This window comes from uncultured Nonlabens sp. (assembly GCF_947495285.1).
Classification (GTDB): domain Bacteria; phylum Bacteroidota; class Bacteroidia; order Flavobacteriales; family Flavobacteriaceae; genus Nonlabens.
The window spans coordinates 1-115,343 of the sequence record NZ_CANLXZ010000006.1 but is presented as its reverse complement, the minus strand read 5'-3'; the positions used below and the strand labels follow the sequence as shown (position 1 = coordinate 115,343).

110 protein-coding genes and 1 tRNA gene (1 of these 111 running past the window's edge) are annotated in these 115,343 nt (G+C 35.1%); 51 read left to right on the top strand and 60 right to left on the bottom strand.

Annotation, left to right across the window (positions count from 1 at the left end):
• Together Q0838_RS03950 and Q0838_RS03945 are read right to left on the bottom strand one after the other, a co-directional pair.
• A protein-coding gene (locus tag Q0838_RS03950) for a TIGR03643 family protein (RefSeq protein ID WP_298951602.1) crosses the window boundary here: on the bottom strand, nucleotides 1-234 show its 5' portion. Its footprint begins 66 nt before the window's first position; the window shows 234 of its 300 coding nt (coding positions 1-234); the start codon lies at nucleotides 232-234; the stop codon falls past the left edge of the window.
• Between the two features lie 126 nt (nucleotides 235-360).
• The gene (locus tag Q0838_RS03945) at nucleotides 361-963 is read right to left on the bottom strand and encodes an alpha-ketoglutarate-dependent dioxygenase AlkB (protein WP_298951599.1); all 603 of its coding nucleotides are present in this window, start codon (nucleotides 961-963) and stop codon (nucleotides 361-363) included.
• 75 nt (nucleotides 964-1,038) lie between these two features.
• On the opposite strand from Q0838_RS03945, the gene Q0838_RS03940 reads away from it, so the two are divergent.
• The 4 genes from Q0838_RS03940 (at nucleotide 1,039) to Q0838_RS03925 (ending at nucleotide 3,649) form a co-directional block, all read left to right on the top strand.
• Entirely contained in the window at nucleotides 1,039-2,046 is a 1,008-nt protein-coding gene (locus Q0838_RS03940; protein ID WP_298951596.1) for a 3-oxoacyl-ACP synthase III family protein, read from the top strand.
• Between the two features lie 66 nt (nucleotides 2,047-2,112).
• A complete protein-coding gene (gene tnpA / locus Q0838_RS03935) occupies nucleotides 2,113-2,517 on the top strand; it encodes an IS200/IS605 family transposase (RefSeq protein ID WP_298951592.1) in 405 nt (134 codons plus the stop codon).
• Nucleotides 2,518-2,586: 69 nt separating this feature from the next.
• A complete protein-coding gene (gene tnpA / locus Q0838_RS03930; protein ID WP_298951589.1) occupies nucleotides 2,587-2,991 on the top strand; it encodes an IS200/IS605 family transposase in 405 nt (134 codons plus the stop codon).
• Nucleotides 2,992-3,286: 295 nt separating this feature from the next.
• Nucleotides 3,287-3,649 (top strand): CoA-binding protein, encoded by a 363-nt coding sequence (locus tag Q0838_RS03925; protein ID WP_298951586.1) that lies wholly within the window; start codon nucleotides 3,287-3,289, stop codon nucleotides 3,647-3,649.
• On the opposite strand, the gene Q0838_RS03920 is transcribed toward Q0838_RS03925, so the two are convergent.
• The 4 genes from Q0838_RS03920 to folE all read right to left on the bottom strand — a co-directional run bounded on the left by Q0838_RS03920 (nucleotide 3,624) and on the right by folE (nucleotide 7,902).
• Nucleotides 3,624-5,102 carry a sodium:solute symporter gene (locus Q0838_RS03920; RefSeq protein ID WP_298951583.1) on the bottom strand — a complete coding sequence of 493 codons (1,479 nt, stop codon included), beginning with the start codon at nucleotides 5,100-5,102 and terminating at the stop codon, nucleotides 3,624-3,626. The genes Q0838_RS03925 and Q0838_RS03920 overlap by 26 nt on opposite strands.
• A gap of 177 nt (nucleotides 5,103-5,279) precedes the next feature.
• Nucleotides 5,280-5,501: a membrane protein insertion efficiency factor YidD gene (gene yidD / locus Q0838_RS03915; protein WP_298951580.1), complete on the bottom strand. Its 222-nt coding sequence runs from the start codon at nucleotides 5,499-5,501 to the stop codon at nucleotides 5,280-5,282.
• Nucleotides 5,502-5,593: 92 nt separating this feature from the next.
• Nucleotides 5,594-7,081: a cysteine--tRNA ligase gene (gene cysS / locus Q0838_RS03910; RefSeq protein ID WP_298951577.1), complete on the bottom strand. Its 1,488-nt coding sequence runs from the start codon at nucleotides 7,079-7,081 to the stop codon at nucleotides 5,594-5,596.
• Nucleotides 7,082-7,230: 149 nt separating this feature from the next.
• A complete protein-coding gene (gene folE / locus Q0838_RS03905; RefSeq protein WP_298951574.1) occupies nucleotides 7,231-7,902 on the bottom strand; it encodes a GTP cyclohydrolase I FolE in 672 nt (223 codons plus the stop codon).
• A gap of 181 nt (nucleotides 7,903-8,083) precedes the next feature.
• Here folE and Q0838_RS03900 point away from each other — a divergent pair, with 181 nt between their 5' ends.
• Nucleotides 8,084-12,682, top strand: coding sequence for a T9SS type B sorting domain-containing protein (locus Q0838_RS03900; RefSeq protein ID WP_298951572.1), 4,599 nt, complete (start codon nucleotides 8,084-8,086; stop codon nucleotides 12,680-12,682).
• Between the two features lie 401 nt (nucleotides 12,683-13,083).
• Here the strand turns inward: Q0838_RS03900 and Q0838_RS03895 are convergent, their stop codons facing one another.
• Nucleotides 13,084-14,613, bottom strand: a complete 1,530-nt coding sequence (locus Q0838_RS03895) for an outer membrane protein transport protein (protein ID WP_298951569.1) — start codon at nucleotides 14,611-14,613, stop codon at nucleotides 13,084-13,086.
• A gap of 20 nt (nucleotides 14,614-14,633) precedes the next feature.
• A complete protein-coding gene (locus tag Q0838_RS03890; protein ID WP_298951566.1) occupies nucleotides 14,634-15,710 on the bottom strand; it encodes a hypothetical protein in 1,077 nt (358 codons plus the stop codon).
• Nucleotides 15,711-15,818: 108 nt separating this feature from the next.
• Here Q0838_RS03890 and proS point away from each other — a divergent pair, with 108 nt between their 5' ends.
• The 3 genes from proS (at nucleotide 15,819) to rpsT (ending at nucleotide 17,760) form a co-directional block, all read left to right on the top strand.
• A complete protein-coding gene (gene proS, locus Q0838_RS03885) occupies nucleotides 15,819-17,297 on the top strand; it encodes a proline--tRNA ligase (RefSeq protein ID WP_298951563.1) in 1,479 nt (492 codons plus the stop codon).
• A gap of 95 nt (nucleotides 17,298-17,392) precedes the next feature.
• Nucleotides 17,393-17,464: transfer RNA gene (locus Q0838_RS03880), tRNA-Glu, on the top strand.
• 41 nt (nucleotides 17,465-17,505) lie between these two features.
• Nucleotides 17,506-17,760 carry a 30S ribosomal protein S20 gene (gene rpsT / locus Q0838_RS03875; RefSeq protein WP_104516026.1) on the top strand — a complete coding sequence of 85 codons (255 nt, stop codon included), beginning with the start codon at nucleotides 17,506-17,508 and terminating at the stop codon, nucleotides 17,758-17,760.
• A gap of 572 nt (nucleotides 17,761-18,332) precedes the next feature.
• Here rpsT and Q0838_RS03870 read toward each other — a convergent pair.
• The 5 genes from Q0838_RS03870 to Q0838_RS03850 form a co-directional block, all read right to left on the bottom strand.
• Nucleotides 18,333-19,430 (bottom strand): hypothetical protein, encoded by a 1,098-nt coding sequence (locus Q0838_RS03870; RefSeq protein ID WP_298951560.1) that lies wholly within the window; start codon nucleotides 19,428-19,430, stop codon nucleotides 18,333-18,335.
• Nucleotides 19,431-19,507: 77 nt separating this feature from the next.
• A complete protein-coding gene (locus Q0838_RS03865) occupies nucleotides 19,508-20,272 on the bottom strand; it encodes a hypothetical protein (RefSeq protein WP_298951558.1) in 765 nt (254 codons plus the stop codon).
• Entirely contained in the window at nucleotides 20,262-20,822 is a 561-nt protein-coding gene (locus tag Q0838_RS03860; RefSeq protein ID WP_366942009.1) for an RNA polymerase sigma factor, read from the bottom strand. Before Q0838_RS03860 ends, Q0838_RS03865 begins: the two co-directional genes overlap by 11 nt.
• A gap of 183 nt (nucleotides 20,823-21,005) precedes the next feature.
• Nucleotides 21,006-21,896 (bottom strand): GTPase Era, encoded by an 891-nt coding sequence (gene era / locus Q0838_RS03855; protein WP_298951553.1) that lies wholly within the window; start codon nucleotides 21,894-21,896, stop codon nucleotides 21,006-21,008.
• A gap of 52 nt (nucleotides 21,897-21,948) precedes the next feature.
• Nucleotides 21,949-22,584 carry a hypothetical protein gene (locus Q0838_RS03850; protein WP_298951550.1) on the bottom strand — a complete coding sequence of 212 codons (636 nt, stop codon included), beginning with the start codon at nucleotides 22,582-22,584 and terminating at the stop codon, nucleotides 21,949-21,951.
• A 194-nt stretch (nucleotides 22,585-22,778) separates the two neighbouring features.
• On the opposite strand from Q0838_RS03850, the gene Q0838_RS03845 reads away from it, so the two are divergent.
• Together Q0838_RS03845 and Q0838_RS03840 are read left to right on the top strand one after the other, a co-directional pair.
• Nucleotides 22,779-23,690, top strand: coding sequence for a mechanosensitive ion channel family protein (locus tag Q0838_RS03845; RefSeq protein WP_298951547.1), 912 nt, complete (start codon nucleotides 22,779-22,781; stop codon nucleotides 23,688-23,690).
• Between the two features lie 676 nt (nucleotides 23,691-24,366).
• Nucleotides 24,367-25,191 (top strand): hypothetical protein, encoded by an 825-nt coding sequence (locus Q0838_RS03840; protein WP_298951544.1) that lies wholly within the window; start codon nucleotides 24,367-24,369, stop codon nucleotides 25,189-25,191.
• Between the two features lie 442 nt (nucleotides 25,192-25,633).
• On the opposite strand, the gene Q0838_RS03835 is transcribed toward Q0838_RS03840, so the two are convergent.
• The 4 genes from Q0838_RS03835 to rho all read right to left on the bottom strand — a co-directional run bounded on the left by Q0838_RS03835 (nucleotide 25,634) and on the right by rho (nucleotide 31,781).
• Nucleotides 25,634-28,456, bottom strand: coding sequence for a pitrilysin family protein (locus Q0838_RS03835; protein WP_298951540.1), 2,823 nt, complete (start codon nucleotides 28,454-28,456; stop codon nucleotides 25,634-25,636).
• 130 nt (nucleotides 28,457-28,586) lie between these two features.
• Nucleotides 28,587-29,048 (bottom strand): PA2169 family four-helix-bundle protein, encoded by a 462-nt coding sequence (locus tag Q0838_RS03830; protein WP_298951538.1) that lies wholly within the window; start codon nucleotides 29,046-29,048, stop codon nucleotides 28,587-28,589.
• A gap of 177 nt (nucleotides 29,049-29,225) precedes the next feature.
• Nucleotides 29,226-29,816: a hypothetical protein gene (locus tag Q0838_RS03825; protein ID WP_298951535.1), complete on the bottom strand. Its 591-nt coding sequence runs from the start codon at nucleotides 29,814-29,816 to the stop codon at nucleotides 29,226-29,228.
• Nucleotides 29,817-30,047: 231 nt separating this feature from the next.
• Nucleotides 30,048-31,781 carry a transcription termination factor Rho gene (gene rho, locus Q0838_RS03820; protein WP_298951532.1) on the bottom strand — a complete coding sequence of 578 codons (1,734 nt, stop codon included), beginning with the start codon at nucleotides 31,779-31,781 and terminating at the stop codon, nucleotides 30,048-30,050.
• Nucleotides 31,782-31,981: 200 nt separating this feature from the next.
• Here rho and Q0838_RS03815 point away from each other — a divergent pair, with 200 nt between their 5' ends.
• Complete coding sequence (locus tag Q0838_RS03815; protein ID WP_298951530.1) at nucleotides 31,982-32,392, top strand: DUF4293 domain-containing protein; 411 nt, start codon at nucleotides 31,982-31,984, stop codon at nucleotides 32,390-32,392.
• Nucleotides 32,393-32,587: 195 nt separating this feature from the next.
• On the opposite strand, the gene Q0838_RS03810 is transcribed toward Q0838_RS03815, so the two are convergent.
• Entirely contained in the window at nucleotides 32,588-33,076 is a 489-nt protein-coding gene (locus tag Q0838_RS03810; RefSeq protein WP_298951527.1) for a metallophosphoesterase family protein, read from the bottom strand.
• A gap of 94 nt (nucleotides 33,077-33,170) precedes the next feature.
• Here Q0838_RS03810 and truA point away from each other — a divergent pair, with 94 nt between their 5' ends.
• From truA to Q0838_RS03795, 3 genes are read left to right on the top strand one after another with little or no spacing between them, the layout of a single operon-like run.
• Nucleotides 33,171-33,926: a tRNA pseudouridine(38-40) synthase TruA gene (gene truA / locus Q0838_RS03805; protein WP_298951524.1), complete on the top strand. Its 756-nt coding sequence runs from the start codon at nucleotides 33,171-33,173 to the stop codon at nucleotides 33,924-33,926.
• The gene (locus Q0838_RS03800) at nucleotides 33,926-34,387 is read left to right on the top strand and encodes a hypothetical protein (RefSeq protein ID WP_298951521.1); all 462 of its coding nucleotides are present in this window, start codon (nucleotides 33,926-33,928) and stop codon (nucleotides 34,385-34,387) included. Before truA ends, Q0838_RS03800 begins: the two co-directional genes overlap by 1 nt.
• Before the next feature lie 2 nt (nucleotides 34,388-34,389).
• Nucleotides 34,390-36,168: an ABC transporter ATP-binding protein gene (locus Q0838_RS03795; RefSeq protein ID WP_298951518.1), complete on the top strand. Its 1,779-nt coding sequence runs from the start codon at nucleotides 34,390-34,392 to the stop codon at nucleotides 36,166-36,168.
• A gap of 192 nt (nucleotides 36,169-36,360) precedes the next feature.
• On the opposite strand, the gene Q0838_RS03790 is transcribed toward Q0838_RS03795, so the two are convergent.
• From Q0838_RS03790 to folP, 4 genes are read right to left on the bottom strand one after another with little or no spacing between them, the layout of a single operon-like run.
• Nucleotides 36,361-36,765: a DUF3667 domain-containing protein gene (locus Q0838_RS03790; protein ID WP_298951515.1), complete on the bottom strand. Its 405-nt coding sequence runs from the start codon at nucleotides 36,763-36,765 to the stop codon at nucleotides 36,361-36,363.
• Between the two features lie 6 nt (nucleotides 36,766-36,771).
• A complete protein-coding gene (locus Q0838_RS03785) occupies nucleotides 36,772-37,578 on the bottom strand; it encodes a DUF3667 domain-containing protein (protein WP_298951512.1) in 807 nt (268 codons plus the stop codon).
• Nucleotides 37,578-38,354, bottom strand: a complete 777-nt coding sequence (gene cdaA / locus Q0838_RS03780) for a diadenylate cyclase CdaA (protein WP_298951509.1) — start codon at nucleotides 38,352-38,354, stop codon at nucleotides 37,578-37,580. The genes Q0838_RS03785 and cdaA overlap by 1 nt, the downstream gene beginning before the upstream one ends.
• Before the next feature lie 15 nt (nucleotides 38,355-38,369).
• Nucleotides 38,370-39,200 carry a dihydropteroate synthase gene (gene folP / locus Q0838_RS03775; protein WP_298951506.1) on the bottom strand — a complete coding sequence of 277 codons (831 nt, stop codon included), beginning with the start codon at nucleotides 39,198-39,200 and terminating at the stop codon, nucleotides 38,370-38,372.
• Between the two features lie 55 nt (nucleotides 39,201-39,255).
• Here folP and Q0838_RS03770 point away from each other — a divergent pair, with 55 nt between their 5' ends.
• From Q0838_RS03770 to Q0838_RS03750, 5 genes are all read left to right on the top strand, one after another.
• Nucleotides 39,256-39,789, top strand: coding sequence for a DUF1599 domain-containing protein (locus tag Q0838_RS03770; protein WP_298951503.1), 534 nt, complete (start codon nucleotides 39,256-39,258; stop codon nucleotides 39,787-39,789).
• Nucleotides 39,786-40,403, top strand: coding sequence for a recombination mediator RecR (gene recR / locus Q0838_RS03765; RefSeq protein ID WP_104516052.1), 618 nt, complete (start codon nucleotides 39,786-39,788; stop codon nucleotides 40,401-40,403). The genes Q0838_RS03770 and recR overlap by 4 nt, the downstream gene beginning before the upstream one ends.
• 3 nt (nucleotides 40,404-40,406) lie before the next feature.
• Nucleotides 40,407-41,498: a glycosyltransferase family 2 protein gene (locus Q0838_RS03760; RefSeq protein WP_298951491.1), complete on the top strand. Its 1,092-nt coding sequence runs from the start codon at nucleotides 40,407-40,409 to the stop codon at nucleotides 41,496-41,498.
• Nucleotides 41,499-41,632: 134 nt separating this feature from the next.
• Nucleotides 41,633-42,952: a dihydrolipoamide acetyltransferase family protein gene (locus tag Q0838_RS03755; RefSeq protein WP_298951488.1), complete on the top strand. Its 1,320-nt coding sequence runs from the start codon at nucleotides 41,633-41,635 to the stop codon at nucleotides 42,950-42,952.
• An 81-nt stretch (nucleotides 42,953-43,033) separates the two neighbouring features.
• On the top strand, nucleotides 43,034-43,318 hold the full coding sequence (locus Q0838_RS03750; protein WP_298951485.1) for a hypothetical protein: 285 nt from the start codon (nucleotides 43,034-43,036) through the stop codon (nucleotides 43,316-43,318).
• A gap of 106 nt (nucleotides 43,319-43,424) precedes the next feature.
• Here the strand turns inward: Q0838_RS03750 and Q0838_RS03745 are convergent, their stop codons facing one another.
• Together Q0838_RS03745 and Q0838_RS03740 are read right to left on the bottom strand one after the other, a co-directional pair.
• Nucleotides 43,425-44,390 carry a Fic family protein gene (locus tag Q0838_RS03745; protein ID WP_298951482.1) on the bottom strand — a complete coding sequence of 322 codons (966 nt, stop codon included), beginning with the start codon at nucleotides 44,388-44,390 and terminating at the stop codon, nucleotides 43,425-43,427.
• A 50-nt stretch (nucleotides 44,391-44,440) separates the two neighbouring features.
• Nucleotides 44,441-45,586, bottom strand: a complete 1,146-nt coding sequence (locus Q0838_RS03740; protein ID WP_298951479.1) for a glycosyltransferase — start codon at nucleotides 45,584-45,586, stop codon at nucleotides 44,441-44,443.
• 31 nt (nucleotides 45,587-45,617) lie between these two features.
• Here Q0838_RS03740 and Q0838_RS03735 point away from each other — a divergent pair, with 31 nt between their 5' ends.
• Together Q0838_RS03735 and Q0838_RS03730 are read left to right on the top strand one after the other, a co-directional pair.
• A complete protein-coding gene (locus Q0838_RS03735; protein WP_298951476.1) occupies nucleotides 45,618-46,463 on the top strand; it encodes a glycosyltransferase in 846 nt (281 codons plus the stop codon).
• A gap of 12 nt (nucleotides 46,464-46,475) precedes the next feature.
• Nucleotides 46,476-46,877 (top strand): FdtA/QdtA family cupin domain-containing protein, encoded by a 402-nt coding sequence (locus Q0838_RS03730; RefSeq protein WP_298951473.1) that lies wholly within the window; start codon nucleotides 46,476-46,478, stop codon nucleotides 46,875-46,877.
• Here the strand turns inward: Q0838_RS03730 and Q0838_RS03725 are convergent.
• The 3 genes from Q0838_RS03725 to Q0838_RS03715 are packed head-to-tail and all read right to left on the bottom strand — an operon-like array spanning nucleotide 46,854 to nucleotide 49,233.
• Entirely contained in the window at nucleotides 46,854-47,792 is a 939-nt protein-coding gene (locus Q0838_RS03725) for a glycosyltransferase family 2 protein (protein ID WP_298951470.1), read from the bottom strand. The genes Q0838_RS03730 and Q0838_RS03725 overlap by 24 nt on opposite strands.
• Complete coding sequence (locus Q0838_RS03720) at nucleotides 47,789-48,535, bottom strand: glycosyltransferase family 2 protein (protein WP_298951468.1); 747 nt, start codon at nucleotides 48,533-48,535, stop codon at nucleotides 47,789-47,791. Before Q0838_RS03720 ends, Q0838_RS03725 begins: the two co-directional genes overlap by 4 nt.
• Before the next feature lie 14 nt (nucleotides 48,536-48,549).
• A complete protein-coding gene (locus tag Q0838_RS03715) occupies nucleotides 48,550-49,233 on the bottom strand; it encodes an ATP-binding cassette domain-containing protein (protein ID WP_298951465.1) in 684 nt (227 codons plus the stop codon).
• 124 nt (nucleotides 49,234-49,357) lie between these two features.
• On the opposite strand from Q0838_RS03715, the gene Q0838_RS03710 reads away from it, so the two are divergent.
• The 4 genes from Q0838_RS03710 to Q0838_RS03695 all read left to right on the top strand — a co-directional run bounded on the left by Q0838_RS03710 (nucleotide 49,358) and on the right by Q0838_RS03695 (nucleotide 57,199).
• Nucleotides 49,358-52,381: a tetratricopeptide repeat protein gene (locus Q0838_RS03710; protein WP_298951462.1), complete on the top strand. Its 3,024-nt coding sequence runs from the start codon at nucleotides 49,358-49,360 to the stop codon at nucleotides 52,379-52,381.
• A gap of 6 nt (nucleotides 52,382-52,387) precedes the next feature.
• A complete protein-coding gene (locus Q0838_RS03705; RefSeq protein WP_298951460.1) occupies nucleotides 52,388-54,115 on the top strand; it encodes a TonB-dependent receptor in 1,728 nt (575 codons plus the stop codon).
• A 182-nt stretch (nucleotides 54,116-54,297) separates the two neighbouring features.
• Entirely contained in the window at nucleotides 54,298-55,938 is a 1,641-nt protein-coding gene (locus Q0838_RS03700; protein ID WP_298951457.1) for an amidohydrolase, read from the top strand.
• Nucleotides 55,939-55,969: 31 nt separating this feature from the next.
• Nucleotides 55,970-57,199, top strand: a complete 1,230-nt coding sequence (locus tag Q0838_RS03695) for a WG repeat-containing protein (protein WP_298951455.1) — start codon at nucleotides 55,970-55,972, stop codon at nucleotides 57,197-57,199.
• A gap of 22 nt (nucleotides 57,200-57,221) precedes the next feature.
• On the opposite strand, the gene Q0838_RS03690 is transcribed toward Q0838_RS03695, so the two are convergent.
• From Q0838_RS03690 to Q0838_RS03660, 7 genes are all read right to left on the bottom strand, one after another.
• A complete protein-coding gene (locus Q0838_RS03690; protein WP_298951452.1) occupies nucleotides 57,222-57,638 on the bottom strand; it encodes a YkvA family protein in 417 nt (138 codons plus the stop codon).
• Complete coding sequence (locus tag Q0838_RS03685) at nucleotides 57,635-58,051, bottom strand: VOC family protein (protein ID WP_298951449.1); 417 nt, start codon at nucleotides 58,049-58,051, stop codon at nucleotides 57,635-57,637. Before Q0838_RS03685 ends, Q0838_RS03690 begins: the two co-directional genes overlap by 4 nt.
• 270 nt (nucleotides 58,052-58,321) lie before the next feature.
• A complete protein-coding gene (locus Q0838_RS03680; protein ID WP_298951446.1) occupies nucleotides 58,322-58,864 on the bottom strand; it encodes a ClpP family protease in 543 nt (180 codons plus the stop codon).
• Nucleotides 58,865-58,926: 62 nt separating this feature from the next.
• Complete coding sequence (locus Q0838_RS03675; protein ID WP_298951444.1) at nucleotides 58,927-59,949, bottom strand: AI-2E family transporter; 1,023 nt, start codon at nucleotides 59,947-59,949, stop codon at nucleotides 58,927-58,929.
• A gap of 125 nt (nucleotides 59,950-60,074) precedes the next feature.
• Nucleotides 60,075-60,917, bottom strand: a complete 843-nt coding sequence (locus tag Q0838_RS03670; protein ID WP_298951441.1) for an alpha/beta hydrolase — start codon at nucleotides 60,915-60,917, stop codon at nucleotides 60,075-60,077.
• 11 nt (nucleotides 60,918-60,928) lie between these two features.
• Entirely contained in the window at nucleotides 60,929-61,477 is a 549-nt protein-coding gene (locus Q0838_RS03665; protein ID WP_298951439.1) for a hypothetical protein, read from the bottom strand.
• Nucleotides 61,478-61,574: 97 nt separating this feature from the next.
• Nucleotides 61,575-63,092 (bottom strand): helicase HerA-like domain-containing protein, encoded by a 1,518-nt coding sequence (locus tag Q0838_RS03660; RefSeq protein ID WP_298951436.1) that lies wholly within the window; start codon nucleotides 63,090-63,092, stop codon nucleotides 61,575-61,577.
• A gap of 832 nt (nucleotides 63,093-63,924) precedes the next feature.
• On the opposite strand from Q0838_RS03660, the gene Q0838_RS03655 reads away from it, so the two are divergent.
• Entirely contained in the window at nucleotides 63,925-64,557 is a 633-nt protein-coding gene (locus tag Q0838_RS03655) for a 7-carboxy-7-deazaguanine synthase QueE (RefSeq protein WP_298951433.1), read from the top strand.
• Here the strand turns inward: Q0838_RS03655 and Q0838_RS03650 are convergent.
• Nucleotides 64,554-65,102, bottom strand: coding sequence for a DUF2911 domain-containing protein (locus Q0838_RS03650; protein WP_298951430.1), 549 nt, complete (start codon nucleotides 65,100-65,102; stop codon nucleotides 64,554-64,556). The two genes, Q0838_RS03655 and Q0838_RS03650, sit on opposite strands and share 4 nt — an antisense overlap.
• Before the next feature lie 170 nt (nucleotides 65,103-65,272).
• On the opposite strand from Q0838_RS03650, the gene gyrB reads away from it, so the two are divergent.
• The 6 genes from gyrB (at nucleotide 65,273) to Q0838_RS03620 (ending at nucleotide 76,213) form a co-directional block, all read left to right on the top strand.
• The gene (gyrB, locus tag Q0838_RS03645; protein WP_298951426.1) at nucleotides 65,273-67,210 is read left to right on the top strand and encodes a DNA topoisomerase (ATP-hydrolyzing) subunit B; all 1,938 of its coding nucleotides are present in this window, start codon (nucleotides 65,273-65,275) and stop codon (nucleotides 67,208-67,210) included.
• Nucleotides 67,211-67,354: 144 nt separating this feature from the next.
• Nucleotides 67,355-68,452, top strand: a complete 1,098-nt coding sequence (locus Q0838_RS03640) for a DUF6588 family protein (protein ID WP_298951423.1) — start codon at nucleotides 67,355-67,357, stop codon at nucleotides 68,450-68,452.
• A gap of 143 nt (nucleotides 68,453-68,595) precedes the next feature.
• Nucleotides 68,596-69,516 (top strand): malate dehydrogenase, encoded by a 921-nt coding sequence (gene mdh / locus Q0838_RS03635; RefSeq protein ID WP_298951420.1) that lies wholly within the window; start codon nucleotides 68,596-68,598, stop codon nucleotides 69,514-69,516.
• A gap of 250 nt (nucleotides 69,517-69,766) precedes the next feature.
• Entirely contained in the window at nucleotides 69,767-70,372 is a 606-nt protein-coding gene (locus Q0838_RS03630) for a hypothetical protein (RefSeq protein ID WP_298951419.1), read from the top strand.
• A 180-nt stretch (nucleotides 70,373-70,552) separates the two neighbouring features.
• Complete coding sequence (gene secDF / locus Q0838_RS03625; protein ID WP_298951417.1) at nucleotides 70,553-73,618, top strand: protein translocase subunit SecDF; 3,066 nt, start codon at nucleotides 70,553-70,555, stop codon at nucleotides 73,616-73,618.
• Nucleotides 73,619-73,825: 207 nt separating this feature from the next.
• Nucleotides 73,826-76,213, top strand: coding sequence for a gliding motility-associated C-terminal domain-containing protein (locus Q0838_RS03620; protein WP_298951414.1), 2,388 nt, complete (start codon nucleotides 73,826-73,828; stop codon nucleotides 76,211-76,213).
• A 475-nt stretch (nucleotides 76,214-76,688) separates the two neighbouring features.
• On the opposite strand, the gene Q0838_RS03615 is transcribed toward Q0838_RS03620, so the two are convergent.
• From Q0838_RS03615 to Q0838_RS03605, 3 genes are all read right to left on the bottom strand, one after another.
• Nucleotides 76,689-77,162, bottom strand: coding sequence for a DUF192 domain-containing protein (locus Q0838_RS03615; RefSeq protein WP_298951409.1), 474 nt, complete (start codon nucleotides 77,160-77,162; stop codon nucleotides 76,689-76,691).
• Nucleotides 77,155-78,105: a prolipoprotein diacylglyceryl transferase gene (gene lgt, locus Q0838_RS03610; RefSeq protein ID WP_298951406.1), complete on the bottom strand. Its 951-nt coding sequence runs from the start codon at nucleotides 78,103-78,105 to the stop codon at nucleotides 77,155-77,157. Before lgt ends, Q0838_RS03615 begins: the two co-directional genes overlap by 8 nt.
• A 69-nt stretch (nucleotides 78,106-78,174) precedes the next feature.
• The gene (locus Q0838_RS03605; protein ID WP_298951405.1) at nucleotides 78,175-78,729 is read right to left on the bottom strand and encodes a thioredoxin family protein; all 555 of its coding nucleotides are present in this window, start codon (nucleotides 78,727-78,729) and stop codon (nucleotides 78,175-78,177) included.
• Nucleotides 78,730-79,170: 441 nt separating this feature from the next.
• Here Q0838_RS03605 and Q0838_RS03600 point away from each other — a divergent pair, with 441 nt between their 5' ends.
• Nucleotides 79,171-79,503, top strand: a complete 333-nt coding sequence (locus Q0838_RS03600; RefSeq protein ID WP_298951403.1) for a tRNA-binding protein — start codon at nucleotides 79,171-79,173, stop codon at nucleotides 79,501-79,503.
• Nucleotides 79,504-79,604: 101 nt separating this feature from the next.
• Here Q0838_RS03600 and Q0838_RS03595 read toward each other — a convergent pair whose 3' ends face one another.
• From Q0838_RS03595 to Q0838_RS03585, 3 genes are all read right to left on the bottom strand, one after another.
• Nucleotides 79,605-82,154 carry a M14 family metallopeptidase gene (locus Q0838_RS03595; protein WP_298951400.1) on the bottom strand — a complete coding sequence of 850 codons (2,550 nt, stop codon included), beginning with the start codon at nucleotides 82,152-82,154 and terminating at the stop codon, nucleotides 79,605-79,607.
• A gap of 114 nt (nucleotides 82,155-82,268) precedes the next feature.
• Nucleotides 82,269-82,652 carry a PUR family DNA/RNA-binding protein gene (locus Q0838_RS03590; protein ID WP_298951398.1) on the bottom strand — a complete coding sequence of 128 codons (384 nt, stop codon included), beginning with the start codon at nucleotides 82,650-82,652 and terminating at the stop codon, nucleotides 82,269-82,271.
• A gap of 120 nt (nucleotides 82,653-82,772) precedes the next feature.
• Nucleotides 82,773-84,527, bottom strand: coding sequence for an ABC transporter ATP-binding protein (locus Q0838_RS03585; protein WP_298951395.1), 1,755 nt, complete (start codon nucleotides 84,525-84,527; stop codon nucleotides 82,773-82,775).
• Nucleotides 84,528-84,666: 139 nt separating this feature from the next.
• Between Q0838_RS03585 and Q0838_RS03580 the strand changes: the two genes are divergently transcribed.
• The 4 genes from Q0838_RS03580 to yajC all read left to right on the top strand — a co-directional run bounded on the left by Q0838_RS03580 (nucleotide 84,667) and on the right by yajC (nucleotide 87,707).
• Entirely contained in the window at nucleotides 84,667-85,773 is a 1,107-nt protein-coding gene (locus Q0838_RS03580; RefSeq protein WP_298951392.1) for a Glu/Leu/Phe/Val dehydrogenase, read from the top strand.
• Nucleotides 85,774-85,899: 126 nt separating this feature from the next.
• Nucleotides 85,900-86,838 (top strand): transcription antitermination factor NusB, encoded by a 939-nt coding sequence (gene nusB, locus Q0838_RS03575; RefSeq protein WP_298951389.1) that lies wholly within the window; start codon nucleotides 85,900-85,902, stop codon nucleotides 86,836-86,838.
• Nucleotides 86,839-86,920: 82 nt separating this feature from the next.
• Complete coding sequence (locus Q0838_RS03570) at nucleotides 86,921-87,394, top strand: DUF1573 domain-containing protein (protein WP_298951386.1); 474 nt, start codon at nucleotides 86,921-86,923, stop codon at nucleotides 87,392-87,394.
• Between the two features lie 16 nt (nucleotides 87,395-87,410).
• The gene (gene yajC / locus Q0838_RS03565; RefSeq protein ID WP_366942008.1) at nucleotides 87,411-87,707 is read left to right on the top strand and encodes a preprotein translocase subunit YajC; all 297 of its coding nucleotides are present in this window, start codon (nucleotides 87,411-87,413) and stop codon (nucleotides 87,705-87,707) included.
• Between the two features lie 79 nt (nucleotides 87,708-87,786).
• On the opposite strand, the gene Q0838_RS03560 is transcribed toward yajC, so the two are convergent.
• The 7 genes from Q0838_RS03560 to Q0838_RS03530 all read right to left on the bottom strand — a co-directional run bounded on the left by Q0838_RS03560 (nucleotide 87,787) and on the right by Q0838_RS03530 (nucleotide 94,526).
• A complete protein-coding gene (locus Q0838_RS03560) occupies nucleotides 87,787-88,278 on the bottom strand; it encodes an SRPBCC family protein (RefSeq protein WP_298951380.1) in 492 nt (163 codons plus the stop codon).
• An 83-nt stretch (nucleotides 88,279-88,361) separates the two neighbouring features.
• On the bottom strand, nucleotides 88,362-88,970 hold the full coding sequence (locus tag Q0838_RS03555) for a hypothetical protein (RefSeq protein WP_298951377.1): 609 nt from the start codon (nucleotides 88,968-88,970) through the stop codon (nucleotides 88,362-88,364).
• Nucleotides 88,971-89,733: 763 nt separating this feature from the next.
• On the bottom strand, nucleotides 89,734-89,874 hold the full coding sequence (locus Q0838_RS03550) for a hypothetical protein (protein ID WP_298951375.1): 141 nt from the start codon (nucleotides 89,872-89,874) through the stop codon (nucleotides 89,734-89,736).
• Nucleotides 89,875-90,094: 220 nt separating this feature from the next.
• Nucleotides 90,095-91,327: a peptidase T gene (gene pepT / locus Q0838_RS03545; RefSeq protein WP_298951628.1), complete on the bottom strand. Its 1,233-nt coding sequence runs from the start codon at nucleotides 91,325-91,327 to the stop codon at nucleotides 90,095-90,097.
• Nucleotides 91,328-91,453: 126 nt separating this feature from the next.
• Nucleotides 91,454-91,897, bottom strand: coding sequence for a hypothetical protein (locus Q0838_RS03540; RefSeq protein ID WP_298951373.1), 444 nt, complete (start codon nucleotides 91,895-91,897; stop codon nucleotides 91,454-91,456).
• A gap of 548 nt (nucleotides 91,898-92,445) precedes the next feature.
• Nucleotides 92,446-93,876 carry an HD domain-containing protein gene (locus Q0838_RS03535; RefSeq protein ID WP_298951371.1) on the bottom strand — a complete coding sequence of 477 codons (1,431 nt, stop codon included), beginning with the start codon at nucleotides 93,874-93,876 and terminating at the stop codon, nucleotides 92,446-92,448.
• 2 nt (nucleotides 93,877-93,878) lie between these two features.
• Nucleotides 93,879-94,526: an L-threonylcarbamoyladenylate synthase gene (locus Q0838_RS03530; protein ID WP_298951369.1), complete on the bottom strand. Its 648-nt coding sequence runs from the start codon at nucleotides 94,524-94,526 to the stop codon at nucleotides 93,879-93,881.
• A gap of 201 nt (nucleotides 94,527-94,727) precedes the next feature.
• Here Q0838_RS03530 and Q0838_RS03525 point away from each other — a divergent pair, with 201 nt between their 5' ends.
• The gene (locus tag Q0838_RS03525) at nucleotides 94,728-95,837 is read left to right on the top strand and encodes a glycosyltransferase family 4 protein (RefSeq protein WP_298951367.1); all 1,110 of its coding nucleotides are present in this window, start codon (nucleotides 94,728-94,730) and stop codon (nucleotides 95,835-95,837) included.
• Here the strand turns inward: Q0838_RS03525 and Q0838_RS03520 are convergent.
• Nucleotides 95,834-96,625 (bottom strand): glycosyltransferase family 2 protein, encoded by a 792-nt coding sequence (locus tag Q0838_RS03520; protein ID WP_298951365.1) that lies wholly within the window; start codon nucleotides 96,623-96,625, stop codon nucleotides 95,834-95,836. The genes Q0838_RS03525 and Q0838_RS03520 overlap by 4 nt on opposite strands.
• A gap of 96 nt (nucleotides 96,626-96,721) precedes the next feature.
• On the opposite strand from Q0838_RS03520, the gene Q0838_RS03515 reads away from it, so the two are divergent.
• Nucleotides 96,722-97,480, top strand: coding sequence for a lipopolysaccharide kinase InaA family protein (locus tag Q0838_RS03515; protein WP_298951363.1), 759 nt, complete (start codon nucleotides 96,722-96,724; stop codon nucleotides 97,478-97,480).
• Nucleotides 97,477-98,316 (top strand): glycosyltransferase family A protein, encoded by an 840-nt coding sequence (locus Q0838_RS03510; protein WP_298951360.1) that lies wholly within the window; start codon nucleotides 97,477-97,479, stop codon nucleotides 98,314-98,316. The genes Q0838_RS03515 and Q0838_RS03510 overlap by 4 nt, the downstream gene beginning before the upstream one ends.
• On the opposite strand, the gene Q0838_RS03505 is transcribed toward Q0838_RS03510, so the two are convergent.
• On the bottom strand, nucleotides 98,313-99,077 hold the full coding sequence (locus Q0838_RS03505; RefSeq protein WP_298951357.1) for a glycosyltransferase family 2 protein: 765 nt from the start codon (nucleotides 99,075-99,077) through the stop codon (nucleotides 98,313-98,315). The two genes, Q0838_RS03510 and Q0838_RS03505, sit on opposite strands and share 4 nt — an antisense overlap.
• A 115-nt stretch (nucleotides 99,078-99,192) precedes the next feature.
• Between Q0838_RS03505 and Q0838_RS03500 the strand changes: the two genes are divergently transcribed.
• Entirely contained in the window at nucleotides 99,193-100,023 is an 831-nt protein-coding gene (locus Q0838_RS03500) for a glycosyltransferase (RefSeq protein ID WP_298951625.1), read from the top strand.
• A 19-nt stretch (nucleotides 100,024-100,042) separates the two neighbouring features.
• Here the strand turns inward: Q0838_RS03500 and Q0838_RS03495 are convergent, their stop codons facing one another.
• A complete protein-coding gene (locus Q0838_RS03495; RefSeq protein ID WP_298951354.1) occupies nucleotides 100,043-101,107 on the bottom strand; it encodes a glycosyltransferase family 9 protein in 1,065 nt (354 codons plus the stop codon).
• Nucleotides 101,107-101,922, bottom strand: a complete 816-nt coding sequence (locus Q0838_RS03490) for a 2,3,4,5-tetrahydropyridine-2,6-dicarboxylate N-succinyltransferase (protein ID WP_298951351.1) — start codon at nucleotides 101,920-101,922, stop codon at nucleotides 101,107-101,109. The genes Q0838_RS03495 and Q0838_RS03490 overlap by 1 nt, the downstream gene beginning before the upstream one ends.
• 103 nt (nucleotides 101,923-102,025) lie before the next feature.
• Here Q0838_RS03490 and ruvX point away from each other — a divergent pair, with 103 nt between their 5' ends.
• The 4 genes from ruvX to Q0838_RS03470 all read left to right on the top strand — a co-directional run bounded on the left by ruvX (nucleotide 102,026) and on the right by Q0838_RS03470 (nucleotide 103,951).
• Nucleotides 102,026-102,439, top strand: coding sequence for a Holliday junction resolvase RuvX (gene ruvX / locus Q0838_RS03485; RefSeq protein WP_298951348.1), 414 nt, complete (start codon nucleotides 102,026-102,028; stop codon nucleotides 102,437-102,439).
• A 31-nt stretch (nucleotides 102,440-102,470) separates the two neighbouring features.
• Nucleotides 102,471-102,845, top strand: coding sequence for a four helix bundle protein (locus Q0838_RS03480; protein WP_298951346.1), 375 nt, complete (start codon nucleotides 102,471-102,473; stop codon nucleotides 102,843-102,845).
• Between the two features lie 23 nt (nucleotides 102,846-102,868).
• On the top strand, nucleotides 102,869-103,459 hold the full coding sequence (gene def / locus Q0838_RS03475; protein WP_298951343.1) for a peptide deformylase: 591 nt from the start codon (nucleotides 102,869-102,871) through the stop codon (nucleotides 103,457-103,459).
• A 96-nt stretch (nucleotides 103,460-103,555) separates the two neighbouring features.
• Nucleotides 103,556-103,951, top strand: a complete 396-nt coding sequence (locus tag Q0838_RS03470; RefSeq protein WP_298951340.1) for a DUF5606 domain-containing protein — start codon at nucleotides 103,556-103,558, stop codon at nucleotides 103,949-103,951.
• A gap of 75 nt (nucleotides 103,952-104,026) precedes the next feature.
• Here Q0838_RS03470 and Q0838_RS03465 read toward each other — a convergent pair whose 3' ends face one another.
• The 4 genes from Q0838_RS03465 to rlmD are packed head-to-tail and all read right to left on the bottom strand — an operon-like array spanning nucleotide 104,027 to nucleotide 107,188.
• Complete coding sequence (locus tag Q0838_RS03465) at nucleotides 104,027-104,722, bottom strand: DUF6048 family protein (RefSeq protein WP_298951337.1); 696 nt, start codon at nucleotides 104,720-104,722, stop codon at nucleotides 104,027-104,029.
• Nucleotides 104,703-105,218: a DUF6452 family protein gene (locus Q0838_RS03460; RefSeq protein WP_298951334.1), complete on the bottom strand. Its 516-nt coding sequence runs from the start codon at nucleotides 105,216-105,218 to the stop codon at nucleotides 104,703-104,705. Before Q0838_RS03460 ends, Q0838_RS03465 begins: the two co-directional genes overlap by 20 nt.
• 4 nt (nucleotides 105,219-105,222) lie before the next feature.
• Nucleotides 105,223-105,759 (bottom strand): TlpA disulfide reductase family protein, encoded by a 537-nt coding sequence (locus Q0838_RS03455; RefSeq protein ID WP_298951331.1) that lies wholly within the window; start codon nucleotides 105,757-105,759, stop codon nucleotides 105,223-105,225.
• 10 nt (nucleotides 105,760-105,769) lie between these two features.
• On the bottom strand, nucleotides 105,770-107,188 hold the full coding sequence (gene rlmD, locus Q0838_RS03450; RefSeq protein ID WP_298951328.1) for a 23S rRNA (uracil(1939)-C(5))-methyltransferase RlmD: 1,419 nt from the start codon (nucleotides 107,186-107,188) through the stop codon (nucleotides 105,770-105,772).
• A 157-nt stretch (nucleotides 107,189-107,345) separates the two neighbouring features.
• Here rlmD and rocD point away from each other — a divergent pair, with 157 nt between their 5' ends.
• From rocD to Q0838_RS03435, 3 genes are read left to right on the top strand one after another with little or no spacing between them, the layout of a single operon-like run.
• Complete coding sequence (rocD, locus tag Q0838_RS03445; protein ID WP_298951325.1) at nucleotides 107,346-108,623, top strand: ornithine--oxo-acid transaminase; 1,278 nt, start codon at nucleotides 107,346-107,348, stop codon at nucleotides 108,621-108,623.
• Complete coding sequence (locus Q0838_RS03440; protein WP_298951322.1) at nucleotides 108,624-108,944, top strand: CD225/dispanin family protein; 321 nt, start codon at nucleotides 108,624-108,626, stop codon at nucleotides 108,942-108,944.
• The gene (locus Q0838_RS03435) at nucleotides 108,944-109,324 is read left to right on the top strand and encodes a DUF2752 domain-containing protein (protein ID WP_298951319.1); all 381 of its coding nucleotides are present in this window, start codon (nucleotides 108,944-108,946) and stop codon (nucleotides 109,322-109,324) included. Before Q0838_RS03440 ends, Q0838_RS03435 begins: the two co-directional genes overlap by 1 nt.
• Nucleotides 109,325-109,413: 89 nt before the next feature.
• Here Q0838_RS03435 and Q0838_RS03430 read toward each other — a convergent pair whose 3' ends face one another.
• The 3 genes from Q0838_RS03430 to Q0838_RS03420 all read right to left on the bottom strand — a co-directional run bounded on the left by Q0838_RS03430 (nucleotide 109,414) and on the right by Q0838_RS03420 (nucleotide 112,098).
• A complete protein-coding gene (locus Q0838_RS03430) occupies nucleotides 109,414-109,746 on the bottom strand; it encodes a CCC motif membrane protein (RefSeq protein WP_298951316.1) in 333 nt (110 codons plus the stop codon).
• Nucleotides 109,747-109,808: 62 nt separating this feature from the next.
• Nucleotides 109,809-110,105 (bottom strand): DUF2752 domain-containing protein, encoded by a 297-nt coding sequence (locus Q0838_RS03425; protein ID WP_298951312.1) that lies wholly within the window; start codon nucleotides 110,103-110,105, stop codon nucleotides 109,809-109,811.
• A 1-nt stretch (nucleotide 110,106) separates the two neighbouring features.
• On the bottom strand, nucleotides 110,107-112,098 hold the full coding sequence (locus Q0838_RS03420) for a T9SS type A sorting domain-containing protein (RefSeq protein WP_298951309.1): 1,992 nt from the start codon (nucleotides 112,096-112,098) through the stop codon (nucleotides 110,107-110,109).
• Between the two features lie 106 nt (nucleotides 112,099-112,204).
• On the opposite strand from Q0838_RS03420, the gene Q0838_RS03415 reads away from it, so the two are divergent.
• On the top strand, nucleotides 112,205-112,411 hold the full coding sequence (locus Q0838_RS03415; protein ID WP_298951307.1) for a hypothetical protein: 207 nt from the start codon (nucleotides 112,205-112,207) through the stop codon (nucleotides 112,409-112,411).
• A 3-nt stretch (nucleotides 112,412-112,414) separates the two neighbouring features.
• Nucleotides 112,415-112,945, top strand: a complete 531-nt coding sequence (locus tag Q0838_RS03410; RefSeq protein WP_298951304.1) for a Smr/MutS family protein — start codon at nucleotides 112,415-112,417, stop codon at nucleotides 112,943-112,945.
• Here Q0838_RS03410 and Q0838_RS03405 read toward each other — a convergent pair.
• Nucleotides 112,914-113,897, bottom strand: a complete 984-nt coding sequence (locus Q0838_RS03405) for a hypothetical protein (protein WP_298951301.1) — start codon at nucleotides 113,895-113,897, stop codon at nucleotides 112,914-112,916. The genes Q0838_RS03410 and Q0838_RS03405 overlap by 32 nt on opposite strands.
• Before the next feature lie 73 nt (nucleotides 113,898-113,970).
• Between Q0838_RS03405 and Q0838_RS03400 the strand changes: the two genes are divergently transcribed.
• Entirely contained in the window at nucleotides 113,971-115,128 is a 1,158-nt protein-coding gene (locus Q0838_RS03400; RefSeq protein ID WP_298951299.1) for a cysteine desulfurase family protein, read from the top strand.
• Nucleotides 115,129-115,343 lie beyond the last annotated feature (215 nt).

The window sequence follows — 115,343 nt, the reverse complement described above, 5'->3', positions numbered from 1 at the left end:
ATCACGCTGTGCACGGTGCTTAGTAGCACGACCCTGCACGCGCTGGCGCCACATTCTGAAACTGCTTTCTTTCATCTCACTGCGCATGATCATGATTACTTCTTTTTCTGTCACACCGAATTGTGCCTCAATAGCATCAAATGGTGTGCGATCTTCCCAGCCCATTTCTATAATGCGGTCTATCTGACGATCGTTTAAATTTTCTAAAATGTCTTTTGCTCTAGTTCTTGCCATAAAATTAAAGTCGTTAAGTTTTTTGATAATTACAGATTGTACTTCATTATGTGCTGTTTTTTAATTCAATTAACAATTTACAGAATATGCCGTGGTCCTAGCAATGATTAAGGGCCGCACTTTAAATTATTTTATCACTTTTCTAAAAGTAAGATTGATACGCAGGCCTACCTCTTTTTTAGTTTTGGCGATCTGGTGTTTATAAGTATGCTGCGTTTGCTTTTCCATAAGGAGTAGGCTGCCGTTTTCTAGAGGAAATTTAAAACGCAAGTCTTTATTTTCATTATGTTTGAGATGGAAAAATCGTTCTTGTCCTAGACTTATAGAGGCTATCGTGGGGTTAGTGCCTAGTTCTTTTTCATTATCTGCATGCCAGCCGTTAGAATCCTGACCGTTACGGTATTGATTTATGAGACATACATTAAAGGTAGTGCCGGCTGCTTGCTCTACATCTGCTTTAATCTGTTTTAAGGTCTCTGTCCATGGTAACGCGTTAAAATTGATACCACTGTATCCATATGCGATATCTGCATCTCCATATAATTGAGTTAATCTTGGCTCGTCATGTATTTTACCGAATAGCTTTATTTTATTTTGTCGCCACGGTGTTTCAGTTAATAAAGTGTTTTTTAAAAGTTCCGCTTTCGCGAAAGCGTAAAAAGAACCCACATAACGCACAGATGCATCTGGGATATGAGGAAAAGTATCTGGAAATAACTTGTTATGCATGCATACAAAAAACAGGTTCAAACTAGCAAGATAATAAGACTGTCACGTATCTTGCAAAAGATTTAAAACAAATTTATGTATACTTCTCGCATAGCCGGAATGGGGAAATTTGTCCCTGAAAATGTGGTGACTAACGATGATCTTTCTAAAGTAATGGATACTAACGATGCCTGGATACAGGAGCGTACAGGAATCCAAGAACGTCGTCACATTAAGAAAGGCGATGGAAATTCTACAGCTACCATGGGTGTTAAAGCTGCAGAAATAGCTCTAGAAAGAGCAAAAATATCTAAGGACGACATCGACATGATCGTGTTTGCAACACTATCTCCAGATTATTACTTTCCTGGTTGTGGTGTGCAGGTACAAGAAATGATGGGTATTCATACCTGTCCAGCTCTAGATGTAAGAAACCAGTGTAGTGGTTTTATTTACGGTCTGTCTGTGGCAGACCAGTTTATTAAAACTGGAATGTATAAAAATATACTTGTCATAGGATCTGAGAATCACAGTGGTGGTTTAGATTTTTCTACGCGAGGTCGTGGTGTGACGGTAATATTCGGAGATGGAGCAGGAGCAGCGGTTCTTACTAGATCTGAAAATGAAGGTCATGGTATCCTTTCTACGCACCTGCATAGTGAGGGAGAACACGCTCTAGAATTATCCTTAAAAGGACCATCTACTATGCACTGGGTGCCTCAATTAATAGAGGAGAATCCGCAAGAAGATATTCCTTATTATCCTTATATGAATGGTCAGTTTGTATTTAAAAATGCCGTGAGACGTTTTAGTGAGGTTATTATGGAAGGTCTTCAAAAAAATAATCTACAGGTAGGTGATATAGATATGCTTGTGCCACACCAGGCTAATTTGCGCATATCTCAATTCATACAGAAGAAATTTCAATTAACAGACGACAGGGTCTATAATAATATCCAGCGTTACGGTAATACTACAGCTGCTTCTATTCCTATTGCTCTTTGTGAGGCCTGGGAAGAAGGTAAAATCAAAGAAGGAGACACGGTTGTGTTAGCAGCTTTCGGTAGTGGGTTTACTTGGGGTAGTGCTATTATGAAATGGTAACAACATATACAGGTGCGGACTTAAGTCCGCACCTGTATATGTTAAGCAAATTGATTATTTTTAAAGATGTCCAAAAATAATCTTCAAGTTTATATTCACATTGTATTTTGTACAAAGAATCGATATGTGTTAATTTCTGATACAATAGAGAAAAAATTATACCCATTTATCTGGTCTGTTATTGGGGATAATGATTGTACTCCTTTAATGATTAATGGTATGCCAGACCATGTCCATATATTATTAAAAATGGACTCAAAAGTTTCATTATCTGATTTGATGAGATTCATTAAAGGTAAAAGCTCTAGATTCCTTAATGAGAATTACTCATTTTCAAACGGCTTTGAATGGCAGCGCGGCTATGGTGCGTTTTCCGTTAGCTCAGGTCAGGTATCTCAGGTCGCAGATTATGTCAAAAATCAAAAGCATCATCATGGGCAAGGTTCTATTATTGAAAATCTCGAGTTTTAAACCATGTTTCTATCCACAGGTGCTTAAGTCCGCACCTGTGGATGTTGAGCAAATTGATTATTTTTAAAGATGTCTAAAAATAATCTTCAAGTTTATATTCACATTGTATTTTGTACAAAGAATCGATGTGTGTTAATTTCTGATACAATAGAGAAAAAGTTATACCCATTTATCTGGTCTGTTATAGAGGATAATGACTGTACTCCTTTAATGATTAATGGTATGCCAGACCATATCCATATATTATTAAAAATGGACTCAAAAGTTTCATTATCTGATTTGATGAGATTCATTAAAGGTAAAAGCTCTAGATTCCTTAATGAGAATTATTCATTTTTAAACGGCTTTGAATGGCAGCGCGGCTATGGTGCGTTTTCCGTTAGCTCAGGTCAGGTATCTCAGGTCGCAGATTATGTCAAAAATCAAAAGCATCATCACGGGCAAGGTTCTATTATTGAAAATCTCGAGTTTTAAACCATGTTTCATCCATAGGTGCGGACTTAAGTCCGCACCTGTGGATAGAAAATCATATAAATACAAAATCCCGAGCCTGCAAGCTCGGGATTTCTAAATCGTATAATAACACTAACCATTAATTATGAATTATACGATTATGTGTGTCTTTTCAATTTAAAGCTAAAAGACATTAACTTTTGAATTCTTCTTTCTCAATAAAATTCAATTAACCAAATAAATCAGAAGGGTTTATCACGTCCTTCATAATAAAAGACGATCTATTTTGTATATTGTTACATATTAAATTATAAAAATGTCTAAAAAAACTCTAGTACTAGGTGCATCACTTAAAGAAGAACGCTATTCTAACATAGCTATTTACCGATTGCGAAAGTTTAATATAGAAACTGTTGCTATAGGGTTGCGTGAAGGGCTAGTAGATGACGTAAAAATACATAAGGATCTTGTACCTTTTCAAGGAATAAATACGGTAACTTTATATTTAAATGCGCAAAGGCAACCACAATACTATGATTATATCATAAGCCTTAAACCAGAGCGTGTCATTTTTAATCCAGGAACAGAAAATCCTGAATTCTATCAACAGCTATCAGATCACAATATTGAACATGAAGTGGCGTGCACCCTAGTTATGCTGGGGACACATCAATACTAACCTTTTGATTACGGAATGCTGATGCGATTAATAAGCCTAAAAAGGTGATAAGCCCATTGAGCAATAGTATAAAGAAACCAAATTCAAAATCTAACCAATGACTAGCTGCACTGCTAGTACCGAATGCTATAAATGGAGATAGCACGGCTATAACAGGCGTGATTTTATGATTTATTCTAAGTCGTGTTAGAATACCGAAACTAAATAAGCCCAATAACGGTCCATAGGTATATCCTGCAAAGACAAATAGTTTATTGATTACACTAGCGTCTTTTATTAAATACTCAAAACTTACGATTACTAAAATTAATAATACAGAAAACCCTACGTGTACTATTTTACGTATCCAGTTTTGTTTTTTCTCATTATTTTTTTTTTCTAATCGTAATATATCTACAGAGAAGGATGTGGTTAGTGAGGTAAGTGCACTGTCTGCACTAGAGTATGCTGCGGCTACTAGTCCTAATATAAAGACCAGTCCTATACCTATTCCTAGATTATTGTCTAGTGCTATAGCTGCAAATAATTTATCTTTAGTAGCCGTTAGTTGTTCTGCTTTTGCAAAAGCGGTTAGTAAAACGCCTAAGCCTAAGAATACTAAATTTACAAAGGTCAGTACTAGTGTGAACCAGAACATGTTTTTTTGAGCATCTTTAAGACTGCGACAGGTTAAGTTTTTTTGCATCATGTCCTGGTCTAGACCTGTCATTACTATCGCTATAAAAGCGCCAGCAAAGAATTGTTTAAAGAAATAAGAGCCACTTTTCCAGTCTTCAAAGAAGAAAATTTGAGATAATTCACTTTTAGAAATAAAACTCGTTACTTCTCCTATACCGTTTAAGTTTAAACTATCAGAGATGTAATAAATAGCAACACCTACAGCTAGTAACATAAAAAGAGTTTGAAGCGTGTCTGTCCATACTATGGTTTTTATGCCAGATTTAAAAGTATATAACCATATAAGAATTACAGTAAAAGTTACCGTTTGCCAAAACTCCACACCCATGTCGTTAAATACAAATTCTTGTAAAACTCCTGCAACCAGGTATAATCTAAAACTAGCACCTACAACACGAGAAAGTATAAAAAAACTAGAACCGGTAAATTGGGCAGCACTTCCATATCTATCGTTAAGATAACTATATATAGAAGTAAGGTTCATTTTATAATATAGTGGTAATAAAACTGTTCCAATGACTAAATAACCGACTACATAACCCAGTACTACTTGAAAATAATTCATGGCACCTTCTTCTACCGCACCAGGAACTGAGATAAAAGTCACGCCACTAAGCGACGCACCTATCATCCCAAAAGCTACAATAAACCATGGTGATGATCGATTGCCTCTAAAGAAAGTGGCGTTATCACTTTTGCGACCTACTATAAATGAGATAGCAACTAGTACTGCAAAGTAACAAGCGATGGTAATAAGTATTTGAGTAGATGACACGTGGTTTTATTTTTGATGCTAAGGTAAGAAGGTTCAAGCTCAAGTTTAAACTTATATCTAAATCTAAATTGAAAATTAAAACTGATGTCAGTTCGAGCGCAGTCGAGAACGCTTACTTACGAAAATAAACTGTACGATCTAAAAAAAAAGGTTTCGACTGCCGCTCAATAAAATTTTCTAAGGCACAGGATCATAACCTTTTCTACCCCAAGGGTGACAGCTAGATATTCTTTTAATAGCCAGCCAGCCACCTTTAAAAGCACCGTGTTTGATCAGTGCTTCTTTAGAATATTGAGAACAAGTAGGAGAGTAGCGACAACTAGCAGGGGTAAATGGCGATATCACAGATTGATAAAACCTGATGATTAACAAAAACGGATAGGCTAGTATTTTTTTCATAAACCCAGATAGATGTCTTAATTTCTGAAATTACTTTTTAGTTTTGGAGATTTTTGATTTGTTTTAAATCAAAAATCTCTAATCGTTAACCTTTAATCAACACTATAACTAGTCCCGTCAGCGCCATCTTTTAAAGAAATTCCAGCCGCAGCTAGTTCGTCTCTTATTTTATCACTGGTGCTCCAGTCTTTATTTGCTCTTGCAGTAGCTCGCAGATCGATGATCAATTTCATAGCACCATCCATTCCTTTATTAAGCGAGGCGCTTCCTTCTTCTTTGGCATCCTGTAAACCTAAGACATCACAGAAAAATGCGTTCATCGTTTCTTGAAGGTCTGCTAGATCACTTGCTGTAATAGTTGTATTTCCATCATTGATAGAATGAATCATCTTTACTGCATCAAAAAGCTCTGCAATTAGAATGGGTGTGTTAAAATCGTCATTCATGGCAGCATAGCATTTTGCTTTCCATGCAGGTAAGTCTATAGAAGAGGTTTCAGAAACAGATAATTGATCCATAACTTTCATTGCTTCTGTAAGTCTATTAAAACCTTTTTCGGCAGCGAGAATCGCGTCGTTACTAAAATCAAGAATCGATCTATAATGAGCCTGCATCATGAAAAAGCGTACGACACTAGGAGCAAATGCTTTTTGCATAAAGTCGTTTTCTCCAGTAAAAAGTTCTACTGGTAGGATGCTATTCCCAGTAGATTTAGACATTTTCTGACCGTTTAAAGTCAGCATGTTTGCGTGCATCCAGTAGTTTACAGGGCTGTGACCATGTGCGGCCTCACCTTGTGCTATTTCACACTCGTGATGTGGAAATTTAAGATCCATTCCACCACCGTGTATATCAAAAGTTTCTCCTAGATACTTAGAACTCATGACCGTACATTCTAGATGCCAGCCAGGAAAACCGTCACCCCATGGACTAGGCCATCTCATAATATGCTCTGGGCTCGCTTTTTTCCATAAGGCAAAGTCTGCTGGGTTTTCTTTATCACTTTGCGCTGCAAGTTCACGAGAGTTAGCCATCATGTCTTCTAGATTGCGACCGCTTAATTTACCATACTTATGGTCTTCATTAAATTTAACTACATTAAAATAGATAGAGCCATTTTTTTCATAGGCATATCCATTTTTCATGATTGTTTTAATAATCTCTATTTGCTCTACTATGTGACCAGTTGCAGTAGGTTCTATACTAGGTGGGTAGGCATTAAACTGTTTCATTACCGTATGAAAGTCTAGCGTGTATTGCTGCACTACTTCCATAGGTTCTATTTTTTCTAACCTTGCTTTTTTAGATATTTTATCTTCACCTTCATCTGCGTCATCTGTTAAGTGGCCTGCATCTGTAATATTACGTACATAACGTGTTTTATAACCTAGATGTTTAAGGTATCTAAACACCATATCAAAACTGATAAACGTACGGCAATTACCTAAATGCACATTGCTGTAAACTGTAGGTCCACAGACATACATTCCTATGCGACCTTCGGTAATCGATTTGAAAACCTCTTTTTCGCCTTTAATCGAATTGTAAATTCTTAATTCATTATCTTGATAAAGCGCCATGACTTGTTTTTATGTGATGTTGATGGTGTTTATCCCGCTTTCGCGAAAGCGGAATCTCAATACTAATTTTTCTCAAAAATAATCGTATGGATCTTATCTGACTTAAATGCCAGTTTAGATTTTAAATATTTTCTAAGTATAGGAGTCGTTTAAAACTTAGTCTCCATTTTAATGTAATCTAGGAATTCTCTTTTTACTTCTGGATCCTTAAATTTACCACCGAATTCTCCCGTAACGGTACTGCTCTCGATATCTCTTATACCGCGGCTGTTAACACAAAGGTGTTTTGCGTCTATAATACATGCTACATCTTCTGTATTCATTACTTTTTGCAATTCACGCACGATCTGTATGTTTAAACGTTCTTGTACTTGTGGACGTTTTGCATAATAATCTACGATGCGATTCATTTTAGAAAGCCCTACCACGCTACCGTTAGATATATAGGCAACATGCGCACGACCCACTATAGGTAATAAATGGTGCTCACATGTAGAGTAAACGACTATGTCTTTTTCTACCAGCATCTCATTATACTTGTACTTATTATCAAAAGTACTAGCGTTAGGTTTTTTATCTGGACGTAAACCTCCAAAAATTTCATTCACAAACATTTTTGCAACACGGTTAGGTGTTCCTTTAATACTGTCGTCTGTCATGTCCATACCTAGTGTTTCTAGTATATTATGGACATCTTTTTTGATGGATTCTATTTTATCAGCATCGCTTAATTTAAATGCGTCTGGACGTAAAGGGGTTTGCTCGTTTGAAGAAAGGTGGTCGTGATCTTCAATGTTATCTAATAGGTCGTCAATTTTCATATGTGTAATGCAATTAATAGCGGCATTTTTTTAAAGTGCAAATTTACACATAGAAATGTATAAGTGCATTGTTTTGTTAGATTTAGACTAAGATTAAATAAAATACGTTAAGTTAAAGTTAACTATATTTCTCATATTTGCTCCCTAGAAAATGGTCCCTTAATATTCAAATTTTTAAATGATGAAAAGATTCTTCTTTTTTTTAATCCTAATTAGCTCTTATTTTTCTGTAGCACAGACTAATATAAATATGCCTCAAGGTACTAACGACGGTAATGGCTTTCGTTTTGTAGGTTGTAGTTTAAGTGTGTTCAATGATAGTCAGGGTAATCAAAATTATGAGAATAATGAAGATAATATTTCTGTTTTCTGTCCTTCTATCGATACAGATAGAATGCAGTTGGACTTTTTACAGGTCGGTTTATTAGCAGGCGATGTAGTGACTATCTATGATGGAGATTCTACGACGGCTACCGTATTAGCTACTATCACAGACACTACTGCAGCAGCAGGATTGTTCCAGGCTAGTGCAGCTAACCCTACGGGATGTCTTACAGTAAGATTTGTCTCTAATGGTTCTGGAGTGAGTTCTGGATGGAGAGCAAGAAGAACCTGTTTTGACCCATGTCAGACTATTACCACAGCTATAAGTACTACTCCAGCAATTGATACAGATGGTATACTGAGAATATGTCAAGGTGATACGGTTACCTTTGATGGATCTGCTACTTTTAGTACAGATGGGACTGGTGCAACATATGAATGGGACCTAGCAAATGGCAATGGCTTAAATATGGGGCAAGTTCAATCAGAAACATATACAGAACCTGGTATTTATCAAACAAGATTTGTTGTTACAGATAGTAGTGGTTGTACAGATAGAGATGAGGTAGATTTAATAGTTCAGGTTTCTACTACTCCTGATTTTACAGGTACTGAGGCAGATGATACCGTCCTGTGTTTTGGAGAATCCACCACTCTTAGAGGTGTAGTTACTGCCGAGGAGTTTTCTATCCCAGTTTCTCCACCGGTAACAGGTTTAACATTTTTGCCTGATGGTAGCGGTGTGAGTTATGTAACATGTGTTGATGTAGATTTATTTGCTCCTGGAGCATTAATTTCTAGTGCTAGCGATCTTGCGGATGTTTTTGTGAATTTAGAACATAGTTGGGTTAACGATTTAGAAATTATTTTAACGGCACCTAACGGTACGTCTGTTACATTATTACCTAATCCTAATGGAGGAGGTGACATTTATTTTGGTCAGGCTGTGGATGATACTTCTGGAACTCCTGGGGTGGGATTTGATTATATCTTTACGGAAAGGGTAACCGCGACGCAAACCTTACAGCAAGTAATTCCTTCAGTTGGAAGTGCGCAACCTATACCTGCTGGAGAATATCTGCCGGAAACAGCTTTTTCAGGATTAATTGGTTCTCCGCTAAATGGACAATGGTGTCTAACTATAACGGATAATTTAGGTGCTGATGATGGGTATATATTCTTTTGGGGTCTTAATTTTGACCCAGCGATTATTCCTTCAGATCTTTCTTTTACACCTCTTGAGGCTACCGCAGCATGGCAAGCAAATCCAGATATAGCTATGAATACTGGTGACATTGTTTCAGTGACACCTTCAATGGAGGGTTTAAACTGTTATGATTATGTGTTTACAGATAATCACGGTTGCTCTTATACAGAGCAAGTATGTATAGATGTTGTTGCTCCTATACCGTCAGGTGCGCCTAACGATATTGTTATTTGTGATCCTACTGGTTCTACCGCGGTAGTAGATTTAACGGTTAATGATGCTCCTATTTTAAATGGTCTTAGTGGTACGAACTATGTAGTTAGTTATTTTGAAACTCCTACTGATGCAGAAAATAATAGCAATTCTATTACAAACCCTACTGCTTATACCAATACATCAAACCCTCAAACTATCTATACTAGAATTACAGAAGGAGCGAGTGGCTGTAATAATCTAGATTCTTTTGAGATAAGAATAGGGAATGTTGTTTTTACACCTGTGGATGATCTGGTTCTTTGTGATGACTCTACAAACGATGGTTTTGAAGTTTTTGATCTTACTTCTCAGTCTGCTGGGATTTTAAACGGACAAGATCCTGCAGATAATATTGTTACTTTTTACACAACACAAGCAGATGCTGATAATAACGTAAATGCTATCGTTAATCCTGATGCTTATACAAATGTAATTTCTCCTGTAGAAACAATATATGTGAGAATAGAAAACAGTACAGACGCGGCTTGTATGACTACAGGAACATTTGATGTAATTGTTGCTCCAGCACCACAAACAGTTGTTTCACAATCTCTAGAACTATGTGATAGTGCTAATGATGGTGTGGAGTTTTTTAACTTAACGGTTAACGAGGCGGCTATTATTGCAGGTCAGGATCAAGGGACGCCAGCTGCTCCTTTAAACTACTTAATAACTTATCACACCTCTCCAGCAGATGCTCTAACAGGAATAAATCCTATTATGAATCCTGATGCTTATGGTAATACATCTTCTCCTCAAACTATTTTTGTGAGAATAGAAAGTGATCTTACATCAAATTGTTTTAATGCAGACATGAGTTTTGAAATAGCTCTTGTTGCTCAGCCAGTTTACAATGTAGTGGATGACATGGTAGTTTGTGATGATGTTACCAACGATGGTGTAGATATATTTGACCTTAATAGTCAAGAGGTAGGTATCCTAAATGGACAAGATCCTGCTTTGTTTAATGTTGAGTTTTATGAAACTCTAGCAGACGCTCAATCGGGAACTAATGCCATAATTGATGAAGCAAATTATCAAAATACGTCTAGCCCTCAAACGATATACGTTAGAATAGTTAATACTGTTAATTCACTTTGTGATGACAGTACAGGGTCATTTCAGTTAGTAGTAAATGCGTTACCTGTAGCAAATCCTCTACCACCAGAAGAGGTGTGTGATGACCCAAGTAACGATGGTTTAGGTGGTTTTCAATTTGATGCTTATACAGCACAAGTATTGCAAGCACAAGATCCATTAATGTTCATCGTTTCTTATCATGAATCACAAGCAGAAGCTGATAGTGGAGCAAATCCATTATCTACTACATCTTATACAAATATCTCAAATCCACAAACGATATATGTGCGTGTAGAGAATCTTGCAAATGTATTATGTATTGCTTCTACTTCATTTGATTTAATTATCAATGAATCACCTACTATAACCAGTGCTCCGAACCTTACCATATGTGATGATCCCAGCGGTGATGGAGTAGAATCTTTTGATTTAACACAAAATGACGCAACTATTTTAAATGGGTTAAATCCTGCAGACTATACCATTACTTATAGTAATGTATCTGGTGCAATTACTTCGCCTTATGTGAATGTTTCTAGTCCAGAAACGATAACGGTAACAGTAGAGAATAATGTAACAGGCTGTTCAGGCACGACTACGTTTGATTTAATAGTAGGCGATGTGCCAGTCACTATTCCTACTTTTTTAATAGAAGAGTGTGATGAAGATGGCGATGGCGCTGCAACATTTATCCTGAGTGAGGCAACTACTCAAACAACAAATGGACAAGTAGGTACACTTGTTACCTTTCACGATGCTCAAGCCGACGCGTTGTCTGGTGTGAATGCATTGAATGATGCTAGCTATGATAATACCAGTAGCCCACAAACTATTTATTATAGAATAGAATTTACGGCGACAGGCTGTTTTGCTATGGGAGATTTTACTATAGAGGCGGTAGATGCGCCTATAGCTATTGTGCCTACCGCATTAGAATCCTGTGATAACGGTAATGGAACGGCTACGGTAGATGTTAATCAAGCAGATGCTGAGGTAACAACAGGACAGGCCGGCTCTACGGTAGTGTATTACTTAAATCAGACTGATGCTGATAATCAAGTAAACGGAATCACTGGAAACTTTGATTACTCTTCAGAAACTACTTTGATAGCTAGAGTAGATGACGATAACACAGACTGTTTTAGTTTCACAACTCTAGATCTTATATTTAATGAACTTCCTGCTCCTTCTTTATTAGATCAGTATGTGCTTTGTTTAGATGAAGATGGCAACCTAGTTAATGGTCCAGTAGTCTTAGACACTGGTTTAAATAATATAGACTACTCATTTGAGTGGTCACTAGATGGTACTGTAATAGCTGCAAGTACGGCGTCTATAGATGCGTCTGATGGTGGTAACTATGAGGTGATAGCGACAGATGTTGTTACAGGTTGTTCTAGTAATGAAACCGCTATAGTGCGTATTTCTAGTGTGCCAGATGTGTATGATATAGACATTACAACAGACCCATTTGATAAAGAGCACCAAGTAGTAGTAACTGCTGATGGTCCAGATCAATACTGGTTTAGATTAGATGATGGTTCTTATGTGAACAATGGTACATTTAATAATGTAGAGCCAGGATCGCATACGGTAACTATAGCAGAGAGAAGTGGCTGTGGGGAGATAGTAGTAGATATATTCGTATTCGGCTATCCAGATTACTTCACACCTAACGCAGACGGTATTCATGACACATGGAACATAGTAGGTGGAGATCGTTTGCCAGGGACGATTCTTTATATCTTTGATAGATATGGAAAGCTTATAAAACAACTTGATGTAGCCGGTCCAGGATGGGATGGAAGTTATAATGGACAGCCACTGCCTAGTACAGATTATTGGTTTAAAATCGAGTATGCATTTGATGGGCAGCAACGAGAGGCCTCTGGGCACTTTGCTATGAAAAGATAAAAGAACTCACTTTACATATAATAAAAAGCACATCTTAATCGGTGTGCTTTTATTGTAGATGGCATTTAGAAAGGTATTAAAGTAGTTATGGTACCTTAGTTAGATTGTTGTTCCGCTTTCGCGAAAGCGGAATTACTACCATCTTCACAATAATTAATTTACTCTATTGATGGGTTTTAATAGTTCTTTTTATCGTGTCTTTTATATCTTTTTGTAGTCTATTAGGTTATTACCTATACGGTGTGTTGTAAAAAGATGCTTTGATACATTGTTCTATGTCAGGTCGATTTTACGCGTTAGTATCTTTGTTTAGAGATTTTAGGTCCATAAAAAAAGCATCTACTTCATAGTAGATGCTCTGTGCGTTTTTGTGTGTCGCTATAGGAGAAGCGAGAAGCTATTTATAAATTAAAACCTAAAGTTACCACAATATTATCAAGCTCATTAAGAACGCCAGCTGGTGTGTCTAGACCACTGTCAAATAATTGCTGACTGTAATCTCTTTCAGAATGGTCATAAGAAATATCTAGAATAGTTTTACCCCATGAGTAACCTAAGCCTAGACTGTAACCTGTAAGATCGTCCATAATAGCTTTATTATCATAAGGAGATTCTTCCATACGATATCCACCTCTTAACGTCCAGTTGTTAATGCGATATTCACCACCTATCCTTACACTAGATGCTCTAGAAAGATTGTTCTCAATAAATGTGTTGTTGTTTACAAATAGATCGCTATCGTCTGGGCTATATTTAAGCTGGCTATAATCTCTAGTGTTGTAGTCCAGACTTAATAGTCCTTTTTTACCAAATATATAAGCAATGCTACCAGTGACACTTCCTGGAGATCTTAATTTATATGGAGCAAATACGTTTAAAATATTAGGTGATACCGTTGTTAATGTGCCATCATTGCTTAAAGTTATAATTTCTTGATTTTGTGTCTGTTCTATGGTGTACCAGGTAGGTGATTCATAAGTAGCACCTACTCTTATGTTATCTGTAACTTTACCTATGAGTCCTAGTTGAAAAGAGAATCCGTTACCCTCATTAGATACGCGGTTATCAAATCTTACATCGGTTATCGTAGCGTCTGCATTTGAATTTCCTTCTTCTATACTTGTAAACCTCTCTAAGCTTATAATGTGAGAGTTGAGGTTGATACCTAGATTCCATTTTTTGTTCAATTCAAGAGCGCCGTTAAAACTAAATTTACTGTTGTAACCAGCTGTTTCTACGAGGTAATCTTGATTAAAGCTGCCTGTACCGGTAGCGCTGGTGTAAACGGTATTAGTTAAATCAGTGTTGCCATCAGGGCTGTCTGTGGTAGAATTGATTAAAAAAGATTCGTAACCTAAGAAACCTTGCTGTGCGTTAAACCCTATATCTTGTCCTAAGAAGAGATATAGATCGCTTATGGATTCATTTTCGGTAGTTCTAACTGTAAAATTGTCTACCGCTATACCTGAGGCATTATTTAAAAAATATTGAGATATAGAAATAGGACTCGTCCCTATTACTCTTAAGGAGTTGTCAAAGTTTCTAGTAACATCGTAATTAAGACTCATTGCAAATTTAGTTACCTTTCTGCTCTCAGGTGTTTGAAAAACTAATACACCACCAGCTTGGTTTATTTCTATGTCGCCTTCATCAGAGAATACTGTTGTACCAAAATAATTTGATGTGTTATCGCTGCTAGTAAAATTTAAAGAAACACCGGCATAATTATTTGCAAATACTACAGAGCTTGCAGGATTAGACCCTATAGCGCTAAGGTCGCCTCCTAATGCGCCAAAAGCGCCACTTAAACCCCTATAACGAGCTGTTCCTTTTAAATCCTGACCTGTATAAAGTAATCCATCGCTTACGGTTTGTGCATCACTAAAAAACGCGCTAGCAAGTAGCGCGCTTAAAATTAAAATATTTTTCATTCTTAAAAATGTTTTGAATATTAACCTCTTCTACCAGAAGATCTACCACTTGATCTAGAGGACCTTGTTCCACTAGATGAGCGGCTAGATGATCTAGAAGGTCGCATCGTTCCAGATGATCTGCTAGATCTTGTTGATCTCATTGTTCCTGTATTACTTCTCGTAGGGCTAGAGCTTCTTCTTACTGTAGAAGATGATCTACGCGTTGTGGTACTTCTTCTTGTAGTAGTTGATCTTGTATTACTAGCTCTAGTCCCACGATTTCTTCCATTAGTAGCATTTCTAGAATTATTTCTACTACTTGTGGTTGCTGTAGAGCGACCGCTTGTAGTATTGTTTCTGCTATAAGTGGCGCTTCTTCCATTGTAAGTAGAACGACCTCTAGAGTTTTGTAATTGTCCTCTAGATCCTCGATTAAAGTTTTGATAAGCATATCTACTTACATTATTACGTCTGTTGTTTCTGTAATATCTATTAAATCCATTACCAAAGTGTCCTCTATAGTAACCGCCATAATAATTACCGTAAAAACCATGGTATCCGAAGTTGTTCCATCCATAACCAAATCTGTTTCCGTAAAAACCACCGTAACCAAAGTTATTCCAACCAAAACCGTTAAAACCGTAGAAGCCACCATTCCAGCCCCAGTTATTGTAACCAAAACCGTTTCCATAAAAACCATTTCCCCACACTAGTCCGTTATTCCATCCATTATTGTAGTAATTAACAGTTACTTCTGATGGGTTAGTACCCCATCCAGGCTCGCCACCGCCATAATTAGCAGTGTAATCAGGGTTAGATTCATTATAACTAGTTGAAGAGTAGTTGTCTACATCTGTAAAAACTACATCGTCAGAAAAATTGTTTCCATGACTATCTGCACCTTCTTGAAATAAAGATTGATAATAAGAAGAGGAATTATCTTCATATACTGCTGGTTCAGGTTTTTCTGTAGTAGTATTGTAATCGTTATCACCATAAATTCCATCATTGTATGAAACGCTTTGGTAAGAACCGCAAGATGTGACTGTCACAGCCAGTAAAATCAGTGCTGCTATATGGTAAAAAGCAGTATTTCTTAAGTTAGGTTTTTTCATGATATATTTATTTGATAGCGTTTGATAAAAATAAGTAGTTTTGTCAAGTATAAAAAGCAATTAACAAACTTCTAATAATAGCACAAGTTTTGTGCCAAAACAAATATTATGGGCAAAAACCTTACGACTCGTAGTAAAGACTACTCTAAATGGTATAATGAACTTGTGGTTCAGGCAGATCTAGCAGAAAACAGCGCCGTAAGAGGTTGTATGGTTATAAAGCCGTATGGTTATGCGATATGGGAAAAAATGCAAGCAGAATTAGATCGCATGTTCAAAGAAACGGGCCATCAAAATGCTTATTTCCCATTACTAGTTCCAAAAAGCCTTTTTGAAGCAGAAGAAAAAAATGCTGAAGGATTTGCAAAAGAATGTGCTGTTGTAACTCATTATCGACTAGAAAATGATCCAGATAATCCAGGCAAGTTAAGAGTAGATCCTAACGCAAAGCTAGAAGAAGAGCTGGTGGTAAGACCTACGAGTGAGGCAATTATTTGGAATACCTATAAAGGGTGGATTCAATCTTATAGAGATTTACCATTATTAATTAATCAGTGGGCAAACGTTATGAGATGGGAGATGAGAACTAGATTATTTCTACGTACAGCAGAGTTTTTGTGGCAAGAAGGACATACAGCCCATGCTACTAAAAAAGAAGCTATCGCCGAGGCAGAACAAATGAATAATATCTATGCTGACTTTGCAGAAAACTTTATGGCTATCCCAGTTATTAAAGGTTTAAAGACAGAAAGTGAGCGTTTTGCTGGAGCAGATGAAACTTATTGTATTGAAGCTTTAATGCAAGATGGTAAAGCTCTACAAGCTGGTACAAGTCATTTCTTAGGTCAAAATTTTGCAAAGGCCTTTGACGTAAAGTTCACTTCTAAAGAAGGAAAGCAAGAACACGTTTGGGCAACTTCATGGGGTGTATCCACTAGGTTAATGGGTGCTCTTATTATGACGCATAGTGATGATCAAGGATTAGTATTACCTCCTAACTTAGCACCTAATCAAGTAGTGATCGTTCCTATTTTTAAAAACGAAGAACAATTAGAGGCTATTTCAGAAGTAGTGAACGGTATTGTTAAAGAGTTAAGAACTTTAGGCGTGACCGTTAAATTTGATTCTAGAGACACTTTAAGACCAGGAGCAAAATTTGCACAGCATGAATTGCAAGGTGTCCCATTAAGAATAGCTATAGGTTCTAGAGATCTGGAAAACGGTACGGTAGAGCTAGCACGTAGAGATACACTCTCTAAAGAAACTACTTCTATAGATGGGATCGCTACTAAGGTTAAGGACTTATTAGCCGAAATACAGCAGGCACTTCATGACAAAGCAATGAATTACAGAGATACTCATATTACAGAAGTAAATAGTTTTGATGAGTTTAAAGAGGTTCTAGAAACTAAAGGCGGATTTATTTCTGCACACTGGGATGGAACTATGGAGACAGAGGATAAAATAAAAGATCTTACTAAGGCAACAATTAGATGTATACCTCTAGATGCTGTAGAAGAGTCCGGAGAGTGCGTGTTTACTGGGAAGAAGTCTAATAAAAGAGTCCTTTTTGCAAAGGCATATTAATTAAAATGAAAAAAAAATTGATTTTTTTTCATTTTTCTATTGCGCAATCCAAAAAAGGTCCTATCTTTGCAACCGCTTAAACGAGCAAACGCAATGGCCCGTTCGTCTATCGGCTAGGACGCATGGTTTTCATCCATGTAAGAGGGGTTCGATTCCCCTACGGGCTACAAATTAAATCGATCTATAAAAAGATCAAGTTTTACAAGATATGGCAAATCACAAAAGTGCTTTAAAAAGAATTCGTAGAAATGAAGTAGCGAGACTTAGAAATAAGTATCAGCACAAAACTACGCGTAATGCGATCAAAGCTTTAAAAGAAACAGAAGATAAGACAGCTGCTCAAAAGCTTCTTACAGAAGTAACTTCTATGCTTGATAAGCTAGCTAAGAATAATGTTATACACGCTAACAAAGCTGGTAACCTTAAATCTAAGCTTACAAAGCAAGTAAATGCTATGGCTTAATTGTAAAGCGATATACTTATTAAAAGCCTTTCAGTTTTCTGAAAGGCTTTTTTTTTGTTTTATTTTTTGGTTCAACTTTATGAAAATTCCGCTTTCGCGAAAGCAGAACTCATATCCATCTATATAAATATTTCAATACAGTGATAGATGTTTTTAAAATAACGCTCTTTTATTTTTAAATAATACGATTCAGCTATTCATCATATCGCGGATCAAGACCAAAAGTTGTAGGATTTTAGAATTATGCAAAAATATTAGATAGTCTAAAAAGAAAGAATTCTATATTTCTAACACCTCTAAACTGCGCTCTAAAGGCTTTTATTTTGGCATTGAAAGATTCTTCTTCTTTATAACAATGTTGATTCTAGTACTAAAATATGAATAGGTTGTTATTTTCATAGATCTCCTTCTATAAACTCTACAAAGAATGAGTCAGCAGTTGAAAGCAAGCGTTATGCATAGTGACGCTTAATAGTAGGTAGAGATATATTTAATATCTAATATGTTTTAAACTAAAAAAAAAAGCCCTTACGATTTAACGCAAGGACTTTACTGGCTAGATTAAAATAAATCTATTGGAATCGTATACCGAAACTCACATACTGCGCATCTACAGATCCAGATTTAAACACATCATTTAAATTCATACGACCGAAAAGGGTTGTGTCTCCACGGCCTATGTATGCATCTAATCCATAAACTATTGTATTAGTGTCAAAAGCATCTACAGTTATTTGTTTAATATTTCTTCCATTTTCTTTGTATTTTAATTTTAAACGAGTGTCATAATTAAAACCAACAAATCCACCGAAGCCTATTTTCCATTTTCTCCATTGATCATAGCGTATTCTCCCATCTTCAAATTCTCTTTTAGAATTACCTCCAAATTCAAACTGTAAAGGAAATACAATTTGACTCTGATTAAACTGAGCTTTTGTAACGTCAAAACCTATCGCTGCAATTTGCGTTTCAGGTGTATTTGGAGCCAAAATTCTATTTCCATTTAACTCTGTGGAATGTGATTGAAGTGTTAATCCATAATTAATCCTCCATTTTTGATTTTTGCTAATTGCTGTTTGAAATTGATATCCAAAACTTACGTATGAATTCCTAGGATAACTGAAGTCATTTATGCCTAAGGTTTCGCCATTCATATAGTTGTAACCAAGAGCTAATGTAAATCCAGATCTAGTTTTTATTTCTTTCTTTAAATCCCTTCTTTTATTACGTATTTGAATTACAAACCCATCGTCATCTATAAATAAAGGAGAGCTTTCATCTGTTAAAACACCACTAATCTTTACAAATTCAATTTTAGAATCTATGAGTTGATTATGTTTAGTGATCTTTTCAGCATAACTTTCTGCTATGATCACTTTGTCGTTTTTAGCCATTTCTTCTGTGTAATTTTCTAACTTTCCAATGCGATCATTTATTTTTCTAATTTCTTCAGCTAGAAGAGTACGTTGATTTGATTCATAAAGTTTTTTTTCCTTTTTAAGCTTTTGAATTTCTTTCTCAATTTTTTCATCAAACTTCTTGTAATTTTTGTCTTTCATTGTAATTCGCATTTTCCCGTCTACGTATGTAGTGTCTCTAGTCCATTGTGCGAAACAGATGGAACACATAAGCGATAAGGCTATAGTAAGAAATAGTTTATTCTTTTTCATAATTAGTGGTTTTTAGATATGAGTTATGCTGTCCGTTTGTGTAAACAGCTTGTTTTTAATTGATTATGTTTTGTTGTTTATTTGTTTCCGCTTATGATAACTACAGCTTCGGCTTTTAGTCTGCCCAGTTGGTCAAAAATTAGATTGTTGACTCTGTTCCTGCGGTCTGCTTCAATATCCCATTCGCTTTCTCGCACCAGTTGGTCTATATTATATTCTTTAGTTGCAATTACTGTCTTGGGAGTATTTTGCATTGCTTCATTTAAAAGCAATTCCATTTCTTCTTCGGCAGTAAGTTTCTTAGGTGTTGTTTGTGCTATGGGATTAGATAATAAAGGATTGATGCTACTGTCTTCAATGATGGAGTTTGGTTTTATCTCTTTTACTGTAGATTCTTCATTTACTATTTGCTTATTTACTATTGTTTTAGACACGCTAGCAATGTGAGAAGATCTTTTTTGTTTTCTTTTTTCTGATACGGCAGTAAGAGTTGTGTTTTTGATTAATTGTTTCTCTACAGAGCTTTCTGTTTTTTCTTCAAAATCTAATTTCTTTTCTAAGGCTATATCGCTCTTTTTACCTGTTGATTCTTTAGTAGGAGTTGTGTCTTCTAAAACGATGGTGTTTTCATTACTTTCTAGTGTTATAGAACTACCATTTAAAAACGGATATAAAACTACACCTAAAATAAAAATTGCTGCAATAGCACCCAACCAATATATAAATGGTTTTTTCTTGTTCTTTTCTTCTTGATCTAATCGTGCTGCTAGTTGATCCCATGCGCCAGTGCTAGGATTAATCTCACGATTATTAAAAGAGTTTTTTATGTTTTTAAGCTTCATAACGTTGCTTTCTTATTTGTTGTACTTCTACCTGCAGCATTAATCTTGCTTTGCGGTATTGTGTTTTACTGGTGTTCTCACTTATGTTTAATGCTTGTGCAATTTCTTTGTGTTTAAAACCATCTACTGCGTACATCATAAAGACGCTCTTATATCCATTTGGTAAATTATCTACACATTCTTGTATAAGATCTAGGGGTAAGTCAGACTCTTCTTCTTCAGTATCATCACAACCTACTTTTTCTTCACTGATCTCGTCTTTAAATTTAAAAGGATCTTTCTTTCTCAAGTGATCGATACATTCTCTTACCATAATCCTGCGCACCCAGCCTTCAAAACTACCTTCGTGAGAAAAGCTGTCTAATTTTGTAAAGGTTTTAAAGAATCCATTTAACATGATTTCTTCAGCAGTTTCTACTGGCGAGATATACTGACGGCATACACTCAACATCTTAGGTGCGTGCTTATCAAAAAGATGCTTCTGCGATTTTCTATCGCCTTGGGCAGCTTTCTGGATCAGCTTTTTCTCGTTAGTATATAGTTGTATCACTTTCACAATTTACATGCTTTCTACTTATAAAGACGAGAGTGTTTTAAAAAGGTTGTCTGGTAGTTGGAACTTTTTTAGATGTTTATTGAAATTCCGCTTTCGCGAAAGCGGAACAGAGCAAAAAAAATCCCTTACAACTATAATTGCAAGGGATTTATTAATGAGATTGTAAAGTGTGATTTTTTATTTATTATCTCCTTTATAACCGAAACGTCTCAACTGTTTCTCGTTGCTACGCCAGTTTTTATTCACTTTTACATACAACTCGATATGAACTTGTTTACCAAAGAATTTTTGTAAATCTTTTCTAGCCTCAGTCCCTACACGTTTAATAGCAGTTCCTTTATGACCGATGATGATTCCTTTTTGGGTCTCGCGTTCTACCATGATGACAGAACGTATTCTGATGATTTTTTCATCTTCAAAAAATTCTTCTGTATCGATTTCTACAGAATATGGGATTTCCTTTTTATAGTGAATTAAGATTTTCTCTCTAATGCTCTCGTTAACAAAGAATCGTTCTGGCTTATCAGTTAAAGCATCTTTAGGATAAAATGCGGGAGAAGCAGGTAGGGTTTCTACAATGCGAGCAAGTAATTCTGGAACACCAAAGTTTTTTAAAGCACTAATGGCAAAAATCTCTGCATTAGGTAGTCTTTCTTTCCAGTGTTCTAAAGCAGCTGCGAGTGATTCTGGATCTCCTTGATCTATTTTATTAATGATAACGAACACAGGAACCTCAGCAAAGGTGAGTCTCTTTTCAAAAGCCTCATTTTTTAACTCTTTTTCTCCCAGTTCTACCATGTAAAGAATACAGTCTGCATCTTCAAAAGCATTTTTTACAAACTCCATCATACTTTCTTGAAGCTTATATGCTGGTTTTATAATACCTGGTGTGTCACTAATTACGGCCTGAAAATCTTCTCCGTTTACAATACCTAGAATACGGTGACGTGTAGTCTGTGCTTTTGATGTGATAATAGATAGACGTTCACCTACCAGTGAGTTCATTAACGTACTTTTACCTACGTTAGGGTTACCTACTATGTTTACAAATCCTGCTTTATGTTCCATTTTGCAAAGATAGTCTTTAGGGAATTATTCAAGATTTTAATGCTGGAGTTTTTTAGTGTTCTGGATTTTCTATTAATTCTCTTAAGAATTGATTTTCTGTCTGCAAGGCATTGTTTTGTAAGGTTGTTATTTTTGCAATAGTTGCAATAGCAGGATATCCTTTAAAGTGATAGTCCAGGTAAGTGATTTCTTTTCCCTTAAGATTTTTAATAGTTGCTATAGTAAAATGTTCTTTCATGATTTTTTCTGCTACTGGATAAAAGAAAAGTTGGTCTTGTGTAGTCGTGTTGAAATCTGTTAAAGCCTCGATTATTTTTTCACCAGTCGCAGCAGGTGTACCGTCTTGATTAAATAATAAATTATCTAAGTTATCTTCCATTTTAGAATAATCAGTTGTTTCACCTATATGATCATGAATGGCGGTAATAACCTCTGTTAATTGATTTTTTAAGGTAGTAACTTTATCATGAAATTCTAGGGACTGGCTGTAAATTTGAGCGTATTTATCTGGTTGTGTCATCGCCTTGTTTTCTATTTGTGACATTAAGAACAGATTAGAGGCTGTTAAGGTATCGTTATCTAGTAGCTGATTTTCTCTTACTATAGAGAATGATTCTAGAGCTTCTTTATGGTCTTTACAAGAGATGAGAGAAATCAATATGATGAGACTAGTTATTATGTTTTTCATGAGATAAAGATACAAGTTATAGATTACTCAGCGTGTTACATGAAAATTTATAGTTCTATGGTTTATAGTTTTTTTTAGTTTACAAGTTAAATAGTCCAGAAATAGTTGCGAAAATGGTCTTAAAAATATAGCAAAGTAGTTAAACCATGTTAATAGATATGGGTTAGGTTTTTTATAGTACTAGATTTGGATCTATGATTTTATTACAACAGACTGAAGAAGCAGCAAAGAATTTACCTGAAATAAAAGATAGTGGTGCCTTAATATGGGGACAGCTTACTGGCTGGTATAATTCTTTTGTGCGTTTGCTACCTAATTTAGGAATAGCAATCGTAGTACTTATGATTTCTTATTTTATATCTAAATATGTAGATAAAGGAGTGCGTAAACTATTGGGCAATAAGGTACAAGAAAGTGTTAAAAGGCTAGCAGGTAAAGCGGTAGCTATTATAGTCGTATTGGGTGGTATATTTATAGCAATGAGTATTTTACAATTAAACGATGCGGTGCAAGGTATCATAGCAGGTGCTGGTATATCTGGACTGGTGATAGGTCTGGCACTGCAAGGGTCGCTTTCTAATATTATAAGTGGTATCGTGCTTTCCTTCCGTAAAAAGGTTAAGGTAGGTGACTGGATAGAAACTATAGACTTTTCTGGTGAGGTGATGGAAATACAGTTAGACAAATTTATTATCAAACAAGCTGATAATAATCTCGTTCTTATACCTAATAAAACAATCATTGATAATCCTATGAAAAACTGGACACTTACACCACGTATGAGAATAACTCTCGAGTGTGGAGTAGGGTATGAAAGTGATCTAGAGGCAGTTAAAAAACTGGCGACAGATACTATAAAGGATATGTTTAAACAGCAGGATAATGAAGAGGTAGAGTTTTACTATACGGAATTCGGTGATAGTAGTATCAACTTTATGTTGCGTTTTTGGGTGGACGCAAAAAAAGCTCAACAAAAACACATGGCATTAAGTGATGCGGTAATAGGTGTCAAGAAAGCATTTGATAAAGATGGTATTAATATACCATTCCCTATAAGAACGCTAGAGTTTAATAATAATCTAGGATTGAAAAATATTAAAGATTAAATCCATAATTATTTGTAAGTCTTTAAAAGCCCAAAAGATGACTCTCTTGAGGCTTTTACTCTTTGTAGGCTTATAATTTGTTTAAGGTGCTTTTTTATTTTATGAATGTTTGTGGAGAACTTAAGTCGTATCCTCTAGTAACTATACATAGTTTACAGCTGTCACACTTTCTAACCAGTGCAAGTTTCTCTATAGAATCTATGCCTATGAATATACGGTTGTAAGAATCAATACTTGTTTTTATTTAGAGCTTATTTTACTCATGTGCGCTTTATGTTATGGATGTTTTTTTAAGCTTCCTTATATAAGAGCAATGCCGTTTTAAACTTTATTTTAACAGGACAAAATTATTTAAACGATATTTTATTTATCCTATGATCAGAGTAGTGGGAGCTCTTTTAATATAATACCATCCATAAAAACGTAGTCTACCTCTTTTGTTGAACACCTTAAATTTTAAAGCCTAAGTTTATAGCTATATTCGGTCCTTATTGTTATTTTAAAAAAAAATAAACTAGTTATTCACATAAATGAGCGGGAAGTTCAACTTATTTTCTCTATACTTGTTCGTATTCGGTCATAGGTTTCTTATAATAATTTCTTCTGTAGTGTAGAAATATATTACATTGATTAAACGCCTAGAATTAGATTTTTTTAAATATTAAAAATATACTTAGTGAATAGCCTAATCCGTATTTTATTTTTATTATTCGTGATTGTTAACGTTAATGCTCAAGATTCTTTAAACACTAATAATTCACGAGTTGATAAAGAGGGTTTTTATGTGTATTGGGGTTGGAATCTTTCAGGTTACAGTGATAGTGATATCACGTTTAAAGGGAATGGATATGATTTTACTCTCGATAATGTAAAAGCATATGACAGGCAGAGTGATTTTGAGCCTGGTAAATATTTAAATCCAGGATCTATTACCATACCTCAATATAATTTTAGGATAGGATATTATCTGAGAGAAAACTACAGTATTTCTTTAGGTATAGATCATATGAAATATGTGGTTGCAGAGAACCAGACGGTTAATATTAACGGTTTTATAAACGATACCAACTCTTTATATAATGGTGTCTATAATAATGAGGCTATAATTTTAGAGCCTACTTTCTTAACCTTTGAGCACACAGACGGTTTAAATTATGTGAATGTAGGATTAAGACGCCATGATGATCTTTTTCTACATAAATTTTTTGAATTGAATACGTTATTCGGTCTAGAAACAGGAGTGTTAGTTCCTAAAACTAATACTCGGCTACTGGATAAACAGCGATACGATCAATTTCATATTTCTGGATATGGTGTTAATGCGGTAGGAGGTTTACAGCTGGTCTTTTTAAAATATTTCTTTGTACAGAGTGAATTAAAAGGTGGTTATATCAATTTGCCAGATATTAGAACCACTATGGACGCTGCAGATTCTGCTAGTCAGAGTTTCTGGTTCTATCAGGTTAATCTAGTTTTTGGGGCTAGATTTAAGATCTTTTAAATTTATTTCTATTTCTATTTCGCTTTCGCGAAAGCGGATACCTCAAAATACATTTTTTTTTAAAAGAGCATGTCTGTAAAAATGAGATATAAAACTCATATCATTATCTTACTTATCTCATTATTTTTTTTGCTATGCTGGGTAATTTAGGAGCTTTATTAAGTGAGAATTGAAAAAAAAATGATGATTTCTCAATAAATTAAAATCCAATGTCCTATTCTTATTAGTGCTTTAATTTAGTTATACATGTTTACAACGGTAATTTGCTTAAAATTAAATTTATCATAGGATAAGACAGGAACTGTTGTTAGAATAGTGATTACTTTTTCTTAAAAGACCATTATTAAGAAAATATGGTTTATTCTAAGTACGCTATTAGATTTAAAATTCTTAAAAAGAGGCTCTCTATTTAATTTAGAGAGCCTCTTTCTAATTTTGTATTCTAATTAATTAAAATAGGTTTTCCATAACCTAGTTTTTCTAGTTTATCAAATTGGGTAGCCTTATCACCGACTATTAAATAAATCATATGATCTGGTGTGATGTATGTATTTGCAAGTTCTTTAATATTTTCTATAGTTAAACTTTCTACTATTTCCTGACGTGCAAGAGCGTAATCCACAGGCAGTCCATCTTCTTGAATATTTGATAGCATGTTAAGTTTTGCCCCTTGAGATTCAAATGATCTAGCGCTAGACTTAATCATATAACTTTTAGTAACCTGCAGGTCTTCTTTATTGAAATTCTTACCATAGTTATTTAAAATTTCTTTTACGAGTGCTGTAGATTCATAAGTTACATTAGATCTCACACCACTATTTATAGCAAATGTACCTGATAAAGGTGAGCCACTAAAATTTGATCTTATACCATAAGTATATCCTTTACTCTCGCGTAATTGCTGTGTAAGTTGTGATGCAAAACCACCGCCGCCTAGACGATAATTTAAAACTTGTACTTTATAAAAATCTTTATGAGTAGATGGGATTGCAGGATGCCCAAAACTAAGAATGGATTGTTTTGCATTAGGTACATCATAGAAATAAACTCTAGATTTTTCTGGTGGTTTTACTGTCGCTAATTTTGGAAAGCTTACTTCTTTCTTAGTCCACTTGCTATTTAAAGTACTCAAAGAAGTCTTTACTTGATTCTTACTAATATCTCCTACTATTTTAAAGCTGGCTAGTTGTGGAGAGAAATAACTGTTGTAATACTCTTTTAAGTCATCAAGACTTATACTTTCTACACTCTCTCTAGATCCTAGATTGTTTTGTGCTAGAATATGATCTTCTCCGTAAATTAATTTGTTAAATTCATTTGTAGCGATAGCTCTAGGACTTGCTTTTTGTTGCTGTATCTGGCTGATAGTTTGTAACTTAATTAAATCAAATTCTTTTTGATCCCATCGCGGCTCTAATAACATCTCATTTACAAGTCTCATCACTTCATTATAATTGCGAGATAGAGAGCTAGCGTTTACGGCTATACTTTGATTGCCAGAATAGATAGTAACAGTTGCACCCAGTTGTTCTATAGCTTCTTCTAATTGAACAGGTGTTTTTAAAGCGGTGCCTTTATTCATTAAGTCTGCTAGCATATGTGAGACACCTATCTTTTTAATATCTTCTAATAGCATACCTCCTTTTACTTCTAACTGTAATTGTACTAGAGGCACTTCATTATCTTCTATGCCTAATACTTCAATACCAGAAGATAGAGTTTCTGTATACACGTTAGGTATGGATAGTTGAGGTGCAGGACCGTATGCAGGCTCTATTCTTTCAAAGCTAGATGGAGTTCGTTCATATGTAGCTGTTATACTAGCGTCAAAGGTTTCTTCGGCACCATCTATTATTTTTTCTTCAGCTACCTGGGCGAGAGTAGATTCATTAACTGCAAGATTGATGCTTCCTTTAGGAATAAAGCTAGTCATTACATAGTTTTTATTCTTAATGTATTTTTTATATACACGTTTTACATCTTCTACGGTAACTGCTTGCATGTTCTTAACATCTTGAGCTAAGAAACCGGCATCACCTGCGAGAATTTCATACTGTGTTAATTGAAACCCTTTTCCTAAAACACTGGATAAACCTTTGTAAAAGTTTGTTTCCTGACTTGTTTTAATACGGTCTAAGTCACTTTGAGAGACACCATTTTTTTCAAATAACGTCATTGCTTTGTGTACACTAGCAAGAACGCTATCTAGATCTTTCCCATCATATGCTCTTGCTGCTAGACCGAATTGTCCAGCAAGTTCTGTGGTGTAGCTGTAAGCATATGCCTGGTCTGCTACTTGATCTTTTTCTACTACAACCTTGTTTAATGGAGCTTTTTTACCATTAGAAAGATAAGTGCCTAGAATTTCTAATGCATAAGAATCTACATGATAATTAGGTACTGTAGGCCATGTTATAGTCAGTTTAGGAGTCTGGGCAAAATTATCTTCAAAATATAATTTCTTAGATTCATTTAACACAACTGGTTCTACAATAGTCTTATCTACTGTTTTACCTCTCTTTATCTCACCGAAGTATTTTTCAACCCATTCTAGAGCTTGTTTTTTATCAAAATCTCCAGCAATCGTTAATACCGCATTATTAGGAGTGTACCATTCATTATAAAAGTCCTTTACATCTTGAAGCGATGCATTTTGAAGATCTTCTAAAGATCCTATTACTTGCCAGTTGTATGGATGTCCCTCGGGATATAGATTTTTACCTATCACATAAGACTCGTGTCCATAAGCATTGTTGTCAACACTCTGGCGTTTTTCATTTTTTACTACTTGTTTCTCTTTGGCAAGAACAGGTTCTGTAACTGTGTTTATGAAATAACCTAGTTTGTCAGCCTCAGCCCAGATCATTTTCTCTAGAGCATCTTTAGGCACGGTCTGGAAATAATTTGTTACATCACGACTCGTTGAGCCATTTGCTCCCGAACCTCCTATTCTAGCACTCATTTCATCTAGTCCGCCTTTACCTAGATTTTCTGATTCTAAGAATAATAGATGCTCAAATAAATGTGCAAACCCTGTTTTACCTGTTTTTTCTCTTGCACTACCTACATGTGCAGTAAGAGCAACAGCCACTACTGGGTCAGATGTATCCTCATGAAAAATAATGGTAAGTCCATTTTCTAAAGTGTGTTTTTCAAAAGGTATGGAAATCTCTTTTTGTTCTTTTTTGTTTTCTAGCGTGTCATTTTTACATGATAGGAGAGCGACTAGAAGTAGCGCAGGCACTAGAAATTTAGTTAACTTCATGAATATAGATTTTATTTAAGTGACCAAGGTACCCATAGTAATAAATCAGCAACTGTTAAAAAAAGTTAAATTAGATTTTAAGATCAAAAAAAAACCGCTCAATGAGCGGTTTAATCACAGTTTGTGCAATCTATAAGTTATGCTCGTGAGCAAAATGTTCTAAACTTCTTACTTTATTAACCGTTGCTTGGATTTCGTCTTTTTGAGCTTCTAAAACTGAAACAATAGTAGGAGGCAACTCACTTTTATGTTCTAGTACCTTATTGTATTCTTTTACAGCATTTTTTTCACCACTTAGACATTCCTCTAGAACAGACTCGTCTTTATTAAGGCTCAATGCTGTTTTAATATTCATCCATCCTCGGTGCATGTCCCCTGCAACTGTACCGTCATTTATAGGGTTTTGATTCATCCCTTTCATCTTTCCTGCTAGTACAGCTGCAAATTCTGTACGTCTGGCTCCTTGCTGTGCCAGCCATCTCTTTAATTGTACGTGCTTTGTGACCTCAGCAGCATTTGCAAATCCACGTTGTGCATCGTATGTTGTTTCTAATAAAGTGTTGAGTTGCTTTTCTGTCTTTACATTTTCCATAATCTTTTTTTTCTTAAAAATACAAATAGAACAAAGTTGTTTTTGTTAAAAAATTGTGAGTTTAGAAAGGATTAACTTATTCAAAAATAGGATGTAATAACAGTTTTAATAAATTAAAAATATAAATCCCCATTAAATCTAGGTTTAATGGGGATTAAAAAAATAGGATCCTAAAAATTATTTATCTCCTTTTAATTTGGCAAATTTATTACGTTCATCTTGCAACTGTCTACCTAGTTTTTGTTCTTTTTCTATAGACTTGCGTCTTAGATCTTCTAGTTCTTCCTCTGTTGTGGCAAGTTGTTTATTTGCTGCCTTTGTAGTAGTGTTACTATTTTTAAAGCGCAGCGTCATGAAGATAAACAAAAACGCAAGTAGACCTACTATAGACCATACTACTGTGTTGTAAAAACCTTTGTTAGTCTCTATGCCTAAAAAGTTCATAGAATCTTTTTCTGCATTCACATTATTTAATTCTGTATTTATTCCGTCCAGTTCATTTTCTAAAGATGCAATTCTACTATCTTTAGTAATTATTGATTTTTCTAAAGAAGAGATTTTTTGATTAAGTTTTTTAAAACTTTCATTAGAATTTTTACGCAACTTATTGATTTCGGTCTTTTTTATAACCTTATATTCTTTAAAGTTGTTAGACTCTTCTAGCAGTTGTTCAAACTGTACGTCTATAGAGGTCTCTGTCTGGTCAGAATCTTGTGCTTGTATAGTAAAGCTTATGGCAAGTACTAGAGGTAGTAATATATATTTCATTTGATAGATAGGATATTAAAGAAGAAACGAGATGAATCGTTGCTCATTGTGTAGGGACTAATTTTATAATGTTAAATCTTTGTGAGAGTAATTATAACCCCTTTTTATAAAGGATTATAAGCGTCGCAAAGTTAGATTTTTCTATAAGGTTTGTAGTGATTCCGCTTTCGCGAAAGCGAGAATAAAAAATGCCCCACCGTAAAGTAGGGCATCCTGTATCATATTCTAGAATTACTCATTCATAGTAGCAAGAAACTCTTCATTATTACGAGTTTGTTTCATTTTTTGAGAGATAAACTCCATTGCTTCCACAGGATTCATATCGGCAAGATACTTGCGTAGAATCCACATGTGTTTCATACTCTGCTCATCTAACAATAAGTCATCACGACGTGTAGAAGAAGAGGTAAGATCTATAGCAGGGAATACACGACGGTTAGAAATGTTTCTATCCAGTTGCAGTTCCATGTTACCTGTTCCTTTAAATTCTTCAAAGATTACCTCATCCATTTTAGAGCCTGTCTCAGTAAGAGCAGTTGCTATAATAGAAAGAGAACCACCGCCTTCTATGTTACGTGCCGCGCCGAAGAAACGTTTAGGCTTGTGTAACGCATTTGCATCAACACCACCAGAAAGTACTTTACCACTAGCCGGCTGCACCGTGTTATAAGCACGTGCTAGACGTGTAATAGAATCTAGTAAGATCACCACATCGTGACCACATTCTACCATACGTTTTGCTTTTTCCAGAACTATGTTTGCCACTTTTACGTGGTCGTGTGCTTCTTTATCAAATGTAGAGGCGATTACCTCTCCATCTACATTACGTTGCATGTCAGTTACTTCTTCTGGACGCTCATCTATTAATAAGATCAATTGATAAACCTCGGGATTATTTGCTGCGATTGCGTTTGCAATATCCTTGAGCAACATGGTTTTACCTGTCTTAGGTTGTGCCACGATCATACCACGCTGTCCTTTACCTATAGGGGCAAAAAGGTCCATTACACGAGTAGAAATACTAGCGCGTCTGTCTGCTAGGTTAAATTTTTCTTCAGGAAATAATGGTGTTAAATGCTCAAAAGAAACACGATCACGCACTACTTTAGGGTCTAGACCATTAATTTGAGATATTTTAATAAGAGGGAAATATTTTTCTCCTTCTTTAGGTGGTCGCACCATTCCTAAAACTGTATCACCAGTCTTAAGACCGAAAAGTCTAATTTGCGACTGAGACACATAAATATCATCTGGACTGGCTAGATAATTATAGTCACTACTACGTAGGAAACCATAACCGTCTGGCATCATGTCTAGGACACCTTCACTCTCTATAATACCATCAAATTCAAAGTCAGGATCGCGGTAACGGTTGCGAGTGTCTTTGTTTCCTTTAGGGACATTGTTTTGCGTGTTATTATTACGTGGACTTTTTTGACGACTGTTGTTACGGTTGTCATTTTTTGCATCGGTAGTATCCTTTTTAGAATCTGCGGTTTCGGGAGTCTTTTTAGAAGAGGTCTCTGCAGTGTCGTTATTTTCTTTAACGGCTTTTTTAGCATTTTTTCTGGGCCTAGGTCTAGGATTAGGTTTGCTAGGGTCTTTGCGTCCTTTAAGAGTTTCTTCAGTTATTTCAAAATCTTCTTTTTCTTCAGATTTTGTTTCTTTTTTAGGTTCCTTTTTAGATTCTCTAGGTTTGCGTTCTTTTTTTACAGCAGGCTTTTTGGCAGCTGGTTTTTCCTTTACAACTTTTTCAACCTTTTCTTTAGCTTCTTCTTTTACAGCAGCTGGTGTTGTTTCAATATCTAGGCTTTTTACAACGTCTGGATTTGCTGCTTGTAGATCTAGAATTTTATAAACCAGATCCAGTTTACGTAGTTGTTTGAATTTAGGAACGTTTAATCCTTTTGCGATTTCCTGTAACTCAGGAAGTTTTTTAGATTTTAAATCAGCTATTTGAAACATGTATCGTTATGATATATATAATTTGTTATCAGGGGGAAAATGAAAGTCTAAAACTTATCAGAAAAATTTTAAACTGCTAGATAACCTATAAAGAGTAAGTTACCTTAATAGCATTGCAATGATACATTAAAAAATTAATATCTGTTGTTCTTTTTGCTTGTTATGTTCTATTTTTGTCTTGCTTTTGAAAAGTAGCAGTAATGATACAACGCATACAGACCATTTATTTACTTCTAGCCACAATAGTCTCTGGTGGACTTATTTGGGTAGTAGAGCATTTTAATGATGGAGAAGGAAATGAGTTTGTAGGTATGGATGAAAGTTTGTACTTTGGTATCTTTACAGTGAGCGCGTTAATGTCGGTAGTTGCCATGTTTTTATTTAAAAACAGACAGTTGCAAACCGTGGTTAACCGTTTGAATTTGTTATTAAACCTTTTTATACTAGGTGTTTATGTATATCGAGTGCTAATGATGTCTGGAGAAACGGCGGTTTCTGAGAAAGGCATTGGGATGTTCATTCCTATCCTATCTATCGTTTTACTTGTCTTGGCTAACAAGGCAATAAGAAAGGATGAACAGCTTGTAAAATCTGCTGATCGATTAAGATAAACGCAATAAACTTAGTAATATTAGTGAAAAAACCTGCAGGGCGCCACCTTGCAGGTTTTTGTTTTTTAGGATTTTATCTGTTCCGCTTTCGCGAAAGCGAATCTTAAATAAACATTTTTTAAAGAATTGTGATTCTAGATTAAAATAAACAACCAGCAATAAGTAATGTTTAATCACTCTTTTTGCTTCATACTATTATCGATCTTTCTCTATAACTTCTAGATTTGAAATTTTGCCATCATTTATTTCAAATCGTAACATGGTGCGTTTTTTATGAAAACCATGCATTCCTATCGCACCAGGATTCATGTGTAAGCATTGAATCTTTTTATCCATCATCACTTTTAAAATATGGCTATGCCCACAAATAAAAACCTGCGGCGGATTTGCATACAACTCTTCTCGTATTTTGGGATTGTACCTTCCAGGGTAACCACCTATATGAGTGATCCATATATCCATCCCTTCACAAATAAATCTATTGTTTAAAGGGAACTGCATTCTTGCTTTATCGTCGTCTATATTTCCATAAACGGCACGAAGTGGTTTTAATGCGGCAATTTGATCTGTGACATCTAGATCTCCTATATCACCAGCATGCCATACCTCGTCAGCTTGTTTTATGTATTTGATTATAAAATCATCTATATGACTGTGCGTGTCAGAAAGGAGTAATATTTTCATATTGCAAATTTAATAAGCAAATAGCTATGGTTAATTTCAATTCTCGTGTGATTTCAGAATCAATTTCATATTCATTCCACTTATCTTTGTGGCGATGCAAGATAAACCACGTTATTTTATAGAATTAGCCTATGATGGTACAGCCTATCACGGCTGGCAACGACAGCCCCAAAGCATTTCTGTACAAGAAGTGCTAGAAGATGGTTTGCAAAAAATGCTGCGTGAGAAAATTGCTATTCAAGGAGCAGGAAGAACAGATGCTGGTGTGCATGCTGCATATATGGTTGCTCACTTTGTATTTGATGGAGAAATAGACATGGAGCATTTAGTATATCGACTTAATAGATGGTTGCCTAAGGATATAGCCGTTTATGACATAAAACCAGTTACCGATAAAGCACACGCGCGATTCCATGCTTATAAACGTTCTTATGAATACCATTTTCTATTGAGGCCTAATCCATTTGATGTAAATCAGGCTTATGTGTTATTTAGAAAGCCCGATTTTGAATTAATGCAAAAAGCGGCAGATGTTCTTCTAGAATATAAAGATTTTGAGTGTTTTTCAAGAACTAATACAGACGTAAATACCTTTATTTGTGACCTTACAGAAGCGCGTTTTGAATTTAAAGATCACAAAGTGATTTTTCATATCACTGCAAATAGATTTTTACGTAACATGGTAAGAGCAGTAGTAGGGACGTTGCTAGATGTAGGCTACGGTAAAAAAACGGTAGATGATATGCATGAAATTATTGCGTCAAAGAATAGAAGCAATGCAGGGGCAAGTGCGCCAGCAGCAGGTTTATTTCTTACACAAATTCATTATCCTGAAGAGCTGTTCTTATAATGAGAAAGATCCTTTATAAAGAAACTCAAAAATTTGACCAGTGGTGGCTTTGGTTAATTGTATTAAGTTTATCTCTCATTTCTATTTTACAATTTAACTGGTCAGAAGATCTTTTAGGTCAACTTACTACTGATAAAATTATCCCAAGTATTTTACCTGTTGTCATTTTGGTTTTATTTTTAACACTTAAAATGACTACTGTTATTACTGACGAGAAAATTACAGTGATTTATAGTCCGTTAGTGAAAAAAGAATTTTATTGGAGAGATCTAGATAAGGCTCAGGTCATCGACTATGGTTTTATAGGTGGCTGGGGTATTAGACTTTGGACCTCTTATGGTACAGTATATAATGTAAAGGGCACAAAAGGTCTACACATTAAAGTAGCTGGTAAGCAATATGTTATCGGTACACAAAAAGAAAAAGAATTACGTTCTACAATAGAACATTTACTTAAATAAATATGGCATCTACAACAGGTAATGCATTTAATATGTCTCTTTTTAGAAGACTACTTTCTTATACTAAGCCTTATAAGCTTACTTTTTACTTTGTAGCGTTAAGTGCAATTCTCATTGCAGTAGTGGCTATAGGAATGCCTTATTTAATAAAGGTTTCTATAGATGAGCATATAATACCGCGTCAGTTTGATGGTTTTGTGACTGTTATAGGAATGATGATAGCAGTTTTAATCATAGACGTTTTACTACAGCTCAGCTTTATTTATTATGCAAACTGGTTAGGACAGCAGGTGATAAGAGATTTACGTGTAAAACTCTTTACTCACATGATGGGCTTTAAGATGCAGTATTTTGATAAAAGCGCAGTAGGTAAATTAGTTACTAGAGCGGTGAGTGATATAGAAACTATAGCGAGTATTTTTTCCCAAGGGCTATTTGTCATTATTTCTGATTTATTAAAAATGGTGGTTGTTCTTGGTTTCATGGCCTATTCTAGCTGGAAACTGACCTTAATAGCCTTAATAGTCATGCCTTTTATATTATATGCTACTCGTGTATTTCAAAAAGCTATGAAAGTAGCTTTTGAAGAAGTGCGTACTCAAGTAAGTAATTTAAACTCCTTTGTGCAAGAGCGTGTTACTGGTATGAAAATCGTACAAATATTTAATCGCGAAAAGATAGAGTACGAGCAGTTTAAAGAGATTAATGATAAACATAGAAATGCATGGGTAAAAACAGTATGGTACAATTCCATTTTCTTTCCTATTGCAGAGATGGCTTCTAGTATCACCATAGGCCTTTTAGTTTATATAGGTGTGGTTATTAACCTAGGAGCAGAGGCTACAACTATGGCGGTAGAAATAGGTACTATAGTCATGTTTATTGATTTATCACAAAAACTATTTAGACCATTACGTCAGATAGCAGATAAGTTTAATACCCTGCAAATGGGTATGGTAGCCGCAAATCGTGTTTTCGGTATTCTAGATACAGAATCTCAAATAGAAGATCAAGGAGATATGATTGCTTCAAATCTCAAAGGAGACATAGAGTTTAAGAATGTGGATTTTGCATATGTAGAAGATGAGTTAGTACTTAAAAACCTTAGTTTTCAGGTAAAAGCAGGAGAAATGGTTGCGATTGTAGGTTCTACTGGAGCAGGAAAATCTACCATCATCAACCTTCTTTCTCGTTTTTATGAAATTAATAGTGGAGAGATTTTGATAGATTCCGCTTCCGCGAAAGCGTACCAGTTATCATCTCTTAGATCACAAATAGCAGTGGTGCTGCAAGACGTATTCTTGTTTGCCGATACTATTTTGAATAATATCACACTACAGAATCCAGATATAACAGAAGACGATGTCATCAAGGCAGCGCAAAAAATAGGTGTGCATGATTTTATAATGACCTTGCCTAATGGGTATCATTATAATGTTAAGGAAAGAGGAGTGATGCTTAGTTCTGGACAGCGACAGTTAATAGCCTTTTTAAGAGCTTATGTTTCTAACCCAAGTATCTTAATTCTAGACGAGGCAACTAGCTCTGTAGACGCTTACAGCGAGCAGTTGATACAAGATGCGACAGACATTATTACCAAAGGACGTACTTCTATAGTAATTGCACATAGACTCGCAACCATAAAAAAAGCAGATAAAATTATCGTGATGGATGCAGGAGAAATAGTAGAAATAGGATCGCACAGCGAGTTACTTCAAAAAGAAAATGGTTATTACAAGAATCTTTATGAAGTGCAGTTCTTACAGCAAGAGGTGGCTTAGACTACACCAGTAGATTTAAGGATAATTCCTATTAGTATACCCAGTATTCCAAGTATAGTCCTATAACTATCATGAGTGTTATACTTACTATAACAGAGATGAGGGCTTTTAAAATTAAAGATTGATTATTCAGGTTAAAACACCTTTTTTTAACAATATAATATAAATAATCAGTAAAGGAAACCTAATAAATCATCCTACATTAAATTTAACGGCCATTTCCATCTGTTCGCCACTGTAATTTATTTGAGAATAAACCTCTCGTTGTGATGCTAGAATTTGATTAAAAGCTCCAATGTTTTTCAACACAAAAGTGTAAATACCAGTTAAAAAAAGCACTAATAACATATACCTCACCGCATCCATGTAGTTTACACGACGTCCATTTATGTAGCCTAGTATGACCGTTTCTGGGTTTCTAAAAAGATCTAGAAACGTACGTACAAATTTAGTGTCTATACCTATGTACATATCGACAAAATCGTTACCTACTTGTTTCATGGTAATGCGATTTTCTATCCATTTTGCACCACAACCAGAGCAATAAGATTTTTCTGCATAAATAAGGTCGGTACTGTTTTTACAATTTCTTTCCATAGATTTTTAATGAGCAGCAGCTGTATTGAGTAGGTCTGAGTTGAAGAAGAATAAGAGAGCAATTGCTATAATAATTACAATGATCATTAAAATAGCAAAGATAACGTTGAATACGATAATAGCAAGCAATCCTTTTAAAACAGTTTGTTGTATATCTAGTTTAAAGCACCTTTTATAGTACCAGGCTACTTGTAAAAAAATAAAAGGTGTCAGTGCTAGTGATACCATTTGATAAGGAATGTCAAAACCAATCATAAGTGGCGTAGCCACAAAAGTAACTATGTTAACAAGTGCGAATACATAAACGTATAAAATCAAATGCTCTGTAAAATTGTATTTTCTAATATCTAAGAAGATTATATAACCTGATAAAGCATAGGCCGGTAAGAAAAATGTAGTAAAAGCACCTATGTAGTCATAAAAAAAATCTGTAAAATTTTCTAAGCTTTGACCGGTATTATTTTGAACATTTGTTATTTCGGCTACATTCATCCCTAAAGTGTCTGGTGCGAAATGCCTTAATAAAAAAATTTGTAAACCTACTAGAGACAAACTGATTAAGTAAAAGTTAATGGGGTTTACATATTTCTTGCGTTGGCCACTTATATAGCCATTTATTACATCTTCAGGATAGCGCAGTAAACCTAAAATGGTAACTAGAAAAACATTGTCAGTTCCTAAATATCGATTAGATAACTCGGCTGTTATTTTACGAGGTGTTAATCTATATTCTACCCATTTAGAACCGCAATGCGAGCAATAATTTTGTTGCGCATAAAGTAATTTTTTACAGTTTTTACAATTTCTTTCCATTAAGCGAGGTGTGATTTGATTTTGGCAGCTAGTTCATCTGTGTCCGTATAAGATTCAAACTCGCCTTCATGAACTAGAGATATTTGACCTGTTTCTTCACTCACTATTAATGCGATAGCGCTGCTTCTTTCTGTTAAACCTAAAGCCGCTCTGTGTCGCAACCCAAAACGTTGAGGTATCTTTCTGTTTTCAGATACTGGTAAAATCACTCGTGTAGCTGTAATCTTATTACCTTCTACTATCATCGCACCATCGTGTAGCGTGCTGTTTTTATAGAAAATACTTTGTATGATAGAAGAGTTTACTAAAATGTCTTGATCATCTCCAGTATTTTTAACAAACTCTAGAGAGCCATCTCTTTTAATACCTATCAATGCGCCAGTTTTAGTAGAGCTCATCTTTTTACAGGCTTTAACGATTTCATCTACAACCATCTCATTGTTGTCCTGTTCTTCTTGAAAAATGCGTAGTTGTTTAAAGAAGCGCTTGCGAGAAGTAAATTTTGTAGAACCTAGCATTAATAAAAAACGTCTTATTTCTTGTTGAAATACCACTATAAGAGCAACCACACCAGCGCCAGTAACAGCGCCTAGAGCCTGGCTTAACATTTCCATTTTCATGAAAACCGTTAATTGATAAATCAAGTAGATAATAAAAATACCTATAAAAATATTGAGTGCCGCAGTACCTTTAACCAGACGGTATAAGTAAAAGACCACAGCTGCGACTAGCAGTATGTCTATTAAATCTATTATTCTAAATCCAGGAAGTTCCATGTAGCTAAAATATAATTATTTTACAGTTAACCGGTTATAAAGCGCTATAGTTTCCATCGCTTCTTTAACATCGTGCACACGTAAAATTTTTGCGCCTTTCATTAAACACACCATATTTAAAGCTGTTGTCCCATTTAGAGATTCTTGTGCGGTACATTCTAGGGTTTTGTAAATCATTGATTTACGAGATATTCCAGCTAGAATAGGTAGTCCATGAGCTTTTAAAAGATCTAGATCAGAGAGTAATTCAAAATTTTGTTGGGTAGTTTTTGCAAAACCAAAACCAGGATCTATAATGATGTCATTAATTCCGCAAGCTCTTGCAGCAGCAACACGTTCAGAAAAATAACGATTTATTTCTATCACCATATTATCATAACTGGTCATGGTTTTCATGGTTTGTGGAGTACCACGCATGTGCATCATGATGTAGGGGATTCTTGCTTTTCCCACAGTTTGTAACGTGTTTTCAGATAAAAGACCGGCGCTTATATCGTTCACGATAGTCGCTCCGTGATTAATAGCCTTTTCTATTACGCTTTCGCGAAAGCTGTCACAACTTAAACCTCTAATAGAAAATCGAGCTGTTATCAAATCAAGAACTGGGAGAACTCTAGATAACTCTTCTTCTACACAAATGTCCGTACCATCTGGTCTAGAGCTGTAGCCACCTACATCTATAAATGTAGCGCCAGCATCTAGCATGGTTTCTACCTGATTTAAGATAGCAGCGTCATTTTTAAGTTTTCCACCATCATAAAAAGAGTCTGGTGTGCAGTTTACAATACCCATGGTATGAGGTGTAGAAAGGTCGATAAGTGTGCCCGCGCAATTTATAGTCGCCATGAAATATGGTTAATTGAGTTTTAAATGCGAAATTTACGCAAAATTTATAGCCCTTATGTCGCAAACCAGCCAGCAATATGATGCAGTTATCACACGATGTCGTGATTTGTTTTCTAATAAAATGAAGGATTATGGTAGTGCATGGCGCATTTTACGCTTGCCATCACTTACAGATCAGATTTTTATAAAAGCACAGCGCATAAGAGGTCTTCAAACTCTTGTAGAAACAAAGGTGGACGAAGGCCAAGAAAGCGAATTTATAGGCATTATTAATTATTCCATAATGGCGCTTATACAACTAGAAAAAGGTGTGGTAGAGCAACCAGATCTAGAGCTAGAAGAGGCCGTTGCTTTATACGATCATCATGTTGCTATTACTAAACAGTTAATGATGGATAAAAACCATGATTATGGTGAGGCATGGAGAGATATGCGAGTAAGCTCTTTAACTGATTTGATTCTGCAAAAATTATTGAGAGTTAAACAAATTGAAGATAATAAGGGAGCAACATTAGTATCAGAAGGTATCGATGCAAATTATCAAGACATGATCAATTATGCTGTTTTTGCTTTGATTCATTTATCATGAATTTTTCCTCAAAAATATTAGAAGAAGCGGTAGATCAAGTATCGCAATTACCAGGTATAGGTAAACGCACCGCATTGCGACTGGTATTGCATTTAATGCGCCAGCCAGAGCATAATACAGATGCATTATCTGACGCGTTATTAAAAATGCGACACGATCTTAATTTTTGTAAAAAATGCCATAATGTAAGTGACGTAGAGATTTGTGAGATTTGTGCCAGTCACAACCGCGATCAGTCCATCGTTTGTGTGGTAGAAGATATACGCGACGTCATGGCTATAGAAAACACGAGTCAGTATCGTGGTTTGTACCATGTTTTAGGCGGTAAAATAAGCCCTATGGATGGAATAGGGCCACAAGATCTTAAAGTAAGATCACTCGTAGATCGTGTGAAAAATGATGGCGTTACAGAAATTATTTTTGCGCTAAGTCCTACCATAGAAGGTGATACTACTAACTTTTATATCTTCAAACAACTCGATGGACTAGAAGTCAACACTTCTACCATCGCGAGAGGAATAGCCGTAGGAGACGAGTTAGAATTTGCCGATGAGGTAACGCTAGGAAGAAGTATCTTACATCGCGTTCCTTATGAGAACTCATTAAAAAACTAATTCTTGCAATTATCCATCATCATACTTAATTATAACGCAGCAGCTTTTCTTGAGTTGTGTGTTTATAGTGTGATGCGAGCTGTTAAAAATCTAGATGCAGAGATTATCGTAGCTGATAATAGTTCTACAGATCACAGCCTAGAGATGTTAGCCTCTGTTTATGGTGATCGTATAAAAGTGATAGCACATAAAGAAAATCATGGTTTTTCTAAAGGGAATAACCTTGCTGTAGAACGAGCTCAAGGAGATTACCTGTGTATTTTAAACCCAGATACGATAGTAGGAGAGAAGGTTTTTGAAGAGTGTCTCGCTTTCGCGAAAGCGGAACCCAAAGCAGGCTTTTTAGGAACCCAGCTTATAGATGGAGCAGGTAAATATTTGCCAGAAAGTAAAAGACATGTTCCTACACCTAAAGTCGCGAGACAAAAAATGCTGGGCAAGGACAGTAACTATTACTTTAATGAAGTTGGTCAAAACGAAAGAGGCAAAGTAGAGGTGCTAGTAGGTGCATTTATGTTCTGTCATAAAAATGTGTTTAAAGATTGCGGTGGTTTTGACGAGCGTTACTTTATGTATGGAGAAGATATCGATTTAAGTTACACGGCGCTTCAAAAAGGATATGATAATTATTACCTAGGTGATCAAAAAGTGATTCATTTTAAAGGAGAAAGTACCGTAAAAGATAAAATCTATTTAAAAAGGTTTTATGGAGCCATGGGGTTATTTTACGATAAGTATTTTAAACAATCTACCTTAGAAAAAAAGGCAATTGATCTTTTAATACACAGTATGATAGCCATGAAAGGCACAAAAACGACCGAAACTGTCCAAGAAGAAAAAGAATTTATAATCGTTACCAAAGATCCTGCGCTTCAAATAAAAAATGTAAAATCTACAGTTTTTATAGAAATGCTAGAATCCTGTAATAGGCTGAACGAGAGTGTGCTTTGGGATGTGGGTTCTTTAAAATTTGAAAAAATAATTTATTACATGTCTAATAATACAGAAAGGACTTATAGATTTCTGAATCAGAATAAAACCTTCTATATAGGTAGTGATAGTAGTAAATCGCGTGGGATAATGAAAATTGTCTAATAGATCTTTGTAAACACTGCAAAATCGATAAATGATTCTTAAAACATTGCTATATCGATGAGTAATCCGCAATTGTAAACTGTTTAATTAGTACTTTTGCAAAATAATTAAAACGTTATAGTACCTTATTAGTTATGGCAAAATTTGAACTGAAATTACCTAAAATGGGAGAATCTGTAGCAGAGGCTACAATAACTTCTTGGCTTAAAAATGTAGGCGACACCATAGAAATGGACGAGCCTGTTTTAGAAATAGCGACAGATAAGGTGGATAGTGAAGTGCCTAGTGAGGTAGATGGAACTCTTGTTGAGATTTTATTTCAAGTAGATGATGTGGTGCAAGTAGGCCAGACTATTGCAATTATAGAAACTGATGGTAATGATACCGGAGCGACTACTGCTGCTCCAGAAGAAACTACTGTTACTGCAACTAAAGAGGTAGAAGCTGCTGCTACCGAAGTAGAAAAGCAAATCTCTCAGGTTACAGAAAATGTAGATTATACAGATAGCGATTCTTTTTACTCTCCACTAGTAAAGAATATAGCAAAAGAAGAAAGTATATCTCTTACAGAGCTAGAATCAATTTCTGGCACAGGTAAAGATGGTCGTGTTACTAAAAACGACATATTACAATATGTTGCAGATAAGAAAGCAGGTAAAACTGCTGCACCTGCAAAGACAGCCGCTCCTGAAGCTGCTGCGGTTTCTAAACCAGCTGCAAAGGCTGCTCCAGTGTCTGTAAATGGAGAAGATGAAATTATTGAAATGTCACGTATGGGTAAACTGATTGCTCACCACATGGTGGCATCAGTACAGACTAGTGCACACGTTCAAAGTTTTATTGAGTGTGATGTGACTAATATCTGGAACTGGAGAAAGAAACATAAAGATGGTTTTAAACAAAGAGAAGGTGAGAACCTGACCTTTACACCTATTTTTATGGAAGCAGTAGCACAAGCTTTAAAAGAATTCCCGATGATGAATATCGCTCTAGATGGTGATAAAATCATTAAACGTAAAAATATAAACCTAGGTATGGCTGCTGCTTTACCAGATGGTAATTTAATTGTGCCTGTTATTAAAAATGCAGACCAATTAAATCTAGTAGGTATGGCAAAGTCAGTAAATGACCTGGCTAACAGGGCTAGAAATGCAAAATTAAAACCAGACGATACTCAAGGCGGTACGTATACGGTAACTAACGTAGGTACTTTTGGTTCTGTGTTAGGAACACCTATTATCAATCAGCCACAAGTGGGTATTCTTGCTCTAGGTGCGATAAGAAAAGTACCTGCTGTTGTAGAAACACCAGAAGGTGACTTTATCGGTATAAGAATGAAGATGTTTTTATCTCATAGTTACGACCATAGAGTGGTAAACGGTGCGTTAGGTGGACAGTTTGTTCAACGTGTGGCACAATTGCTAGAAGCGTTTGATGTAAATCGTACGGTGTAATTAACTTTTAGATCGATTATAATTTTAAAGCCAGTTTTTATGAACTGGCTTTTTTAATTCCTTTAATCTTACCTTTGCTGCATGGAAAAAGATCTTTACTTACAACAAATAGATTATTTTAAAGGAGCGCAAGTTTTACATTATTTTGAATTTGTAGAACCTCAAGAAGTTAAAGACGAATACTTTGCTGTGCATGAAATTCATGCCGTAGTAATTTGTGATTATGAAGGAGAAGAGACTATGTTATTCTATCTAGATGATGGTCTAGAAGTTGCATTAGAATTTGAATGTGTAATTCCTAAACAAGCTAAAGAACAAACAGCTCAAGATTTTGCTGGAATAGATATTCAATGGAAAAATAAATAGAGTAAATTCTAACTAGAATTTTATAGTAAAAAAAGGCTCTAAATATCAATTTGATTTTTAGAGCCTTTTTTAGATTCACTCAAAACCCCTAAGGTCCAAAAAAAACTCAATCAAGTTTTCTTTTTCTCTTCCTATTAGAAATATAGTCGGTTACTGCTTTTTCTGTAGTGTACCATACGCGTCCTTCTTTATACGCGTCTATTTTGCCTTGACGAGCGAGCAAACTCACATATTCCTGACCATAGGAGATCGATGGTTCTTTAACAATTTTAGAAATAGGTGCATAGTCTCCAGCGGTGTCATCTAGATTACTTAAGTAAATGTCTAAGGAACGCATTACCGCTCTTCCTACTAAGAAGAATAGTTTTTCTAAATTTCCATTATTTGCGTCATTAAGCGCAGTGTAATATTTTTTACGATCTACCTTTAAAATAATTGCTGGTGGATAACCTTCTTTTAAAAATAGCAAGTTAAAAACCAACCTAGCCGTACGGCCATTACCATCAAAGAATGGATGTATCCACACAAAACGATGATGGAAAATAGTCGCTTTTATGACAGGATGAATATCTAGGTCTTCTTCATTTACCCAAGTAATAAGTTCTTCTATTAAATCAGAAACTTTTCTTGCGTTAGGAGGGACAAAGTTGGCGCCGCTTATTCTTACACCTGCATTACGTATGCGACCAGCAAAATCTTTATCTATACGGTCCATGACTAGCTCATGAACATTAAGAATATCTCGTTCTCTAAAAACATAATCAGGTTGTACCAGATTTTCTACGTAATCTATCGCCTCATGATGATTTACAGCTTCAAAGTATTCATTTATTGATTTACCGCTTACCGTTAATCCATCTTCAAGAACCATTCTCGTTTCTTGAAGTGTTAGTGTGTTTCCTTCTATACTATTAGAATTGTAAGTCCATTCTAGAGATAGGCTCTCTTTAATGCTGTGTACAACAGGGCTTGAAAATGGTCTATATAGATCTAGTCTGGCTTTCTTCTCATCTATTTTGAGAAGTAAATCCATAACTTCATAGGGTACACGTATATCTTTCCAGTTCTCCACGCCTCAAAGTTACTTCTTTTTACTTAAAATCGGCAAACTTATTTTTATATCTATCCGATGTTAAGGTAGTGTTGTTGATATGCTCGCGCTATTTTTATACTGTCGTGATGGTCTAGAATATGTTTTCTAGCGGCTTTTCCTATTTCTAGAATATCTTGTGGGTTATCAATGAGAATAGATAATTGATTTACTAGATAATCTACATCTGGTCTCGCGTCCATGACAGGGACAGAGGCTAGATCATGCGCTTTTAAATAAATAGAACTACCGCCAGAAAAAACAACTTTTCCCTGCGCCATAGCTTCTAGCGCATTGTAACCTTGGTCATAACACAATACTTGATCTAGTAAAATATGAGCGTTTTTATATTTGGTAATATATTCTTGATAGGGTAGGCTTTCTGCTATCGTAATAAAGACTTTATTACCGTATTTCTTCTTTATAATTTCTAGCGCTTCTTCAAAATAGTTGATTCCCTTTTTCCAATAATTACCTCTGTTGATTCCCATAAATATTTGAATTTGTGAGAGATCTGTATTTAATTCTAATTGAAATTTTGAATGGTTGATAGCTGCAGGAATTATAGCCGTTGCCTTATCCTGCTGTTTTAGAGCCATCGCATAATCTACATTACTAGGTATTATATTTTGAGAGGCTTCTAGTACTTTATAATAATTATCTCGGTAACCATCACCTAGATATTTATACGTGTGAAACAATTGCTGTTTTTGAAAATCTCCTCTGTGTACCGAGTCTAAAATATTGTAACCCTCATGTTCTTCTGTAAGAAATCGGGCATATTCATGGTCATCACCACAGGCTATTAAAAAGGACTTTTGATTATTTTTAATTAGAAAATCCAGCATGATACGTTCTACAGCCGGCTCGCACCCAAATGGGTTAGAATTGATAAACTGTACGATATCGTAGTTTTTTAGAAGGTTCTCGCTTTCGCGAAAGCGTGCTAATTTCAATCTATCTTCTAGATTATAGCCTGTCAGTTTCCACCAGCCTACTTTTATTTTGCGATGTAACCAGCTTTGTTCAAAATACGTGCTGCCTACTTCTATATCTACAGGAAAACGTTTAAAACCGTCGCCATCACCTACAATAGTTACTTCATGATCTAGCTGTTGCAGACCATGTTTTAAGGAATTATGAAATCCACTGTATTCACCTACGAGCAATATGCGCATATAGAAGTATATTTGAGGTAAAGATAAGCACTTGAGCAATTACACATCAGATGACCTAGAAATTTGTATCGCTACTATGAATAGGAGTGACTTTTCATTTCTAGAAACCATGTTTAAACAGCCTCTTGATAGTATAAAGGCTCATGTGTTGATTGTTAATCAATCTCTTGATAGTGAGTTGATCTCGATTCATGAGAACATTAGAGTGATTCCTATGCGAGAGATGGGTTTGAGTAAAAGCCGTAATCTAGCTATTCAAAACTCTTTAAAAGACTTGTGCTGGATACTAGACGACGATTGCATTATTGAAACTAATGCTATAAGTGTAGTAGTAGCGGCACATAACGAGTATGTGGATACGGTACTAACCTTTAAAACAACCATACCTAGCGGAAAAGGTTTTTATAATTATAAAAATTCTTTTTACAAGCATGATTTTAAAACAATTATCCCAGTATTATCTCCAGAAATTACTTTTAAAAGAAAAGAGGTCGTACAATTAAATTTAAGGTTTGATGAAAGATTTGGTCTCGGCGCGCAGTTTCAGGATTCTGAAAATTTAATTTTCTTAGAAGAGGTGCTTTATAAAGGGTTGACAATAGGTTTTGTTGCAGAGACTATTGTGCAGCACGATGCTATTACTAGTAGTGATGAGGTGATGTCAGACCGATTAATTTATGCACGAGGTGCACTGGCCGCTAAGAGAAATGCAATTACAGCAGTTTTTTATTCTTTTAAATACCTTTTCTTTTTATGGCGCAAAGGTTATGAAAGATCTTTAAGTGTTTTATGGCATAAAATGAAGGTGTTTCAACAAGGTGCAAATGATTACGTCAGTGGTTTTAAAAGACCTGGCGAGAATGATCTTAAACAATAGTATATTTGATTTATGGATTATAAGATTATAGACATTCCTAAAATTACAGACCCTCGTGGTAATCTCGCGGTACTAGAAAAAGATACGATTCCTTATAAAATAGAGCGTGTTTATTATTTGTACGACGTGCCTAGTGATTCCCATCGCGGTGGTCATGCACATAAAGAATGTCTAGAATTATTGATCGCTGTATCTGGTAGTTTTACGGTAATATTAGATAACGGTAAAGTGAAAGAAACGGTAACTTTAAATAAACCAGATAAAGGTTTATTAATTTCTACCATGGTATGGCGTGAGCTTGCTGACTTCTCTAGTGGTGCGATGTGTCTGGTTCTTGCTTCTCATGAATTTGAAGAATCTGATTACATAAGAGAAAAAGAAGATTTCTATCTAGCGACCGGTTCTAATTCTTAATCCAGAATTAGATAAACTGTGATGTACTCTTTTTAATAATTTTAATTGCCAGCTACTTAATTTAAGTAACTTCTGTTGTTTTACTGTTAAATTAGAAAAGTCCATTTTACTAACTAATTGTTGAGCTTCTACTTTTTTATTTGCTATAATCAATTCTATGGCAAGTGCATATCTATTAATGTCTAGAAATTTCTTTAAGCCTTTATGTTGTGATGAGAACTTTTCATAGATATCAAAATCTGTATAAGTTCTGTTTTCTAAATTTATGAGATGAGATCTGTTTACTGCAGTTTCATCTTTTATGACAGTAACTGTAGGGTTAAATGCGATCTTTTCATGTAAAGCTAATTTTATATAAAAATCAATATCTTCAGAATGTGTTATCTCTTCATTATAAAGTGAGGTAACGCTAGTTTTAATCCCAAAACTAGAAGAGAACAGTGTAGAATTAAGATAGTTGTAGGTAAAGAAGTTATCTAACTCTCTAGAGTTATCAGTTTCTAAATTAGAAAATAGAGTTGCTTCAAATGTAGTAGCGCTTTTCTTTATTTTATAGTTGTTAGCAAACACCCTAGCGTTAGGAAACTTTAAAATGGTTTTAGTTAGTTCTTCTACATGGTTCGTTTCCCAATAATCGTCTGCATCTAGAAATAGGATGCCATCATAATTGTTAGATTTTGCATAAGAGATGCCTTTGTTTCTAGCGTTGCTTACTCCTTGATTATCTTGTGATATGATCATGACAGCATCACTCTCAAACTCGCTTGCAATGGATAAACTATCGTCTGTAGAGCCGTCGTTAATAATTAATAAATCGGTTGCAACAGTTTGTGCGAGAACAGATGAAATAGCTCTTTCTATAGCAGCTTCTTTATTGTAAAGCGGTATAATAGTTAAGAATCTATGGTCCATCATCTACTTATTCTTGAGTAAACTCCTTTGGTGATTAAGAGAAGCGTTTTTAAAACAGAATTTCTATTCCTTGCATTTTTGTAATACAGTTTAAAAATATGTTTTCTAAAGGTATGATCTTTTTTTACAGCGCTGTATCCGCCATCGCTAAAATAGGCGATGTTTCTATCGATGAATCTATGTTTTATGGCTTTATGAAAGAACCATTTTATATTGTGTGCCCAGTCTGCATGCACGTGATAGGATAAATCATAAGAACCAATAAGGTCAAAAACCTTTCTTGTATAGAAAATAGCTTGGTGCGATATGTTTTTATGAAAAATAGCTGCGTCGGTAAATTTACCAGCATAATGATTGCCTAGTTTATGACTATTTACATTTCCATAAATAACATCTACAGGATGGAGTTGTGCGTGTTCTTTTATATCCTTTAGTACGTTTATATCTAGAAGGTAATCGTCAGCTCCTAAAAAGTATAAAAAACGACCTTGAGACATTTTTACACCTTTATTCATAGCGTCATAAATACCGCGATCCTTTTCAGATATAAAACGCAATACAAAAGTGTCATCTCTGTATGACTGTATCAGTTGTAGTGTGTTGTCAGTAGAACCACCATCTATGATTATAATTTCGTAGTCTTGAGAAGACTGTGTCTTAATGCTGTTAATGGCATTATCGAGAACCTTTTCTACATTAAATGTAGGTATAATGATACTGAAGAAAGGTTTCTTTTTTTCTGTCATGGAAAATAGCTGGGTTATACCGCTTTTTGAACTACTTCAAAAATTTCTCCATCATCACATTTAAGCGTTTTAGATGGGTATTTAAGAATTAAGGCATAATCATGAGTTGCCATGAGGATGGTATTTCCATTTTTATTAATTTGTTGAAGAACTTCCATGATTTCCACACTGGTTTGTGGGTCTAGATTTCCGGTAGGCTCGTCTGCAATGATAAGTTCTGGCTCGTTAAGTAATGCTCTTGCTATCGCAACACGTTGTTGCTCACCACCAGAAAGTTCGTGTGGGTATTTAAAACCTTTAGTCTTCATTCCTACTTTATCCAGTACTAGCTCGATGCGTGTAGACATTTCTTTCTTGCCTTTCCAGCCCGTTGCTTTGAGGACAAATTTTAAATTATCGTTGATATTACGGTCAGTTAAAAGTTTAAAGTCCTGAAAAACCACGCCTAGTTTACGTCTCAGGTAAGGTATTTCTTTTTTACGTAAGCGAGATAAATTATAGTCTACTATAGTTCCTTCTCCTTTTTTAAGTGGTATATCTCCATAAAGGGTTTTCATTAAAGAGCTTTTACCGCTACCGGTCTTACCTATAAGGTACACAAATTCTCCTTTTCCTATTTCCAGATTCACATTTTTTAGAATAAGGTTATCTTTCTGGAAGACATCTACTTTACTTAATGATAAAACGTGATCTGACATGAATAAAAATATTTGATGTAAAGTTAATCAAGATGTGGATAAGATTATGAATAATTAATGAGGTTTTAAGACGTTCTACCGTAGTAAATCATAATTTTACTTTAGAATTAGAATCCTTCTTATTATGAGAAAACTAACTACGGCGCTATTGTTTATTATCAATATCACTGGTGTAATTAACGCACAACAGTCCAAAATATTTACCGATGATCTGGCTATTTATAACCAGGCGATAGATCTTTACCAAGAAGACCAGTATCTAGCCTCGCAAAGGCTTTTTGAAAAAGTACTCGATGCATCTATGGATGAGGTGATTAAAGGAAATGCTTCTTATTACATCGCAAATTGTGCGGTACGATTAAACCAGCGCAATGCAGACGCGCTAGTAGAAAACTTTGTAGAAGAATACCCTACATCTACAAAGAAAAACTCTGCTGTTATCGATGTGGCAAATTACTATTTTGATAATGGTGATTATAGAAAAGCTGCTACCTGGTATCAAAGGGTGGATAAGGGCACGCTTTCGCGAAAGCAAGCTAACCGTTATTTTTTTAATACAGGTTATACTCTTGTGCATTCTAAAAAATATGATGAGGCAAAACCTTTCTTAAATCGTGTAAGTGATGATCCTGAATATGGTAGTAAAGCAAAGTATTATCTAGGTTACATAGCTTATGAAGGTGATGAGTTGCAAGAGGCTAGTGATCTTTTTGATGAAGTAGGAGAATCACCAGAAACAGATGAGAAACTATCTTATTATCAAGCAGACTTAAATTATAAATTAGGAAACTTTGATAAAGCAATAGAGCTAGCTAAGAAACAACTAGTGAAATCTAACCGCAAAGAACAATCAGAATTAAACCGCATTATAGGGCAATCTCTTTTTAATAAAGAAAAATACACAGAGGCACTACCTTATCTAGAAAAGTATCAAGGTGTGCGTGGTAAGTGGAATAATAATGATTTTTATCAGCTAGGGTATGCTTATTATAAGCAGGATAACTTTGAAAAAGCAGTAGAGACTTTTAATAAAATTATAGACGGTGAAAATGCTACAGCCCAAAATGCCTATTACCATTTAGGTCAAAGTTACATTAAACTAGACCGTAATGAAGACGCCCTTAACGCTTTTAAAAAGGCAAGTGAGATGGATCTAGACGCTCAAATAGCCCAAGATGCTTCTTATAATTATGCAAAGCTTAGTTATGAAAATGGGAATCCATACGATAGTGTGCCTGCCGTTATTCTTGCTTACCTAGAAAAATATCCTGAAACAGATAAGAACGAAGAGATGAATGAATTTCTAATAGATTCTTATTTTACTTCAAAGAATTATAAAGAGGCGCTTAACTTATTAGAAGACGGTAGAATAAATGGTAATAAGGCAGTTTATGGAAAAGTAGCTTTATACTACGGTCTCAATCTATTTACTGCTGGTGAATATCAGGATGCTCTAAGAAATTTAGATAAAGCGATCGATAACATCGTAGATCTTGAACTTAAGAAAAAAGCAACTTTCTGGAAAGCAGAAAGTATGTACCAATTAAATGATTTTACAAGTGCTTATTCTAATTTTAAAGCGGTAAACAAAATGAGTGCTGCTATAGAAGAAGATGAATTGTATAATTATGACATGGGTTATACAGAGTTTAAACTTAAAAAGTATGATGCCGCAATACAATCATTCACGGCATACACAGAACAGTCTCGAGCAAAGAGTGACCGCGTTAGATTAAACGATGCTTACTTAAGAATAGGTGACGCAAATTTTGTAACAAAAAAGTACTGGCCAGGAATGGAAGCTTATAATAAAGCGATAGAGATGAATGGATTTAACTCAGATTATGCCGCGTTTCAAAAAGCTATTTCTTATGGGTTTGTACAGAAAAACGATCGTAAGATAGAAGATTTAGAGCGTTTTATTACCAGGTTTAAAACGTCTAAATATAGAGATGACGTGATGTATGAATTAGGTAATACCTATATAAATACCAATCAAGTTTCTAAAGGTATCCATACCTATGATAATTTAATTGCAGCATATCCTAATAGTAGTTACACCTCTCAAGCAATGATGCGTAAAGGATTACAATTATATAATGATGGTAATCTAGACGCGTCTTTAACGGTGTTTAAACAAGTAGCAAATAAATACTCTGGTACTCCACAAGCAGTACAGGCTATAAGTAGTGCGAGACAGGTCTATATAGATCAAGGTCGTACTAACGATTATGCAATATGGGTAAGAGGTCTAGATGGTGTTGAGGTGACAGATAATGAGCTAGATGACACCGCTTATGAAAGTGCAGAGCAGCCATTTATTCAAGGTGATATGAAAGGAACTGCAAGAGAAATGGATAAGTATTTAAAGCAGTTCCCTAATGGTAAACATGCTTTAAAAGCTCATTTTTATCTAGCACAATCATTATTCTCACAAAATAAAAAGCTAGAAAGTATTTCTCATTATGAGTTTGTAATTATAAAGGAGAGAAGTGAATTTACAGAACAAGCACTGGCTAGGTTAAGTGAAATACATTTAGGAAATAAGAATTATGTAAAAGCTATTCCTGTTATGCAACAGTTAGAACAACTGGCAGATTTCCCTCAGAACATCATTTATGCGCAGTCTAACTTAATGAAGGCTTATTATGAAACTGAGAAGTATGTTGATGCGGTTATTTATGCAAATAAAGTATTAAGCGATTCTAGTATCGAGAATAATGTAAAGTCTGACGCCCAGATTATTATCGCACGCTCTTCATGGAAACAAGGAGATGAAACAGCTGCAAAAGCTAGTTATGAAAAAGTAAGACAGACAGCAACTGGTAGTCTTGCTGCAGAGGCTACTTATTATAAAGCCTACTTTGAGAATAAAGAAGGAAATCACGATGCTACTATTGCTACTATTAATGGTTTAAGTAAGAACTATGGTGGTTATAAGTTGTGGAGTGCCAAAGGTCTTGTGGTCATGGCAAAAAGTTATTATGCCCTAAATCAAACTCTTAATGCAACTACTATTCTCGATGCTGTGATTGCAAATTTTACACAATATCCAGAAGTAGTAGCAACTGCACAAAGCGAGCTCCATACGATTAAAAATGAAGCCGCAAAAACAAATTCATCTGTCGTACCGACAAGTCAAAACTAGTAAAAAATGAATTTCAGTATAAAATATATATCACTAGCAATAGTCGCGTTAACAGCCACTATCGCTACTGCACAAACTACACAAGAAGAGGAAGATCGTTTAAACGGTGGTACGATTACGGTAGTAAAAGCCTATGACCCTACCATAAGTGATGCTTTTAAAGTAAAGAGTAACCCAAGTTTTAGCGATACAACTAAGATTAAAAAGAAACCAGTTACTTATAGTATTTTCTCTATTCCTGTAGCTAGTACATTTACACCGGCCAAAACTGGTCTGTCTAGATTAAAGCCCACCCAAAAGGCTAAGTACTTTAAGAACTATGCACGTTTAGGGTTAGGTAATTACATTAATGTATTAGGTGAATTTGCAGTTAACTTTGAGTTAGATAGAGACAGTGATATTGGGGTTTTCTTTAATCACAACTCTTCTCAAGGAGGAATAGAAGAATCCATAGCAGACGATTCTTTCTCGGACACCTCACTAGATGTTTCTTATGGAAAACGCACTAGAGACATGAATTGGGGAATCACAGCAGGTGCTAGATACCAGACAGCAAACTGGTATGGAGATTATGAAAATGGACTTAACCTACTGACAGAAGATACAGACGTTGCCTTTAACTACCTATCTTATGCTTTAGGCGGTAAAGCAACCTTCTTTGACGGTATTTTTAAACGTGTAGATGTAAACTTTACCGGTACTACATCGAGCAATGATGGTAGTGAGATACGCTTTAAGGCACAGCCTCAATTAGGTTTTGACATTTTAGATACAGAGGTTGCACTAGGTGTAGAACTAGATTACTTGAGCGGTAGTTTTGATACTCAAGGTTTAATTCCAGCGGCAGACCAGTACACGTATTTAAAAGCAGGATTAAATCCAGCGATCAACCTTTATGGAGATAATTATAAAGTAAAATTAGGTGCGACGGTTAACTATCTTAATAACAGTGAAGCATCAGAAAGTGATGTATATGTTTATCCAGATGTGGTAGCGAGTTATATCGTAGTAGAAGAAAAATTCATTCCTTATGTTACTTTAGGTGGTGGTCTAGATATGAATTCATTACAGCAATTTGCTGGAGAAAACGTCTTTCTAGCACCAGCAATAGACGTGATACCTACTAGCAGGTTATTAGATGCTCAATTAGGTTTTAAAGGTAAAATATCTGAAAACTTTGGGTACAAAGTATTCGGTGGTTATAAAATAGAAGAGAGCAAGTCTTTTTATAATAAAGGAGTAGGAGCAATCACAACAACAGGTCTAGAAGCTTATGAATATGGAAACGTCTTCTACACACAATATGCAAATTTAAATACCACACTTTATGGTGCTACATTAAGTTATGATGTGAATACCGCATTTAACCTTAGCTTAAATGCGACTGGTTTCAGTTATGACGTTTCAGAAGGAGAAGCTTTTAATAACGTAGCTTCTCATTTGCCCGAATTCACTGCAGACCTTGTCGGGAGCTATAAGATCAATGAAAAATGGAATATAGGCGCGACACTTTACTTTGTAGGTGAGAGAGATGCCTTCAGAAATGGAGTCGGAGCAGAGACTCTTGATTCTTTTGTAGATCTTAACCTAGACGCTAACTATAAAATCAATCCTAAGTTAACTGCCTTTTTAAGAGGTCAGAATCTCACCGGTGGTAATTATGAATATTACCTGGACTACCCAGTTCAAAATTTACAGATTATGGGTGGAGCAGTTTATAAATTTGATTTTTAAAATTGTTTTAATTCCGCTTTCGCGAAAGCGGAATTAAAAGACTAGTAAACTCATTCAATTACAGGACTCACTCAATTAACTTTTGAGTGAGTTTTTTTATGATTAAAAAATATCAATATCAGTATGGATATAAGCTGTAATAATTAATTGTTTTAATAGTTTCTGTGACTTATTTTCACATCATGAAAAAAATCCTCTCCTTACTAGCGCTTGTGTTGATTATTTCTTGTCAAGAGAAAGAACAAAATACAGCAGACCTCATTATTAAAAATGCTCAAATTTATACTGTAAATAAAGACTTCTCCACGGCAACTGCTATGGCAGTAAAAGATGGTAAAGTAGTTTTTATAGGTAGTCAGGAAGATTTAAAAGCTCAAAACTTAAAGGCTGCTAAAACTATAGATGCTTCTGGTAAGTTTATTTATCCTGGTTTAATTGATGCGCACTGTCATTTTTATGGTCTAGGGCAGCAATTACAGCGTGTAGATCTAGTCGGTACGTCTAGCTATGATGAGGTGATACAAGAGGTTGTAAATTTTCAAGAGAAGAATAGCAAAAGTTTTATTATAGGACGCGGCTGGGATCAAAATGATTGGGATGTAAAAGAATTTCCTACTAATGAAAAGCTTAATGAATTATTTCCAGACATTCCAGTTGCCTTAACAAGAATAGATGGTCATGCAATGATTGCAAACGATGCCGCTTTGAAATTAGCTGGTATTACTGTGGATACAGATCCATTCGGTGGTGCTATTGAAATTAAAGAAGGGAAGTTGACTGGAATTTTAGTGGACAATCCTATGGAACTTGTAGAAGCGGTTTTCCCTGCAGAAACTATCAAAGAGTCTATTAAATCTTTAATGGATGCTCAGGAGATCAACTTCGGTTATGGAATTACTACGGTAGATGACGCTGGTTTAATGCGTTCTACCATAGAACTTATAGATAGCCTACAACAAGATGGAACTTTAAAAATGAAGATCTATGCGATGATAAGCAACACACCAGAAAACCTTGATTACTACCTTGAAAAGGGAATCGTAAAAACAAATCACCTAAATGTAAGGTCTGTAAAGTTCTATGCAGACGGCGCTCTAGGTAGTCGCGGTGCTGCGATGAAAGAATCCTATTCAGATAAACACGATCATTATGGAGCTTTATTGAGTAGTGTAAAAGATTTTAGAGGTATTGCAGAGCGTATTGCCGCTACAGACTACCAGATGAACACCCATGCGATAGGTGATAGTGCTAATTATGTGGTTTTAAAAAACTATAAAGAATTACTTAGCGATAAAAAAGATAGAAGATGGAGAGTAGAACACGCTCAAATCGTTGATCCAGCAGATTTTGAGTTTTTTGATACAGAAAATATACTTCCGTCGGTGCAGCCTACTCATGCGACTAGCGATATGTATTGGGCGCAAGATAGAGTAGGAGAAGAGCGCATTCAAGGAGCTTATGCTTATAAGAAGCTATTAGGAATGTCTAATATGCTAGCTCTAGGTACTGATTACCCTGTGGAGCAGGTAAATCCGTTTTTGACCTTTTATGCCGCAGTTGCAAGAAAAGATACCAGCGGTTTTCCAGAAAATGGTTTCTGTGCAGACCAGGCTCTTTCTAGAGAAGAAGCTTTAAGAGGTATGACCATTTGGGCAGCTTATTCTAATTTTGAAGAAAATGAAAAAGGAAGTCTAGAAATAGGAAAAGCAGCTGACTTTATTATGTTAGATCAAGATTTAATGGAAGTTGCTATAGAGCAAGTTCCTAATTTGAAAGTTAGTGCTACTTACAGTAATGGGGAATTGGTTTACTCTTCTAAGTAAAAAGTATTAATAGATTCTTAGGTGTAAACTAATGACTAATTCTCTAATAATTTTCCTGTTCTGTTTTAGCGGTATAAGTTGTTTATCACAAGATCTGAAGTCTTTTCAAGAGCAAGGTGTATATGGCTACAAATTAGGGGATAGTGTGGTTATAACTCCTCAATATAATTATGCCAAAGATTTTTATAAGGGTAATGGTGTTGTCTGTTTAAATAAAAAAGTAGGTGTAATTGATGGGAAAAATAATATTGTGCTACCTATTAAATACCATAAGGTTTACATCCTGAATGATTCGCTTTACAAAGTCAGAAATGAAGGCGAATATTATTGGGATGATATTTATGGTGTAGTAGGTAAAAATGACAGATTGATTTTGCCTCTACATTTTAAAAGTATAAATCTTTTAAAAGATAAACTTTTAGTTAGTAAAAGGAAGTTTGGAAAAATAAATAAAGGACGTTACAGTGTTTCCTATAATCCCACACAAGTACATGGTATTTATGATTTGAATGGAGATGTAATTCTGGAACCAGAATTCAGTTCTTTTAAAAAGCTAGGACAAGATACTCTTTTAGTTGGCAAAGACAGCCACTACGCATTAATAAGGACAGATGGAAGTTTTATAACTGATTTAAAATATACCGCATTTGGGGAATATTATTTTAACAAAGCAAAAATTCGTGTTGATAATTTATACGGCTTCATAGATAAAAAAGGATTCGAAGTAATCAAACCTCAGTTTAAACTGATCAGTCCGTTTTACATTAAGCAATTTACTGTCTTTTGGAAAGAGAATGGCAAGGTTGGTTTCCTAAATAGTAAAGGAGAAATTATTTTTGAATCCGATGATATTGGTTTAATGTATCCCCATTTGAATGTTGCAGCTACAATAAAAAATAAAAAGTGGGGATTAATTGATTTACAAGGCAAGGTTTTAATTCCTTTTGAACACACTACCTTTATAAGAGAATTCGAGGGAATTATAGGATTTAAAAAGGATAGTAAATGGGCGGTTTTTGATTCTGCTGGGAAGCAATTAACAGATTATAGATTTGATTCCTTGTCAGTCTTTCAAAATGAAGAGTCGCCAGATCATTCATTTTATAAACTCAAAAGCAGTATATATCCTCTATCACTTGGTTTCGTAAAAGAGTCTAATCAATATGGAGTAATTGATTCCAATGGAAAATTTGTGATTCCATTAAATGATTCAAAACAGATCGTTTTTAAATTATTAGATGAAATAAAAATTAAAGAATAAATTCTTTAGAATTGACAGTGTTCTAATCCTCTAAATAAGCCTTCTCCTTCAACTTCCAATCTAGATATCTATGTAAGTCGGTCTCGATCCATCCGGTTACAAAGGAAAGTACGGTTAGGTCATCTATAAATCCTAATCCTGGAATAAAATCTGGGATAAGGTCTATGGGGCTAAATACATATAATAATCCTGTAGTAATGGCAGCAATGGTAAACCATGGGATGTTCGTATAAATACCTTTACGATAATCTTTGATCATCATAAACATGATCTTACCTAGCTGGGCATATTTTTTTAAAAAGCCAGAATTTGCAATAGTAGAAGTAATACTTTCTTCTTTTTCTATCGCGTCATCCACATCTGCGACAGTAGTCTGTTCTACCGTTTCTAGTGTGTAATCTTTGTCAGGTAAATTTATTTTTTTTCTAAATAGTCTCATGATGCAAATATTTGATCAAAGTCCTTAAAAGACTTAAATTCTAATGAATTTCCGCTTGGGTCTTGAAAGAACATAGTGGCTTGCTCGCCTGGCAGTCCTTCAAATCTTATGTACGGCTCAATTATAAATTTGATTCCTTTTTCTTTTACCGCTTTCGCGAAAGCGTCAAAAATATCCCATTCTAGAACGACACCAAAATGTGGAACAGGAACGGCCTTACCATCTACGGCATTAATGGCTGCTTTTTGAGCCTCTTCTGTCACATGTATAACTAGTTGATGACCAAAGAAATCAAAGTCTACCCAGTGGTCAGAACTGCGTCCTTCTTTACAACCTAATGTATCGCGATAAAACGCACGTGTGGTGGTGATTTCTTTAACAGGAATAGCTAGGTGAAAAGGAGTTAGTTTCATTGAGTTGATTTTTTATGGATGTAATAATAAAGCCAGGCGATGGGAATATTACCTACTACAACTGGCAGTAAGGTGTATGAAAAAGAAGTGACAAATGATTTTAAGTATTCTTCTGAACCTATAGTAAGTATTGCATAAATACCCAACAAGATTAAAAAGATAAATGAAATTGTTCTAAAGTAAGCGTTTAAGTAATCTCTAACCATTTTTATGAAATTAAAAAGCCAGCTTAAAGATAAGCTGGCTTTTTGAATAAATGTGTTATGTTATTTATAAAATACCATCCACGATTCCGTATGCTAGAGCTTCATCAGCACCTAGCCAGTAATCACGGTTAAAATCTTTCATCACTTTTTCAAAAGTCTGTCCGCAGTTGTCTGCAAGAATTTGAGCACTTAATTCTTTGGTTTTAAGAATCTCGTTTGCAGTGATTTCAATGTCTGCACTGGTACCACGAGCACCACCACTAGGCTGGTGTATCATTACACGACCGTGTTTTTGAATCATGCGACGTCCTTTAGTACCGCCAGAAAGAAGTAAAGAGCCCATAGATGCAGCAAGACCACTACATACGGTGCTTACAGGGCTTTTAATTTCTTGCATCGTGTCATAAATAGAAAAACCAGCAGTTACATAACCACCTGGACTATTAATTACAAAAGTGATTTCTTCATTACTTAAAGAATCTAGGTATAACAATCTATCCACACAGTGTCTTGCTGTTTTATCATCTACCATTCCCCAAATGAACAATTTGCGTTGTTCAATGTAAGTTTCGTCTATTTTATCTTGAAGTTTAAATACTTTGCTCATTCAATTTTAATTTGGGTTAAAAATACGGAATCTTAAAAAATAAATCTACTCAATTAACAAGACTATATCTTCTTACCTTGTTTACCATATTCATTTTTGTAAATTTTTACGAGTAGTAAAAACAAACTTACTAATAAAGGTCCAAATATAAGCCCTATAAAACCGAATAGAGGCACACCGACTATTACACCTATAAGTGTGACGAGTGGATGTACGTCGGCTAGGCGTTTTTGCACAACCAGTCTAAATAAATTATCTGTGGAGCCTACAACCACGGCGCCATAAATAAGAATTCCTATTGCAGCGGTGGTGTCTCCTTGTGAGAATAATAAAATACACACCGGTAATATTCCTAAAGCTGTTCCTACAAATGGAATCATACTACCTATTATGGTAACAACAAACCAAAAGAAAGGATTATCCACGCCGAATATGAAGTAACCTATCAAGGCAACAACACCTTGAAGTAAGGCTACAAGTGGTATGCCTATGGCGTTTGATTTTACTAGATCTATACTTTCTTTACCTATGTTCTTTGTGTTTTCTTCTTTAAGTGGCAAATAAACTAAGGCGGTTGCGAGCCATTTTTTGCGCTCTGTTAACATGAAGTATAATAAAAAGAACATAATCCCTACAGATATAGTTACGGTAAGGCTAGAGTTTGCGAGATCTTGAATGTTTTGGGATATCCATGTACTTACTTCACTAGAATTTATGTTTTCAGAAATATTCATTCCTACTAGCTCTTCAGTTTTGGAAATCTCTGATTTTATAGTGTCGGTTATAGCTGTACTGTTCTGTATAGCTGTCTTTACTTTAGAAGTAAGCATCAATCCTATTCCTGCAATAGGTAATAGAATAATCACAAATGATAAGAACATAAGAAGCGTTGCGGCTAGTGCAGGTTTCCATTTTCTTTTTTCAAGTTTCTCTTGAAGTGGTGAGAGTAAAATAAATAAAGTAACAGCACCTAAAACACCTCCTAAATAAGGGAGCAATTCCATGCCTATCAAGAATAGAATACCTATTATAATTAACAGGATGAATAGCTGTCGTATCTTAGTGGTAGCAATCTGATCGGTCATAAGTGTCGGTTATTTCTTAATGACATGGTTAGGGTTTTTATAGTTGTTATTTTTAATATCTAGGTTTAATGAATTTATAATTAATCTGGTAAGTAACGCATCATTATAGGTTCATAATAATATTCTTAAGGTGTTGCTAAGAATTTTAAAACCTCTTTGATAACCTCTGGAGTGTAGAGGCTATGACCGCCAGTTTGAGATGTGTAAGTACTGGCGTTAGGCATTTTTGCTGCTATTTCATCCATTGCAGCATAAGGTACAATCACATCCTGCGGATTATGTATAATTAAGGAAGGAATTTGAATGTTTTCTGCAAAATCTGCAGTTACAAAATCTTCTATTAGAAAGCCAAAAGTGCTTTTAAGTAAGTTGTTTAAACTACCATAAACAGAGTTGTTGAAGCTAGTTATGTTTTGATAACCGCGCATAATAACTTCTAGTTTATTCGGGCTGCCTAATAAAACTAACTTATCAATAAATTCATGGGGATGATTTGATTCTTGATAAATAGTAGCCATTGCGCCTACGCTATGTGCGATTATTATTTTAGGCTCGTATAAATCAATTACTGTTGTAATAACTTTAGAATATTTTACAGCGGTAAATAATTTACCATCAGATGCGCCGTGTGCAGGTGCGTCTATAGCGATAATGTTATAGTCTAGTTTCTGTAAAGGTTCAATAAGGTATTTCCATCTACAGGCGTTAGATTCCCAGCCATGATTTAATAATACGGTAGTACCGCTGCCTTTCCAATGATAGACCTGAAATAGACCATCTTCAAACGCGATTTGTTGCGTTCGTGCAGTACTGAGAAATTCTTCTTGCTGTTCTGTGATTTTACCTCTTCTAGGTATGCTGAATACTTTGAGCGCTAGATTTGCTGCCTTTTCTTTAGAAAATAAGTGAATCGTATTAAAATAAAAGCCATACAGTTTAGGTATGGCTTTTTGAAGTGTTTTTTTCATGTGTATTTAAATTACCAAGACACAAACATATAAAGTGGCTTTGTGTCTTCTGGAATCATTGTTTTTTCAATAGAAGCGCTAATGTCAAACTTCACATCGGTAGGTAAATCGTCTTTAGATATGGTGAAATAAAAATTTTCTTCATTTACCCATACTACAGCATCGTCGATCATATTATCTACACTACTTATCTTATATGCAGTACTTATTTCATTATACGTACTGTTTTTATTGATACCTTTTAAAGTGGTGAAACGCTCATCGCGTATGATTATGTTTTCAATGGTAGCCGTGCTATCTAGAGCCTCACTAGGGGTAAGGGTTAATAAATGCGCTCCACCTTTTTCAAAAATTTCAATTTGATTTGCGCCGTTACTAAATTCATCTCCTTTGATAGCTCTCACAATACTGTCGTTAGCATAAATACTATCTAATTGAAATACCTTCATATTTTTAGTTAGGTGACCTACACGATCTTTATTCCATTCAAATGGATCTTGATCCTTTGAGCAACTAGCTAGTACTATTATTATGGCAATTAACGCTATTACTTTTTTCATATATTTATTTAAAGATGTAAAATTACAATTGCTAGAGAAATTACACGAGTTTTGGATTATTTATTTTAATGTTCTTATTAGAATTTTAACGCTTAAATTACTTTAACGCTTTACCTAAAATTCCCATTACACCTCTTATAAAGGATGCGCTTGTTAAAACTTTAAGTATAGGGTTTTGTCTTGTGCTGGTTCTAGAACTACTAGATTTGTTAGTTTTAGCTTTCTCTTTAGCAGCTTTTTCTTTTATTTCTTGTTCGTTTGCCTCTTCTATTTTTTTCTGTAATATCTCTTCTGCACTTTCTCTATCTATTTCTTCGTTGTACTTATCTGTTAGTTCAGAATCGGCTATGAGATCGCTTAGCTCTCTATCAGTAAGTACATCCATACGGCTTTCTGGAGCACGCAGTAATGTTGCGGCTAGAGGACTAGGTCTTCCTTTTTCATCTAGAGCACTTATTAAAGCTTCACCTATACCTAAGGATGTAAGTATTTCGGCAGTGTTGTAATAATCTGTTTCAGGATAATTTTGTGCGGTAAGCTTTATGGCCTTTCTGTCCTTTGCAGTAAAAGCTCTCAAAGCGTGTTGTATTTTAAGTCCCAGTTGACTCAGTACACCTTCAGGTATGTCTGTTGGGTTTTGAGTTACAAAATAAAGACCTATTCCCTTAGAACGTATTAATTTTACAATACTCTCTATCTGACTTAGTAGTGCTTTGCTTGCATTATCAAAGATTAAATGAGCTTCGTCTATAAATAAAATAAGCTCTGGTTTATCGCTATCTCCTTGTTCAGGGAATGTCGAGTATATCTCGGCTAGTAGGCTTAACATAAATGTTGAGAAAAGCTTAGGTCTGTCTTGTATATCAGTAAGTCTTATAACATTTACATATCCATTACCATCAGGATCTTTTCTCACTAGATCTTTAACATCAAAACTACGCTCACCAAAAAAGCGTTGTGCGCCTTGTTGTTCTAACTCGATAAGTTTTCTAAGAATCGCACCTGTAGAAGATGTAGATATACGTCCATATTCTTCTTGAAATTCTTCTTTACCTGCTCCGGTAGCATATTGAAGCACCTTTTTTAAATCATCTAGATCTAGTAAGGGCAGTTTATTATCGTCACAGTATTTAAAAACTACCGATATGATACCAGCCTGAGTTTCTGTAACATCCAGGATTCTTGATAAAAGCACCGGGCCGAATTCACTCACCGTGGCTCTCATTTTAATACCTTCCTGTTCTGAAATAGTCATGATTTCTACAGGTGATTTTCTTTTTTTGAAATCTAGACCTATTTTTTCGTGTCGCTCATCTATTTTTTCATGTCCAGGACTTTCTGCAGCTATGCCAGATAGGTCTCCTTTGATATCCATTAATAAAGTAGGAACACCTTGTTGTGATAGTTGCTCTGCTATTATTTGTAAAGTTTTTGTTTTTCCAGTTCCTGTGGCACCAGCTATTAAACCATGTCGATTCATGGTTTTTAGTGGGATCTTTATATGAGCGTTTGTTAAGGTCTCACCATCTAACATTGCAGCACCCATAATGATAGCATCGCCTTTTGGGCTGTAGCCGTTAGTTATATATTTGTAAAATTCATCTTTTTGAGACATGAAAAAAGTGTTTCCTCAAAAGTAAATTAAAAATATGGGTATAAAAAAAACAGCTCGGTAATTAAGCTTAACTGTTATTATTATGTCTTTAAACGGTAGGTCTTAAAGAGATTATATTATTATTCTTAGTGCCGCAAATGTCTAATCACCTCAATTGTGCAACAGGTTCATTAATTATAATTAAGGATCAAGTGCTTCTTTTATGGTGATTTTTATTGATAGATTCTAGCAGTTCACCTGCTTTCATGAATTTCTGGTGTGGTTTTCTATCCGCGGCTCACGTATTACTTGTTAACGTATTTACAAGTCTCTTTTATTAAATTTGCAGGGTGCGATATCATTGCTTATTTGAGCAGTACTAGATTTGATTATTCTATTTTATGACTTATGTAATATCTTGACAGGTAGCACGGGAATAGAAAGTCTATTTAGTACCACTGTTATAAAGGATTCATATTTTTTTTTAGTTTTTATAACTATGTCAGGATTTTATACTTGTATGAAATACGATAGATTCTTCTAGAGACCTAGAGATTCAATTTATTCCAGTGGTGTTCATTATATGAAGAATAAAACTGCTGGTTGTGCTGATTATTTATAAGTTAAGAACTCATAGACAGTATTTTATGTAGATACAGATGACGGTCTATCTATAGATGAAATAGTAATTGTTTTAAATAGATAAAGGATTCTTTTAAAAGAATAATAAAAAGGTAGCAAGGTTAAGTATTTGAATTAAAAACAGTTATGTAATTGTGTTTTTTACTGACGTATCACTTTATCATATGTTAGACTGTTATAAATAATGTAAAAGCTAACGTATCTTTGCAAGATGCTAGAGAAAACAATACAGCAACAGGTTGAAAAAGGTACTATGTTACCATTAATGGAAGAATTTTACACCATTCAAGGTGAAGGATATCACACTGGTCGCGCAGCTTATTTTATTAGAATAGGTGGTTGTGATGTGGGGTGTCACTGGTGCGATGTAAAAGAGAGCTGGGATCCAGAAAAGCACCCACCTACAGATGTGGATCAAATAGTTGCAAATGCAGCAAAGTACAGTAAAACTATAGTAGTGACAGGAGGAGAGCCTCTTACATGGAATATGGAACCTCTTACGACAGGTTTAAAAAATGCTTCTCTTGATGTCCATATTGAAACTAGTGGTGCTTATCCACTTTCAGGCCACTGGGATTGGATTTGTTTATCTCCTAAAAAAGCAAAAATGCCGCTTCCAGAAGTCTATGAAGCAGCACATGAGCTTAAAGTAATCGTCTTTAATCGTCATGATCTCGCTTTCGCGAAAGCGGAATCTGAAAAAGTTTCTTCTACATGCAAGCTTTTTTTACAACCAGAGTGGTCAGTGCGTGAAAAAATGATACCATTTATTACTGAATTTGTGATGGAAAATCCAGAATGGCAAGTTTCTTTGCAAACACATAAATATCTAAACATTCCTTAAGGATTTACCAGGGTAAAAGGGACGCTCGCTATAGTGTCGTCCCATCCTAAGAATAACATGCCGCCATCGTTTTGTTCTACAAAACTGATAGAGAATGATTCTATTTCTTGTGGGGATGGGCGCACCTCCATACTTGTTGTAATTAGGTTTTTAGAAGCGTCGTATTCTAGACCAGATTGCGTGGTGTCTGTGTTGAGAATGAATTCCCAGCCCTTCTCACTCGGGATAGTGTAAAGGGAGTATGTGCCTGCTTTTACTAATTCATTATTGAATTTTACGTCTTTGTAGAAAGCGATTTCAGTAGCCTCATTTGCGCCAGTTCTCCATACCTGGTCATAAGGAACTAATTTGCCGAAAATCTCTCTGTCACGTTTAGACGGTCGGCTGTAGATTACTCTGGCAATAGCGGCTCTACTTGCATCGCGGTACATGACCACGTCTAGTGGGCTTTTATCTAACTGTGAGAAAGTTAGGTGGCTGTCCTTTTGTGAAAAAGAAAAAAACGAACAGGTCAAACATAACAAGATAATTTGGATATTTTTCATAGTGTGTGGTATAGATTATAGTAGGTTTAAGGTAATCAATATTAATGCCATATGCGTATTAATAATTTGTTAATAACTTAAGCTGCTAATTTAATGGTTAAGGCCTATAAACATTAGTGGTTTCTTATATTTGTCTATTACGCAAATAGCAGTAAAAATCATACGTATTTATGAGCGAAGAAAATAATAAAAATTACGGCGCAGATCAAATTCAGGCCTTAGAAGGAATGGAACATGTGCGCATGCGTCCATCCATGTATATAGGAGATGTAGGAGTTAGAGGTTTACATCACTTAGTTTATGAAGTGGTTGATAATTCTATAGATGAAGCGCTTGCTGGACATTGTAATAACATTACGGTACAGATAAATGAAAATAATAGCATTACTGTGACTGATGACGGTCGTGGTATTCCTGTAGGTATTCATAAAAAAGAAGGAGTGTCGGCATTACAAGTAGTAATGACTAAAATAGGTGCAGGTGGTAAATTTGATAAAGACTCTTACAAAGTATCTGGTGGATTACACGGTGTAGGTGTTAGTTGTGTTAATGCACTTTCTGATCATTTAAAAGCCACAGTTTACCGTGATGGGAAAATATGGGAGCAAGAATATGAACGTGGTAAGGCTATGTATCCTGTTAAAGCAATAGGCGATACAGATAAAAGAGGTACTGATGTTACTTTTACTCCAGACCGTTCCATATTTCAACAAACAACAGAGTATAATTATGATACTCTAGCAAATAGATTACGTGAACTATCATTCTTAAATAAAGGAATAAAAATTGTCCTTACTGATGCTAGGAGACAAGATGAAGATGGAAATAATATTACAGAGATTTTCCAGTCAGAAGAAGGTCTTAAGGAATTTATACGTTTCTTAGATGATACGCGCCTGCCTATTATAGAAGATGTGATCTCTATGGAAGGTGAGAAAAATGGTATTCCTGTAGAAGTAGCGATGATTTATAACGATAGTTATTCTGAAAACCTACATTCTTATGTAAATAACATTAATACTCATGAAGGAGGAACGCATCTAGCTGGTTTCCGTCGTGGTCTTACTTCTACATTAAAGAAGTATGCTGATGGTTCTGGGTTATTAGATAAATTAAAATTTGATATCGCAGGAGATGATTTCCGTGAAGGGCTTACGGCTATTGTTTCTGTAAAGGTTCAAGAGCCACAATTTGAAGGACAAACAAAAACTAAGTTAGGTAACAGAGAGGTGACGAGTGCTGTGTCTCAAGCGGTGTCTCAAATGTTAGAAAGTTATCTAGAGGAGCATCCTAATGATGCAAAAATAATTGTTCAAAAAGTAATACTTGCAGCTCAAGCACGTCACGCGGCGCGCAAAGCTCGTGAAATGGTGCAACGTAAAACAGTAATGAGTGGTGGTGGTTTACCTGGTAAACTTTCTGACTGTTCTGAAACTGATCCAACTTTATGCGAGGTGTTCCTTGTAGAGGGAGATTCTGCAGGTGGTACGGCAAAACAAGGTCGTGACCGTGAATTTCAGGCTATACTGCCGTTAAGAGGTAAAATTCTTAATGTAGAAAAAGCGATGCAGCATAAGGTTTTTGAAAATGAAGAAATTCGTAATATCTATACCGCTCTAGGGGTGACTATAGGGACAGAAGAAGATTCTAAAGCTTTGAACCTAGAAAAACTGCGTTACCACAAAATTGTTATTATGTGTGATGCCGATATTGATGGTTCTCACATTGCTACCTTAATTCTTACATTCTTCTTCCGTTACATGAAAGAATTAGTAGAGCTAGGGTATATTTATATAGCAACGCCGCCTTTATATCTTGTGAAAAAAGGTGCTAAAAAACGTTATGCTTGGTCAGATAAGGATCGTGATGAAATAGCAGAAAGTTTTGGTGGTGGAGCGGCTATACAACGTTATAAAGGATTAGGTGAGATGAATGCAGATCAGCTTTGGGATACTACTATGAATCCAGAGTTCAGAACATTGCGTCAGATTACAATAGATAGTCCTGCAGAGGCAGACCGTGTGTTCTCCATGTTAATGGGTGATGAGGTGCCACCTCGTAGAGAGTTCATAGAGAAAAATGCTATTTATGCAAATATTGATGCATAGATCAACTACATTATATTTAAAAAAAAGCTCCCTTTTATAGAGAGCTTTTTTTATGTTCTATTTTTAAAAGGTATTTTAGCTATCGTTCTCTATTACAGAGTTGAACTATTTATGTTTAATCAAGTATCGTAAAAATTTAAAAATATGAAGTTGAATAAAAATATAGTCTGTATAGCGTTATGCACTTTTGGTTATTTATCTCAAGCGCAAAATGGTTTCTCTGATATTCTCGCTGCAGGTGTAGAGGCTGCAAATAGATATGCAAATTCCTACACTGCGCCAGCAACTGAGGCTTTCACCTATAATTTAGCCTCTGGATGGTATGATAGTGGTAAAGTTTTAAAGCCAGGTAAATTTAAATTACAGATAAAAGCTCAGGGTACTTTTGCACCAGATGAAAAGAAATCTTTTGTATTAGATCCAGTAGAGTATGAGCGTATTATACAGGATAGTTATGATAATACAGGTAATCCTTCAGCAAATATCTCGGTAACGTTTGGTAATGGTAGTACCACACCTAGATTAGTGGCAAGTGCTCTCGGTGAAAATAATCCAGATGAGTCCTTAATAATAAGGAGTAGAGAATCAAATTCTAATTTATTATTACAAGAAAACATCATAACTCTAGCTCAAGGAATAGGTAGTACAGGACTTGATGTCGTGCCATCAGCATTTTTTCAAGTAGGAGTTGGACTAGGAGTTGGTCTAGAGGTTAAAGCTCGTTTTATACCAAAAATAGAAACAGATGAGGTTGAGACAGGTCTTTATGGAGTAGGGTTGCAATGGGAGCTGACACGATTCTTTATTAATGATGATGGTATAAATAATTTACCGGTTTCTGTTTCTGTTTTAGGTGCGTTTACAAGATTAGATGCCTCTTATGATTTTGAAGACGGTGCTGTGGTAGAAGGTCGTAATCAATTATTAGAAACTAAAACAAACGCTTATAATTTTGCAGCCATAGCAAGCACAAATTTTAAAGTTCTTAATTTTTATGGAGGTCTTAATTATGTTTCAGGAAATTCTATAACAGATTTAAAAGGTGCGTATACTTTTAGGTCTGGCACGGTTATTTTTCCTGTTTCTAGTACGGTAGAAGATCCTTTGTCATTAAAAAGTGATGTAAGTGGTGTATTAGGAACCTTAGGTGCAAAAATAACCCTAGGAGCCTTTAATATTAATGCCGATTATAGTTTTGGCGAATATGATACGGCAAGTGCATCCATATTTTTCAGGATTTAAGAGTTTATACATTAATTATCCTTTTTGGGATCTTAACGTCCATAGTTTTAAGGCTACTTTGTCTTTAATTATAGACGTTTTGTTTATTTTTGCTTAAAGCCATTTTAGGCCTTAAATTATACTATAAATTAAATCATTATAACATGAAGGTTACCGTAGTAGGAGCAGGCGCAGTAGGCGCTAGTTGTGCAGAGTATATTGCAATTAAAAATTTTGCAAGTGAAGTAGTATTACTTGATATTAAAGAAGGTTTTGCCGAAGGTAAAGCAATGGACTTGATGCAAACAGCATCATTAAACGGTTTTGATACTAAAATTACTGGAGCGACAAATGATTACTCAAAAACTGCTGGTAGCGATATCGCTGTTATCACCTCAGGAATTCCACGCAAGCCAGGAATGACTCGTGAAGAGTTAATAGGTATTAATGCAGGTATTGTAAAGTCTGTTTCAGAAAGTCTAGTAAAGCACTCTCCAGACGTGATCTTAATTGTGGTTTCTAACCCAATGGATACCATGACTTACCTAGCGCACAAAGTAACAGGATTACCTAAAAACCGTATTATCGGTATGGGTGGTGCCTTAGATAGTGCGCGTTTCAAATACCGTCTTGCCGAAGCTCTAGAAGCACCCATATCTGACGTAGATGGAATGGTTATAGGTGGTCACTCTGATAAAGGAATGGTGCCATTAACTCGTCTTGCAACACGTAATTCTGTGCCAGCAAGTGAATTCTTATCTGAAGAAAGATTAGATGAGGTACTACAAGCTACTAAAGTAGGTGGAGCAACTCTTACCGGTCTTTTAGGTACTAGTGCATGGTATGCGCCAGGTGCTGCTGTGTCTGGACTCGTACAGGCTATCGCTTGCGACCAGAAGAAAATTTTCCCATGTAGTACTTTATTAGATGGTGAGTATGGGCTTTCTGATCTTTGTATAGGTGTGCCAGTCGTATTAGGTAGAAATGGTATCGAGAAAATCGTAGAGATAAACTTAAGTGATGCTGAAAAAGCTGCTATGCAAGCAAGTGCCGAAGGTGTAAAAGCTACTAACGCACTTATCTAGAAATTAGATACATTTTATTATATAAACCGCTCCATGTGAGCGGTTTTTTTATGCTCTGTGTTTTCTAAGTAGCTTATGTGTATTTCAATTGTTTCTCTGTATTCCGCTTTCGCGAAAGCGGAACTAGTAACAATATTTTAATTCACAAATAAAAATTTGAAAATCAAGCAATTAAATAGTTCTTATCGACTCTGGACTTTAAATAAATAGGGTTAGTGCAAAAGCAGATGTAATTCTTTATATTTGGCACGTGAATGTAAAATGGTACATAGGCGCACTGATCGCTGTAATCTCTTATTTTGTTGTAGAACAACAAAGCGTAAATGTGCCTAATCAAGAGGTTCTACTTACATTTATACAAGGTGAAAATACTTCTTCTAAAGATGTAGCGATAGAAACCGTAAAGGCTCAATTATTGAGCTTAGGTGCTAGAAACGTTACTATCACTAGTCTGGAAAATGGTTCTTTAAAGGTGTCTTATTACAGTCATCTTGCTATTCAAAATGTAAAAGAACAGTTATCTAATGATCTAGATGAGTCAACAGATGTGGCAACGGCATTATATCACGTTGGAAACAAGCCTGTAAAAAGGAATACACGAGATTATCAAATAGATGTTTATGAGATTCAAGAAAATATTGTTTCTGGATTTGATAATGAGGGTAAGTGTTACTTTGAATTAAAACAAGATTATAGTAGAGCCTCGCAAGTTTTAGGTTTTTTAAATCCTGTGGTTACTATTGATAGTCGCAATCAATTAACTGCGATAGCAGTGAAAGTTAGAAGCAAGGTTTTATTTGCTTTTAATGATTCTGCCTATAAAATTCCAGAAGTAAGAGCAGGCCCTATTTCTTAGGTCTGGTCATTATCCAGTTTATTCTACATAATTAGATAATCATTTATAAATGGATGTCTAAGAAAGGTTATCATTCTTTTAATGATAAATATTTCGTTTTTAAAGGACAAATGAATTGTCCATATAAAAGGTAAATCTCATATTTGCCGACTTTTAAATTTAACCTAAAAATATAATAACATGCAAAATAAAGGATTGATCCGCTTTTTCGCGATCATTTTTGCAATAGCTAGTATTTACCAGCTTACCTACACGTTTATTACTAATAAAGTAGAAGGTGATGCTGATGTTTATTCTAGTTCTAAAGTAGATGAAAGTGCTGTAAACGCATCTTCATTAAAGAGCGAGGCTCAAAAACATTATTTAGACTCTGTAGCATCACAAGATGTATGGGGTGGATTTACAACTTATGCTGATGCAAAGAATCAAGAACTTAAGAAAGGACTTGACCTTAAAGGTGGTATTAATGTAATTCTTCAAGTATCTGTACGTGATCTATTAACAGGAATGGCAGACGATTCTACCGACCCTAACTTCAATAGAGCGCTAGATGCAGCAGACGAAAGAATTAAAGACGGTCAGGATGATTACTTGAACTATTTCATTGAAGAATTTAATAATATAGATGGAGCACAACTTGCGTCTCCAGATATTTTTGCAAATCAGGAAATGCAAACTCGTGGAATCGAATTTGACATGAGTAATTCTGATGTAGAACCTATTCTTAGAGAAGAGCTTAAGGACTACATGACTAGTGCTTTTGATGTATTAAGAAAGCGTATCGATAAATTCGGTACTACACAACCTAACTTACAACAATTAGGTACTTCTGGTCGTATTCTTATAGAATTACCTGGTGAGACTGATGTAAAGCGTATAAAGGATATCCTTACTAAAGCGGCACAATTAGAGTTTTGGCATGTGTATAAGCAAAATGAAATTGCTTCTTATTTAAACGAAGCAAATACCTACTGGGCAGCAAAGCTTGCAGCTAGCGCGGCTTCTCAAAAAGAAGATGTTGCAACAGATGATCTTGCTGCACAAACTGAAGTAGCTACAGATTCTACTGAGGCTGGTCTAGGAGATTTATTAAATCAAGAAAGTGAAGAAGATGCTTCTACAGATGGACCTTCTAGTGCAGACTTTGATAAGAGTCCTATCTTCAGTAGAATGTTTCAATCTCCTAATGGAGCACTTGCAGCTTTTAAAGCAGAAGATAAAGACTTAATAGATAGTTATATCAATGACCCACAGGCTAGAGGTAAATTAACTGCAGCGCAGCGTAACGTAAAATTTGCATGGGGACTTCCTGTTCTTAATGAAGGTTTAGGTTATGAGATCGTAGACTTGTATGCGTTAAAAGGTAACTCTCAGAATGAGGCGCCACTTTCGGGAGGTGTGATCACTGACGCTAGTCAGCAGTACGGTAATTCTGGACTACCTGTAGTTAGTATGTCTATGAATGGAGAAGGTGCTAAGATCTGGGAAGATATGACTGGTAAAGCTTATCAAAACCAATCTCAAGTATCTGTAGTTTTAGATAACACAGTGTACAGTGCGCCTAATGTAACTAACGGCGCTATTTCTGGTGGGCAGACTCAAATTTCTGGTAATTTCTCTATAGACGAAGCAAAAGATCTTGCAACTGTACTTAGAGCCGGTAAATTACCTGCAAAAGCAGAAATTATTCAAAGTGACGTGATCGGACCATCATTAGGTCAGGAGGCTATTGATAGTGGACTTTGGTCATTTGGTATCGCTCTTTTATTAGTGTTAGTATGGATGTTCTTCTATTATGGTCGTGCAGGTTTATATGCAGATATCGCTCTTTTAGTAAACATACTTTTCATATTTGGTGCTCTTGCATCTCTTAAAGCGGTTCTTACTTTACCTGGTATTGCCGGTATTGTATTAACTATAGGTATATCGGTAGATGCTAACGTACTTATCTTTGAAAGAATACGTGAAGAACTTGCAAAAGGTAAATCACAAGCAGACAGTATTAAAGATGGTTTTAACAATGCATTAAGTTCTATTCTAGATGCAAACGTGACTACATTTTTAACGGCTGTTATTCTTTATGTATTTGGAACAGGACCTATTCAAGGTTTTGCAACTACATTAATGATAGGTATTCTTACTTCGTTATTTACAGCAATTTTCATTACCAGATTATTTGTTGATGGTTATGTAAATAATGGGAAAACTATAGGGTTCTCTACAGCGATTACAAAGAACTGGTTTAGAAATGTAAATATTGATTTCTTGAGTAAGAGAAAGATGGCTTATATTATTTCTGGTGTTTTAGTTGTAGGAAGTTTAATCTCTCTAGCAACTAATAAGTTGAATATGGGTATAGACTTTACTGGTGGACGTACTGTAATTGTAGGTTTTGCTCAAGATGTTAATGCAACAGAAATCACAAAACAACTAAGTGCCGAAGATATCTTCGGTAGTGCTGAGGCAAAAACGTATGGTTCTGGAAATCAATTAAAAATTAGTACTAAATATGGTATTGATAGAGATGATAGTGAAGTAAGTCAGGAAATAGAAGATAAATTATATCAAGTTCTTAAGCCTTATTTACCAGGTGATATGTCACAAGCTCAGTTTGCTGATGTAAGTAATGAAAACAAGAAGCACGGTATTAGATCTTCTTTCCAGGTAGGTGCATCTATTGCAGATGATATTCTTACAGGTTCACTTTATGCGATTTTAGGATCTCTTATCGTGGTATTTATTTATATCTTAATACGTTTCCGTAAGTGGCAATTCTCATTAGGTGCAGTAGCCGCTGTATTCCATGATGTTATTATTGTATTAGGTGCGTTCTCTGTATTATACAAAGTGTTGCCATTTAATATGGAAATAGATCAGGCGTTTATAGCAGCGATCTTAACCGTTATTGGTTACTCGCTGAATGATACCGTGGTTGTATTTGATAGAATACGTGAATTTATTAACGAGCGTACTAATTGGGAATTTCCTAGAACTGTAAATGGAGCTATTAGTAGTACAATCTCTCGTACGTTGAACACTTCACTAACTACCTTAATTGTATTGCTAGCTATCTTTATATTCGGTGGTGAGTCTATACAAGGTTTCATGCTGGCATTAATTATCGGTGTAATAGTAGGTACCTACTCATCTGTGTTCATAGCGACGCCAGTGATGTTTGATACAATGAATAAAACAAATGGGAAATTGACTCCTAAGGAGCCAAAACCAGAAAAAGAAGAGATATAATCTATTCTTTTAATATTTATTTTAAACCGCTTGATGATATCAAGCGGTTTTTTTTATGTATTATAGCGATCATAGTTGTCTTTCATCTATTTCTGTAAATTTATTTGATAAACAGTTTATAGAAATTATAATTTCTTAATAATGAGTTAACAAATTTGATTATTTTGCAGATAGTTTAACTATATCCAAAACGCAATACTATTATTTATGAAAAACTTTATTCTTAGTTGTATAGGCATACTATTTTTTACAGCCCTCTCAACTGCACAAGACTTCCCTATGACCAATGGCGATTTTGTCTCGTGTTCAGGTAGCTTTACAGACTCAGGTGGTATCACAGGTGATTATTCAGTTAATGAAGATTTTACTATTACTTTCTGTTCTCCATTTGCAACAGATGCTATGCGAGTAACCTTTAATTCGTTTGATACGCAGTTCGGTGATATCCTTCTTGCTTATGATGGAGATAGTAATACTGCTCCTTTTTTAGGTGTTTTTCAAGGAACTAACTCTCCAGGGGTACTTGAAGCGAGTGCTGCAAACACTTCAGGGTGTTTGACATTTACCTTTATTTCTAATTCATCAGGCACATCTACTGGCTGGCAAGCTGCTGTAGAATGTATTGACATGTGTCAAACTATTATTACAGACATAGTTTCTGTACCTGCTATCGATGAAGATGGTATCCTTAGATTATGTCAGGGAGAAGTAGTAGACTTTACTGGTTCAGCTGAATTTTCAAATGATTCTACTGGGGCAACTTATAAATTTAGACTTCCTGATGGTACAGAGACTGATGGTACTACTTTACAACAGACTTTTAACGACCCAGGTGTTTATAGAATAGACTTCGTCGCTACCGCACCAGACGGTTGTAGAGATAGATCTTTAGAAGATATTGTTATACAAGTATCTACTACACCAGATTTTACAGGAACACAAGCCTCAGATACTTCTATCTGTTTTGGAGAATCTGCAAACATTACTGGAATGGTTGTAGCAACTGAATTTGCATCACAAGTTGCGCCTCCAGTTTCAGGTGTTACGTTTTTAGAAGATATTGAAAACAATGAAATTAGATCGTATGAGACTTGTATAGATGTAAGTGGGTTTGCACCTGCAGCTACACTTGATGATGTGACAGACTTATTAGGCTTCTATATTGATATAGAACACAGTTATTTAGGAGATTTAGACATTACATTAACAGCTCCTAACGGTGCTGTATTAGATGTTAAAACTGATGGTGGTACAAGTACATTTTTAGGTGTACCTATTAACGATGAGTCAGATTTATCTCCTGGAGAAGGGTTTGTTTATAATTTTACTGAAGCACCTAGTGCTACACAAACTCTTTCACAGGCTTCTTTATTTTTAACCACACTGCCCGAGGGAGATTACCTTGCCGAAGATCCTTTCTCTTTATTTCTTGGAACATCTCTTAATGGTTTGTGGTGCCTTAACATCACAGATAGTCTGCCTTTGGACAATGGTTATATCTTTGAATGGGGTATTAATTTTAACCCATTAATTGTTCCTGAAGCAGAAACATATATCCCTGGTGAGGTGTCTCAAGTATGGGGCGGAAATGAAGATATTACTGCAGTAAATGACAACGTTATTACGGTAACACCTACTTTCGCTGGACAAAATTGTTATGATTATATCTTTACAGATAGCTTCGGTTGTAGTTATACAGAAACTGTGTGTATAGATGTGGCTCCAGAAATAGCCGCTTTACAACCTAATGATATTATTGTATGTCAAAATACTGGTGCTGCTACTGTAGATTTAACCGCTAGATATACACAAGCTCTTAGTGGAATAGAAGACCCAACTTTATTCTCAATAGACGTTTATCCAACACGACTAGATGCCGATGCTGCTACAAACGCTATCCCATCTCCTGATGCTTATAATGTCAGCGCAAGTGAGACTGTATTTATAAGGGTGCAAGATCTTACTTTAGGCTGTCATGTGGTTGTAGAATTAAATGTCGTTTATTCATTTGCTCAATTTAATGCTGTAGAAGATATGGAATCTTGTGACGATGTAGATGGTGCTATTAATGGTTTAGAGCTTTTTGACCTTACAACACAAGACGCTACTATTTTAGGAACAGCAGCAGCAGCAGAGTTTGATATAGATTACTTCCTTTCTCAATCTGATGCTGAGACTAATTCAAACAGTATTACGACTCCAGATTCTTATCAATCTGCTGGAGAAGTTATTTATGTTAGAGTTTCTAATGCACAAGACCCATCTTGTTTTGCAACTGGCTCGTTTAAGTTGACAGTTATTACTTGTGGTCTAGAAGTTCCAGAAGGATTCTCTCCTAATAATGATACGGTCAACGATAAATTTAGTATTACTGGACTAGATCAGTTCCCTAATTTTGAAATGAAGGTATTCAATAGATTAGGTTCTTTAGTGTATCAGACTAGAGCTAACAACTACGTAGAGTTTGCAGGTATTCCTAATACAGGAGTAGCTGCTGGTGACGGATTACTTCCAGTAGGGACTTATTTCTATGTAATTAAGTTTAATGATCCAGACACTGAGGATATTGCAAGCTGGATGTATATCAATTATTAAATAGGTAGGCTAGTATCGCTTTTGTGAAAACGGAACAACTACTAAAACTCTTAAATACAAATGCCTCTCTGTAATGGAGAGGCATTTTTTATTCTAATAGCTTCATCAGTGTTTTTGTATTGACTTTTAAAGACATTTTAATTCATCTATTAAACTCCTACGGCTAGTTTAAAAGGCCGCTAGTGTTTGATTCTAACCAGTACCCAGCATGAGTAAGAAAGATACAAAAGCGTCTATTTGATCGTCACGTATTTGTTTAATATAACATTTGTAGTCTGTAGAGAGCTAAGAACAAGGCGCTCACAACACGATCTTGCGATATGCTTCATTTGTTGAGAAGTTGTTTTTTAAGTAAGCACTCTTCATTCATGTTTCTCTTTTGCGAAAGCAAAACCCTTAACAACATCAAGCTCAAAAAAAATACCTCTAAAATTAAGAGGCATTTTTTTAAATGATAATGATTAGTTGAATGAATTTACTGCCACTTGAAAAGGTCACCTTCTTTAAGTTTCCATTTTTCTACCATTCCTGCTTTTACCTGGAGTACGTACTGAGCATCACCTTTACTTTTTAATAAGGTCTCGTCTTTAGGTACCGCATCAGTATAATAACTGTCTATGTGATTATCTGTAGTTATGTAGATAATATCTAGAGGTACATCTGTATTTTTCATGTAGAAGAATCGAGGTCTGGAATCGTTAAAAACAAAAAGCATCCCTTGGTCTTCAGTAAGCTGTTCTCTATACATCATACCTAGTTGTATGGTGTAATCTGTATCGGCTAGCTCTAGTTTTAATTCCTTGAGAGTGTCGTTTTCTTTATTAATAAGCACTCCTCCTGCCTCGTCCTTAAAAGACCAGTCGCGTGCTTTTATTGCAGTCTCTTGATCAGGTTTACAGCTGTACAATAGACAGCTTAAGATGGTTGTACTTAAAAATAGTTTACGCATCACTTTTCTTTTCAAATATACCAGCAGGTCGCAACATAAAAAATAGACCCAGTAAAATAAAAGGAATACTTAAAAGCTGACCTGTATTAAAGTGCATGCCTATAAGTTCAAAAGCGTCGGTATCTGTTTGTGGTTCTTTTACCAATTCAATAAGAAGTCTTACTGTAAATAATAGAACAAAGAATAGTCCTAATAGATAGCCTGGTTTATTGCGCTTATCTGTTTTCCAGTAGACAAGATAAAGAATTATAAAAACGCCTACATAACAAATTGCTTCATATAATTGTGCAGGATGTTTATACGGTATTGATTCTAATAAATCTGCATATTGAGGCTTGTTTACCAGGGCATCAATAGCTTTGTCGGTATCTAATATTTTAGTTTGCTGCAGTGCGGCTCTTACATTATCATCACTGGTGTCGCGCACAAATTTAAAACCTGCAAAAAAGTTGCCACTATGTTTTCCATTTATCTCGCTATTCATAAGATTTCCTAAACGCACAAAAGTTCCTCCTATAGCCGACGGTACCACTATACGGTCCAGAATCCATAATATATTTTTCTTTAAATGCTTGCGGCTGTAAAGGAACATAGCGATAATAACACCTATCGCTGCTCCATGACTTGCCATACCTGCAAAACCGGTCCATTTAAATGGATCTGTTTCAAAAGGTAAGAATACTCTTAAAGGGTCTGAAAAAAAAGTAGATGGTTCATAAAATAGATAGTGACCTAATCGTGCACCGATTAAACAACCTATTACGGTATACATAAATAGCGGATCTAGTTTTTCTACACTCACACCATCTCTTTTAAAGATAGGTTTAATAATGTACCATCCTAATATAAATGCGATAACATAAGAAAGACTATAAAAATGCAATTTTAAAAAGACTAAATCAAGCCCTTCTAAGGGATTCCAGATCACTTTAAGTGAGAACATAAACAATAATTTTTTTAAGTTGCTAAATTACTCTTTATCGTTTAAAATAGCGACTACTTCATCTTTCAATTATTTCCACTTGATATTACAGCCTATGCTCGGTTTTTGTGGTTCTGGAACTTTTCTATTTCCTAAAAGCGCATCCATAGATTCACGTAAAGACCTACCAGTAAGCGGTATTCCGTTACCAGGTCTAGAGTCGTCTAACTGGCCTCGATAGACTAATTTTAAATGGTCGTTAAACAAATAAAAATCTGGTGTACATGCCGCGTTATATGCTCTCGCTACTTCTTGCGTTTCATCATATAAATAAGGAAATGGGTAGTCGTTCTCATCAGCATGCTGGCTCATGCGATCTGGCCCATCTTGTGGATAGTTAAGGACATCATTACTAGAAATAGCTATAAAGTTAAAACCTGTAGATCTATAATCATTTGCTATTCTTACCAGCTCTTCATTTACATGAATTACAAATGGACAGTGATTACATATAAACATAACTACCGTACCTCTAGTACCTTTTTGTTCTTGTAAATTGAGCAGTGCACCACTCACGGTGTCTAGTAGAGTAAAGTCTGGTGCCGTTGTTCCTAACGGTAACATGGTAGATGGGGTTAAGGACATGATAGTTTTTATTTATAAGTAGTAAAAGTATGATTTTTGTTACGCTTTCGCGAAAGCGAGACCTATTTCTATCCTTTTTATTCTACTAAATTTATTTTAAACCTTTTTTTAACGGTATTGTTTCCCTTAATCTAAAAACAATAAGAATGAAAAGCAGATTCCACACACCTTCAGAAGCGATAGAAAATTTGCAAAAGACGGTTTTACAGTAAATTTAGATCTTATGGATTACGGAGTGCATTCTAAGGATTAAAAAAAAATGGAAAGCAGGAGAGACAGAAGTAGTAAAGTTTTATAGATTTGAGGGAATGAGTAGTAAAGGAGAGCGCGCCATTCTCTATGTTCTAGGGTGTAAAACAGGTGAGAAAGGACTGATGGTAATGCTTATGGAGCACAATCATATACCTTTCCAGAAATGATAGAAAAATTAAAAATGAATTGATGGAGATCTCTTGGGGTGATTTTGAAAAAGTAGACATGCGTGTAGGAACGGTGCTAACGGTGAGTGATTTTCCAGAGGCGCGTAATCCTGCTTATCAATTGCAAATTGATTTTGGAGATTTAGGTATTAAAAAGACCAGTGCGCAAATCACTAAGCGATATGTTAAAAACGATCTAGTAGGTAAGCAAGTTATAGCGGTTGTTAATTTTCCTAAAAAGCAAATAGCTAATTTTATGAGTGAGTGCCTCGTTCTAGGTGTAGTAGGAGGTGATAAGGACGTTGTACTGTTACAGCCTAGTGCTCATGCAAATAATGGTGATCGAGTAGGGTAATACTGTTTAATTAGAGAATGAAATTCAACTAGTGATTTTACAAAAAAAAATGCTTCTGTTTTTTTGAGAAGCATTTTTTTTAACAAGTTATAATCTTAATTTTACATCTCTGCGGCAAAGAAGATAGCATTCATTAATAATTTATTAGTTCCGTACCAGAATGCTCTAAACTGAGTATTATCTGTAAAACCTATGACGTCACCACGGCCATAATTATTGTGCTGAAAAGGTACCGTGCTCTTTAAAGCTTCTAAATTTATATCAGAAATATAGCCACTCATTAAAGGGCTGTCTGTGTACCTGATAGGGTTGCGGTAACTGTCTTTGTGTGGTTCTATAAAAAGAGTGGTGTTTCTAAACATAGGCAACTGGTCGTCTTTAAAGCCAAATGCAATAGGATGCGATCGATCCAGCTTGGTTTCAAATATAGCGCCGCCTATGCGTTGTGCGCCGCTGTGATCGCGACGTTGCTCAAAGGTGATATTCTTTGCAGGGTTTTTAGTTTTTTTGAATTTAAGAGGTAATAATTTAGAACTGCTCATCCATCTTAATGCGCTGCGATATCCTATTAAAGTACCACCATTGCGAGTCCATGTTTTTAATTGGTCGATTACCTCATTTTCTGGACTGCCATAAGTCGCAGGAACTATAATGGTGTTGTAACGACTCAAGTCCTTACGGTTCATATCTGCTAGGTTTATTTTTGTAATAGGTATATCATATTTCTGGTCCATTAAATACCAGATCTCTCCTGCGTCCGACGGATTTATTCCTTCACCTACAAGTACTGCAATTTTAGGTAATTTAATATTCCTGAACTGACGTGAACCTAAATCGATTCCTTCTGTGAGGCCAGTGGTTATATTATGAAAAGCAATCCCTGTATTAGATTGTATTTCATTAAATAAAGAAGCCATTTCTGTAGATGTTATCGATTGACCTTCTGCAGGTATCATGATGGTTCCATAATCGTACGCAGTATTATTTATATTAAAAGGTTTCATGGCTACCTTAGCTCTTATACCTTTAGAAAGTAAACTGTTTAACGCTTTAGGAGTATAATATTCATTTGCTGGAATTAAATAAGCGTAATCTGAAACAGGAATAGCCTTTTGTTCTATCGTTACTTTATTACCTATTTTAGAACTTATGGCTTTAGGGTCATAATATGGCAATTCATTCTCAGCATCATTTAAATTAGCATCTTCATCATAATCCATATCAAAGGCTAGTGGAAAAGTCCATGCACTGATGTCATAAAATAAACTGTCTTTAAAAGTGGTACGCTTTTCAAACATAGCGTTGATTAATCGAGAGTTTTTTTGATTCTTAGGTACGATATAAGCATGTCCTTTTTTGTAGGTTTTACCATTTTTAGAAACATCGTTTTTAAGAGAGCGTACTTCTATCTTGTGTCTCAATAAAATTTCAGCAAGTGCATCTGTTCTTCCAGCATCTGTATGATCTCCAAAGATGATAGCGCCACCGCTAACTTCTTTTCTCGCATCTTTATAAAACTGATTTTGATAATCGAGTATTTCTTTACGTTTATTAGTTACTGCTTTTAAGGTGCTCAAAGCTGCTGTGAATTGGTTTCTTATCGTAAAAGGAAAAGTAAGAATTCCATTGTCAGAATTCTGTGCATGACCTCTAGAGCTAGCTTGCTCAAAAAGAATACCTATAGAACCATTAATATCTGGAAAAGTAGACCCTTTACCGTAGTAGAAATCGTCATAATCTTCTTCTGTGTAATAAAGCGAGCCTATTTTATCAAAACCTTGAGCCAGGTAATTTCCTATTTCACGAGTCAGTTTTTGATTCATCGCAGGAGTTAATGGGTGTGTTCTGGACGGTATTCCAGGCTGAAAAAAGAAAGTGGAGTTAGTTCCCATTTCATGATGATCTGTTAAAATATTAGGCAGCCATTTATGGAATGTTTCTATGCGGGCTTGCGATTCTGGTAATTGAACTGGTAGCCAGTCGCGATTCATATCAAACCAGTAGTGATTTGTACGTCCACCAGGCCATGTTTCATTGTATTCTCTGTCGTAGGTGTCTGGGTTTACATTTTTACTTTTATTTTGATTAACCCAACTGGCAAATCGTTGCAATCCATCTGGATTTAAACTAGGGTCTAGAAGTATAACGGTATTTTTTAAAAGCGCTTCCATTTCTGGTCCTTGTGCGGCAGCTAGATGGTAGGCTAGAAGTAGAGCGGCGTTAGAACCACTAGGCTCGTTTCCATGAATAGAAAACCCTTGATAAACTACTATGGGTGCGTTTGTGTTGTCTACAGCATCTTTGTCTGTTGCAGCAACATGGTCTTTTCTTATTTGTTCTATGTTTTTTTGATTTTCAACACTGGTTACTGTTAGTAAGTATAAAGGTCGGTCTTCATAGGTTTTACCACGATTTTCAATAGTAAATCGATCTGATTTATCTGCCAGTACCATCATGTATTGAGCTAGTTGATCATGAGATACATGCCATTTACCTGGTACATAACCTATGATTTCTTGCGGTGTGGGAATGTCTGGATTATAGGAAACTTTTTGTGGTAAGTAATAATCTAGTGTAGGGTCTACAATAGTTTGTGCTGGTAACGCTTTCGCGAAAGCGAGAACCAACAATAGCAATATCGTTTGTTTCATGGTAGAATTTTAATCGTGAGGTATTCGTACTTTGTGCATCTAAGAATACTTGGGATATAAAAATAAAAAAAGCCTCTCGTATAGAAAGGCTTTGTGATAATTTTAAGGATTTACTTATATGTCATCAAAACTGATGTCGGTAAAACTTTCTGTAGGGTTAGTAGCAGCTGTCTCTGTTGCGATAGGTGCTGGTTCTTCTCTTTTGTAATCAGATTGATGACGGTCAGATATAACCTCGCCACCTTTTTTATCTATAATAAAGTCAGTGATCTCTTTGAGTGTATCCCCAAATTCTTGAAAATCTTCTTTATACAAATAAATTTTATGTTTCTTAAAGTGAAAACTACCGTCGTCATTAGTGAATTTTTTACTTTCAGTAATAGTTAAGTAATAATCGTCTGCCTTAGTGGCTCTTACATCAAAGAAATAGGTACGTCTTCCTGCTCGTACTACTTTTGAAAATATCTCTTCTTGCTCTTGGTAATCTCGATCGCTCATGTTCTTTAAGTAGTGTTATATATTACCAAAAATAGAAAAAAATGTCCAATAGAAAAGATATTCGATAATTAATATTTTAAGCAGCTGCTATATAGTTAATTGTAGCTAGTGTTTTTTGTGTTATTCATCTTCTTGGAGCATTTGATTTGCATAAAGATCTGCATAATAACCTTGACTTGCTATAAGGGATTCATGATTACCTTGCTCTATAATACTACCATCTTCTAGTACGATTATTTGATCTGCATTTTTTGCACTACTTACACGGTGACTTACGATTACCGTAGTGGTGTCCTTAGTTACTTTTTTGAGGTTATTCAGAATTTTTTCTTCGGTTTCTGTATCTACAGCACTTAAACAGTCGTCAAATAATAAAATTTGTGGTTTTTTAATAATAGCTCTAGCGATAGAAACACGTTGTTTTTGCCCTCCACTTAAGGTAATCCCTCGCTCTCCTAGTACGGTTTCATAACCTTTTGTAAAGTTAGTTATATTCTTGTGTACTACAGCGTTTTTTGCAGCAGCTTCTATCTCTTGCTGACTAGCATCTTTTTTACCGAATGCGATATTCTTACCTATAGAATCAGAAAATAAGAAAGCATCTTGTGGTACGTAACCTATGGAGTTTCTTAAATCATTTAGATTAAGTTGATCTATTTTAATACCGTCTACGGTTAGAGAGCCTTTATCTATATCATATAATCTACCTATTAATTCTAGGATAGTAGATTTACCGCTACCTGTTTTCCCTAAAATAGCTAGTGTTTTTCCAGAGGCTATCTCAAAGGATACATTCTTTAAAGCATGTATGTTTGTATCTTCATAGGTAAAGTTTACGTTCTTAAACGAGATATTACCTTTAATAGGTGTAGGTGCTTCATTAAGATTTTTAATAGCTGGGTCTATGTCTAAGAACTCGTTGATTCTTTTTTGAGAAGCCTCAGCCTGCTGTATCATGTTAGTCACCCAGCCTACGATGGCAACTGGCCAGGTAAGCATGTTTACGTAGATTAAAAATTCTGGTATGGTACCTACATCTATAATTCCTTCTATTACTTGTTTGCCACCTATATATATGACCATAATATTACTGAGCCCTATTAGTAATACCATTAATGGAAAGAATAAAGCTTGTATGCGTGCTAGATCTATGTTTTTATCTTTACTGTCGTTAGCTACTAGTGTAAATTGCTCATTCATTTGTGGTGCAAGATTATAGGCTTTTATAACAGATATACCACTAAATGCTTCTTGAGAAATGGTGTTTAAATTTGATAAATATTCTTGTACTAGGGTCGCACGTTTATTGATCTCTCTACTTATTACGTAAATTGCTACAGATAATATGGGTAAAGGTATAATGGTGTATATAGCTAGAGTAGGAGCAGTATCTATCATAGCAGGTATAACAACAGCAAATAAGGTAATCATATTTATACTGTACATGATGGCAGGGCCCATGTACATGCGTACTTTAGAGACATCTTCACTAATACGATTCATTAAATCTCCAGTACGATTTTGCTTATAAAATCCTAGAGATAGTCGCTGGTATTGTTGATAGACTATATTTTTAAGATCGTATTCTAAGTGTCTAGAAACCACTATTATTAATTGCCTCATGATAAAGGTAAGTACCGCAGCAAGAAGAGTAGATCCTAAAATAATTAAGATGTATACAACGAGATCATTTTTTAAGGCTGTTTTATCTGTAATGAGTCCTTTGTCATAATCATTGAGCAGGTTTATAATTTTACCTACATATTTAGGTAAATAAAGAGATAAGTAACGAGATATGATGGTGACTATAACACCGCCTATAAATTGCCATTTGTACTTAGCAAACAGTACATTTAGTTTTTTAAGTTCTTTCATTTTTTTTTACAAATTCCCTTTGGGAAATTATTTTTTAAACTGTCGGTAAATTAAGCATGGTAAATTGCCTAATCCCTAAAATCAAGTTATTTTTGCACGCTTTTTAATAACAATCTTTAAAGTCAATAAATTTAATTTTATGCCTCAAGAATTTGATTCTTTAGAAAAATTAGTTCGTCAGGATCCTGTCTTTGGTCAGGTATCATTTGATGGTCACGAGCAAATCGTTTTTTGCAACGACAAAGATACAGGACTGAAAGCCATTATCGGTATTCATAATACAGTATTAGGTCCTGCATTAGGTGGTACACGTATGTGGCAATATGAAAATGAATGGGCTGCCCTGAACGATGTTTTAAGACTTTCTAGAGGTATGACCTTTAAAAGTGCTATTACTGGATTAAATCTAGGTGGAGGAAAAGCCGTTATTATAGGTGATGCAAAAACTCAAAAAACTCCAGAGTTAATGCGCAAGTTTGGTGAATTTGTACATTCATTAAGCGGTCGTTATATCACTGCCGAAGATGTAGGCATGGCTACCCAAGATATGGATACAGTGCGCGAAGTAACGCCTTATGTAACTGGTATATCTCAAGAAAAAGGCGGTGCAGGAAATCCTTCTCCTATTACAGCATATGGTGTTTTTATGGGAATGAAGGCAGCTGCACAGTTTAAGTACGGTAGCGATGTACTAGAAGATAAAAAAATCTACGTAGAAGGAATAGGTAATGTAGGAGAGACGCTAGTAGAGTATCTAACACAAGAAGGTGCAGAGGTAGTCGTTTCTGATATTAATCAAGATAGGCTAGAAGAAGTAAGAGATAAGTATGGTGTGACTATTTATGGAGGTAATGATTTACACGCAGAGCAAATGGATATTTATGCTCCATGTGCATTAGGTGCGACTATAAATGACACTTCTATACATAAATTAAAAGCATCTATCATCGCTGGTGCGGCAAATAATCAACTTGCAGATGAGGGAAAGCATGGCCTACTACTTCAAAACAAAGGAATTGTTTACGCTCCAGACTTTTTAATTAATGCAGGTGGGATTATTAATGTTTATGCAGAGTTAGAAGGGTACGACCGTTCTGAAATAATGAGAAAAACTGAAAATATTTACACGACTACTATAGAAATTTTAAATCGTGCTAGAGAAACTGATGTAAGTACTCATAAAGCCGCTTTAGAAATAGCGCAAGCTCGTATTGCAGCTAGAAAACAAGAGCAGCTTGTGTACTAGTTCACTTTAAAACAGTATTTTTGCCTCGTTTTTAGAAATAGAAACTAGGTTAATAATTATTATAATTCCGCTTTTGCGAAAGCTAACATAAAAATAGCTTGCTAGAGCAATAAATAGAACGTTCTTATGCTTAATAGAAGACAATTGCGCATCAAAGTAATGCAAGCAGTTTTTTCTTTTCAACGTCAAAATCCAGATGATTTAAAAGATCTTGAAAAGTTTATCAATACAAGTATGACGCAATCATACACGCTGTTTTTATATATGGCGCAACTACTTGTTAAAATTCATGAAGAAGCTGTAGAAAGACATGGTAAAAAGCAGAAAAGACTACTTGCCTCTAACGTAGAAGAGAATCCATCAAGGCATTTTATTGATAATAAAATTTTATTACAATTAAGAGAGAGCCAGACGCTTAAAGAGGCACTACAACAACGTGATCTAGATCCATGGCACCTAGATTCTAAGTATGTAGAAAATCTTTATTTCAAAATTCAAGAAAGCAAGACTTTTGTCGTTTATTCTATGGACGAAGAGCCGTCACTTAAAAAGGATTTAAAATTCTTAACCTACATCTACGAAGATATTATCGCACCTAGTGATGAGCTGCTGGATTACCTAGAGGACATTAACATCACATGGACTGATGATTTTCCACTGGTTAATTCTACCATGATTCAATTTATGCGTAAGATTAAACCCTCAAAAGATGTTGTTTTACCACCACTATTTAAAGATCAAGAAGATGCAAAGTTTACCATGAGTCTTTTTAGAAAGACACTGTTAAACATTAATGAACTATCTGCTCGTATAGAAGGTAAAACACCTAACTGGGATAAAGAACGTATTGCTCAAATAGATATGGTACTTATTATGATGGCACAGGCAGAGTTTTTATACTTCTCAGACATACCAGTTAAGGTTACCATAAATGAATATCTTGAGATTGCCAAAGATTATAGCTCTCCTAAAAGTGCTAATTTTATCAATGGTATTCTAGATAATCTACTCAAGGAATTTGAGAAAAGTAACGAGATACAAAAAATGGGTAGAGGTTTAATGTAAGGTTAAGTTAAGAGCATAGGATTAAAAAATGTTTTTAATTACATTTGCTTTACATTTAAAGAAATTACTAAAATAATACAAGATGAAAAAATTAGTTTTGATGATAGCTGCCGCAGCTACAATGGCTTTAACTAGCTGTAATGAAAAAGCGCAATCTGCAACAATTGATGAGGCAAACCTTACCGCTGCAGCTGCAAGTAAAGAAGTTGCTGGTGACTTTCCAGAAATGACTTTTACGGAGACTGAATTTGATTTCGGTACTGTAGAAGAAGGTACAGTAGTTGAACATGAATATAAATTTATGAATACAGGAAGTGCTCCACTTATCGTTGTAAACGCAAAAGGATCTTGTGGTTGTACAGTTCCTACGTGGTCTAAAGAGCCTATTGCTCCTGGCGATCAAGGTACTATGTTAGTAAAATTCAACACTAACGGTAAGCCTAATGCACAGACTAAAACAGTCACTATAAAGGCAAATACAGAGTCTGGTACTGAGTCTATACGTATCAAAGGTTTTGTAAATCCTAAGGCAAAGGCTGGTATGCCTAACGCATAAGGAATTTATTATGGACATGAATACCATTTTAAATTTTGCGCCTTATTTGCTTATTATCGCAGTGTTCTATTTTTTAATCATGCGACCACAAGCACAGAAGCGTAAAGAAGAAAAAACTTTTGCAGAATCACTTAAAGTGGGTACTAAGGTAATTACTACTAGCGGTATACACGGTAAAGTAAATCAAATTAATCCTGAAAAAGGAACCGTTTTGATTGAAACAAGTGCAGGTAAAATAACTTTTGAAAGATCTGCTATATCTGTAGAACTGACAAAGAAATTATCTGATACAGTGATTACTAAAGAGAACTAAGAACAGTTGATGTTCATTTATAAAACCCTTGAGAGATCAAGGGTTTTTTTATGTGAGATATGTAACTCTTGAAAAATGGTTATAAGTGTCCTTCTAATCCAGGGAGATGTTTCCATCTTCCATCTTCGGCAACATCTTTTAAAGTTTTATTGCGTTGTTCTAATAGACGCGTCATGTAGCTAGCTAGAAATAATTGATCTACTAGTTTACCTAAAACACCTAGTGGTGAGGTGTAATCAAATATATCCTTCATCAGCGTAGAGCCATCTTCCTGTTGCTCAAAAAAGTGTTCATGTTTAAAATGTTTAAAGGCTCCTTTTACTAGCTGGTCTGCAAAATAATTGTAGGGTTCTACATCTGTAATTAAGCTAGTCAGTTTTTGAGTAAAACCTAAGTGCTTTGCTCTCCAGGTAACAGTTTCTCCCTTTTCTACAAGGCCAGTCGTTCTTCCTGCTATGGCCTTTTCATTTGTGTGTTCTAGGGATAATATGTGCAAATCTATACTTCTAGCTAGATCAAAAACCAGTTCAATAGGAGCGTTAATATGAGTTTTTAAAATAAGTCGTGGCATGCTTAAGTAAGGTTTTTTCTAATATAATAAAAGCGAACTGTAAAGCTCGCTTTTATTAGAAATGATATATGAATGATAGCTACTTAAAATCTCCAGCCAAAGTTTACACCACCACGACCAGAAATTTCTGGTAGGTTAAAAGTTTCATTTCTGTCATCTGCAATTCCTAAATTACGACCTATACCAATCCCTACATCGATTAAAAAACCGCTATCGCTTACCCATTTCCATCCTATACCTACACCCATAGAAATCTCGTTAAATGTTGTAGTGTCAAAATCGTTACTGTTTCCTGAGAAAAACGAATTATCTGTTCTAAATGAATAATATTTTAAAAACCCTTCTCCATAGAACCCTTTTGCACCATAATCTTCTTTAGAAAAAAAGTACTGACGGTAATATGGAGTAATACTAAAGGTTTCATAGTAATCAAATGTATCTTCGTTATCCAGAATACCGATGTTTAAATCTACACCTACACCAGAGTATCTACCCAATACATATTCATATCTAGGATTAATACCTAAGCCCGCTATTGCGGCAACAACATCTAGACTTACTTCATGTTTTTTAACTTCATTAAATTTATCTAGTCTTTTTTGACTATCTGTTTGATCATCATTTTGTCCTTCTTGAGCTATACAATTTATAGAGATTAAGAAGACGGTTGTAAAAAGCAGTAATTTTTTCATTGGTTTAGTTTTATTTTAAGCACATTCTTTATCAAAGGTTGTGCCAAATTGTAATATTGGTTTTAGTTATCTACACAAATATTGATCATGAGCTTAATTCTTTTAACTATTTCAAATATAGCTTAAAGTGACTATTATTGTGTCTAACAATCACTACATTCTCTACTCTCCATAGGAAAAGGTATTCTGACATACGGTTTTACTGGTAGACCTCTTACTGGAGCTACTTTCCATTTTACATTCATACTGCATAGACCTCTAATTGCCATTTCATCAGGTCCTCGATCTATTCCATTCTTTATTTTAATATCACTTACATAACCTTTTTATCCATCATAAAAAGTATGCTCATATTTAGTGCTGTAATCGGTTTTATGGAGTTCTATTAAATTATAATAATGTCTTATGTGAATCTGTAACTTACGCATGAATTTTTTAGAATTCATCAAAGGTTGCCCGCTTTGAGAATAGGAGTCATAAGTATAGCTTTTTCCATTTTGATAGCTTTTTCCAGATTGTGTAATCCCATCTTCGTATAATTCTTCATATACTAAGTCATTGTCTTTGTACGCTTTCCATAAACCACTAGCTTTTTGGTTTTTGTAGTCACCTCTCAGGCCTTATACTGTCTTACTGTTGCCTTTATATGGGTCATTAAAAACTCCATTCCCGTCTTTAATGGAGACGCTACCATCAAGCTCTTTTTTTTATTTATAATAATAGGGTACACCTTCTTCACTGGTTTTACTCAAAGCATAGTTTTCTAGCAAGGTTCTAGTGAAATCATAAACAGATTGATAACACCTGCTATACGACCACTAGAATAGGTGAGTTGCCTCGTCTTATTACCATTATTGTAAAACCAGTGCCAGGTACCAGTTCTATCATCTGTTCTTATTTCCAAATAGCCTTTTGAAAATAACCGATTATTTTGCTTGTAATAAGTTTTCTATTTTATTAAACCTATGGATGCGTTTGCTTCTTTAATTTGATAAAAGACTGCTTCTGTAGAATCGGTTACCACTTTTCTATCGTTATAGAGCCAGCTCTTTTCTCGAGCAATAGTTATTTATCGCAAATAGACCCAATGGTTAGAACAATAGTCGATGGCCGTTTAAATAGGTTTACTCTTCTTTAGCAACTAATTCTGCTATTCTTACTATTACCTCTGTAGCTTTTATCATACTTTCTACTGGTACATACTCATATGGTCCATGGAAATTATGACCACCTGCAAATATGTTAGGGCACGGTAATCCCATGTAGCTTAATTGAGATCCATCTGTACCACCACGTATAGGTTTAATAAGCGGTGTAATACCTAGATCTTTCATAGCCTGCTCTGCAACATCTACTATATGCATTACTGGTTCTACTTTTTCACGCATGTTGAAGTATTGATCTTTGATTTCTATACGTACTGCCTCGCGATCATATTGCTCATTAAGAGTGTTTACCAGGTTTTGCATCACTTCTTTACGAGCTTCAAAATGTTCTTTATCGTGATCTCTAATGATGTACTGTAATTCTGATTTTTCTACAGCTCCTTTCATATTATGTAGGTGAAAAAATCCTTGGTAATCCTCTGTATGTTCTGGAGTTTCCATTCTAGGTAAAGAATCAATAAATTCCTGAGCTACATACATGGAGTTGATCATTTTGCCTTTGGCATATCCTGGGTGAACTATTTTACCATAAAAAGTAACCACTGCGCCGGCAGCATTAAAATTTTCGTATTCTAGCTCTCCTATCTGACTACCATCCATTGTGTAAGCCCAGTCTGCACCAAATTTCTCTACATCAAATTTATGTGCGCCACGACCTATCTCTTCATCTGGTGTAAAACCTACCTTAATCGTACCGTGTTTAATTGCTGGATTATCGAGCATGTGTTTCATCGCTGTCATTATTTCGGTAATTCCAGCTTTGTCGTCTGCGGCTAGTAGGGTAGTGCCGTCTGTAGTAATAATGGTTTGCCCTTTGTATTGTTTTAAATCGGCAAAATATTCTGGCGATAATACGAGATCAGATCCTTTTAAAGGAATGTCACCACCATCATAGTTTTCGATAATTTGAGGTTTAACATCCTTGCCGGTAAAATCTGGAGTGCTATCAAAGTGCGAGATAAAACCTATGGTAGGTGTTTCATGGTCTACATTTGATGGTAGAGTAGCCATTATGTAGGCATTCTCATCTATAGTCACATCGCTCATTCCCATCTCTATAAGTTCTTGATGTAATTTGCGTGCGAGATCCCACTGTTTTGCACTACTAGGGGTTGTGTCGCTATTAGGGTCAGATTCTGTATCTATAGTGATATAACTTATGAAACGTTCTATGATTTCTTGTTTCTTCATGGCTTTTTTGTTGATTAAAGATAGTTTTGATTCCGCTTTCGCGAAAGCGGAATTTTTCAAAATCTCTCGATAGAAATATTAATTTATTGATTTAAGAATGGGATAGATTATAGGTTTTTAAAATTATTACCAAGCATTCCTATAACAAGACAGCGGATTATATGATCGGTGTAGTGCCGTATTTCTATTAGCTTCAAAAAACGCAGGGTTGCTAGATTTAAATTCTCGTGCAAATCGATCGTTTTCTAAATACACATTTACAGTCTTGCGGGCTTTTTTAAAACTTAATCTGCCAAAATCTGTGTTTGCATTAGGTGTATAAGGTTTAGACTGTAACGTCTGTGAGTTATTATAAATAGAAACCATATCGATGGTTTTTACACCTGGTGTTATGGAAAATCCTGTGTTAGGATTTACTATATTGTTACTGTCTAAGCTCAAAGAAATATCAATTTGATGCTCTGGCATTAAAAAAAGATTAAAACCTTGCAGGTCATCATTCTTTAACTCCTGTCCATAATTGATGGAGCATGTGCAAGAAATAATGATAATATAAAACCATCTAATCATAGATTTAAAGATAGAAAATGAAAAAGGATTAAGCAAAAAAAATGAATTACATTTCTATAAACTTCATTGTTGTATGGAAATAGACCGCAATATGCTGAGAATTATTAAAGTTATATGATTGATGGATGTCTTTAAAAATCATGCTCTTATTAGTTGGGGCTGTTTCTGTTTTTTTAATGGCTACTCTAAATTAAAGATAGGCCCATCGCAAACCATTTTTATTTTTATAAGTCGCTCTTGCGGTATGTAAGATAGATTTCCTGGGTCGCTATCATTGTATTTTATCGGTCTTGTAATTTTGCTAGTTTCTTAAGAGTTGCAGTGTTTTAAGAAATTCAGTTTACAATAATTCTTAAAACCAGTGTCTATTCTGGTTAACCGCAAAGGTCACACGTTTTTTTTCTGGTATTTTTTATGATAATTTGTGTTGTTTAAACATGAAAGTACTTATTGCTAAATCAATTTTAAATGTTGCTATATTGATGTTTCATGGTTGCTGGGTCTTATCAAATTAAATACCGCGATCTAAGAGTTAACTATACTCAAATTTATTTTTTAAGTTTTAAGCCTAGGTCTTTTCCTTTTTGAATCATAAAAGCATAAGCGGCATCATGTTCATTAGGAATCACGCCATCTAGTATGGAGTCTTTAATCGCGGTTTTTATCATTCCTATTTCTTTACAGGGTTTAAGATCGAAGGCTAGCATGATTTCTTCTCCAGTAACTGGTGGTTGAAAGTTGCGTACATGATCGCGCTCTTCTACCTCAACTATTTTATCGCGTACTTGTTGAAAATTATTATGATATTGTTTAAAACGTCTAGGGTTCTTAGTGGTAATGTCTGCCTCGCAAAGAGTCATTAAATCTTCTATGTGTTCTCCAGCATCATGTACTAGTCTTCTAACAGCACTGTCTGTGGCGCTCTCGTCAATAACGGCTATAGGTCGGGAAGACATGCGCACCATTTGTTGTACAAATTTCATCTTATCATTTAACGGCATTTTTAATCTTTTGAAAAGATGAAAAACCATTTTTGCTCCCTTGAACTCGTGTCCATGAAAGGTCCAGCCTACTTTTTTGCTAAATCTCTTAGTAGGTGCTTTACCTATGTCATGAAGCAGCGCAGCCCAACGCAACCAGAGATCTTCTGTATTGCGTGATATGTTATCAACTACCTCTAGCGTGTGATAGAAGTTGTCTTTGTGTTTTTGTCCTTCTACTTCTTCAATACCTTTTAAGGCAGTGAGTTCTGGCATTATTAGTCTAAGTAGCCCAGTTTTTTCAAGTAATAGAAAACCTAATGAAGGCTCTTTACATAACATAATTTTATTTATCTCAGTAACGATACGTTCTTTTGATATAATTTCAATTCTTTGTGCATTGCGTTTTATACTTTCAAAAGATTTAGATTCTATTCTGAATCCTAATTGAGATGCAAATCTAATAGCGCGTAGCATTCTTAATGGGTCGTCGCTGTAGGTGATATCTGGATCTAATGGTGTGCGTATAATCTTATTTTCTAGATCATTTATTCCATTAAAAGGATCTAATAAAGCGCCGTAGTTTTTTTTATTAAGAGAAAATGCCATTGCGTTAATGGTAAAATCGCGACGATTTTGATCGTCTTCTAGAGTGCCATCTTCTACAACAGGATTGCGACTGCCACGATCGTAACTTTCTTTTCTTGCACCTACAAATTCTAATTCTAGATCGTCTGTTTTAACCATGGCGGTGCCGTAGTTTTTAAAAACGCTTACTTTGGTGCTGTGTGGTAGTAGTTCTTCTACTTTGCGAGCTAGTGTAATACCGCTTCCTACGGCTACTACATCTATGTCTTTTTTCTGACTACGTTTAAGGAAAAAATCTCTTACATATCCACCTATTACGTAGGCTGGTAATTCCAGTTCTTCTGCTGCCTGACTTAAAGTTCTAAAAACGTTTTCTTGAATAGCATCAGGATAATGAGTTTTTTGATCCATTCTTACTCGCGTATAATTTTAATAACTCCATTACTAGAGATCTTCATAATAGAAGATGGTTTAATGTTTTTATGAACAAGAGGTAAGTCCATTACATGGTCTACTCTTGCAATTAAATCTGGATGAATATCTGTAAAGTTAACTGGAGAAGGTGCACCACTCAGGTTTGCACTGGTAGAAACGATAGGTTTACGTAATTTCTTAATGATAGAACGACACAATGGGTCGTTAGTGACTCTTACGGCTAGTGTGTTGTCTTGGGCTACTACGTTTTCTGCTACATTTTTAGGCCTGTCTAATACGATGGTAAGAGGTTTCTTATTCACTTTAAGAACCTCCCAAGCCATGTCGGGCACATTTTCAATAATAGATTCTAACATTTGAAAGCTATCTACAAGAACTAATAAAGATTTAGATTTATCACGTTCTTTAATTTCAAATATTTTTTCTACAGCGTCATAATTACTAGCGTCACAGCCCAAACCATAAATGGTGTCTGTTGGGTAAATAAGAGTCTGACCTTTTTTAAGAGCCGTTACAGCTAGGTTAATAGCCTCGCGAGGTAATTCTACCTCTATTTGCTTATCCTTACTAGGTTTGCGACCTCTTACTTGGTCTCTTCTATTTCTACTTCTATCACTTCTTCCCATGGTTTGCAAAATTAAGTTTTCTATTCCTAATAACGATATTTATGAATGTCAAACCATTTGAAAGTTGTTATATTAATCGTAATATGATCAATTATTTGGATCTACTCGTTTTGATAGAGTTAAATTAAAATTTTTATTCCTTTCTTTTCTTGTAAATTTGACTTCTTCTTGCTTTTAAGAATAATTTTAAAATCTGATACTTTGAAAATATTACATGTGAATGGTGCGCGTGGTTATGGTGGTAATGAGCAGCAAATTCTTGATATAGTAAGTAAGCTTTCTGAGCTTAAAGTTAACAATGCTGTTTTTTGCGCTCTGAATAGTGAGCTTTCAACAAGGTTAAAACCTTATCCTGGTATAGGAGTTTTTACAGCTGTAGATAAAAAATTTAAAAATGCAGTAAATCGCAAAGAATTTAAAAGAGTTATTGCTCAATTCAAACCAGATCTTGTACATCTTCATACAAGTAATTCACTTACTCTATACTATTTTACGGCTGTTTTATCATCCCTAGATATTCCTGTGGTATTCTCTAAAAAAGGAATGAGCAGTAGTATGAGCTTTTTGAGTAAGTACAAGTATAATTATAAAGGTATCGATGCTATTATTTGTGTTTCTCAAACAGTTAAAGAAGCCATGAAAAGTTTAGTTATGTTTGAGAAAAATTATAATAAATTGTTAGTTGTTCCAGATGGAGTAGATGAAGAAAGGCCAATGATTCTTAAAGACTCAACAGCTGTATTAGAAAGTAATGAAAAATCTGTGCAAATAGGAAATGTTGCAAATCATGATGACAGTAAAGATCTTCCTACTCTAGTGCGTGCTGTAGATCATTTAGTTAACGAGCTTAATTATACAGATTTTAGAGTACATCAAATAGGGATGTTCAGAGATAAGCAAAGCCCTGAAATAGTGACTCTCATTAAAGAATTAAACCTAGGTTCTCATATAAAATTATATGGTTTTGTAGAAGAAGCTACGCGAGCTTATGAAGAGATGGACATTTTTTTAATGACCTCTAAGCGTGAAGGTGGACCATCTTCACTTCTAGAGGCTATGAGGTTTAAAAAAGCCGTAGTAAGCACCAGGGTAGGATTAGTACCAGATGCTGTTGTAAATAATGAGACTGGTTTTATAGTGCCTCCTAAAGATTATAAAGCACTAGCTGAAGCATTGTTAGTTCTATGCCGCGATAAAAACCTTAGAGATCAGTATGGAGAGGCTGGTTATGCACATTTTTCAAAAAACTTTACGGCACAGCAAAGTGCTAGAAAAACTTTAGATATTTATAAGAAGGTACTGGAGGTTTAAAGATATTGATCCACACCTTTTTGAGCATAAGTATTTCCAGATTTTTCCATTTGTTTTTCTATTTCTAGATTTAAATGGACCTGGCTTTTATCTTGCTCTTTGTGATATACGTGATATACGATACCTTTATGTTTAATACGTTTACCCTGCACACCGTTGTTAATCATGCGCTGTATAAGTTCACTGTCGTCGATTCCCCAGCCTACTAGTTCTTCATTAAAACCATTTACAGCTATAAAGTCTTTGCGCCAAAAGGACATGTTACAACCTCTTAATTTTTTAGACCTTTTAGTTTCTTTCTTTGCGCTGTTTGCTAGTAAAGGTATGCGCAATGTTCTATTGCGTTTTTTGATACCTTTTGAGAAGTAATTGAAATCTATTTGTTTGTTTTTAAATAACTTTTCTAAATGGCTTTTTTGAATATTTACACGACTACCGAAAAGGTAAACGCCTTCTTCAGCCATAGAAAGATGGTCTTTTACAAAGTCCTTATGTAAAATAATATCACCATCTATCTCTATAATATAATCATATTTTGCTCTAGCAATAGCTTTATTCATGATAGCAGGCTTTTGATTTTTATTATCTTCATGCCAGACATGGATAAGCGGTACAGGAAAATCTTTTTGATATTTTTCAATAAGCTCGCGTGTAGCTGTGGTAGAGCCGTCGTCTGCTATAATGACTTCATTAGGTAGCACACTTTGCCTTTTAACACTCAATATTAGTAATTCTAGCGCCTGTGGCCAGTTATACGTAGGAGTAACAAGAGAGCATTTTAAAGACATAGAGATAAATAAAGTTGTACGCTGCAATATTAAGTAATTCTATTCATTTGATAGTTTTTTCCGTTTCTTTGTGGTCTGTAAATAGATGAAAATATAATGAGTAGAGAAAAATTTGTTAGTGGCACGCTTTCGCGAAAGCGGTTTCAAGAAGTACTCGATCTATTTCATCAATCTACGCAACAGTTAGGGGATGACCGCAATAAGATAAAAGTAGTCACGTACCAAGGGGAGGAACTGGTAGTAAAGTCTTTTAGAACGCCTAATTTTATTAATAAAATAGCGTATCGATTTTTTAGAAAATCAAAGGCGGCGAGATCTTATTATAACGCACAGTATCTAGAGCAGCATGGAATAGGTACTCCAGCGCCCGTTGCTTTTCTAGAGCAATTAACAACTCTAGGGCTGCATGAAAGTTATTATGTAAGTGCCTATGCAAATCATGATTTTACCTATCGCGAGATTATAAATGATGATCAATTACAGGATAAAGAGAATGTTTTAAAGCAATTTTCAAAATTCATGTACGACATGCATGAGGCCGGTATTTACTTTTTAGACCACTCTCCAGGGAATACCTTGATAAAAAAAGAAGGAGATAATTATACGTTTTTCTTAGTAGATTTAAATAGAATGAAATTTTATGATATCCCATACGAGGATAGATTAAAAAACTTTGAACGTTTATCTCCTAAAAAAGAAATGTATAAAGTCATGGGAGCAGAGTACGCCTTACTTTCTAAGCAAGACTCACAGACTACTATAGACACTATGTGGAAGTATACACAACAGTTTCAAGAGGCTTTTCATAAAAAGAAACGCATGAAAAAGAGAATTAAAGGTGTTTTTAAATCATGAAGTTATCTGAAATTCCTAAGTCCATAAGCATGAGCCTAAAGATGGTGTTTATATCGCAATCAAAGCTAGCTGCTAGTCCAGAAAAGAGAATACCGGTAATAGTGTCTCTAACCTCTATACCTACTAGATTAAGAACATTGCACATTACTATACGTAGTATGATGCAACAAGAATATTTGCCGGAAAAAATTATTTTATGGCTCAAAGAGGACCTTAAAAATCAAATACCTAAAAGGCTTGCAAAATTAGAAGGAGATCTTTTTGAGATACGATATTCTGCTTATGGTTTCTCTCATAGAAAATTGATTCATAGCATAGAGGCATTTCCAGATAAGGCTATAATCACATGTGATGATGACGTTATTTATCAACCAAATACACTTAAGGTTATTTTTGAAGAACATCTTAAATTTCCAGACCAAGTTATAGGAAACAGGTGTCGTAAAATGACTTATTTAGATGGTCATGTAAATTCTTATAGCAAATGGCCTTTTGTAGTAGATCCACCAGCACAGAGTCCTCATAATATGCCAGTAGGTGCTTTTTGTGTTTTATATCCTGCAGGTAGCTTGCATAAAGATGTTCAAAATGTTGAACTTTTTACAAAATTAGCTCCTAAGGCAGATGATCTTTGGTTTAAAGCAATGGCTATTTTAAATGGGACAACCTCATTACAAAACAACTCTAGGCCAGAAGTTCCTATTCCTATTTTAGGGACTCAGTTTGTAGCATTAAAAAAAGTGAATAAAGGACAAGATTTTAATCGAGTACAGTGGGAGCAAATTTGCGTCCATTATCAGTTATCTGAAAGTAAGATAGAAAAATTACTAGCTTAATTTATACCCCTACGCAGTAGCCATAGTTTTACATATCTCATAAAGATTCCATAGCTTCTTAAGTAAGCAATGGTAAAACCTACAAATCCATCTAGAAAACCTAGTTGTATTATGTAGTGTTTAAAAAAGCCCCAAAATGGTTTTAAAACCACATGAAACATAGTGATTTTACCTACTTTATTATCAAAATCCTTTGCCTGTAAACTAGCATAGCGTTGTAACTTGCTTATATGGTAATCTATATTCACATATTTATAATGCAAGAGCTTATTGTTTAACCTGCCTAAAGAGCCATCTGTCTCTATTTCAGAATGTACATGCTTGTCAACGTATTTGCATCTAGATTTTTGAAAAAGGCGTATTACTTTATCATTTTTCCAGCCGCTATAACGTACTTGTTTGCCCATGAAAAAATTGCGTCTCCCCATCCAGTAGCCGGTATGGCCATTAGTCTCTAGGTGAGGTAAAAGGTTAATAATTTCTTCTTTTAAGGCCGGTGTAACTCTTTCATCAGCATCTACCAGTAAAACCCACTCGTTAGTGGCCTGAGGTATGGCCCAGTTCTTTTGAGAAGCACTATGAACATATTCTCTAGAAAGTAATTTATCAAAATAGGGCTGTGCTAGTTCTACAGTATTATCTGTACTTTTACTGTCTACTAATATGATTTCTTTACAAAAACTTACACTTTTAAGCACTTCAACTATGTTGTGCGCTTCATTATAAGCAGGTATTATGGCTGTTATGGGATACTTTGTCATGTGGTGACTAATCTACAAGATAAAAATCAAAGAGCAGCAAAAATAACTTTGTTATCTTAATAACCCATCTTATATGATTAAATTTGTACAAAATCAGAATGCTATTTTTTATTTTATGATTAAAGATCCATCAATATCGGTAGTAATAAGTACATACAACTCTATTCCATGGTTAGAAAAAACCTTATGGAGTTATGAGCATCAAATATTTAGACAGTTTGAAATAGTTATTGCAGACGATGGATCAAATGATGAGACTAAAGAATTTATAAAGAAATATAGTGAGAAAAGCTCTAAGAAAATCATACATGTATGGCATGAAGATAATGGTTTTCAAAAAAGTATGATTTTAAATAAAGCGTTATCTGCCTGTAATGCAGAATATGTGGTCATGTCTGACGGTGATTGTATCGCGAGAGAAGACTTTTTGCAGATTCACTATGAGCGTCGTGAGCATGGTTATTTCCTTTCTGGTGGTTATTATAAATTGCCATTAGAACTTTCTCAAAATATTACCGAAGAAGATATCGCTACACAACGATGTTTTGACGCTAAGTGGTTAACTAGTAAAGGACTGCCTAAATCTTATAAGACCCAAAAGTTAACATCTGGATTTGTTACCGCAAAGATTATGGAAAACATAACACCGACTAATGCCAGTTGGAACGGGCACAATTCTAGTGGCTGGCTGGTAGATCTCAAAAAAGTAAATGGCTTTGACGAGCGCATGCAGTACGGTGGTCAGGATAGAGAGCTGGGTGAGCGTCTATTTAATTTAGGCATTAAATCTAAACAAATACGTTATAGCGCTATCTGTTTGCACTTAGATCACGCTCGTGGTTATAAAAATCAAGAATCTATAGATAAAAATAGAGCAATAAGAAAAGCTACTAGAACGGAGAAGAAAGATTTTACACCTTTTGGAATTGTGAAGGACAGTAAATAGATTTTAAAACTATTATTAATTAATAATTTTCTTCAATAAATTTCTCTAAATTGGGAAACATCAACTCTGTGTCAAATTGCTGGTATAATTCCATGGCTTGAGACTTCATGTTTCCAGGAGAGGAGTTTTTATATAGTTCTGGTAAATAATCTTGTAAATGTACAGAGATGTGTTTTTTGCCATCTTCACTAATATTCCATGATGCTTTATTAATCCATGGGCTGAATATAGCAAACGTAGGTATGTTTAGTGCTTTGCCCATATTAATAGCGCCACCTTCATTACCTATAATACTTGTACAGTGTGATAAAATTTTGACAAAATCTCTAATACTAGGCGCAAATGCATCTATAAAGATGTGTTTTTGAGTAGTGATGGAGCAGGTATTATATATAGCTAGCGCATCCTTTTTCTGACTAGGTATGTAATTAAAAAGTAATTGTGAGCCAGTCTGGTTTACAAAATTATCGAGCACCTTTGCCATGGAGGTAAATGGTAAAGTCTTATTTGTACTACTTCCTAATACACTCACCATAGTAAGTGATTTTTTAAGATCTATCCCAGACTGTAAAAGCCATTTTTCACCTTCAGTCTTTTCAGTTGGTTTGAGATATATTTGAGGTTTTAAATGCCATTGCACATCGCTAGTTAAAGGTGTGGTAAGCAGCATGCGGCTGCCTAGTGCTATGCCAGCTTTATATATAGAGGAGTTTGGAATATTCTTTACAGCATCAGTATAGGCAAGTCTGGAGAACCATTTTTTATAACCTATTCTTTGTTTTGCTCTAGATAAAAGAGATAGCACGGCGCTATTATTTTTTCCATAAGCATCTATGAGAAGGTCGTATTTATTGTGTTTCAGCTTTCGCGAAAGCGAGATTATAAAACTCATTTTCTCAAAATCTGACTTGGTTACTTTTATTAAGTTATCAATAGCTGGGTGATGTGCCACTAGAGCACCGGCATGAGCGATAATTAGATAGTCCAGATGTGCGTCTGGATAAATAATCTTGAGCTGATCTGCTATTATAGTACTGGTAAGTACATCACCTAGCATCTTATATTGAATGAGTAATATACGCACTATACGGCTACATTATATTCACGTAGAGCATCATTTAATGACGTCTTTTTGTTAGTGCTTTCTTTACGTCTACCTATGATTAATGCACAAGGCACTTGAAACTCACCTGCGGCAAATTTTTTAGTATAACTACCAGGTATCACTACAGAACGTGCTGGTACACGACCTTTCATCTCTACAGGTTTATCACCAGTTACGTCTATGATTTTTGTACTCATAGTAAGAACAACATTTGCGCCTAGAACAGCTTCTTTTTCTACGTGTACGCCTTCTACAACGATACATCGAGAACCTATAAATGCACCGTCTTCTATAATCACTGGTGCTGCTTGTAGAGGTTCTAAAACACCGCCTATTCCTACACCGCCGCTTAAGTGTACGTTTTTACCTATTTGAGCACAACTACCTACAGTAGCCCATGTATCTACCATAGTACCTTCTTCTACATGTGCACCTATGTTGACATAAGAAGGCATGAGGATAACACCCTTAGAGATATAAGCTCCATGTCTAGCTACTGCATTAGGTACAACGCGTATTCCTTTATCTGCATAGCCCGTTTTAAGAGGTATTTTATCATGATATTCAAATGGAGCGCATTCTATAGTTTCCATTTTTTGAATAGGGAAGTAAAGAACTACGGCTTTTTTAACCCATTCATTTACCTGCCATCCATCTTCTGTAGGCTGTGCAACACGCAATGTACCGCGATCTAGCATGTCCACAACTTCTCTAATAGCGTTTTTAGTAACTTTGTTTTCTAGAAGGGAACGATCATCCCATGCATTTTCTATAACATTTCTCAATTGATCCATGGTGTTGTTTTTTTTACAAATATAATCGCTAGCTCTTTGAATTCTGACTTTGAAGGTGGCATATTAGGGCATACTTATTGATTTGGTTATTTTTGCAATATATATGGCAAGATTACTAGCAATAGATTACGGTAAAAAAAGAACAGGAATAGCGGTTACAGATCCTATGCAAATTATTGCATCTGGTCTTACTACGGTTGCAACACGTGATTTAACTTCTTTTTTACAAGAATATCTCAAAAAGGAAGATGTAGAAACCATAGTTTTAGGTGAGCCTAAACAAATGGATTATACAGATAGTGAGTTAGGGCCATGGTTGAGAAAGTACACAGTTCAATTACAAGAGCTGTTTCCTGATGTGAAAATAGAACGAGAAGACGAGCGTTTTACTTCAAAAATGGCACATGCAGCCATGTTTAGTGGTGGGCTTAAAAAGAAACAACGCCAGAACAAAGCGTTAGTAGATGAGATAGCAGCGACTATCATATTGCAAAGTTATATGGACCGTAATAAATGATTAATTATTTAATTGTGAAGAAAAATTATACATGAGTAATGGGCTTAAATTGCGTAGTAAAAAGTTTACACATCGCTACGTTAAACTAGCTTTATTACTACCTAATCATACTTTAGGTAATCATGTAAAAGGTCAGTTGATTAGATGTTTTACATCTACAGCTGTAAATTATAGAGCTGCTTGTGTGGCGATTTCAACGAAGTCATTTGTTGCAAAATTAAGTATCAGTATAGAAGAAGTTGATGAGTGCGATTTTAGGATTCAATTTGCAGTTGATGAAAAACTATTTAGTTTTGAAAAATCAGTATCGTTAATCAAAGAGTTTAAAGAATTAACCGCAATATTTATAGCAAGTCGTAAGACTGCCCAAAAAAAATATGTAAATGCTCTCATCATTAATCATTAAATATTAACAACTAATCATTTATTATGATTTTACCAGTAGTCGCATATGGCGATCCAGTTTTAAGAAAAAAGGCAGTAGATATTACATCTGAATATCCTCAAATAAAAGAGATTCTAGATAATATGTGGGAAACAATGTATAACGCTAGTGGAGTAGGTCTAGCTGCTCCACAAGTAGGAATGCCTATTAGACTTTTTCTAGTAGATACAACTCCATTTTCAGAAGATCCAGATCTTAGTCCAGAAGAAGCAAAGGAGTTAAATGGATTTAAAAAGACATTTATAAATGCTGAAATACTAGAAGAAAATGGTGAAGAATGGGCTTTTAATGAAGGGTGTTTAAGTATTCCTAATGTTAGGGAAGATGTTTTCCGTCAGGAAGAGATCGTTATACGTTATCAAGACGAGAATTTTAAAGAACATACAGAAACATATAATGGATTAATAGCCCGTGTGATACAGCACGAGTATGATCATATAGAAGGTGTTCTATTTACAGATAAAATTTCAAGTCTTAAAAAAAGATTGATAAAAGGAAAGTTATCTAATATCTCCAAAGGAAAAACTAATGTAGATTATAGAATGCGCTTTCCTGAAGTTAAGGGAAGAAGGTAGTTCTAGACAGATTTCACAAAGAAATGTTGAAATCTTAAAGTAATAGTTAGGGTAAAGTGTAATTATATATATTTGCCACCGTTAAAAAAGAAAAATATGAGTTTAGATAATATACTTTCCATAACAGGTAAGTCAGGTTTATACCAGTTAAAGAGTAAAGCAAAGAGCGGTTTTGTAGTAGAATCTTTATTAGATAACAAAACTTCTATAGTAGGAATTAGTCATAATGTAAGTGTTCTTAAGGATATTTCTATTTATACTTATTCTAAAGAAATACCTTTAAAAGAAGTTTTTAAAAAGATAGCAGCAAAGGAGTCTAATGGTGCGGCAATTAATCACAAGGGTAGTAAAAAAGAGTTAGAAAATTATTTTAACGAGGTGCTGCCAGATTATGATGAAGGTCGTGTTTATGCAAGTGATATTAAAAAAGTATTACAATGGTATAACTTACTTCATGGTAATGATATGTTAAGTGCTCTAGAAGAAGAGTAAATATTACTGTTGTTATACAAAGAAAAAGCCTCTCTAGTTATGGAGAGGCTTTTTCATGTTTAAAAAAAATGTAATTTATTTTTTAAAAAAAGGAATTCTGTACATGATTCCATAGGAGTATCCTACGCCTATTTTTCCAGTGTCAAAGGTTCTACCGTATCCTGGGACATAGAGGTTGTCAAAATTAACAGGTGTCTTTTCTATTACCTGTCGTTTTAATTGAAAATTTGCTGTCATGTATAGGTTGTTCATTACTTCAACTTTTAAACCTAGTTGTATCTCTAACCAGACCGTATGTAGCCCCTTAAACTCTCGATCTACAGGGTTAGTAAAAACAGGGAAGTAATCATTTTCTATATTATAATCATAACGGTTTAAGGTTTGTGATAGGGTAGCATATCCTATTCTTGCACCACCGTAAATCATGTTATCCATGTCCAGCCAGTTTTGATAGAAATTGTAATCTACACCTGCTTTAATGAATGATCCTGACGTTTCATAATCTACACTTTGGCTTATTCTGTCTAGAGATTCATTGCCTAGCTCTCCAGCTATGTAAAGTCTATCGCTTAGTCGGTAATCTGCTAGTACTTGAAATCCTTTATACTCATCGTCAAGTGCTGTTCTTATTAAACTTGCAAGATCGATTCCAGCACGCAAGCCATAAGATTTCTTATAGACGACGCTGTCTTTTTCTATCTCGTTTTTACCTTGTGCGTTACTGGTAAAAAAAGTAAGTATGGCTAGTATGCTAATGAAGTATTTGAACATGTATGTCTTGTGTATCATTAGTTATCTCATTTTCTACAATTACGGTACTGTTGATCCATTGTGTTCCTCTAGTCTCTGAGGTAAGAACAGCGACTAGGTTATTATAGATAACTCTGAAACCGCAAGCTCTACTCACATATTCTTCTTCTATGATGTAATTAAAATCTATGTTGTCAGAGTTTATAGCGCCGTCTTCAGTTAAGATAAAATCATAACTAGTTCTATTACTATCTGTGCGTAAAGGGATAGAGATGGTTTCTACGTCGGTAAGTATAGTAGAATTATTACTGTCTAGTGGTGCTGGTTCTGTACTGCCTATTTCTTGTACTTGTATTTGATCTACAGCTTTAAAATCAAGAGGATTGAGCACGTCTCTAAATTCAATAACTAACCTGGGTGTTACTGCCTGGTCTGTTGTGCACAAATCATCTTTTTCACAACCATTTAATACCACGGCGAGCAATAGGATTAAAAAAATGTTAGAAAATATTTTCATAAAATTAAGGAGTGCTAGGAGTCTTGTCTACAGGCTGGTCATTAATCAACTTTTCTAAAATATCTGACGTAGGTCCGTAACTAGGTCTGTGTATATAGTCAGATAGTACCTGATTTCCTTTTTTATCAAAAATGGTATACGTTGGGAATCCCAGTAAATTTAATTGTTGTTGTACAACAGAACCTTGTTCATCTGTAAGAAAATAATGTTTTCCTTTTATATTATATTCTTCTATAGAAGGTAAGAATGTGGCTTCTTTACTTGCGTGGCATAGGTAGATAAATTCTACATCTTCTTTGAATTTTTCATGTAACGCAGGTGATGCTGCTGTAAACTCTGCCTTACAAGGTGCGCACCATGTTGCCCAGTTATCTATGTAAATAACTTTACCCTTTGCATTGGCCACTATTTCATCAATAAATGTAGATGCGTCATCATTAGAAAATGTGAGTATTTCTATGTCGTTAGATTCTCTAACCTGCTCTTTTTTACAAGAGACTGCAATAAAGAGCAAGATTAATATGGTGAAAATATTTTTCATGATATTTTTTTTATCCTTTAAGCTCTAGTAAAACTACGTTTTCTACGTGGTGTGTCTGTGGGAACATGTCTACCGGTTGCACCTTTACTATAGAATACTTTTCATCTAGTAACGCAAGATCACGTGCTTGTGTTGCACTGTTGCAACTTACATAAACGATGCGTTGTGCACTTAACTGTATAAGTTGTGCTACCACATCTTTATGCATTCCGTCTCTAGGTGGGTCTGTTATAATTACATCTGGCTGTCCATGCTCGTCTATAAACTCTTGAGTAAACACTTCTTTCATGTCACCGGCAAAGAATGTTGTGTTTTCTATACCGTTGTGTAATGCATTAGTTTTTGCATCTTCTATAGCGACAGGTATCGCTTCTATTCCTAAAACGTGCTTTGCTTTTTTAGCAACAAATTGCGCGATAGTCCCTGTTCCAGTATAAAGGTCGTAAACGAGTTCTTTTCCAGATAATCCTGCAAAATCTCTAGTTATTTTGTACAGTTCATAAGCCTGTTTGCTATTAGTCTGATAAAAAGATTTTGCGTTAATTTTAAACTGTAAACCTTCCATCTCTTCAAAAATATGATCGCGGCCATTATAACATATCACATCTTGATCATAAATCGTGTCGTTTGCTTTTTCATTTATAATGTATTGCAATGACGTAATTTCTGCAAAGTTTTCCTTTAAATGATCTAATAAAGCAATTCTCTGTGCTTCATTATCTTCAAAAAACTGGATAACTACCATGTTCTCACCGGTAGAAGACATACGCAACATTAATGTTCTTAATGTTCCTGTTTTTTCTCTTGGGTTAAAGTAGGATATGTTTTCCGCTTTCGCGAAAGCGTGCACACTCAACCTAATATCTTCTCCTATTTTAGGATGTAGATGACATTCCTCTAGGTGTAAAATTTTATCCCACATTCCTGGTATGTGAAAACCTAGCGCCTTTTTGTCTTCTATTTCTACATCACTTTGAATTTCTTCTAGGGTCAACCACCGGTTTGCAGAAAAACTGAATTCCATCTTATTGCGATAGTGGTATTGCTCAGAGGACCCTGCGATAGGAGTCATCTCTGGAAGATCTAGGTGACCTATTCTTCTTAGGTTTTCTGCAACTTCTTTTTGTTTAAAATACAACTGACTTTCATAAGTCATGTGTTGCCATTTACAACCACCACATGTGTTGAAATGTTTACAAACAGGCTGCGCACGTCTGTCACTTAATTCAATAAATTCTGTAACGCGACCTTCATAGAAAGATTTCTTTTTCTTAAACGTCTGTATGTTTACCACATCTCCTGGTACAGCATCTGTTAGGAAAATTACTTCTCCTTCTTCTGTTTTTGCAACACTTTTACCTCTTGCCCCTGCATCTACCACTGGTACATTTTCAAAGGTCTTTTGAGCTCTTCTTCTTCGTTTTGACATAGGTGGTAAAATTAACGTAATTCCTTGTTTTTACAGAATCTTTAAGCATTTAAGTTAAGCTATGATTCTTGCGAGATTGATAAATTCTTAGATGTTTTAATTTTAATTCTATAATCGAAATGATTAAATTGCGGCAAACGATAAAAATAGCACCGCAATGAGCATGATTAAAGAAAGTAAAGCACAACATTTTATAGATCTAGAAGATAAACATGGAGCGCATAATTACCATCCCTTACCTGTAGTATTAGAAAAAGGAGAAGGCGTTTATGTATGGGACGTTGATGGAAAGCAATACTATGATTTTTTAAGTGCTTATAGTGCGGTAAATCAGGGTCACTGTCATCCTGCGATTGTAAATGCTATGAATGAGCAGGCGCAAACATTAACGCTTACATCTAGAGCATTTCATAATGATAAATTAGGTCAGTATGAAAAATACATGACAGAGTATTTTAAGTTTGATAAGGTGTTGCCTATGAATACTGGTGCTGAGGCGGTAGAGACTGCTATAAAAATAGCACGTAAGTGGGCTTATGAGAAAAAAGGGGTAGAGGAGCATGCTGCAAAAATTATAGTATGTGAAAATAATTTTCATGGTCGTACGACTACAATTATCTCCTTTTCTAATGACGAAGATGCTCGTAAGAACTTTGGACCTTATACACCTGGATTTATAAAAATACCTTACAATGATACTGCAGCTCTAGAAAAAGCACTGCAAGAAGAAAATATAGCTGGTTTTCTAGTAGAGCCTATACAAGGTGAGGCTGGAGTTTTTACTCCTAATGATGATTTCATGAGAGCATCTCGTGATCTTTGTACTAAATACAATGCTTTATTTATAGCAGATGAGATACAGACTGGTATCGCAAGAACTGGTGGTTTACTGGCGGTATGTGGTGACTGTAGTTGTGATGCGCATTGTGAGCGTCAGGAGGCAACTTATGCACGTCCTGATATGTTGATATTAGGTAAGGCATTATCTGGTGGCGCTTACCCTGTAAGTGCAGTACTTGCAGATAATGAAGTGATGAATGTTATTAAGCCTGGACAGCATGGTTCTACCTTTGGTGGTAATCCAGTTGCAGCTGCAGTAGCAATGGCTGCTCTAGAAGTGGTTAAGGATGAAAAGTTAATTCAAAATGCTCGTGCGTTAGGTAATTATTTTAGAACTGAAATTAATAAATATATCGTTACTACAGACACGGTAACTCTAGTAAGAGGTAAAGGTCTTTTAAATGCTATTGTTATTAATGATACAGAAGATAGTAAGACGGCATGGAATATTTGTTTAAGATTAAGAGACAATGGATTGCTAGCAAAACCTACTCACGGTAATATTATTAGATTTGCGCCACCACTCGTAATGACTAAAGAACAGTTAGATGAGTGTATTGCAATTATTATTAAAACTTTAAAAGAATTTGAATAGATGGATCAATCTAACCAACCTCAAAACCAATTTCAACAACAACAGTTTAACCAAGGTGATAATTATGGGCCAGCGCCTAAAACCTGGTTAGCAGAATCTATTATTGTGACTATACTGTGTTGTCAAATTTTTGGAATTATCGCTATTATTTATAGTTCTCAAGTAGAAAGTAAACATAGAGTAGGTGATTTTCAAGGAGCAATAAAAGCTAGTAATACAGCAAAAAATTGGGTAATTGCTGCTGCTGTTACTGGTTTTGTGGTTCTAATCCTTACTTTTTTTATTTTTGTTCTAGGGGCTATTGCTGATGGAGGTTATTAATGATCAAAAATTTTAAACAAATACTTATTATATGCGGTGCCATAATTTTATTAGGCACCGCTTTTTTTCTGTTTAAAAATTATAATCCAGAGCAAGTTGGTTTTTACCCACAATGTCCTAGTAAATATGTTACAGGATATGACTGTCCAGGATGCGGTTCTCAACGCGCCATACATTCTTTGTTAAATGGTGATTTTATAAAGGCATATAATTATAATCCTTTGCTTTTTTTGCTGTTACCATTTGGTATATTAGTTGGAGTTTTTGAATGGATTCCTAGTCTACGCGATCACAGTTTTAGAAGATGGATCAATAATAAGTATCTAGTACTATCTGTTTTTGCTCTTGTTGTTGCTTTTACAATAGTTCGCAATTTTTAATATTCTAATGTTCTATTCTATCGAGATTTAAAACAAAAAAAAAGGGAAAGCGTTAGCTTTCCCTTTTTTGAATAAAATTCTTAAAAGAACTACCAAGGTAATTCAATTCCCATTTCTTCTAATTGTTCTCTTGCTTGCTCTTCTTGAAGTGCTCGTTCTTCATCTGTTGTAGATAAATAAGTGTAAGCTTGGTAAGCCGAAACCAATCCAGAAACAATAATAGCAATTAATGCTATAGTTTTTGCTGTTTTCATTGCTGGTCCGTTGACATAATCATTTGGATTTTCAGCGTATTTTTTAAGTTCCTTAGTCGCAATTACAAAAGCGATTATAGAGGAAAGAAGACCTAGTCCCCAAAAACAGCAGCATAAGAATCCTACTATTGAAAGAATGTAAACAAGTGTTGTATTTAATTTTTGCATGATTTGGTTAATTTGATATGTATAGTTAGTTGATTATTTAATCACAATGTTACAATATTTTTTTAATGAATTGCCATTTTGATAAAATAACTAGTGAGAATAGTACCTATGGTAAGTATAGTACCCCATAGTTTAATTTGTTCTCCATGCTTTACGTTTTTAAACCAATCAAATATGAGAAAAAAGAATAAAAACATACCTGGATAGAGACCTGGGTACATTAAAAAGGAATCTATGATGTCACCTTTGAGTAAAAAAGAAATGGACCGCTGGATTCCACATCCAGGACAGTCCATTCCTGTTAATTGTTTACTCATACAGGGTAGCATCCAGCTATCATCTATGAGAAATGATTTCATATTAATTTGAGATACTCACCTTAATAGCTATTTCTTTATTTTTTACAGTAGTCACCTTTGCGATGTAAATAGCGCTAGATAGTGATGCTGTTTCAAAACTGTAACTACCTTCTGTAGATGCAGGCTTGTTAGAGAAGATTTGTCTTCCTGCAAGATCATACAAAGCGATGTTTGCTACATCTTCTAAGTTAGGATTAAGTATCGTTAATTCTTTGCTTCCATTGTTTTGGAAAATATCAAAATTAGTATCTTCAATTTCATTACTCAATGCACTAGAAGTGTTTTTAAATGTTACTTCAAAACGATCTGTATAATGACCTGGCGCAATTAATAAAGTTTTGTTTCCTGATTTTAAATCGTGATACACCTCTGTTGTTTTATCATGAAGATAAACTTCATTAGGATCAAAGTTAATTAAGAAAGCTAATTCAAATTCTACGTCGATAGGAGCAGTAAATGAACTCCCAACCTCGACACCTATGGGTATAGCCATGTTCTCATCAAATGCTTGTGAAGAAAGACCATATTCACCTTGAGCACCTATTTTAATATAAGCATCTGTGTCAACTCTTCCAGATAAAGGAGATTCCCATGCATAATCATATGCTTGTGAGGTGCTGTTGTCAAAAGCAAAATTAAGAGGTCTAGCGTAAAGTCCGTTAGGTACTACATTTATAATCATCTTTGGTATTTGTGTTGCAGCATCGCTATTTAAACGGTTACCATTAACTGGAGCAGACTTAAATACAGATGTGTTACCATCTTCTTTTTGAAAAAACCTCATTGAATTATTGAATTCTACTGTTTCTCCTAGCCCACTAGGTACAGCGCTACCAGCTGTGATAAATGGAGTGCGAGCTTGTTCAAAAGATGTAGCGGTAAAAGGAATATCTGTGTTAGTTCTAGAAATAAAGAAACCTTGACCTATAGCAGCATACCTTCTTCTTCCATCAGTACCTGGTCCAGTGTAAGAAGTCTGTGTTCCAGGTGGAGTAATCCCACCAGCAGAAGTTGAGGTCCCACTAGTTATAATATTACCATCATTATCTGTTCTTCTAAAGATAGGTTCTAGATAAGTACCGCTATTAGCATAGCCGTTTTCAGTTCCAGGATTAAAGCCCATAGGTACATATCTTGCATAACCACCTAGGTAAGAAGTAAGTAAGTGTGAAGTTTCTACTTGAGATTCCCAAAATTCTACCCATGGATCCATTTTCACATCATTACCACTGGTATGTGCTGCATTAACCTCTATAAAACGCTTTAAATCTATAGCGCTAGGATAAGGATTACCAGCCAGAGTTGCGTTATCATTTCCTATCTGTAGGTTAATAGTACCATTATTAGGTCTACCTCTAAAATCATAACGTTGTCCACCATTGTAGTTAGCAGATCCTCCTGCGATTTCATTAACACCTTTCATAGTAAACCCTTGACCAGCTGGTGTGTTTTGTGCTCCATTAAAAATAGACCATCCAGCATAGCCTGTAGCAGGGTTGCCACCACTTTCATATGTGTATAACCATCTACCAGCTATTTTTAACGGGCTACCACCTATAGTAGCATCATCAGACTCACCATCTCGTATGCTGAAGTCCAGAATTTGTGAGTCGTCAGCGGTAATGGTATTATCTGTATTAGTACCTGCTGCTGTTGTAGGGTATTTGATTTGTGAATTTAAAAAACCTGTGTTACCAGTTCCTGTAGTTTGATCACTTACTGGAGAAGACCAGTAGTTGTAAGTGTAACTATTTGTGGTTCCTTCTTGAAATACAGAAATGATTCCAGCACCTTCGTTAGGTACATCATCATCTTGTATTAACTGAGCCTCTTCTCTAAGGTAAAACTTAGAATCAGTATCTAAATTAATTTTATTTTTAACAAAGATGTTTGTGCCCTTTGAGTAAATAAAATTATCACCTTTAACCCATACTTGTGCTGTTGCCATTTGAAAGGCAAAGCTTACTAAAAATAAACTTATAATGTTTTTCATAATATCGGTGCTTTAATAATACAAAAATAAAATTAATGTTCTTAAAGTTAGGGCCTTTTAAATAAGTTTATAAATTTGTTACAATTAATCAGACTAAATATAGAAAATGCCGATTAAAAGCAGCTTTTTACAGTTAATCAACGGTTTTGTGATATTCTCAGGTGCGATTTTATTGCTCTATACCATTATAAATGAGGACGCAAACGTATTATTTAAGGTTTTTGGAGTAATTCTTATCATGTTCGGTGCATATCGTGCCAGTTCCCATTGGGTGGAGCATAAAGATGATCATTTATCTGAAGAAGAAGAGTAGTCCATGCATCAGTTTCAAAAAGGAGATCGAGTGCTGGTTCTGGACGATGAATTTGGTGGTGTGGTAGCTTTCGCGAAAGCGGAACAAATAACCATCTTAACCGACGATGATATAGAAATTACTTATAATTCTAGTGAGTTGATTTTAGACAGGTCATTCAAAGTTTCAAATTTTACTCCTAAAGAAGAACCTGCGCCTAAGAAATCTAAAGTAAGACAGGTTTCTAGAAAAAAAGCAGCTTTTATTCCTGCTGTAGAAATAGATCTACACGTACACCAATTAGTAAAGTCAGAACGTGGCATGGATGCTTATGATAAGCTTAATCTACAAGTAGATACGGCGAGGCACAAGATAGAATGGGCCATTCAAAATCGTGTGCCTAAATTAGTTTTTATACACGGTGTGGGACAAGGAGTGCTTAAAGAAGAGCTCAATTTTCTTTTTCAACGATACAGTCAGATCAAGTTTTATGATGCTGATTATCAAAAATATGGAAAAGGTGCTACTGAAATATACATACACCAGAACCCATAGTGCCTGGAAATGCTGGTGTGCAGGTTAATATAATGGCGTCCGTTCTATAATTACCAAAGTCATAATCATCTTCAATTATTTCTACATTACCGTTAGTTAAGGTAAGACCTGCTATGGTGATGTGCAATTGTGTGATGCGTTCTATGGTATGTGGGATGTATTCTTCTATTAATGGACTAGCCTCTGCTGGTGTGCTAGAGAATACTTTGTAATTAGGTTCTGTGGCACCTATTGCAAAATCATCTGTTGGGTTTAGATTACCATCTATACTTTCGTTTCTTGTGAGAACTCCATCATCGTCATCGTCTTCATCCATATAGTCTGGTGTGCCGTCAGCATCTGTATCTGTACTGTTTGCCATGTCTATTGTGCCGTCGCTATTAAAAGCGACACCCTCTTGACGAGTAGGTACATTATCACCATCGTCATCTATATCTATAAAGTTTGGTATGCCGTCCTCATCGGAATCTCTACTGGCAAGAAAATCAATATTTCCATTAAGGTCGTACTCAATTCCTTCATCTTCAGATAGGATTCCATCATTATCATCATCACTACGTGTAGATGTTTCTATATAAATGTCTCCACCTATGGCATTAAATACCTCAGTTACTGTAGGTGTGCTAGGCGGTATGCTGTTGCAGTAATAATCATTACCTGGCGCAGCGTTGAATTTACGGTATTCAAATGAATTACTGCCAGTTATCTCATAGGGTCCATATTCATCATTTACGTTTAGAATATCATCACTAGTTAAAATTTGTAAAACCAGACTTTCAAAATTTGTGTCTTCATTTTTATAAAAAACAAAATTATTTGTATTGCTAGAAGAAGCTGTTGGTTCACAGGTCTCTACACTAGCATCTTCAAAATCAAAGTCGTTAGTAATAATGTCTCCATCATCACAGCCTAGTAAAACTGTAGGAATTATAAGGAATAGTAGTTTTTTCATATCTGCAAAAGTACTCAATCATATTAAAGCGCTAAAGTGCAAATTTTATTATAAATAAAATTACTTTTGTGCTATGAGAGAAGTGTATTTAGATAGTGCTGCAACGACACAATTAAGACCAGAGGTTATTCAAAGAATGACCGAGGTGATGACAGAAGTTCATGGAAACCCTAGTTCTACCCATAGTTTTGGACGTAGTGCAAAGTCCCTTATTGAAAATGCTCGTAAGAATATTGCTGCTCAATTAAATGTTACGGCTGCCGAGATTATTTTCACTTCTGGTGGTACCGAGGCAGATAATCTAGCTATTCATAGTTGTGTGCGCGATCTAGGTGTGGAGCGCATTATAACGACAACTATCGAGCATCATGCGGTTCTTTATATAGTAGATTATTGTAAAGAAAAATATGGTACAGAGGTAGCTCATGTAAAACTTAAAGATTGTGGAACGCCTAATTATATAGATCTAGAACAATTGCTAGCGTCTAGCGATAAGAAAACACTAGTTTCATTAATGCACATTAATAATGAGATAGGAAATAAACTAGATATAGATAGAGTAGGAGAGCTGTGTAAAAAACACAACGCGTTGTTTCATAGCGACTGTGTGCAATCGATAGGTCATTATGAAATGGATTTAAGTAAGTTGCCAGTAGATTTTACAGCAGTGTCGGCTCATAAATTCCATGGACCTAAAGGAACTGGATTTGCTTTTATAAGAAAAGGAACAGGTTTAAAACCACTTATTTTAGGTGGTTCTCAAGAACGAGGTATAAGAGCAGGTACAGAAAGTGTGCATAATATAGTAGGTATGGATCTGGCTTTAAAAATGGCTTATGATAACCTAGAAGAAGATCGTGCTTATATTTTAGGTCTTAAGAATTACTTTCAAGAACAGTTAGAAAAACACGTTCCTGGTGTTAAGTTTAATGGTAATTGTGGAGATCATAAGGAGAGTACTTACACCTTGTTAAATGTATGTTTACCTTGTCCTGCAGATAAAGCCGCGATGCTTTTATTTACCATGGATTTAAAAGGTATCGCTTGTTCTAAAGGAAGTGCGTGCCAGAGTGGTTCTCAAAAAGGTTCTCACGTTTTAACTAGTGTCCTAACAGAAGAAGATTTGAATAAACCGAGTTTACGTTTCAGCTTTTCTATTTATAATACAAAAGAAGAACTGGATTATGTAGTAGGAATACTGAAAGAGTATATGGAAGGTATTGTGGCTTAGGTTGTTTTTTAAGGCTATATAGATTAAAATATCAAACCTAGAAAAAATTAATTGTAATTCGGTTATTGATCAACACAAAAAAAGTGGACTTAAGTCCACTTTTTTTTGTAGATAGAAAATCTTAAAATTTCCTCATCGCTCATCGCTCATCGCTCATCGCTCATCGCTCATCGCTCATCGCTCATCGCTCATCGCTCATCGCTCATCGCTCATCG

What these genes read in the sequence shown, in the direction of transcription:
- Q0838_RS03515 (WP_298951363.1), top strand. Translation starts at nt 96,722, where the DNA reads ATGAGTAGAGAAAAATTTGTTAGTGGCACGCTTTCGCGAAAGCGGTTT.
- lgt (WP_298951406.1), bottom strand. Translation starts at nt 78,105, where the DNA reads ATGTTCTCACTTAAAGTGATCTGGAATCCCTTAGAAGGGCTTGATTTA.
- Q0838_RS03590 (WP_298951398.1), bottom strand. Translation starts at nt 82,652, where the DNA reads ATGAGCGATCGAGATTACCAAGAGCAAGAAGAGATATTTTCAAAAGTA.
- Q0838_RS03700 (WP_298951457.1), top strand. Translation starts at nt 54,298, where the DNA reads ATGAAAAAAATCCTCTCCTTACTAGCGCTTGTGTTGATTATTTCTTGT.
- Q0838_RS03425 (WP_298951312.1), bottom strand. Translation starts at nt 110,105, where the DNA reads ATGAAATCATTTCTCATAGATGATAGCTGGATGCTACCCTGTATGAGT.
- rlmD (WP_298951328.1), bottom strand. Translation starts at nt 107,188, where the DNA reads ATGTCAAAACGAAGAAGAAGAGCTCAAAAGACCTTTGAAAATGTACCA.
- Q0838_RS03500 (WP_298951625.1), top strand. Translation starts at nt 99,193, where the DNA reads ATGATTAAAGATCCATCAATATCGGTAGTAATAAGTACATACAACTCT.
- Q0838_RS03810 (WP_298951527.1), bottom strand. Translation starts at nt 33,076, where the DNA reads ATGAAAATATTACTCCTTTCTGACACGCACAGTCATATAGATGATTTT.
- Q0838_RS03720 (WP_298951468.1), bottom strand. Translation starts at nt 48,535, where the DNA reads ATGACAGAAAAAAAGAAACCTTTCTTCAGTATCATTATACCTACATTT.
- Q0838_RS03755 (WP_298951488.1), top strand. Translation starts at nt 41,633, where the DNA reads ATGGCAAAATTTGAACTGAAATTACCTAAAATGGGAGAATCTGTAGCA.
- Q0838_RS03695 (WP_298951455.1), top strand. Translation starts at nt 55,970, where the DNA reads ATGACTAATTCTCTAATAATTTTCCTGTTCTGTTTTAGCGGTATAAGT.
- Q0838_RS03770 (WP_298951503.1), top strand. Translation starts at nt 39,256, where the DNA reads ATGTCGCAAACCAGCCAGCAATATGATGCAGTTATCACACGATGTCGT.
- Q0838_RS03845 (WP_298951547.1), top strand. Translation starts at nt 22,779, where the DNA reads ATGATTTTATTACAACAGACTGAAGAAGCAGCAAAGAATTTACCTGAA.
- Q0838_RS03490 (WP_298951351.1), bottom strand. Translation starts at nt 101,922, where the DNA reads ATGGATCAATTGAGAAATGTTATAGAAAATGCATGGGATGATCGTTCC.
- tnpA (WP_298951592.1), top strand. Translation starts at nt 2,113, where the DNA reads ATGTCCAAAAATAATCTTCAAGTTTATATTCACATTGTATTTTGTACA.
- cysS (WP_298951577.1), bottom strand. Translation starts at nt 7,081, where the DNA reads ATGGCGCTTTATCAAGATAATGAATTAAGAATTTACAATTCGATTAAA.
- Q0838_RS03415 (WP_298951307.1), top strand. Translation starts at nt 112,205, where the DNA reads ATGCCGATTAAAAGCAGCTTTTTACAGTTAATCAACGGTTTTGTGATA.
- nusB (WP_298951389.1), top strand. Translation starts at nt 85,900, where the DNA reads ATGCTTAATAGAAGACAATTGCGCATCAAAGTAATGCAAGCAGTTTTT.
- Q0838_RS03825 (WP_298951535.1), bottom strand. Translation starts at nt 29,816, where the DNA reads ATGAAATATATATTACTACCTCTAGTACTTGCCATAAGCTTTACTATA.
- Q0838_RS03710 (WP_298951462.1), top strand. Translation starts at nt 49,358, where the DNA reads ATGAGAAAACTAACTACGGCGCTATTGTTTATTATCAATATCACTGGT.
- ruvX (WP_298951348.1), top strand. Translation starts at nt 102,026, where the DNA reads ATGGCAAGATTACTAGCAATAGATTACGGTAAAAAAAGAACAGGAATA.
- Q0838_RS03660 (WP_298951436.1), bottom strand. Translation starts at nt 63,092, where the DNA reads ATGTCTCAAAAAGATGAATTTTACAAATATATAACTAACGGCTACAGC.
- Q0838_RS03800 (WP_298951521.1), top strand. Translation starts at nt 33,926, where the DNA reads ATGAGAAAGATCCTTTATAAAGAAACTCAAAAATTTGACCAGTGGTGG.
- Q0838_RS03595 (WP_298951400.1), bottom strand. Translation starts at nt 82,154, where the DNA reads ATGAAACAAACGATATTGCTATTGTTGGTTCTCGCTTTCGCGAAAGCG.
- truA (WP_298951524.1), top strand. Translation starts at nt 33,171, where the DNA reads ATGCAAGATAAACCACGTTATTTTATAGAATTAGCCTATGATGGTACA.
- cdaA (WP_298951509.1), bottom strand. Translation starts at nt 38,354, where the DNA reads ATGGAACTTCCTGGATTTAGAATAATAGATTTAATAGACATACTGCTA.
- Q0838_RS03520 (WP_298951365.1), bottom strand. Translation starts at nt 96,625, where the DNA reads ATGTCTTTAAAATGCTCTCTTGTTACTCCTACGTATAACTGGCCACAG.
- Q0838_RS03680 (WP_298951446.1), bottom strand. Translation starts at nt 58,864, where the DNA reads ATGAGCAAAGTATTTAAACTTCAAGATAAAATAGACGAAACTTACATT.
- Q0838_RS03620 (WP_298951414.1), top strand. Translation starts at nt 73,826, where the DNA reads ATGAAAAACTTTATTCTTAGTTGTATAGGCATACTATTTTTTACAGCC.
- Q0838_RS03435 (WP_298951319.1), top strand. Translation starts at nt 108,944, where the DNA reads ATGATCAAAAATTTTAAACAAATACTTATTATATGCGGTGCCATAATT.
- Q0838_RS03795 (WP_298951518.1), top strand. Translation starts at nt 34,390, where the DNA reads ATGGCATCTACAACAGGTAATGCATTTAATATGTCTCTTTTTAGAAGA.
- Q0838_RS03615 (WP_298951409.1), bottom strand. Translation starts at nt 77,162, where the DNA reads ATGCGTAAACTATTTTTAAGTACAACCATCTTAAGCTGTCTATTGTAC.
- Q0838_RS03460 (WP_298951334.1), bottom strand. Translation starts at nt 105,218, where the DNA reads ATGAAAATATTTTCTAACATTTTTTTAATCCTATTGCTCGCCGTGGTA.
- Q0838_RS03785 (WP_298951512.1), bottom strand. Translation starts at nt 37,578, where the DNA reads ATGGAAAGAAATTGTAAAAACTGTAAAAAATTACTTTATGCGCAACAA.
- Q0838_RS03540 (WP_298951373.1), bottom strand. Translation starts at nt 91,897, where the DNA reads ATGATTAGATGGTTTTATATTATCATTATTTCTTGCACATGCTCCATC.
- secDF (WP_298951417.1), top strand. Translation starts at nt 70,553, where the DNA reads ATGCAAAATAAAGGATTGATCCGCTTTTTCGCGATCATTTTTGCAATA.
- Q0838_RS03560 (WP_298951380.1), bottom strand. Translation starts at nt 88,278, where the DNA reads ATGCCACGACTTATTTTAAAAACTCATATTAACGCTCCTATTGAACTG.
- Q0838_RS03900 (WP_298951572.1), top strand. Translation starts at nt 8,084, where the DNA reads ATGAAAAGATTCTTCTTTTTTTTAATCCTAATTAGCTCTTATTTTTCT.
- tnpA (WP_298951589.1), top strand. Translation starts at nt 2,587, where the DNA reads ATGTCTAAAAATAATCTTCAAGTTTATATTCACATTGTATTTTGTACA.
- mdh (WP_298951420.1), top strand. Translation starts at nt 68,596, where the DNA reads ATGAAGGTTACCGTAGTAGGAGCAGGCGCAGTAGGCGCTAGTTGTGCA.
- Q0838_RS03430 (WP_298951316.1), bottom strand. Translation starts at nt 109,746, where the DNA reads ATGCAAAAATTAAATACAACACTTGTTTACATTCTTTCAATAGTAGGA.
- rpsT (WP_104516026.1), top strand. Translation starts at nt 17,506, where the DNA reads ATGGCAAATCACAAAAGTGCTTTAAAAAGAATTCGTAGAAATGAAGTA.
- Q0838_RS03940 (WP_298951596.1), top strand. Translation starts at nt 1,039, where the DNA reads ATGTATACTTCTCGCATAGCCGGAATGGGGAAATTTGTCCCTGAAAAT.
- Q0838_RS03835 (WP_298951540.1), bottom strand. Translation starts at nt 28,456, where the DNA reads ATGAAGTTAACTAAATTTCTAGTGCCTGCGCTACTTCTAGTCGCTCTC.
- Q0838_RS03465 (WP_298951337.1), bottom strand. Translation starts at nt 104,722, where the DNA reads ATGTTCAAATACTTCATTAGCATACTAGCCATACTTACTTTTTTTACC.
- Q0838_RS03815 (WP_298951530.1), top strand. Translation starts at nt 31,982, where the DNA reads ATGATACAACGCATACAGACCATTTATTTACTTCTAGCCACAATAGTC.
- Q0838_RS03605 (WP_298951405.1), bottom strand. Translation starts at nt 78,729, where the DNA reads ATGTCCTTAACCCCATCTACCATGTTACCGTTAGGAACAACGGCACCA.
- Q0838_RS03730 (WP_298951473.1), top strand. Translation starts at nt 46,476, where the DNA reads ATGGATTATAAGATTATAGACATTCCTAAAATTACAGACCCTCGTGGT.
- Q0838_RS03740 (WP_298951479.1), bottom strand. Translation starts at nt 45,586, where the DNA reads ATGCGCATATTGCTCGTAGGTGAATACAGTGGATTTCATAATTCCTTA.
- Q0838_RS03600 (WP_298951403.1), top strand. Translation starts at nt 79,171, where the DNA reads ATGGAGATCTCTTGGGGTGATTTTGAAAAAGTAGACATGCGTGTAGGA.
- Q0838_RS03865 (WP_298951558.1), bottom strand. Translation starts at nt 20,272, where the DNA reads ATGAAGCTTAAAAACATAAAAAACTCTTTTAATAATCGTGAGATTAAT.
- Q0838_RS03530 (WP_298951369.1), bottom strand. Translation starts at nt 94,526, where the DNA reads ATGGGAAGAAGTGATAGAAGTAGAAATAGAAGAGACCAAGTAAGAGGT.
- Q0838_RS03850 (WP_298951550.1), bottom strand. Translation starts at nt 22,584, where the DNA reads ATGAAAAACATAATAACTAGTCTCATCATATTGATTTCTCTCATCTCT.
- Q0838_RS03665 (WP_298951439.1), bottom strand. Translation starts at nt 61,477, where the DNA reads ATGAAAAAAGTAATAGCGTTAATTGCCATAATAATAGTACTAGCTAGT.
- Q0838_RS03690 (WP_298951452.1), bottom strand. Translation starts at nt 57,638, where the DNA reads ATGAGACTATTTAGAAAAAAAATAAATTTACCTGACAAAGATTACACA.
- Q0838_RS03640 (WP_298951423.1), top strand. Translation starts at nt 67,355, where the DNA reads ATGAAGTTGAATAAAAATATAGTCTGTATAGCGTTATGCACTTTTGGT.
- Q0838_RS03585 (WP_298951395.1), bottom strand. Translation starts at nt 84,527, where the DNA reads ATGAAAGAACTTAAAAAACTAAATGTACTGTTTGCTAAGTACAAATGG.
- proS (WP_298951563.1), top strand. Translation starts at nt 15,819, where the DNA reads ATGGGCAAAAACCTTACGACTCGTAGTAAAGACTACTCTAAATGGTAT.
- folE (WP_298951574.1), bottom strand. Translation starts at nt 7,902, where the DNA reads ATGAAAATTGACGACCTATTAGATAACATTGAAGATCACGACCACCTT.
- Q0838_RS03925 (WP_298951586.1), top strand. Translation starts at nt 3,287, where the DNA reads ATGTCTAAAAAAACTCTAGTACTAGGTGCATCACTTAAAGAAGAACGC.
- Q0838_RS03890 (WP_298951566.1), bottom strand. Translation starts at nt 15,710, where the DNA reads ATGAAAAAACCTAACTTAAGAAATACTGCTTTTTACCATATAGCAGCA.
- Q0838_RS03675 (WP_298951444.1), bottom strand. Translation starts at nt 59,949, where the DNA reads ATGACCGATCAGATTGCTACCACTAAGATACGACAGCTATTCATCCTG.
- Q0838_RS03505 (WP_298951357.1), bottom strand. Translation starts at nt 99,077, where the DNA reads ATGACAAAGTATCCCATAACAGCCATAATACCTGCTTATAATGAAGCG.
- Q0838_RS03510 (WP_298951360.1), top strand. Translation starts at nt 97,477, where the DNA reads ATGAAGTTATCTGAAATTCCTAAGTCCATAAGCATGAGCCTAAAGATG.
- Q0838_RS03455 (WP_298951331.1), bottom strand. Translation starts at nt 105,759, where the DNA reads ATGAAAAATATTTTCACCATATTAATCTTGCTCTTTATTGCAGTCTCT.
- Q0838_RS03750 (WP_298951485.1), top strand. Translation starts at nt 43,034, where the DNA reads ATGGAAAAAGATCTTTACTTACAACAAATAGATTATTTTAAAGGAGCG.
- Q0838_RS03895 (WP_298951569.1), bottom strand. Translation starts at nt 14,613, where the DNA reads ATGAAAAATATTTTAATTTTAAGCGCGCTACTTGCTAGCGCGTTTTTT.
- Q0838_RS03470 (WP_298951340.1), top strand. Translation starts at nt 103,556, where the DNA reads ATGAGTTTAGATAATATACTTTCCATAACAGGTAAGTCAGGTTTATAC.
- Q0838_RS03790 (WP_298951515.1), bottom strand. Translation starts at nt 36,765, where the DNA reads ATGGAAAGAAATTGTAAAAACAGTACCGACCTTATTTATGCAGAAAAA.
- Q0838_RS03685 (WP_298951449.1), bottom strand. Translation starts at nt 58,051, where the DNA reads ATGAAACTAACTCCTTTTCACCTAGCTATTCCTGTTAAAGAAATCACC.
- Q0838_RS03555 (WP_298951377.1), bottom strand. Translation starts at nt 88,970, where the DNA reads ATGAAAAAATTACTGCTTTTTACAACCGTCTTCTTAATCTCTATAAAT.
- yidD (WP_298951580.1), bottom strand. Translation starts at nt 5,501, where the DNA reads ATGAAAAAAATACTAGCCTATCCGTTTTTGTTAATCATCAGGTTTTAT.
- rocD (WP_298951325.1), top strand. Translation starts at nt 107,346, where the DNA reads ATGAGCATGATTAAAGAAAGTAAAGCACAACATTTTATAGATCTAGAA.
- Q0838_RS03670 (WP_298951441.1), bottom strand. Translation starts at nt 60,917, where the DNA reads ATGAAAAAAACACTTCAAAAAGCCATACCTAAACTGTATGGCTTTTAT.
- Q0838_RS03420 (WP_298951309.1), bottom strand. Translation starts at nt 112,098, where the DNA reads ATGAAAAACATTATAAGTTTATTTTTAGTAAGCTTTGCCTTTCAAATG.
- gyrB (WP_298951426.1), top strand. Translation starts at nt 65,273, where the DNA reads ATGAGCGAAGAAAATAATAAAAATTACGGCGCAGATCAAATTCAGGCC.
- Q0838_RS03570 (WP_298951386.1), top strand. Translation starts at nt 86,921, where the DNA reads ATGAAAAAATTAGTTTTGATGATAGCTGCCGCAGCTACAATGGCTTTA.
- Q0838_RS03830 (WP_298951538.1), bottom strand. Translation starts at nt 29,048, where the DNA reads ATGGAAAATGTAAAGACAGAAAAGCAACTCAACACTTTATTAGAAACA.
- recR (WP_104516052.1), top strand. Translation starts at nt 39,786, where the DNA reads ATGAATTTTTCCTCAAAAATATTAGAAGAAGCGGTAGATCAAGTATCG.
- Q0838_RS03535 (WP_298951371.1), bottom strand. Translation starts at nt 93,876, where the DNA reads ATGGATCAAAAAACTCATTATCCTGATGCTATTCAAGAAAACGTTTTT.
- Q0838_RS03725 (WP_298951470.1), bottom strand. Translation starts at nt 47,792, where the DNA reads ATGATGGACCATAGATTCTTAACTATTATACCGCTTTACAATAAAGAA.
- Q0838_RS03410 (WP_298951304.1), top strand. Translation starts at nt 112,415, where the DNA reads ATGCATCAGTTTCAAAAAGGAGATCGAGTGCTGGTTCTGGACGATGAA.
- def (WP_298951343.1), top strand. Translation starts at nt 102,869, where the DNA reads ATGATTTTACCAGTAGTCGCATATGGCGATCCAGTTTTAAGAAAAAAG.
- folP (WP_298951506.1), bottom strand. Translation starts at nt 39,200, where the DNA reads ATGGCGACTATAAATTGCGCGGGCACACTTATCGACCTTTCTACACCT.
- era (WP_298951553.1), bottom strand. Translation starts at nt 21,896, where the DNA reads ATGGAACATAAAGCAGGATTTGTAAACATAGTAGGTAACCCTAACGTA.
- Q0838_RS03440 (WP_298951322.1), top strand. Translation starts at nt 108,624, where the DNA reads ATGGATCAATCTAACCAACCTCAAAACCAATTTCAACAACAACAGTTT.
- Q0838_RS03580 (WP_298951392.1), top strand. Translation starts at nt 84,667, where the DNA reads ATGCCTCAAGAATTTGATTCTTTAGAAAAATTAGTTCGTCAGGATCCT.
- Q0838_RS03945 (WP_298951599.1), bottom strand. Translation starts at nt 963, where the DNA reads ATGCATAACAAGTTATTTCCAGATACTTTTCCTCATATCCCAGATGCA.
- Q0838_RS03400 (WP_298951299.1), top strand. Translation starts at nt 113,971, where the DNA reads ATGAGAGAAGTGTATTTAGATAGTGCTGCAACGACACAATTAAGACCA.
- Q0838_RS03480 (WP_298951346.1), top strand. Translation starts at nt 102,471, where the DNA reads ATGAGTAATGGGCTTAAATTGCGTAGTAAAAAGTTTACACATCGCTAC.
- pepT (WP_298951628.1), bottom strand. Translation starts at nt 91,327, where the DNA reads ATGAAGAAACAAGAAATCATAGAACGTTTCATAAGTTATATCACTATA.
- Q0838_RS03715 (WP_298951465.1), bottom strand. Translation starts at nt 49,233, where the DNA reads ATGTCAGATCACGTTTTATCATTAAGTAAAGTAGATGTCTTCCAGAAA.
- Q0838_RS03650 (WP_298951430.1), bottom strand. Translation starts at nt 65,102, where the DNA reads ATGAAAAATATCCAAATTATCTTGTTATGTTTGACCTGTTCGTTTTTT.
- Q0838_RS03870 (WP_298951560.1), bottom strand. Translation starts at nt 19,430, where the DNA reads ATGAAAAAGAATAAACTATTTCTTACTATAGCCTTATCGCTTATGTGT.
- rho (WP_298951532.1), bottom strand. Translation starts at nt 31,781, where the DNA reads ATGTTTCAAATAGCTGATTTAAAATCTAAAAAACTTCCTGAGTTACAG.
- Q0838_RS03705 (WP_298951460.1), top strand. Translation starts at nt 52,388, where the DNA reads ATGAATTTCAGTATAAAATATATATCACTAGCAATAGTCGCGTTAACA.
- Q0838_RS03405 (WP_298951301.1), bottom strand. Translation starts at nt 113,897, where the DNA reads ATGAAAAAACTACTATTCCTTATAATTCCTACAGTTTTACTAGGCTGT.
- Q0838_RS03655 (WP_298951433.1), top strand. Translation starts at nt 63,925, where the DNA reads ATGCTAGAGAAAACAATACAGCAACAGGTTGAAAAAGGTACTATGTTA.
- yajC (WP_366942008.1), top strand. Translation starts at nt 87,411, where the DNA reads ATGAATACCATTTTAAATTTTGCGCCTTATTTGCTTATTATCGCAGTG.